Below are 115,343 nucleotides of genomic sequence, written 5' to 3'. Positions count from 1 at the left end.
AGGCAACCAGACGGCTTAAGGATTCTTGCTGCCTGCTGAATCCACTGCATCGACCAGTCGATATAGTCGTCTTGCGAGGCAAAGGTATCCCAGTCTGCTTTCTTAAGGTTGTAAGGCGGATCGGCAAAGATCAAATCAACAGATGCCTCGTCCAACGTCGCTAACCATTGCAGCGAATCGCCACAAAATAGAGTGCCGTTAGAAGTTTGATGGGCGATCTTCATGCGTTGGTTAATGTCATGAGCAGCCTCAATTGCTCCACAAATTCTTTGGCACTCAGTCTAAACCAAATGTATGTTTCAAGGCTGTGTTAACTTCTGTAGTCAATAGTGAACCGATAGTACGAGAAATGGCTGAAAGTGTAATAGTTGCTAGATTATCAGTCATGACAACTGAATTGGTTAACAAACCTGATTGCTGCCCCTCTACCGAATCTAACAAAATCGTCACTCTGCTAGGGTGACCGGCTCGAAACATTTGGCTAGTGACCATAGCAACGATGACTTGAGATAAACCTGTTCTTAAGTTGTCAGCTTGCACAACGACAGCCGGCCTTGTTTTAGCAGTGGTCAAATTAGCATTTGGAAAAAGTACTAAAACAACATCACCTTGCTTTAAGGTTCTCTCTAGCTGCATCGTAGTGATCATAAACACTCATTTCTGGGCTGTTCCAATCGTCAGCAAAAGTCGTTAGATTTGCTCTTAAAATCTCAGCGTTTACTATGTCAATTCCATGCGCCCCTAAATTAATCTGCTGCTCACTGGTGGGTGCTGATAAATGCTGCGATGGTTGAAGTTGAGGAACCTCAATCGGAACGCCTAATTTCTCTGCTAACTCTAAAAGATTATTGCCAAAGTCAGCCGCTCCAGCAATTATCCCAGCAATTGCTACTGCAATTACCAACAGCCTATCTAGCCGAATTTTAATCCTTTCAGGTTTTTGCTTGTCAGGACGACTAAGATCTTCTTGAAGATCATCAAGCGTCACTAAAGCTTCCTCACGCTGTCCTTCTGGAAATGACTGTGCGGTAGTACGAAGAGAGTCGATCAGTTTAGTAACTTCATCAAGATTTCGACCAATATTTTGAGAGAAGTTGGAAACAGTACCACTACCACTTTGAACAAAACCAATACTATTGTTTCCTTGGAAGATAGTTTGGTGGGTCGTTTCTCTACCCGAGGCAAGGAGAAGCGCTGGATTTTCAAGCACAGCTTTACCCTTGTTATCTAAAGAGCAAACATAATCTGTATTACCATCATTACTGCCCATTTCAGAACACTTAATACAACCTTCGTCCCACAGGGATTGTAGGTAATACCGAACAGTTTCAACAGATAGACCAACTATGCGGGCAATCTCAGCGCTACGTATTTTCCCGCTGTTAAGAACCTCAAGGATCTTAAGCGAATTGTCGTCATGAGACATTGCGAATTCCTCTCTCAACGCGGAAAGCCTGTTCAGTGACTCTATGCTATCGCTTATAAACGCATGGGTTGAAGACCAGCCACGATCGCACCGCTACAAAGTGATAGACGAATCACCTACTACTTGCGCTTTAAGCTGACCAGTCGTTCTTGCAGAATACCTTCTTGCTGCGTATCGTCAAGGTTGCGGGCAAGCTCGATCGCCTGTTGATAACGCTGTTGTGCTTTAGGTACATCACCCAGTTTTTCGTAGAACTGACCTAACGCTTGCAGTGAGATGAGTTCTTGACGATCGTTCTCTAACATCTGAGCAACCTGAAGACGCTGATTGAGTAACTCAAGCGACTGCTGGTAGCCTCCCGTTGTAGTGAGGGCTGCTACCATGCCATCGATCGCCCGAAACTGATTGGGGCGATCGCGGTTGATATCTGCTAGCTTGACTGCCAGCCCGTAATATCGCATCGAGTCTCGATAGTTGCCCGCTGACTGATACAAAGCACCGATGTTATTTAACGTGGTGGCTTCTCGTTTGGGGCTACTGGCGCGACGAGCCTCTGCTAAAGCAATTGTGTATTCCTCCATAGCGCGGCTAGTGTTACCTAGACTAGCCGCCAACAACCCCAAGCTATCGTGCGATAAGGCAGCGCCATCAGCGCTCTTAATGTTGGTAGCAATAGTGAGCGCTTCGTTAAAGAGAGATGCTGCTGATTGAATGCCGCCACGCTTTGCTAGCACTCTGCCCAGACTGTTCAAGGCATAAACTTGCCCTTGAAAATCTTGTTCATCACGTGCGATCGCCAGTTGTCGGCGTAGAGCATCTTCTGCTTCGTTCGATCGTCCTAAACGGGAATACGCCAGTCCTAAATAGCCGTAGGCAAGAGCTTCACCAGGGCGATCAACGAGTGCTTGGTAGAGCTTGAGCGCCTGCTGCCAGGATTGCACCGCATCTGCTAACGAACCATCCAGCTCTTGATCCTTACCCAGTTGTAGGAGTCGATCGGCTTCATTCCTCGATGCGCCCTGAGTGCCGTTATTAACCCGCACATTCAACTGCTGATTTAGCTCGGTGGCGCTCGCTGCAAGCGGTGATAGCAGCGCGATCGACATTCCAGCACCCACAATGGCACTAAGGATGACTGGTTGACTCAGAATGCCCATGACCCAACGATTCATTTGTCTGCCTCGATAAAATTTTGCGCTGGCTCGACGTTAGCCCTGGCGCTAGTAAGAAGGGGTAATTAAGACACCTCGACCTAGCCGAACAGCTAGCCCTAGAGTGTCTTTATTCAACGCTCGTTTCTACTGAGGTCGCACCAAACCCCAGTCCACTTCTAGCATTCCCTTCTAGATAGATGGTTCGCACATCGTCTGGCAGCATTGTTTCGAGCAACCGATAGCCTTCTTGGATCTGCGATCGCACCTCTGTTGGAGACATTGCCTCGCCCTCTGCCCGCAGATACGCTGAAATCCGCGTTTCGCTCCAGTTAAACGTCTGTGCCATCAGCACAATCAGCCGTAGGGTTGGCGGCATCTGATCCAACACTCGCTCGATATAGCACCACAAGGGCGGCGGCGCAGCTTCTAAGTTGTATTGAATTGCTTCCACGGGCGGCAGTTCTGCCCGATTAATACAAATTGCTGTTACGTTAATCAGCCAGCTTTGTAGCGTCATGCCAGCGTCATTTTCACCACCACTACGCAAATCAACGCCACCCAGCTCATGGAAAATATGTCGCCAGGTATTGGCAAAAAGATAGTCTGCCTGGACGGGCGATCGTGCCGAGTGCCGAATAAGCGTGTACACCATCGGACTGTAGCGACAAAAGATCGCCGTAAAATATTGCCCAGAATCCGGGTGGCGCTGAAATAAGGTCAGCAAATCTTGATCGCTATAGTGCGTCAAACCCTTCACTACCGGATGGTTACATTCTGGGAAGGACGGAATTGCAGGAAATGTAGGAATGGACACAGCCCAAGTAACCAGCTAGTTGTGCAAATGAATGACCTCCAATATATAAGCGGTTTTGGGCAAATTGACACGGTTTTTTCACAAATCAGTAATGTAATGTTGGCAAGAGGGAGTAGGAAACAGGGCATGGAACGTTGCATCGCCTCCTCCGCTTCCCCTACCTCTCTTGTCAGCTAACATCAGCTGTTAGCTGCTGACGTGCGGCTCCCCTTTCCACCGCATTTCTTCTTGATACAATGGAGGGACGCTTAACCTCTGAATGTTTTTAGAGCAGGCTGCTGCTTCTACGTCTGCCCTCATCAACGCTTGCCTTGTTCTACTCATGACTATATCGATCAGTAGTATTCTGGCTTTTACTCAACCGCTGTCGCTAGCCGCTCTTCCGGGCTTAGATCCATTGTTTTCCACCCAAGGCATTATGGTGATGCTGTTAGGTGCATACGCAGTGGCAATGTGGATGTTTCTCACCAGTGCCCCGAAGGTTCACACCATTATGGTGACGGACGTGCAGCTAGCAAAAAATCTCTATGAAGGGATGCTAGAGCTGCCAGCGGCTGATATTCCCTTGCACTATTACTATAATTACGAGCAATCTTTGGGTGCGGCAGCGATCGACCCCCTCTATCTTTCTCCGGGCATTGGGCGATCGGGGCTATCTTCTACCAGTGCCCCTGAAGGTTTGTGGTATCAGTTGAAAAAAAATACCCAGCTGCACATTATTGCAGGAGCTAGTCTGGGCGAGAAGAATCGTCAGCGGCACGTCTGCTTTGATCGAGACTGTTTAGAACAGGTGCTCTTGCGGGTGCAGATGCGAAACGTAAAGCACAAAATTCGGCAGGAGAAACCCCTAAATTTCTTGGTGAAGGACTATGACGGCAATGTGATTGAAATGGCGGAAGTATCTGCTTAAGAACTCATGCAATACCGTCGGTTTGGACGCACAGAGTTAGCCATGCCTGTTTTTTCGTGTGGTGGCATGAGATACCAACACAAGTGGCAGGACGTCTCACCGAAGCAGATTCCGGCTGACAGTCAGGCAAACCTGGAGGCAACCATCCGGCGATCGCTCGACGTGGGCATCAACCACATTGAAACTGCGCGCGGCTACGGCACCTCGGAAATGCAGTTGGGGCAAATCTTACCGACGCTGCCACGCGAGAAACTCATTGTCCAAACGAAAATTTCGCCTGTTGCCGATGCCAAAGCCTTTCGGCGTACGTTTGACCAGTCGCTGTCGTACCTGAAGCTTGATCACGTTGACTTGCTGGGGCTGCATGGCATCAACACGCCCGAGCTACTGGACTTTTGTATCCGTCCTGGTGGCTGCCTGGATGTTGTTCGTGCTTTGCAAAATCAGGGCAAAGTTCGGTTTGTCGGCTTCTCAACGCATGGACCCACTGATGTGATTGAGCAGACGATCGCCACTAATCAGTTCGACTACATAAATTTGCATTGGTACTACATCAACCAGACGAACTGGTCTGCGATTGAAGCTGCGGCTCGGCATGACATGGGCGTTTTTATCATCAGCCCTTCTGAAAAGGGTGGAATGCTCTTTAAGCCGCCGCAACGTTTGGTAAATCTGTGTGCACCGCTGAGTCCGATCGTCTTCAATGACCTGTTTTGCTTAAGCCATCCCCAAGTGCATACATTAAGCATTGGTGCTGCCAACCCTCAAGATTTTGATGAACATTTGAAGACATTAGCCTACCTGGACCATGCTTCGGACGTGCTGCCGCCTATCCTAGAGCAGTTGGAGCAGGCAGCGATCGACCGTCTTGGTGCAGATTGGATGAAAACCTGGCACATTGGTCTACCAACGCTAGCAGAAACGCCTGGAGGGCTGAACATCCCGGTGATGCTGTGGTTAAGAAATCTAGCGCTTGCCTACGACATGGTGGACTATGCCAAGATGCGGTACAACTTGCTGGGGCAAGGCGGGCACTGGTTTCCGGGTGCGAATGGCGATCGGGTGGCAGACCTCAATTTGCAGCCATGCCTCGCGCAGAGTCCCCACGCCGACAAAATTCCCCAGCTTCTAGCCGAAACCCATGCACTTCTAGGCGGTCAAAAAATACAGCGCTTATCCCGGCAATCGTCTACTAGAGAGCACATCCTGTAACTGCCGAGTGAAACATGGACTAGGCAGCCAGACAATTGTTGAGGTCGATCGCTCCAACATCTCTAAACTTTGGCTACACTCGCAAAGCGGATTTTAAGGTAATCATCTTCCATCTTTGCCCCCGCAGGTTCCAGGGCAGCTAACGACTGTGGCAGCACCAGATTACGACGGTGATTACCAATGCGAATGTTTAGCTCATCGCCGGATTTGCTTAGTTCAATTTGGTGCTTCTCAATGCCTGGTAGATACACTTCCAGACTGTACTGCTGTTTATCTTGCACCACTCGCAGCGTGGTTTCTTTGTAGTAAACCTGCGCCGGATCTTCATTGTTGGGGTAGAGGGTATCTTTGAGCCGATCGAGCGCTGCTAGCCCACACATCTCTTCCGAATACAGCGGCACTTCTTTAATCGGTAGCGGTGAGAAGTTTTCGTGGATTTCCTGACGATACTGCTGCTGTTGTTCCTTCCAGCGCTGGAAGAAGGGGTCAGAGACAGAATCGGGTAGGATACGGTTTGCCACCACCATATCCGTTGCCACGTTATACAGGCTCAGGTAAGCGTGGGCACGGAGTGATTCTTTGATCACCATTTTTTCAGGGTTCATGACCAGACGCACCGAGGTTTTAGTCGCATCAGTCAGCACTTTCTCCAGCGCTTCGATTTGCTCGTAGAACTCGAAGGGTGCATCCATCACCTCTTTGTCAGGGAGCGAAAAGCCCGCGATCGGTCGAAACAGTGGCTCTACCAACGGACGCAAGGCGACAGAAATTCCCTGAAAGGGCTTGTAGAACTTCCGCATATACCAACCGCCAACTTCTGGCAAGCTCAACAGACGTAGTGCGGTTCCCGTGGGTGCAGAGTCAATGATGAGCACATCGTACTCGCCCTCGTCGTAGTGGCGCTTCATCCGCACCAAGCCAAAAATTTCATCCATGCCAGGAAGGATTGCCAGTTCTTCTGCCTGTACCCCGTCCATGCCCCGCGCCTGCAAAACCTGAGTAATGTAGCGCTTTACGGCTCCCCAATTACCTTCCAGTTCCTTGAGCGCATCAAGTTCGGCTCCCCACAGATTAGGACGCACGAGTTTGGGGTCATGACCCAGTTCCACATCAAAGCTGTCTGCCAGAGAATGCGCTGGGTCGGTACTGAGAACAAGGGTGCGATAGCCAAGCTCAGCGCAACGCAAACCAGTGGCAGCAGCAACAGAGGTTTTGCCTACGCCCCCTTTGCCCGTCATCAAAATTACGCGCATGGCGATCGAACCCTACTAAGAATTGTTTACATTCTTTTACTTTATCGAGTTTTCGGCAGAAAGTGCTGCTTCAAGACATCCAAACGTGAACAATGCCAGTAGTCGAGGTGGGAGACAATCAAGCCATCCGCATTGAGAGTGAGTTCGCTCCAGCCAGGAATAGTGATGCGAGGACGCCAGGGCAGCGGTGTATTCCAGCTCAACGTCCAGTCTGTGCGGATACGGTTGCCTGTTTGTTGAATCTTATGCAAATCCATTTTGCAGTGGCGAAACCAGGCTTGGATAAACGCGATCGTGCGTTGGTAGCGATCGACTCCCCGAAACTCACTTGTCGGGTCTTTGAAATACACATCCTTAGCGTAAATGCTGTAAGTCTGGTCAACCGGAAACCGCTGGTAGTCGTCTTTAAGGATTTGAAGAATGTCCATGAGGGGGGAAGAGGGTTTTGCGTTCTGACTTTTGAGTTGAACCAGTTGTTAGTTGTTAGTTCACGAGCCGTTCCTGACTCCTTACTAATAACTAACAACTAAAAAGCCCCTTGAGTCCTGACTCCTAGCTCCTCGCCTCTCACTCCTTACTCGGTTCCCTCTAGTCGTCATAGCGCATTAACTTGCGGTAAAACGATTGCGAGAAATCTGCAAGGTGAACGCGCTTGAAATTTAGGATCACGTCGATGAGGAAATCAATGAACTCAAAGTTCGCCATCATGAGTTCATAGCTGAGTTCTGAGTTGCCGTCAAACTGAATGCGACAGCGGGTCAGGTCAGCCGGTAAGGTCGACACATTCCAGGTGGCAATGAAGGGGATGCTCTCACCGCCCTCAATTTTGCGCTGACCTTCTAGCGAGCCTTTTTGGTAGAGGCTGATTGCCAGGGGCAGGTGTGATCGCTTTGCTGCCTGCGGATAGTAGGGTGCATAAACGCCTACGTGCTGGTTGGGGGCGGGTTGAAGTTTGTCGATAGACATAGTCAATCTTCCTAGAGTGCTGTCAGGTGGAAAATGCAGTTGGGTAGGAGACTCAGCGCGTTTCGAGGAGGCGTTGTGATGCTGTGCGAAAGAGCTTTGGCAGTAGGAATGCTCAGACTGCCAGTGATTTTAACTCAAACCGCGATCGCTGCCGATGCGTGTTGCCCCAATTTCTCTAGACTGTCGTTGGAACGACGGTACTGTTTGCAGCACGCATCCGCATCAGCAAGCACAGGTAGCAAGCATAAGCTGTTGACCGACATCAGGCTAGATGAAGCCAGTTTCTTTCGCCGTGATCAGGCACACTGATTTTCTGCCTGCCGTAGTGTGCCCAAAATCAAGAATCGATCTGCATAAAATGAGATCCCGTTCCTTCTGCAACAGTACCGTCTGCTACATTGACTTCGTTCCTCGTCGGCTTGAAGGCGAAGGAGGTTGGGTTCGCGCCTGATGTCGGATATCACATTTGTCACACTAAGGTCTACAGGTAGGAGGCAGGGTACTAATGTTGTATGCAAGGCGCTTGTTTTCTGTAACTGTTCGACCTATTGTGGTTCTCAGCAGACTACTGTAGTTCTCAGCGGAGACTAAACGTTAAACAAGTTATGGCACCTCTGGTTGCAAATTATTATCTAACCTACCGTTGCAATGCACGGTGTCACTTTTGTGACATTTGGGCGTTAGAGCCGAAAAAAGAGGCAGATTTTGATACCATTCGCCGCAATTTAGCCGATCTGCGGCGGCTGAATGTGAAGTATGTAGACTTTACAGGTGGAGAACCACTACTGCGAACCGATGTTGGACAAATTTTTGCTGAAGCTAAGCAGCAAGGATTTGTGACGAGCATGACGACTAACACCATCCTCTACCCCAAGCGGGCACATGAAATGAAGGGGTTGGTCGATTTTCTGAACTTCTCGCTAGATGGTGCTGATGCTGAAACGCATGACCAATCGAGGGGCGTGAAAATTTTTGACACGTTGGTTGAGTCAGTGCAGCTTGCTCATTCACTAGGCGAAAACCCGGTTTTAAACCATACGGTGACTGCTCAGAACTATGAACGTATTGGGGAAGTGGCGGAACTGGGGCAACAGCTAGAAGCACGAGTCTGGCTCAACCCGGCATTTACGGCACACAGCAATTACAACTCAAAGAAAAATCCAACTCCGGAGCTGGTAACGGCGATCGAAGTGGCTGCTAAGCGCTACAGCAATGTGGGCTATAACAAAGCAGCCTTAGCGTTTATTGAAGCAGGCGGCAACGATACTAGCAATCCCCGCTGTAAAGCCGTTGATGCGGTCATTGCTATTTCGCCTAATGACGAACTGCTTTTGCCCTGTTATCACTTTGCTCAAACAGGTTTGCCGATCGAAGGACGACTGTATGACCTGTACAAGCAGTCCGAAGTTGTGGAAGACTATCGCCAATCTCAAGGTAAGCTATCCGTGTGTGAAGGCTGCACGGTTTGGTGTTATCTCATTCCAAGCTTCTTCAAAGGTTTAGATAAATATTGGTGGTTGAATCAAGTAACTTATGCCGGAGAGTTCCTGGCCCGAAAACGATTCTTACAGCGAGCTTGAACCGCTTGACTCGTTGTTTGTCGATCTATCTGATCTCCCTGAAGTGGAGAGTGCATCAAGTCAACCTGAGCGGGGTGATAACCGACGGCGGAGAGCAGCAATTTCGCTGGTTGTTATTTGGAGCGGCACGATCGCGCTGCACCTTGTTACCTGGGGCTATTGGGTTGTCGTTGGCTTAACGACCCTGATGGCTATCCAGGCAACACGGATCTTTCTGGCTCGTCCGCTGGCGACGCCAACCCCCCTATTAAGTGAGGCAGATGATGTTTTGCCGCTGGTATCTATTCTCGTAGCGGCAAAAAATGAAGCGGCAGTGATTGCCAGACTGGTCAAGACGCTCTGTGCACTGGACTATCCGACCCATTGTTACGAACTTTGGGTGATTGACGACAATAGCACTGATCAAACGCCTGCCTTGCTAAAACAGCTAGAGCAGCAGTATCAGCAGCTACGGGTGTTTTATCGTCCAGCGAATGCTGGCGGTGGTAAGTCGGGTGCGCTGAATCAGGTCTTGCCGTTGACAAAAGGTGAGATTATTGCCGTGTTTGATGCCGATGCCCAGGTGTCACACGATATGCTGCGGCGAGTTTTACCACTCTTTAAGCGCAGAGAACTGGGTGCTGTTCAGGTTCGCAAGTCAGTGTCTAACGGGTTTGAGAATGGCTGGACGTATGGTCAGGTTGCAGAAATGGCGCTGGATTCGTTCTATCAGCGGCAACGGATTGCGATCGGTGGCATTGGTGAACTGCGCGGTAATGGTCAGTTTGTCCGTCGTGAGGCGCTAGAACATTGTGGCGGCTGGAATGAAGCAACGATCACGGATGATCTGGATCTCACGTTTCGTTTGCATCTTGACCAGTGGGATGTGGATTTTATGGCGCTACCAGCCGTCGAAGAAGAGGGCGTAACGCAGGCAGTCTCGCTCTGGCATCAACGCAGCCGTTGGGCTGAAGGCGGCTACCAACGCTATCTTGATTACTGGCAACCGATCGTGCAGAACAAGATGGGCACGGGCAAAACGATCGACCTACTCATGTTCTGGGTGATTCAGTATTTGCTGCCAACCGCGATTGTGCCGGATCTTTTGATGTCGTTACTTCGCAACCGTCCGCTGTTGGTAACTCCGCTGACAACCTTGACACTGGTGTTGTCTATTTTAGGTACGGTGGCAGGTTTGCGTCAGATTCGATCGCAGTCAAGGCACTTACAGCAAGAGCCACTCGCTCAAAATGGAAGGTTGCGTGCCAAACGTGCTGAACTAGGCACAGTGCTTCTTTCTTCGATGCGGCTGTTGTTCCATACTGTTTTTGGCACAATCTATATGTTTCACTGGCTGCCCGTAGTCTCTGTAACAACCATCCGTCTTTCAATTCGCCCTAAACGTTTGAAATGGGTGAAGACGATTCACCAAGGGGAGGGATGAAGGAGAAGGGATGAAGGATGAAAGTTTTAGGTTAATTTAGCCTTTATCTTTAGCCTTGCCGTTCCTTCTCTCTACCCCTTACTCACGTTTCGCCGTCCTACTGTCTAGTTTTGTCGCACTCGATCGGGTACTCCGACGGGAGATACGCCAGCAAGCGAGCGGAGATTTTGCAATCGCAGGAGTTCGATGAAGTTGAGCGATCGTCCTTCGATTTCAGCGACCGCTTCGATAGCGCTTAACAGGTGACGAGCAGCTTCTGGTTCTTCGTAACCACGTCGTTGGGCAACTCGAAGGGCAGCTTCATCGGCATCAAGTTCCATTTGGGTACTCCGGTTAGTACGCCAGATTTGGGCACCTGCGATCGCAGTTAAGCCGCTTGCTGCAACAATGCCAACGGGATCGCCCTGCACCAGCTCCACAATGCCCCCGACAACACCCGCCAGCACTACACCCTGGTAAAGACTGGGACGAAACCACTTCACACCCGTCAGCCAACTCACCGTACGGAGAATTAGTAAATCGCGCTGCGGTCGAGAGAGACGCTCCCAAAGGTCAAAGTTAATCCAAATTGGGCGATCGCTCACCCAGGGCATCGGAAAGGTGCTGTCTACCACGACCCGTTGTTCAGGCTTGCTGACAAGCTTTGTCGCCATACGACCGGAGGCTGGCATGACATCCAGAAGGCGGCGCATCTCAAAATCTGGGTTCATAGCGGTTGCTGTATATCTTCACCTGTGTGAATTGTCGCACGAACGCCCATTAAGGCTGGCGCTCACACAGGCTTTTTAACAACAGGTTGGACAAACAAATAAACGTCATCGCGCTGATAGGTTAGCTGATAAGCTGCACTCTGCTGAAGCTGACCCAGCAAGGTAGTCAGACACTCCTTTGAACAACTCATCCCAGGGTGGCGAGTGTCTAATAAAACGTAGTTGAAATTATTATGCAATGCCGCAGTTTTAAAGTGGTTAAGCTCGAATTGCACTGTAGGACGATGTGTTAAGTGCGGCACAATTTGAGCACTGGTCAAAACGCTGGCTGCCGGTTGTATTTGTGCGATCGCTTCTCGTGTTGCCTGCCAGGTATCTAATTTTTTCAGATAACGCCCAAAGAAAAAGTCATACTTTGCTAATGCTAAAAAGGCAATTAGTGACCACAAAATCATGCCACGTCGATTCCGAATCCAGCTTTTATCGTTTGCTACAGCAGCAATAATTGCTAACAAAAGAAACGGTAAAATCGGTACAGAATATTGATGAACTAAATCTTTTTGCGGCTGATAGACTGTGAGTAAATTCATCGACAGTTGCGGTACTGCTGCTAGCAATGGTGCAAGATGCTTCAGCGATAGCCCCCACAGAACAGGTATGAATAACAAGCAAAGATATTCTAAATTAGGCAGTGAAAAGAGACGATTTAAGACTAAGTTTGGCTGAAGAAAGATATTTTTGGCAATGTCTAAAACGGAGTTGCCTAATCCTGCATACCGAGCGACGGCTTCAACTCCAAACGGTCTAAAGTGCGGAATCACAACCTGTGTCGCTAGCAAAAACCATGCCGTTCCAGTGCCAAGAGCGATCGCGCCACACAGCCGTTTCCTTTCTACCAGTAGGAGCCATATGCCCATTGCCGCGACGGTCAGTGAGAGCGCATCCCGACAGCCCAAAATGAAAAGAGTACCCAGCGTAAACCAGAGTGGTCGGTTTTGGCGCGCAGCTAAAACGACCGCTAAAAGCACGGGCAACGCCAGCACTTCAGGGTGGAAGTCAAACAGGTTAATGTTAAAAACTAACGGATAGAGAAGATATACCACTGCGATCGCGATCGCCTGCCCTGGTTTTACTCCGGCTTGTTTGGCTAACAGCCATGTTGGGATGACTCCTAAGGAAAGCGCGATCGCCTGTAGAGCTAAGAGCCAATAAACGCTTGGGTAGATTTTGTAGAGCGGTGCTAGCAGATACAGTATCCAATCTGCATGACCACCTAAGAAATGGAAGCCCCAAAAAGAGACAACCGGCGGTTGTCCCTGGCTAATTAAATAAAGAGCCTGATCGAAATAACCCAGGTCAAACGCAGCCGAATGAAACAGAATGTGGCGCGTGCTACTAGCAAGAAAAAGCACGACTGCGCTAACACCAACTAACCAAAAAATGGGTTTAGCTTCAGAGTCAGACCGATCATTAAGAGCATCTAGTGAAGTAAGCTTCTGATCCATTTACTTAGACACTACGTTAGAGCAATTTGCAGTTTGAGAATGTGCCACGTTCTATTCTATGGCTGACTTAACACCACTTAGAGACTGGGTTTCGACTGCGCTCAACCCGCCTACAAGGGCTGAGCGCATTGAGACTTCGGTGTGCGCTTTCGACCTGAGCGCTCAAGCCGAAGGGCGCTCAGACTTCAGCGTTGCGTTCAGCCGAAACGTCGAGCGCGAAGTTGAAAGGCAGCTTATAAATAATTACGCCCAGCTACTTATTCTATAAGGGTGTGTAGCATTCTCATTCAAATAAGGTACGTGTGCTGTCTCTTGACTTTGTGTCATACGACCTGCCAAGCAGCCGTTAAGAGTCTCACGCTTACTGCCCAGGTTGTCTTACGCCTGTAGGCTTGGGGCTAACAGACGGTTGTGCAGGCGTTACTCTAACCTGTGGAGTCGTGGTTGGCTTAAGCGAAGGCTGTGGAGCTGCCTGTGTCGCGAGTGGAGATGGCTTGGCGGGTACTGCGATCGGCGTTGGTGACACAGTTGTTGTGGGTGAGGCAGTAGGGGCGGTTAATGGAGTAGGAGTCGGCGTTGGGCTTACCACAGGGGGCTGTTGTTCACCGAGAATGCTGGCATTGCCTGTATCAAAAACACCAGCGACACAAGCAATCATCAACGTTGCCAAAGTGCCAATAAACAGTGCTTTCCAACCGAGTTCAGAAATATCTTTGCGGCGTGAGGGGATGAGGGCGATCGTGCCGCCCACAAAAATGCCTACCGATGCGAGATGAGCAAAGCCCGATAGCGCGTAGCTCACGATTAAAACGGCACGATCGCTGATGACCCGCGTACCTTCAGGTAATGCTGCTGCTGCCGCCAGTGCTTGATAAGGCGGAATCGCGGTTTCAAACAATCTGCGTCCAATGATGACTGAGGATTGCCATAGTTCTTCCCAATTCAGGGAAACGCCGGTGAGAGCGGTCAGCGGCAAGAACAGCACACCCAGAATGTTTGCTAGCGTCACCACCTGGAAAACGTCGCCAATAGGGCTGGGCAACGCTGCCAGTCCGCCAAAGATTTGATTGATTAAGGAAACAAGACCGAGGATCAGAATCAGCACAGCAGCGATCGCCACTGCCATTTTGACCCCGTCCAGCGCACCGACGATCGCGGCATCCAGCGGACTGACACGTTCGATCGGTTCACCGCCAACGGTTTCCTGCGGTACGACTGGCGCATCATCGTCATCATCCATTTGGATACGAGTACGGGGAAACTTGTCCGCGTCGGCAGCAACATCAGCAGGTTGTACAGCCGTATCGCGTACCTTGGTTTGCTTCTCCTCTACCGGAATGCCGCCTGCGGTCACAGGTACTTCTGTCTCTGGCACCAAAATTTTGGACAGCACAAAGCATGCTGGGATCGCCATAATTGATGCCGACACTAGATGTCCTAGAATGTTGGGAAAGACGGGCTTCAAAAAGCTGACGTAAATTGCCAGCGTAGACGATGCTGCCGTGCCAAAGCAGCAGGCAAGAATGGCACACAGCTCGCTACGGGTCATTCTCGGCAAAAACGGTTTCACTACGATCGCCGCCTCAATACCTACAAAAATATTGGCAGCCCCGCTCAGTGCTTCTGCACCACTCAACCGCATCACGGTATAGAACACTTTGGCAAAGACGTTGGTGATGACCTGAATCACGCCAATGTTATAGAGCAGCGCCATCAGACCGGAGAAGAAAATCACCGTTGGCAGTGCCCGAAAGGCAAAGATATAGCCCAAATTTACATCAGGCGGCGTTCCTGGTACGGGCACAATATTTCGACCAAAGACGAACCGTGCTCCGGTGTCAGCGGCATCAAACACACTGTTCAGCAAATTGCTAAAGATTTGAAGCGCATCCCGTGTTCCTGGCAGAATAAACACACACGCGCCCAACACAAGCTGAAGCAGAATACCCGCAATCACCACACGCCAGGGAAACACTCGCAAACTGCGATTTTCTGAAAAGAGCCACGCAATAAAGCACAATCCAAAGATGCCGAGAAACGAAATGATATTAAGCAGCGGCATAGATTGAGTGTTCCTTCTGATCGCGGTTTCAGTAATTCTGTTGGTGTCTACGGCAGTGTAGTGTGGTGTGGTGAGGCACAGGGTTTGATTCAACCCTCTAGCGTCTCAGTCGCACTACAGCCTGAAGCGTGATGCACTAAAAGTCTATAGCTTTATAATTAAGGCTTCAGTAAGACCATACCCAAGGTAGACGACTTCAGCGCATCTTCAATCATTAAATCTCACTTATTTTTCAAAACTTATCGGAGTAGCGCGCTTGCTTCGGAAGAAGCTAGACACAGACATGACCGATCGCTCTTCACCATTGAGATTCACGAAGCCCACTCTTTAGTCATTGGGCAGGTTGGGGGTTAAAAGGTTGATAATAGAAGCAATATTTCTCCTTATTTGTCTGCATGGAAGCGTTTGAACTGACTCCTCCTGATTGGACTAAAGCGACCGTTCACGCCTCAGAATTTTGTTGTCCTGCCTGTCAAGCGTCTAGTAAAGCGGCAACGCGGGTCTGGATTAATCGGCGCTCGCCTGTTTACACCGAAGATCATCGTCGCAAATGGCAAGAGTTTTACGAATGCCAATGCACGCAAGTGTGGTGGGCATGGAGCAGCGATCGACCGCCCTCTGAGCTTGCCAACAAAGAGCGAGACATTCCGCCGCCCCGTTTTTTCAACCCTTTTAATGACCTGTAAATATAGCCACCGTTGCTAGGCTTGCGCCTCGGTCGCGGGTTGAGCAACATATTGCTGCTCATGGCAACGCCCTTGCTGGTGAAGTGTGTTGCGTTCCCAAAAAACGCCATCAGCATAGCCCTGAATGGAGGCATCCGTGTCGGCGATCGCAAGGCGCTTTTCAGCCAAGCAACAGTATAGTTCGTCCAGTTCCACACCGATGTAACGCCTGCCTAGCTTCTTCGCGACAACAGAGGTGGTGCCTGAACCAAGAAAAGGATCAAACACAACATCACCTGTATTAGAACTGGCAAGCATGATTTTTGCCACCAACTTTTCAGGCTTTTGAGTGGGATGATCAGTGTTTTCTGGCATTGACCAGAAGGGAATCGTAAGGTCAGTCCACAGGTTAGAGGGATGAGTCAGGCGGAAGTTACCTGCGTCTGTACGATCCCAGTCTTTAGGTTTGCCAGCCATTCTGTAAGGAGCAATCACTTTTCGCTTTAGCTTGACGGCTTCGACATTGAAGGTATAAGTATCAGAGACCGTACAAAACCAGATATCTTCTGAGGCATTCTTCCAATTTCGAGCGGCTCCACGCCCTTTCTCACGTTCCCACGTGATGCGGTTACGCACCTGAAACCGATGTTTGATGACATCAAAAACGGCGGGTGACGATCGCCAATCGGAACAAAGATAGATAGAGGCAGTTGGTTTCAGTATTGGTTCAAGACCCTGCAAATAGGTGTCTAGCCACTCTGTATAATCCGCTAAATCTCTTCGTTTAAAGCTGCTATCGTTAAACGTTTTGTCTAAGTTGTAGGGCGGATCAATAAATAGCAAATCAACGCACTGCTCTGGCAACCAGCGTAGAGCTGTCAGCAAATCTTGATGAATCGTACAATTAACAATGGCTTCTAACTCAGTGAGTTGGCTGAGTTGAACAAGCTTTTGTTTGTAGACCCTTCGCTCTTCCTCACTTAAATCGATCGTTCGATTACGGGGCGCACGCTCTTTGTCTTGCAACATCTTTATGCTGGCTAAACTCTCGGCTGACGGCTGAACTAACAGAGGATAAGCCTGACTGTCATTGCATCTCAGCTACGTTAACCCAACCTCAAGCCTTTGACCGAGAAACTTTGAGCGATCGTCCGTTATATGTAGTGAAGTTATCCCAAGACATTACCAAACACAGCAATCTTGAGTAATGCATTCACAGAGGCTGTTCTGGCTTGCGAAGCGGCTCCTCCGGGAGAGGAATAAATTCTGCTTCGTCAGGTACAGTCGCAAAGCGTCCTTCCTGCCAATCGCGTTTCGCCTGCTCAATGCGCTCAGGACGGCTGGAGACAAAATTCCACCATTTGTGGCGCTTCCCAATCGGCTCACCACCAACGATAATACAGCGAGCCGCACTGTCAGACGCAATCTCTACTGATGTTCCAGGCACCAGCACCGCTAGTCGATGCTGCTCTAGAGCAACCCCGTTCAGCCGTAACCCTGATGTAACGCTGTAAACTGCCTGCTCACTGTAATCACCTGGTAAGGTGAACTGCGTCCCTGGTGCAAGTTGAACATCCAAATAAAGTATTGGCGAGAAGGTTTGCACTGGAGATGTACGACCATACGCTTCGCCTGCAATAAGCGTAAACGCAACGCCTGCTTCCTCCCAGATTGGCAGATCGGCTGCCGGATGATGACGGAACCAGGGATCTGTTTCTTCGTGTTCATCCGGTAGCGCCACCCAGGTTTGAATGCCATGCAGAGTTGCTTCTTTGTTGCGCTCTTCATCGGGCGATCGCTCAGAGTGGACAATTCCTCGCCCTGCGGTCATCCAGTTCACTGCACCCGGACGGATTTCCTGCACGTTGCCTTCACTGTCACGATGCAGAAAAGCGCCCTCAAACAAGTAGGTGACGGTTGCTAGATTGATGTGGGGATGCGGTCTGACATCAACACCTTTTCCAGGTGGAAACACTGCCGGACCCAGATGATCAAAAAAGATGAAGGGACCAACCAGCGTGACAGCCTCTGACGGCAGCAACCGACGAGCTTGAAACCCACCGAGATCTTGAACGTGTGGTGCAATGAGGTGCTGAATGCAAGAAGTCATGATGTGGTTTGGGGAAACATCAACAATTAATTTACTCGTTCGACCCTTTGCTAAAGCAATTTTAGTCTGGACTATAGGATAAATCGAGAGGTTGTGTGGAGGCAGTGATCGCGCACAATCCTCTAAGACCATTCTATGGAAAGACGCTGTATGTGCTCATTCTGCGTAACATCGTTCTAGACAACGTGCAACGAGGTACAACAGATGGCAGCGGCGACCGATCAAGCGCAAGCAGTGCAAAAGTTACGTGAGTTGATGAAAGACATTTACTTTTGTATGTTGACGACGATCGACGATGATGACAACCTCCGCAGTCGTCCCATGTCAACGAATGGAAATATTGAGGAAGATGGTAGTCTCTGGTTTTTTACCTATGGCAGTGATCATAAAGTGGTGGAAATCGAGCGCCAAAATCGCGTCAATGTCAGTTTTGCTGCACCAGATAAACAGCAATACGTCTCGTTATCCGGTACAGCTGCATTGGTAACTGATCGCGACAAAATTAAGGAGTTGTGGCAGCCCGATCTAAAAGCCTGGTTTCCTCAAGGTTTAGATGAGCCTGATATTGCCTTACTAAAGATTAGTGTAGAAAAGGCAGAATACTGGGATGCTCCAGCAGGCTGGGTTGCTAAAGCGATTGGGTTCGCAACAGCAGTGACAACTGGCGAAAAAGCAAATCCGGCTGAACATGAGAAAATTGATTTGCGGTAGCGCTGTAAGTGTAGAAAAATCGGGTTACGACTGAGCGCGGCTCTCTTGAACGTTCGATCGGTCGTATTATCGCGTCCTTACAACTAAGTCTGTCTTCGCAGATATTGGGGCTACGGGTTTCAACCAACTGCGTAGGGTTAGCCCTTCTCCACAAAACAAGCTTGTTTAATTGGTTCGGTAAGCTGTGGGTGTCACGCCTGTAAGCTGTCGAAACTGTTTGCTTAAATGGCTGTGGCTGTTGAAACCGCATAGCAACGCAATCTCCATCACTGATTGATCGGTTTGTTTCAATAATTGTTTTGCCCGTTCGACTCGTTGTTGTAGCAAGTATTGATAGGGAGCCGTGCCGATCGCCTGCTTGAAGACATGGCTGAAATGAAACTGACTCATACCCAATAATTGAGCTAGACTTGACAGCTTGATATCTTCATCTAGATGTTCATTGATATACTCCAAAACTTGCAGCAGTTGGCGCTCAGGTAAGCCACTCTTATACGTTGGCAGGCGTGCTTCAGTCGTTGCATATTGCCTAAGTATGCGCACTGCTAAGACGTTTGTTAGCGATTCAATATAAAGCTTACCGCCTAGATTTTCCTGTTGTAGTTCAGCCAGCAGCATCATGCCGATCGCCTCAATTTGAGGATTACGAGTCCGGAATTCGGGGAGTAATTCCAGGTACTCTAGATTTTGGTCAAGGATTTCTTGGGCAATGCGCTGGATAAAGTGAGCGGCAAGCCGAATCTGCAAGTAATGATCCTCACTATCCCACCGAGCGAAAAATGGTGTCTTCGCTGGTGTGATGGAAATGTCACCTTTTCCATATAGCCCTGAATAGGTTTTCCCTTCTCTAACTTGCAAAAAGCGGACTGGACGGGAGGCAAGCGATAAACAAATCGTATGCTCATCGCTGTAATGGCAGTTTGCCTCACCCGGCGGATGTTGGAATTGCTCAACCAGAATGTTTTCCCAACCGTGCTTCTGGCTAGACAGGATCGGCTGCCCAGCGGTTTCAAGCTGGTGATTGGCGATCGACTTCTTCGTGTAGATCCAATTCATCGCTAGCAAGCCTCAATTCCCTATTAGAGCGAGATGCTGCATGGGTGTTTCTACAAAAAACTTGCTCATAAGCCCAAATAGAACCGCTATCAATCTGATTGTATGAGCGTTCATAACACTTCTGCCAAGCCACCTAAAGATTGATCGCAAGATTTTGACAGTGGCACAACAATCAGATAGCAAAACAGATGTGACTTCCCTACGCTGAGAGAATGATTAGGCAGGAGGAACTATGGCACATTTATTACACATTGATTCGAGTCCTAGAGGCGAGCGATCGCAGTCTCGACGACTGACCAGAGAGTTTGTTGAACAATGGCAGCAAGTCCATCCTGGCGATACCGTTAGCTATCGCGATGTCGGTCGCAATCCGGTTCCGCATATCGATGAACCGTGGATTGCTGCTGCTTTTACACCGCCAGAAAAACACACTCCTCAATTGCAGGAAGCCATTCATCTGAGCGATCAACTGGTGGATGAATTTTTGGCAGCTGATATCTATATCATCGGTGTTCCCATGTATAACTTCAGCGTTCCCAGTAGCTTCAAGGCGTATATTGACCAAATTGTGCGAGTTGGACGTACCGTTGCTTTTGAACCAGATGATGCTGCTAACGTTTTCAAACCGCTAGTACTTGGTAAGAAGATGTTTGTGATTGAAGCTCGGGGTGATTCTGGTTTTCAACCGGGCGGACGCTACGAAAAGATGAATCATCACGACCCTTATCTTGTTACCGTTTTCGGCTTTATGGGCATTACTGACATCACCTTTATCCACGTTGAAAACGATGAATATGGCGGGCAAAAGTTAGCAGAGTCGATTGCTTCTGCTCGTACCCAGGTAGCGCAACTAGTGGGAAGCAATACATGACAAATCTTGAAATTATCCAAGAGTTATACAAAGCTTTCTGCGAGAAAGATTATGATGCCTTCTTGCACATTTGTACCACTGACCTCGAATGAATTCAGAATGAAGGCTTTCCACACGGTGCAGCTTATCAAGGTGCAGCCTCAGTAGTTGAAGGAGTCCTCAAGTCCAATGATGAGCGATGGGAAACGTTCTCATTCCGCGTCGATCAGGACCTTGATGCAGGAGATTCTGTCGTTGTCATCGGAGCCTATGTCGGCTGCGATCGACACACGCAGAAGTCACTTTGTGCTGCCGCCGCACACGTTTATGATCTCGTTGATCGCAAGGTGCGCCGTTTCCAAATGTTCGCTGATACAAAAACAATTTGGAATTCTATGGGCTGATGAATTAAAGTTTGAGGCGATAGCCAATGCCGCGCACTGTTTCGATGCGGTCTTCGCCTAGTTTGCGCCGCAGATGCCCGATGTAGACATTGACAATGTTGGTGCCGGGGTCGTAGTCGTAGCCCCAGATGCGATCGAGGAGTTGTTCGCGTGTAAACACCTGCATCGGATGCCGCAAAAAAACTTCGGCAAGCAAAAACTCACGGGCAGAGAGGTCGATCGCACGCTCTCGTACCCAAACCTGACGGCTCAACAAATTTAGCGTCATATCGCCCACTTGCAGTGTGGTTTCCTGCCGTGCACCGGGTACTTGCCGATTGCGGAGTTGCACTCGAATGCGTGCCAGCAGTTCCTCAAAGCGAAAGGGCTTAGTAACATAATCATCGCCCCCTGCCTCTAGAGCAGACACCGTATCATCTACGCCATCGCGCGCCGTCAGCACAATAATGGGAATGGTTTCACCCTGACCGCGTACAGTCGCAATGACAGCCAAGCCATCGCCATCGGGCAAGCCGAGGTCAAGAATCAACAAGTCAAAATTGTCGCTGTAGGCAAGACGGGCTGCCTCTCGAGCGGTTGCTACCACTGTTGTTGTGAAACTGTGGGCTTGCAAGCCCGTTTCTAAAAAGGAGGTGATACGGGGGTTGTCTTCAGCAATGAGAATGCGATTCATGCGACAGTTTACCCAACAGCCATATCCTTCTGGATCTTATAGCCATTTCCACTTATAAAAGTCCCACCCTTCCACTCCTACCCGTTCTGGGAATAAGCTACACCCTTCTACCAGAACTGTGGCTTACCCCTTTAAGGCTTGTTGTGGATTTGTTGTTGATGGCGTTGTAGATTTTAGGGCTGAAACAAGTGCTAAATGAAGTAGCTTCTGTTTAATGCTGCTGCGTTAGCTAACCACTAATGACTGACAATTCCATACAGGGTATCTCGCTGTCGATAGGGGCGATCGAGCGAGGCAATCGCTTCTACCAACGTCTCGACTTCCATGCACGTACCGCCCTGTGCGCCTGCCATTGAAGTAATGTGTTCTTCCATCAGGGTGCCGCCGATGTCATTACAGCCCCAGGTGAGTGCTTCGGTTGCACCAGCGAGTCCCAATTTGACCCAACTGGGCTGATGGTTGGTAATCCAGTGTCCTAGAAAAATACGAGCAACCGCCATTAACAACAGTGCATCGGCAAGGACAGGCTGATCGCGTCCAACTCGACGACGTAAAGGTTTGGGCGCTTCTTGCCCCACAAACGGTAGCAGAATAAACTCTGTAATGCCGGGATAGCCTTTTTCTAAAGACGCTTGCTGGAGCGATCGCAGTAACTCTAGGTGACGTATCTGCTGCTCTGGCGTTTCGATATGTCCCGACAGCATCGTGCTAGTCGTATGCAGCCCCTGCTGATGCGCGATGCCCACGATCTCGAGCCAGGTTGCCGTGTCAATTTTTTCAGGGCACAACACACGCCTTACGGAGTCGTCTAAAACCTCTGCAGCGGTTCCAGGTAATGAATCAACTCCCGCATCCCGCAGTGCTGCGATGACTGCTGCATAGCTCAGACCATCTTCTCTAGCAATAAACTGCACTTCTTGTGGCGAAAAGGCGTGCAGATGCAGCCGGGGAAACTTATCCTTCAACGTTTCAACAATCCGCAGATAGTAGGACAACGATGACCCCTTGAGCGTTGCCTTCGGATTCAAGCCACCCTGCATACAAAGCTCAGTCGCCCCCCGTTGCACAGCATCGGTTGCTTTTGCCAACAGTTGCTCTAGATCAAGCCAGTACGCACCCTCATCGCCCTCATCCCGTCGAAAGGCACAAAAGCTACAGTGCTGCTCACAGATATTAGTGAAATTAATGTTGCGGTTGATGATGTAGGTAACTGTCTCACCAGACTGTTGCTGCCGCAGTTGGTCAGCCGTCTGACGAATTTGAGCGATCGCATCGGACGAGCGTTGCTTCAGCAACATTACCCCTTCTTCCCAAGACAAGTCGTGCCCTTCTAGAGCGCGATCGAGAATCTTTTCAACTGTTATGGTAACCACAGCACATCAGAATCAGCGACTACGTTTCCATTGTGACAAGCTTCACCTGTCTGGTCCAAAGATGCGTAACAACTGATCCACATTATCTAAATCCCCTACGATCCGGCGCACCGGTTGAGGATAGACCTTCACTAGCGTAGGTGTTGCTGAAACCTGATCGAGTTCTGCTTGCTCAGGATGCTGCGAGACATCAATGACTTTGAGCGTGTAAGGATGACTGAGCGATTGTTCTAACACTCGATGCAGCGCTTGCAAGGTTCGTTCTGTAGCAATGCTATGACCAGAAACAAACAGGCGCAAGACGTAACCTCTTGCGCTTAGCAGCGGCGAGTGTTCTAGCGGTGCGACGGGTAATTCCTGATGTAAATGAGCATACGGTTCAGCCGCTTCATAACGCACGACAAGATCATGCGGCTCCCAAAGTTGAGGAAACTGCTTACGATAGGCAGACAGCACAACAGAATCGCAAAGACCCTCTGGCAAGCGTGAAGGCTGCCAAACCAAATCTCCTGTGTCAAAGACAGCATTGAGTAAGGTTTGATACCGGAGCACTAGCGGCGATGCTTCTGCCACCATTTGTAACTGCTGCGTCTGAGGAATCAGCCAGCGATCGACGGTGGCAGCATAGCAAGGCACTAAAAAATGCGGCGGTTCTGGTAGGTTCAAAATATCGCGTAAGGCAGCACAAAGGTGAACGTGCCAGCGTTCCTGCTTTTTGCGATCAATGCAATAAATCAAACCGCCTCCAGGTGTAAAGAGCGCGATGCCCTTAAAAACGCTGGCAGCATTGGAATCTGCGTTCAATAGAGTTTCCTGTGCTGATTACACGCGCCCTCTCAGAGACTGTGCCATCTCATTCGGCTTCGGCGACATTTCCAGAGCTACCTCTTCTGTAATCCGTCCCGCTTCGTACAGCTTGTAGAGAGACTGATTCATTGTACACATGCCGTCAAAAGTGCATCGGGGAATGATTTGCTCAATCTCCTCAATCTCCCCACGCCGAATAAAATCTTTGATGGCATCCGTATTGATCAAAATATCGTGAAACGCAGCACGTTTACCATCAGTCGTACGGCATAGACCTTGAGAGATGACTGCAACCATCGACTCAGCCAATGAAATCCGAATGGGTTCCTGCTGTTCTGGTTCAAACAACTGCAAAATCCGCTCGATTGTCTTGACAGCACTGTTTGTATGCAATGTGCCCATCACAAGGTGCCCCGTTTGAGCCGCCTTGAGCGCCGTGTTAACTGTTTCTTTGTCCCGCATTTCCCCAACTAGGATGAGATCTGGATCTTCCCGTAGGGCTGCCTTCAGCGCATTATCAAACTTGCGGGTATGAATACCAACTTCCCGGTGTTTGATCAGCGCCTTCTGACTCTTATGGACAAATTCAATCGGGTCCTCAATAGTAATGATGTGCTTAGGCATCTCCTTGTTGATGTAATCAACCATGGCTGCCATAGTGGTGGACTTACCCGAACCCGTAGGACCCGTTACTAGAACTAAGCCTTTGTGGTAGTGGCATACGTCTTTAAACACTGGTGGGAGGTTAAGTTGCTCCATTGTCAAGATTTTGAGCGGGATTAGCCGCAGCACCATGGCAGGACCGTGCAATGAGTCAAAGATATTGATCCGTACACGGGCAAAGTCGTACTGAGTAGCAGCGTCAAAATCCAGGGTTTCCTCAAACTCACGGATATCTTCTTCACTGAGGATTTCGCGTAGCCAGCTATAAAAGGTGGCGCGATCGGTCACGGGCCAGTCAGTGGCATCAATTTCACCCCGGTTCCGATAACGGGGGACTTCGCCTACACCAGCATGAACATCTGAGTAGCCCTTATCAAATGCGTGGCGCACAATTTCGGCGAGCGTGGGCGAACCATTGCTGGGTCTATGTGGTTGTGCTGGTAGTGGTGGCGGAGCAGTGGGGCGGTGTCCAGCAGGTGGTGCAGGTGGTGCAGAAACAACTGTCTGAGATGCAGCCGATGGTGATGCGATCGTTGGGGTAGCTAGACCTGTCGCTTGGGACGACATGATGGTTGGAGTTGCCGCACTCGTCGCTGGTGTCGAAATCATGGTTGGGGTTGCTGCACCAGAGGGCATCGCTGAGGTCATTTGTTGCGTTGCAGCGACGGTAGCACCATTATTGGCGCTAGTTCGCATCGGCGGCGGCGGGGCGGGTGGGACGCGCGGTGGCGGCGGTGGCGAACTAGACGGACGCTGTGATTCAGTCATATGCTATTTCTCTGTAAACCCTAGAGCGGTAAAAGCGAGCGACGGACTCTAGTAAAGACCCGTGCAGCTATGTGTGAACGAGAGTCGCTGAGGGTAAAAAAGCACGTGTAGGTTGGTCAGGCAGTCCGCGTGGTGTATTCACGTTTAGGTTTAACCAACTGCGATCGTTTTTCTACACGACGCATCTTTACCAAAATAACAGACACTCATCTCTAGAAAAGTCTTCCCATATCTCTAGTTGTCCTATCATTTTCGTGGTGTAACCGGATGAAAATGAGCTAATGAACGATGCTACCTGGTACGTTGTGAAGCAAGCAGATGGACAATGCGCTATTGTGCCTGCCAGTCAAATGGAAAACCAGCAAGGCTCAGACCCGACCTCAACGCTCCAGCGATGGGGACCCTACGACTCTCAGCAAAGTGCGATCGCCCATCGTATCGGTCTAATCCGGGCTGGCAAATGTCAACCAGCCTAGAAAAGTGATGAGTTTTAAGCTGCGGTTTCAACACAGAACTCATCACTTAAAGCCATAACTCTCTACGACTTGGGTACTGTAGGCTGCTGTGCTTTGATGCGTTGTGTCAGCACTTCCAGCGCTTTGGCGTACTGTGGGTCAGCAGCAGTGCCAATTTTGTTGCGATCGCCGCTTAATGCCTGACGTTGCTCATCTGACAGCTTGACTTCGATATCTGGATTAATGCCGTTCTTGTTAATATCTCGACCAAGGGGTGTCAGGTATTTGGCGATCGTCACTGCTAGACCAGAGCCATCACCAAGCCCACGCACCGATTGCACCAGCCCCTTCCCAAACGTTTTGGTGCCAACCAACGTTGCCCGTTTGTTATCTTGTAGCGCACCCGATAAAATCTCGCTGGCACTAGCAGAACCGCCATCAACCAGGATTACTAGTGGCTTATCAGTCAGAGCACGGTTGTTTGCTTGCTCACGCTCTCTCTCGCCCTTGCGATCAACGGTAGAAACGATCGCGCCTTGCTTGAGCCACATCCGCGCAATCTCAACGCTGGTGAAGAGCAGCCCACCAGGATTAGAGCGCAAGTCAAGGATATAACCGCTGACGTTCTGCTTCTCTAACTTCTCAATCGCATTTTTCATTTCGATTGGAGCAGGAGCACTGAACTGCACCAGCCGGATATAGCCAATGCCGCCACCATTTGCATCTTTCTGATAGCTGGCTCGTACAGGATGGATCTCAATCTTTGCCCGCTTCAACTGATATTCCAGTTGTTTACCGCCCCGCAAGACAGTCAGCTTAACGCTGGTACCAGCCACACCCCGAATCAAGGTCACAGCCTGGTTAACATCCATCCCTTCAGTGCTTTTCGCATCAATTTTCGTGATGATGTCTTTAGCTAAAATACCAGCTGCAAAAGCAGGCGAATCTTCGATCGGCGCTATGACGGTCAATTTCTTGGTTTTTTCATCCGCTGCAAGTTGAATACCTACCCCAGAAAGCTCGCCGGAGGTATCAATCTGCATATTCTTGAACTCTTGCGGGTCCATAAAGCGCGTGTAGGGGTCGCCCAGCTTCTTGAGCATCTCTCGAACTGCCTTGTACGCCTGCTCTTTATTGGTGTAGGGCTTGTTCAAATACTCAGTGCGTGTTGCCTTCCAATCCACCTTGTTAAAGGAGCCATCGACATAGGTGCGATCAATAATTTGCCAGACTTCGTCCACTAGTCCTTTCGGACTCTCTTGAAAGAAGGCTTGCCCTTCAGAGAGGTGTATCCCAGCTCCTGTAATGGTGACTGCACTAACTGCGACTGCTGTTGAAGCGAGAAGAAGCCCACGTTTCGTGACTGCCATAGTACTGAGCCAGTGAAGAACGACAAAAAACTATGCTCAATCTAACACAGCCGATCATGATTGAGATATCCTGCCAGTTAGAGACAAAATTCTTTACCACAACCTTGATTAAGGTGCTGAACCTGATCAGTTTTGGGTCGATGGCTGTCCGATAGTGTCCATTATGGGGGTGGCAGAAGATAGGCAAGGTACAGTTGCGAACTCGAACTAAAATTACGCTTTCAGCTTGAGACTTCAAAAGAGCTTTGAGAGGGTTCTTACTTTAGAACAAGCTGTTTAACGTTGGCTTCGTTGCCCTGTTCACATCTAAGCGATCGCACTTAACTCATGCAAGGAGTGATCGCCTTGGGTCCGCGCTGGTGACAGCATCATCCCGCTATGTAAACGAAATTATGCAAAGACATGAGTGGTGTGTTTCTAAGTACAGGGTGCGATCGTCCTTTTCTTATTCTCTAGGACTTGCTACCCAGACAGTTCCTAAAGATCTTCTAGTAGATCTGATTCTGACTGTTTTGTGCAACATCAGCATTGTAGACAAAACTAAAACAGCAAAAACCCTCAAAGCAAGCACTTCAGGGGTTTTTACTTGAAGCCGATGGGGGGATTTGAACCCCCGACCGCTCGATTACGAATCGAGTGCTCTACCACTGAGCCACATCGGCATAACAGTTGATTAGTATAGCAGGCTTAGGGTTTGTAATGCGTGTAGGGTAGAGAGTATAAGAGCGTAAAAAGGGCAATGAGGTATGGCAAACAATTCCCGCAAAGCAGGCAAACCGTCAACGCTACAGCAGACCGACCCTGAAAAGTATGCCTTTTTGAAAGCAGAGGCAGAGGCTCCCTATCGGGGCTTGCGGAAGTTTGTCTATGTGGCTTTTGCGGCGTCAGGAGCGATCGGTGCTTTCATTTTTGTCACGCAACTGCTGGCAGGGCAAGAGGTAAGCAATACATTGCCAAACCTGGCGATTCAGATTGGCGTTGTGGCGCTGATGCTTTGGCTACTTCGCCTTGAAGGTAAGGCGGAACGCAAGTCAGACTCCTGACTCCTCACGGCGCTAACACGATATAGGGCGAGGCGATCGCGTTGGCTTTGCCGGCATTAACCATTGCCTGGTAGACAAAGGCAGCAACCTCGGCACGCGTTGCTTGACGAGTCGGGTTGAGTCGCACCAGCGATGGATAATTCACAACAATTTTGCGCTGGGTGGCAGCAGCAACGGCGGTAGTTGCCCAGGATGGAATTTGGGCATCATCTTGATATCTAGACAGAACGCTGGTGTTGCTAGTAGTGAAATTTAACCCATTGGAGAGTGCTACTAACACTTCAACTCTAGGAATCACTTGATTGGGTCTAAAAGTGCCGTTAGGGTAGCCGCGCATAAAGCCACCTCGAGCAGCAGATTGAACTGCCGAGTAGCCCCAAAAGTTACTGCTGATATCTTTAAACTGAGCCACGTTTTGCTTAGCGGATGGTGCAAAGGCTTTGTTGATAATGGCAGCAAATTGCACGCGAGTTACGGAGTCATCTGGACGAAACGTACCACCAGGAAAGCCGCTGATAATGTTTCGCTGTGCTAAAGCGGCGATATATGCTTGCGCCCAATGCCCTTGCACATCAGCAAATTGATCAGCGTTGCCAGAGGCGATCGGGGATGCGCCAAATTCTACAGAACCAGCAACCTTCCTTGAGTCGAGCGTATTGCCTACAGCGTAGAGCGTCTTATTAGTGGTGTTATTGAGGTCGTACTGACGGTTATTGCGAACGATGTTGTTACCATCACTGCCAGTCGTGCCGATGTCAGGTTGAGCATTACTGGTGGCAACGATGCCATCCCGTTTGTTGTTTTCGATCGTATTGTTCCGCAAGATAGGACGGGCAGCGTCGTTAATATACAGTCCGTCTGTGTTCTCAATAATGCGGTTGCCACTTATCCTGGGTGCCGCGTTACCGCCGATCGCCAGCCCAAAGCCTGTGTTTTGAAACACATTGCTGCGAATTTCGCCTGTAGCACGGTTAGCAACTGAAATGCCATTGCCGCCATTCTGAGTAAACACGCTGTCTGCAATCACCGGATTAGCTGTGCCAGTGACAAAAACGCCTTCCCGATTATTGCGGTTAAACGTGCAGTTTTGGATTTTGGCATTGACCGATTCGATCCAGATACCTGTGCCGCGTGTATTGGGGTTTGTAACCGAAATGCCCCGGATTTCAGTATCTTTACCTGCCTGAAGCGTCACATTCTGCCGCGCAAACGTTGGACTAACCAGGTTACCACCGCCGATAATAGCAACGGTCTGCCCCTTCTCAGATTCTTCGCCCCGAAGCGTGACTCCCGGTGGCACATTAAGCGGAAAGACCTCGCCAGAAGCTTGCGTATAGCTGCCTCGCGCTAACTGGACATAGGTTCCTGGTGTTGCTTGCTGGAGGGCGTAGGCGATCGTGCGGTAAGGGGTAGCCTCATTGCCCGCACCAGGCGCATCGGTACCAGAAGCCGGATTGACATAAAGGAGTGTTGCCGAAAGCGGCGTTTGAGCCAGCAGCACTGGCGCTTTTACCTGAGCGGTGGTTGGCAAAACTAGCCCCAACCCTTGTCCGCCCAGCAGAAGCAGCATGACTAGCCCCAGACGCGGTTTGAAGCTAGTAGCTGAAAAACGGCATCTTTGTAGCCAGCGATCGATCTGAAAGCCCTGGTACGACATAACGTGTGCGCTAATGACGGAGTTGTAGAAGAAACGCAAGGTAAGAAATGAACGCGGTTTAGTATGCCCTAGTAGCGATCGCGCTCATTGCGATCATACTGAAACTGTAATGTCTTGATCTGTCTATTATTTGAATGCCAGAGTGTACCCGCTAATGTGCAATGCGGCGTTCTAAAAGGATGACGCATCGCCAGCATTCTGACATTCTGACAACAGTTAAGGGATGGAAGTTCCAGCACTGATTCAGATCGACCATAGGGTTAAGCGCGTCTTGCAATCCTTGTATGTCTTGTGCCAGATGTTGTACATCAAGGGAAACGAATACCGTTCAGAGACCGTCAAGGTAATCACTGTTTCCTGCAATCGACCTATGCGCTTCCCACATTCATTGCTCCACTGCTGCCTACTGCTCGCTGCTGGTGCGGGTGCCACGCTTTACAGTACTGCTGGACTAGCAGCAGAGAAAGTTGTCTTACGGTATGGCGTCTTTCAAGAGTCTATTTCTGTTGCCGAGCTATCAAGTTTTGCCGAAACTGGTGAACCCTCGCCGACGCTAGCAGCCTATATGAAGCTGGCAAACAAAGAGCCAGAAGAGATTCGGAATGCGTTGACTAAAGAAGCCAAAGTCAGTGTGGTCGTGCTTGATCGTGCTTTGAATAACTTTGTCGGGGAACGGATACTCGACGAAGTGGGCAAAACCATCCATACCTCTGCTAACACTGCTAACCGTCAGGCATTGCGATCGTCGTTGGTACTTTCTGCCAGTGATGATGGCAAACTCTCGCTCATCGAAGCGATCGAAAAATATCCTACTCAAGAAGTGGAAGTAGAAGTTGATCAGCTCGTAGACACTGCTCTCAAACTAAGTGAACTCGAAAGCGGTATCCGCAAAATTCTGGGCGTGTTTGAGAAACTTTAACGCTGTTACCAGTTCCCCATGCAACATATTAAAACCCCTCCTGACCGTTCCTTCTCATAAGGAGCATCAGGAGGGGTTGATTTTATGCGTCGTTAAGACTGCGGTAATGGCACTAACAGAACCGCTTAATAAGCCAGCGTTTCCAGCGTCTCACGCAAGTAGTAGCGCACTAAATGATCTAGGTTTAACCCACTCAAGCGACCATCTGTGTTGCGTTCTAACTGCCAGCGCTCAAACCCAGAGCTAGCGGCAATCGCCTGCTTGAGGTTGTGCCAAATTTCAGAATCGCCGGGGAGCTGGTCTAAAAGTTCTGGCGTTAGCTTGTCTGGCAGGGAAGCATTTCCAAAAGATGGGCGGAACTGTGGATTAGCCATAAACACCTCAAGGAGAATAAACTTCTAAAACGCACCAGTGGTTGGCAGAGTTATGATGCGTTAGGCAGAGCGATTGCAAAAAACTCTCACTCTATTCCAGAATAGCGCACCCCCAAAAATGGAGTGTGATTGCCACGACATTTCAGCATGATGTTTGATTAATTGCAGCGAAAGTTAAAAAATAAAGATAACGCTTTAGACTGAGTTGGCAATGCTATAGCGCTCCTATTTAGATAATGAGAATTACGCTGGTATGAGCGATCAGCAGTCAGCAGTCAGCAGTCAGCAGCTAGCAAAAAAGCTGATCGCTGACCACTGAATGATTGAGCCTTGCTCATAAATGATTTAGGACTGCTATATCTCAAGCTTTAATCTCTTAAGCCTCTTATGATTCCAGTTGAGCAAGCAGAGACAATCATCCTGAGCCTTGTGCAGCCGCTTGATGTCGATCGTGATAGTGAGATGCTGCCGTTACTAGAGGCACGCGGTCGCATTCTGGCAGGTTCTGTAACCAGTGATCTCGACTTTCCCCACTGGGATAATTCAGCGATGGATGGCTATGCCGTACGTTATGCCGATGTGCAGGCGTGTTCGGCGGAGTCTCCGGTTACGTTAGCGGTCATTGAAACGATCCCGGCGGGCTATCAACCGCAGTGTGTTGTTGCGGCTGGTCAAGCCGCTCGCATTTTAACGGGTTCAGTGATGCCTGCTGGGGCTGATACGATCGTCATACAGGAAGAAACACAACGGGACGGCGATCGTGTGACCATTCTGGCAGCGCCACAGCCACAGGCGTTTGTCCGTAAGCGAGCAGCCTTTTATCAGGCTGGACAACCGCTTTTGCCATCAGGCTTGCGGCTTCAGGCTCCAGAAATGGCAGTGCTGGCGGCGGCTCAGTGCGCTCAGGTCAAAGTCTACCGGCAGCCACGGGTCACTATCTTTTCTACGGGTGACGAACTGGTCAGCATTGATCAGCCGCTTCAGCCCGGTGAGATTGTAGACTCCAACCAGTATGCGTTGGCAAGTTTGGTCATTCAGGCTGGTGCAATCCCCGTACGGTTAGGAGTGGTACGGGATGAACCAGAGGCGTTGAAACAGGCGATCGCGATCGCTCTTGATCAGTCTGATATAGTGCTTTCCTCCGGTGGTGTTTCGGTGGGTGACTATGACTATGTAGAAGACATTCTTGCCGAGTTGGGTGGCAACATTCACATTCGTGCCGTTGCAGTGAAGCCAGGGAAGCCGTTGACTGTGGCGACGTTTGAGCGGAAGGCAGAAGGCAGAGGGCAGGAGGCAGAGAAGGCTAGGGCGCTTGAGGCAGCAGATCCACAATTCCCACTCTCCAATGCTGCTACGCTCTACTTCGGTCTGCCTGGCAATCCGGTCTCAGCGCTGGTCACATTTTGTCGCTTTGTAGAGCCAGCGCTACGTAAACTATCAGGCTTGCCTGAACGTGCGTGGAAACCAACGTTTGTGAGGGCAAAAACGCAGGTCGATTTGCGATCGGACGGTAAGCGAGAGTCTTATCTTTGGGGACACTTAGATTTGGTGGATGGGCTGTACGAGTTTGCTTTAGCTGGCGGTAGCCCCAGTTCGGGAAACTTGATCAATCTAGCTGGTACAAACGGGCTAGCTGTAATGCCAATGGGAAAAACCCACATTAGCAGTGGCGAGTCAATTTATGTGATGCAAATTGGTTGACCGCTGTAAAGGTAAGGTGGAATAAAGCTTTCGGCACATTGGAATTACTGAGGTGCAACAGCATGATTCGCTCACTTTCTGTTATTGTCCCGGTGCTAAACAAAGAGCGTGAAATTATTCGCACGCTAGAAAGTATTGATGCCAGCATTGCCTACTTTTATCAGCAGGATGATGTTGATCACAACGTTTATGCTGAGTTAATTGTGGTTGATGAGGGATCGAGCGATCGTACACTCACACTGCTGGCAGAATTTGGTCGAGATAAGCCTTACTTTCAAGTTATCAAGCACTTTAGAAGCCTGGGCAGTGGTGCCGCTAGAAATACGGGAGTGAAGATTGCCAGGGGCGATATTCTCTTTTTCTGCGATGGGGATGATCTTATGTTCAAAGAACATATTTATCTCTGTTTCATGTTGCTCAATCATCAGCCCCCGTCGTCTGAGGCAGCACTCAAACCCCTACAAGTAACGGTTGGTGAGACCTCCTATCCCCTAACGCTACCGCCGCATCCTATTGGCATTGTACGGACAGGTGTGCGGCTAGCAGATCCCGTTTACCCAGAATGGAAAGCCGCGATTGAAAATACGATTCCTCTCAACTTATGCCTACGCCGAGACTGCCATGAATTTGTTGAGGGCTTTCCTGAAGCACCCGTTTATAAACAAATTGGTTGTGAAGATGTGTCCTACACGTTATGGCTGTCAAAGTTTTTTAAGGTATTGAAAGTTGAAATTGAAACGGTTGAATATATTCGCTATCCCGGCAATAATCTGGATCGACAGTTAAAAAAATTTCAAACCCCACCTGATCAGTATCAGGATGAAACGCCTTCTCATGAGAGAGAGCTGCACCTTCTACGACGGCGTTTGGAACAAGAGCGCTTTAGCTATCTAGGCGAAAAATTCCGAAAAATTGCTTTAACCACTGAACTAACTGCACAGTTGAACTGGCAACAGTTAGCTAACGACTATTTATCACAAGGGTGCTATACCGAAGCAATTTCGCTTTATGAACATGGTATGCAAGCGGAACCGGCAACACGTGCAACGGTTAAAAACATTTTAGCTGCCGCTTATAACAATTTTGGTTCAGCGTTGCATCAACAGGGCAAGCTAGAAGAAGCGGGCGTTTACTTCAAGCAAGCAATTGACCTCAATTCAGCCCTTTCGACTGTTGATCTGTCTAGAATTTATTTCAATCTCGGCACCGTCCTATATAAGCAAAACCGACTTGAACAGGCAATATTGGTTTTGCAGCAAGCCGTGACATTGCAGCCAGCGTTTGCAGAAGCGATCGCAGAGCTTGCCAGGGCTAAAAAGCAGTTTCAGCACTTGACTAAAGGCTATCAATTTTCTAGCGAGTTTGCTGACGTTGATCTAAATTTTTTAACCAGCTATCGTCATCTATTCCAGCACATTGTAGACTTCAAAGCGCTCGAAATTGGAAGTCGGGATGGGCGCATTACGTGCTGGCTGCTAGACAATCTTTTGCTGTCTCAAACAGCACACGTCACCTGTCTCGATCGCTTTGAAGGCTCATCCGGCGGACAATCGATTTTGACACGCTTTGAGACGAATATCGCTCGTACAGGCGCGGCTGACAAGGTGCAAAAAATTGTTGGTAATCCCTGTGATGGACTGAGATCGCTACCTCATCACAGCTATCAGCTTCTTTACATCGGTGGCATGAAAACGGCTAGCGAAACACTAGAAATTGCCGTTTTAAGCTGGAGCTTATTAACAGTTGGTAGCCTGATCGTCTTTGAGGATTACGGCGTTAATACAGCACAAGACACGACTCAACTGCTGCCAAAAGGCGCGATTGATGCCTTTGTGACTCTCTTTGAAAATAAGACTAAACGGCTGCATCAAGGTAGCGTATTACTGCTGGAGAAACTAGCAGATTAGTTGTCACCAGCGTTAGTAGTAGAAATGATCGTGGTTAAACGTGTTTCCGGCGTTCCACCCATTGCTCTAATGCCGCTGTCACTTGCTCAAACACCCCTTGCCAACTTCCCCGTTGGCGTTGCCGAAAGAGCCGCATCATTGGGTACCAGGGACTGTCGTCACGCTCTAGCAACCAGCGCCAATCAGGGGCAAAGGAGAGCAATAACCACACGGGTTTACCCAACGCCCCTGCTAGGTGAGCAACCGCCGTATCAATGGTAATAACTAAATCGAGTTGAGCGATCGCCGCTGCTGTATCAGCAAAATCAGCCAACGTCTGGCTCAAGTCCTGGATTGGCAGGTCAGCCGCCTGCAAATCATTTACGGCAGCACCTTTCTGCAAACTGTAAAAACATACGCCGGGTATCTGGCACAGGTCACGAAAAGGCTCGATCGTGCAGGAACGATAGGGATTGTTTTTGTGGGCAGGGTTACCAGTCCATACAATGCCGACTTTGAGGGGAAGAGAGGCAAGGGGTGAGGGGTGTAGAGTGCTTCCGCTCTGCGGTGGGGACGGGTGAGGCAGGGGAAGCTGAGGCGCGGAGGCAGCGCGGGATGCTTGGAGGTAGGGGATGTCAGCGGGAATCGTTGCCAAAGTTGTGCCCAGAATGTGGGGCAGGCTTAGGAGGGGCGCGTGAACATCAAATGCTGGTAGAGGGCTATCCTGAGCAATCAACTGGTCAATACCTGCCACTGTTTCAAGCAACGGCAGCAGTGAAGGCTGACACTCGACGATCACTCGTCCCCCATGATTCCGTCCACCAGAAGCGCCAAAGGCAGCCTTACGCACCAGGGAAACATAACGAATGAACTGGATTGTATCGCCTAAGCCTTGCTCGGCATGGAGCAGAATCGTTTTGCCTTGCAATGGCGAGCCATCCCACAGCGGTTGAGCAAACGATCGCTGTGTCCAACCGGGTTGCTGCCAGCGCCACTCGTATTCCTGAAAACCCTGCTGTAAGTCGCCTGTCAACAGCAGCGCATGACCCAGATTTTTGTGTGCGCCTGCTGATTGGGGGGCAAGCTGAATTGCCGTACGGTAATGGGAGATCGCCGCCTCCAGCCGACCCAACCGCCGAAGGATAAACCCCTGATTGTAGTAAGCATCAGCAAACTCAGGCTTCAGCGCGATCGCCTGCTCACTATGGAACAGAGCATCCTCCAAACGGTCTTGCTCTTGCAGTACGAGCGCCAGGTTGTAGTGAGCATCCGCATGATCCGGCTTAAGGGCGATCGCACGGTTGAAGGCGGCGATCGCTGCCTTAATGCTTCCCTGCTCTTGCAACGCGCTACCCAGGTTGCTCCAGGCTTCCGGTGTTTCCGGCTGTAGCTGCACAACCTTCTGAAGGTACGGCAATGAGGCGATCGACTGCCCTGCACGACATAATGCGACGCTGAGAATTTGAAGCGCTGCTACCTGATCAGGCTCTTGCTGCAAAATTTCACGACACACCCGTTCCGCTTCTGTAAACTTGCCGTCATGGTAGTGCTGGAGGGCGGTGGGGAGTAGGGAATGGAGCGTAGGGAGTGGGGAGTGGGGAGTGGGGAGTAGCGTGCTGTCTGTTTGTCCATGAGATTGTACAGGGGACGTTTGGGTTGGTGCTAACTGCTGACCACTGACTGCTCTAGCTTGCTTTTCTGTAGAAGTTAGTTGACGGCTTGCAAACGGCTGCCCTCTGCCTTCTGCCCTCCGCCTTCTGCCTTTAAGCTGCTGATGGCTGACCGCTTCTTGCCTCTGCGGCTCTGCCTCTCTGCGGTTCTCCCGTTGTAGTTTAACTAGTGCGTCTTGTATCTGTTCGATCGCGCCTGCCCAGTCTCCATAGGAAGGCTGACGGAAAATCCGCATAGTGGGATACCAGATGCTATCTTCACGCGCCAGCAACCAGCGCCAATCGGGGGCAAAGGGCAGCAGCAGCCAGATCGGTCTACCGAGCGCGCCTGCCAGATGTGCGGCAGAAGTGTCAACAGCAATGACCAAATCAAGCTGCTGCATTAAGACAGCGGTATCGACGAAATCATGCAGATGCTCTCGCAGGTCATGGATGTGAGGATGTGCCTGCAACCGTGCTAAATCGGCAGAGGACGGTTCTTTTTGCAGGCTATACAGGTCTACATTGGGACGATCGGCTAAGGGCAGCAGGTAATCGAGTGGACAGGCGCGCGTCCGGTTATAGGGGTTTTGGGAGTTACCTTCCCAGACAATGCCGATTTTGAGGGAGGAGAGTGGAAAGCGGGGCAAGGAGCGAGGATCAAGGGAAGCGGCGGCAGGTATTTGGAGATAGGGTGTGGTAGCCGGAATCGTTTCTACAGTGGTGCCCAGGATATGAGGCAAGCTCATCAGGGGGGCATGGACATCAAACGGAGGGGGTGGGCTGCCGTAGGAGACGATCGCTGCCACATCAGGTAAGCCCTGAAACAGGTGCATTAATGGTGCATGGCACTCCAGGATGATGCGTCCGCCGCGCTGCGCGACAAGTGGCACATAGCGAACAAACTGAATCATGTCGCCCATGCCTTGTTCGGCGTGCAGAAAGATAGTTTTGCCGTTAAGGGGAGACCCATCCCAGCGAGGTTGCGGTATCGGTCGCATGGGTTGAAAGGTCGGTAGCTTGACCTGCCAGCGCCATTCGTAAGCGGCAAACCCCGGTAGCAGGTCGCCATTGAGCAAAAGGGTCAGTGCTTTGTTCCAGTGTGCTTCAGCAAAATTTGGCTCGATCGCCGTTGCCTGGTTGTAGTACTGCACTGCTTCTTGCAACTTGCCCCGATCGCGAAAGATGTTGCCCCAGTTATTAAATGCTTTGGCATAGTCCGGCTTCAGCGTGATCGCCTGCTTATAGTGGGCGATCGCAGCATCAAAGTCACCCAATTCTTTCAGCGCATTCCCCAAATGGTTGTGTGCTTGTGGAAAGTCGGGCCTCATCGCGATCGCCTGCCGATAGCAAGCCGCTGCCTGTTCAAAGTTTCCTTGGGAGAAGTAGATCAAGCCCAAATTATTGTGGGCATCGGCATAGTTGGGTCGAATGGTGATCGCCTGCTCATAGTGCGCGATCGCTTCAGCCATTAAACCTTTGTGGCGCAGTGCATTGGCAAAATTATTGTGAGCATCCGCAAAATCTGGCTTCAGGGCGATCGCCTTTTCGTAATGCGCGATCGCCTCATCAATGCGATCGGACTCCTGAAGCGCTACTGCCAGATTATTGTGAGTATCGTGGTTGTCAGAGTGTGTTGTTAGTGCGCGGCGGTAAGACGCGATCGCCGCCTCAAAGCGTTGTTCCTGATGGGCGATCATCCCCAACAAATGCCACGCATCCGCGTAGTCTTCCTGTGCTTGCAACACCTGATGACAAAGCTGCTCTGCCTCACGGTAGCGTCCTTCCTGGTGGTGCCGTACAGCGTTTTTAAGAGCTTGTGGGAGTGGGGAGTGGGGAGTGGCGAATCGGGAGTGGGGAGTGGGGAGTGGGGAGTGGGGAGTGGGGAGTGGGGAGTGGGGAGTGGGGAGCAGCGTGTTGTCTGTTTGGACACGAGACGGTTGAATCGGTTGCGACCGTTGGCTACTGGGCGCTGTCGCTTGCTTCTCTACAGGAATTGGCTGACGAATTGCTACAGGCTGACCGGTGACCGGTGACCGCTGACTACCTTTTGCCTTTTGCCTTTTGCCTTTTGCCTTTTGCCTTCTGCCCTCTACCTTCTGCCCTTTCTCCCCCAACGCTTCCCACACCTGCGTGATGACACTTTCCCAATCGCCATGTACAGGCTGTCGAAAGAGGCGCATAGTTGGATACCAGGGGCTATCATGCCGCTGCTGCATCCAACGCCAGTCAGGGGCAAAGGGGAGCAGCAGCCACACAGGTTTGCCTAATGCACCTGCCAAATGCGCGATCGATGTATCCACCGCAATAATGAGATCAAGTTGCTGGATCAGGGCGGCAGTGTCTACAAAGTCATGCAAGTGTGCTCGTAAATCGTGAACATTGGACTGTGTTTGTAACGAGGCTTGCAATTGCTGCTGGTCGGCTAGTGACGGCTCTTTTTGCAGGCTGTAGAGCCGCACATCAGGTAATGCTGCCAGGGTCAGAAGTTGCTCTAGGGGACAGGAACGGCTGCGGTTGTAGGGATTGAGTGGATTGCCTTGCCAAACGATGCCGATTTTGAGTGGAAGTGAAGAAGTGGAGGGGTGAAGGGGTGAAGCGGGAGTAGGGAGCGAGGGGCGATCGCTGGATGGTGATAGCTGAAGGTAAGGGATGTCGGCGGGAATCGTTTCTAGCGTGGTGCCCAGAATGTAGGGCAGGCTCAGGAGCGGCGCGTGGACATCAAACGAAGGGAGCGGACTGCCCTCAGGAATCAGTTGCTGAATACCTGTAACGCCCTGAAGTAGGTTGATGAGGAGCGGTTGGCATTCAACAATGACGTGCCCACCGAGTGCCGCAACGATCGGGGCATAGCGAATAAATTGCAGCGTGTCGCCCATGCCTTGTTCGGTGTAGAGCAGGATGGTTTTGCCGTCGAGCGGTGTACCGTCCCAGCGAGGTTGCTGGAACGATCGAACTGGGTTTTGCTCTCTAAATTTGCTCCATTGGAGCCGCCACTCGTAGCCAGCAAAGCCTTGTGCCAAGTCGCCTGTAAACAATTGAGTTAGGGCTTTGTTCCACTGTGCTTCGACAAACGCTGGATCGATCGCAAGGGCTTGTTCATAAGCGGTAAAGGCAGCAGCAGTGTCACCATAGTTGCGACGGGCAATGCCCAGGTTGTTGTATGCCCCTAAGTAATGAGGCTGGATGGCAATTGCGGCTTCCAAGTGCTCAAATGCTTCTTCAAACTCGCCATCCTGCTGAAGCAAATTGCCTAAGTTACTGTGAATTTCGGCAGAGTTAGGATTAATGGCTAAGGCTCGGCGGTAACAGTCGATCGCTGCGTCTGTCTTACCTTGATCCTGATAGGTATTCCCCAGATTGTTGTGAACTTCGGCATAGTCGGGACGCAGGGCAAGCGCCTGTTGAAACTGAGCGATCGCCGCCTCATATTGCTTCTGTGTTCTCAGCACTGCTCCCAGGTTGCTATGCGCTTCTGCGAATTGGGGTCGTAGGGTGAGTGCGCGTTGATAGTGAGCGATCGCCGCTTCCAGTTGCCCCTGTTCCTGTAGTGCATTACCCAGGTTGTTGTGCGCCTCGGGATACACTTCACGCAGAGATAGCGCTTGACGGTAAGCGCTAACGGCTTCCTCTAACTTGCCCTGCTGCTGAAGTGCGGTCGCCAGCCCATGATGAGCTTCAGCATAAGTTGGCTTGAGTGCGATCGCCTGCTGGTAGTGAACGATCGCCGCTTCTGGCTCCCCCTGCTGTTGGAGTGTATTGCCCCAGCCATGATGTGCCTCTGGATAGTCAGGCTTGAGTGCGATCGCCTGCTGGTAGTAGACGATCGCTTCACCCAGCGTTCCCTGACGTTGTAAGGCAACTGCCAGGTTGTGGTGCGCCTCTGGGTAGTTGGGCTTGAGCAGAAGCGCTTCTCGGTAATGGACGATCGCATCCTCTAATTGCCCCTGATCTTTGAGGGCAATGCCCAGGTTATTGTGCGCTTCAGGATAGGCGGGGCGCAGTCTTAAGGCTTGCTGGTAAGCCGCGATCGCATCCTCTAGCTTGCCCAACTCTTTCAACGCATTGCCCAGGTTATTTAACGCTTCCACATGGTCAGGCTGTCGTGCTAACGCCTGCTGATAGTGGGTAACTGCGTCCTCAAGTTTCCCCTGCCCTTTCAGCACAATGCCCATACTGTTATACGCATCAGGGCTATCGGGTTGCAGCAGTAGGACACGCTCAAAGCAGGCGATCGCCTCCTCAAAGCGTTGCTGCTGATAGACCAGCGCTCCCAAGAGATTAAGCACATCAATAGCATTAGGCTGCTGCTCAAGCAGGTGACGGTACGCAGCTTCAGCTTCAGCAATACGCCCGCTACGGTGCCATTGCAAGGCGACAGCTAATGATTCAGGGGGATGCGTCATAGCAGGCTTCCTATCCTGTACTGCCTCGTAATTGTTGTGGTTGTCTATGAGGCAATCTATTCTACCCGCCTCGCAAAGCCAGTAACGCCCAGCGTAATGCCCTGTAACACGAGCGACCGCCCGACCTCCTTAGTGGCTTTAGACCGAGGACAGAAATGATTCTGCTGATTGACTTTGACTGAATGCAAAACACGAGCAGAGAACCGCGGAAACAAATAGACCGAGGACAGAAATGATCCTGCTGATTGACTTTGACTGAATGCAAAACACGAACAGAGAACCGCGGAAACAAATGTTTAGACGCGCTCTAGATGAAGCCAACCCTCCTTCACCCTTCTACTCCTTCACCCTTTCACTCCTTTATCTTTCCACTTGCTAGGGATCAAATGTTAGCAGCTCTTGAGCAAGTGATCCTCATAAGCGCGTAATGTCAGGAGTTCATGACATTACGATCCCCGTTTTGCCTGAGAATACGTATAAATGCCTAAAATTCAGTAGCTTCCACTCTTGACCCAAATTTTACTTTGTCGCAATATAAGCCTAACGAAGTGATCCCAGCATCTTTGGATCCCTGATCCCAATTGGGATCAGAAGCAACTGATTGAAATCGAGCTAACTAGCAACAAATGCTTAATCTGGAGAGCAAACCGCCATGACTAAAGAACGTCCTCCTCTTGAAGACATGACTTTACGGCAACTCCGCCGAGTTGCCAGTGAATATGGTGTCTCTCGTTATAGCCGGATGCGTAAAGAGCAACTTCTAGCGTCCATTCAAGAAATTCAGCAGCGTACTCAGGGCACATCTATCTCAGCCAGACCATTGGAGGCACAAGCAGAAGTGGAAGCAGCAAAATTTGATTTGGGTCAAGACGATCGTGTGGGTGGTTCATTGTCTGCCGTCGATGAAGGGCTGAATGATCTTCCAGCTGGCTATGGCGAGAGCCGCATTGTGCTGATGCCGCGTGATCCACAGTGGGCGTACACCTATTGGGACATCCCCAATGAACAAAAAGAAGCCTTACGTCACCAAGGTGGACAGCAGATTGCCCTGCGTCTTTACGATGTGACCAATGTCAATTTGGCTTACCAGTCGCCACACAGTATTCAGGAATATCCTAGCGATGAGCTAGCACGGGAGTGGTACTTGCCAATTCCTGTTAGCGATCGCGACTACGTAGTGGATATTGGCTATCGCTGTGCGGATGGTCGCTGGCTTGTGCTGGCTCGCTCTGCACCAGTGCGAGTGCCGCCTGTTTATCCTTCTGACTGGATTGATGATCAGTTCATCACAGTGGCATGGGAGGAGCCGCTGGTTGACAAAACATTCCTGGAACTGGTGCCACCGAGCGCTCGTCCAGTGACGATGGGTGCGGGTGCAGGTGCTGCTACAGGTACGGGCAACGCCATCTATGATCAAATTTTTGGTTTGGCAGAAGCGACCGAAGTGCAGCGTGTAGCAGGTTCCCTTTACGGCTCGATGCAACAGTCACCCGTGCATGAGCAAGCCATTAGTTCCTATGTCTTTCCCTCAGGTGCTGGTGCGTGGGCACTCCCCACTACATCTGGTCTGACGATGTCGGGCGTTGGTATGTCTGGCGTTGGGTTCTCTGCCTCTGCACCTCCTATCCGTCCCCGTCAGTTCTGGCTGGTTGCGGATGCTGAGTTAATTGTCTATGGCGCAACGGAACCAGATGCAACGGTCACGATCGGCGGTCGTCCAATTAAGCTGAACTCGGATGGCACCTTCCGCTTTCAAATGTCGTTCCAGGATGGTTTGATCGATTACCCGATTCTCGCAGTCGCGGCTGATGGTGAGCAGAACCGTGCGATCCACATGAAGTTCAATCGCGAGACTCCTGAACGGCGCACCAATACTAAAGCTGAAGCGGTTCAAGAGTGGCTTGCCTAGTCTAAGTAAGACAGCATTCCGTACCCCCTTTGCCCCCGATCTCATGATCGGGGGCTTTTTGCTGAGTCGGCTGCAAGGCACTCATCTTTGCCAAAAATGCTGATAATGAGTTATTGCCGCTCGATATACACCTCTCAACGCACAAACGCCATGCAGACCAGCGATGCTCTTACAGAGTCACGACATGAACGCCTCACGAACCTTACTCAGAATTTGACAGGACTCAACCGTGTGGCAACAGTAAGCCGCACGACGGGCGAAACAGACGTGCAGGTAACGCTGAATCTCGATGGCACTGGGCAATGCACTGCCAAGACTGGGGTTCCCTTTTTGGATCATATGCTGCACCAGATTGCCTCGCACGGGCTGCTTGACTTGGATGTGCGGGCGACAGGCGACATCGAGATTGATGATCACCATACCAACGAAGATGTGGGCATCACGCTAGGGATGGCTTTGGCAAAGGCACTGGGCGATCGCAAAGGCATTGTCCGCTTTGGTCACTTTGTTGCGCCGTTGGACGAAGCCTTGATTCAGGTGGCGCTTGATTTTTCGGGTCGTCCTTATCTCAGCTATGGGCTAGAAATCCCCACGCAGCGTGTTGGCACCTACGATACGCAGTTAGTGCGCGAGTTCTTTGTAGCGATCGTCAACCATGCCCAAATGACGCTACATATTCGCCAACTGGACGGCATTAACTCCCATCACATCATCGAAGCAACGTTTAAGGCACTGGCGCGATCGCTCCGTATGGCGGTCGAAATTGATCCCAGGCGGGCGCATACGATCCCCAGTTCTAAAGGTGTGTTGTAAAAGAAGGCAGAGGGCAGAAGGCAGAAGGCTGACCGCTGATCGCTAAAAACGACTGGTTCTTGACACATCCCAAACGCCTGTCACTGCCTCCTAAAGTGTTGGAATCTGGCTCATTTGTTCTAGATTCAGCACCTCTGCCAGCGTTGCAGCATTCATCAAGCCTCGCTCTAGCACGATTTCGCGGAGTGATTTGCCTGTTTCAAGGGATTCTTTCGCCACGGCAGCGGCATTGAGATAGCCAATATGTGTGTTAAGTGCAGTTACTAACGCCAAACTACCCTCTGCGTAAGCAAGACAGCGATCGCGATTGGCAGTAATGCCTTTAATACCTTTCTCAGCAAGTGCGGCGATCGTATTGCCGAGAATCTCGATACTATGAATCAGATTGTAGGCAATGAGGGGCATCATCACGTTTAGTTCAAGTTGTCCCGCTTGGGCAGCAAGGGCGATCGCGCTGTCGTAGCCCATGACTTGAAAGCACACCATTGAGGTCATTTCTGCCATCACGGGATTGTATTTTCCTGGCATGATGGACGAACCAGGCTGGACGGGCGGCAGTTGAATTTCTTTGAAGCCAGTCTTTGGTCCCGAATCAAGCAGGCGCAGATCGTGAGAAATTTTGACGCAATCTTGCGCCAGGTTTCGTAAGGAGCTAGAGACGTTAACGAAAGGAGCCATGCTTTGCATTGCTGCCATCAGATTGGGTGCGGGTCGTAACGGTTGATCGATCAGATCTGACAAGATTTCTGCCACGCGAAAGCGATACTGCGGATGGGTATTGAGTCCGGTGCCTGCTGCACTCCCGCCTAAGCCAAGCACCATCAAATCTTTAGAAGCCGTTTCAATGCGAAGCAGATGTTCGCTCAAGATCTGTGCCCAGGCACGGAAGTTGTCGCCTAATCGCACTGGCACCGCGTCTTGTAAGTGCGTTCTACCCGATCGGATCACGTCTTGAAATTCCTGCCCTTTGGCTTCTAGTGCTGCGATCGCCCCTGCCAACGCCGGGTACAGCGATCGCTCCAGCGCCAACAGCCCACCAATCCGAATTGCTGTCGGAATCACATCATTAGTAGATTGCCCATAGTTCACATGATCATTGGGGTTCAGCCGTTTGTAGTTACCTTTGACATCACCTAGAAGCTCCAGTGCCCGATTTGCCAGCACTTCATTCACGTTCATGTGATGCGATGTGCCTGCACCTGCCTGATACACATCTACTACGAACTGATCGCGCAGCTTGCCGTTTAGCACTTCGTCGGCTGCCTGCACGATCGCCTGACTGATTTCAGGTGTGATGCAATCGAGTTCACCGTTGGCGATCGCGGTTGCCTTCTTAATTAGCACACAAGCATCAACATAGGTTGGCAAGGGCTTTAAGCCGCTAATCGGAAAGTTCTCGATCGCCCGTAGCGTCTGAATGCCGTAGTACGCTGTATCGGGAAGCTGCCGATCGCCCATCGAGTCTTTCTCAACGCGATACGCTTCTGGGTTCGTCATAAGATTTTCTAGTGATGTCTCTGGTCTACTTGCTTTCACCAATATTCCACAAGTGAGTACTCAAGCGGTTATTTGCGATACTCCTATCTCAAAACAAGACTATTGCGTTTGTCAGACCTGGAAGCCTAATCGGTGGAGCAAAGTCAGATGGCTTCGCCGAAAAGCTGAGTCTTTACTGTCACCTCGCTGCCCAACTCATTGTGTCCATGAATGCAGCGATCAAGCAGCGTGTCAGGTACTTGAATAAGCCCCCTGTCAGTGAGAAAGCGGGTAATTCGATCACAGGCTTTAAGCAAGTATTTTGACTGCTCTTGCACAGGATTGAGGAAACTACTGTCGTTGACGGGTAAAACTGTGTACGCACTCAAAAAGAAGAACCCGCCTTTGCGGCTAATATTGACTCGTACTTCGAACTGGCTAGCTTTCAACAGAGCGAAATGATTATCATTTGGCTTTGATAGCGGTGTGTTGCCTTTCTCATCCAGCAAAATGATCAAACCGTAACCCTTGCGGTAATTGAGATCGGGGTCATAGAACACAATGACATCAAGTTTTTTTGCTAGAGCTGCACCTAATTCAGTAACTCTTTCTTCATCGAAACGCTCAATATCGTTGGATTGCAAGTCGCAGAGCCACTGAAGCAGGCGATCGAGAAAGACGTTTGACTCATCTCGACTTGGACCTGCATTAAAAGACTCATGACGTTTCTTACCCATTTCGCCTAGAACTCTTATTTTGACAGAGAATTCTATACTATGTATCAGAATAGAAAGGTTATCAGAATTTTAAATTCAAGCATAGGCATTCAAACTAACGATAAAAAAGGTTAAATAATTGACTATTTTTCTGGGAGAAGAGTTTGTAGGAGATTGAGAACATTTAATCCCATTATCTTCTCAACTTCTTGTTTAGAAAAGCCTTCTACTAATAACGCATTGGTAACTTGAACCATATCAGCAACATCAAACGGAAGCCGGACAGCGCCATCAAAATCTGAACCAAGCGCAACGTGATCAACACCAACTAAATCTGTCACATAATGGATAGCACGAGCAATCGCGGTTGCGTCATTTCCGCAGGTTGCTGTTTTCCAAAAACCAATGCCAATCACTCCTTTATGTTGAGCGATTTGTTGTATTTGGCGATCGCTCAGATTTCTAGCATTGCTACAGGTTCCCTGCACACCTGTGTGAGAAACCAATACAGGGGTGTTGGTGAAATCTAGCACCTCATCAATTGTTTGAGATGAGGCATGAGCCAAGTCGATAATCATATGACGGCTTTCCATCAGTCGTACTACCTCACGACCAAACGAAGTCAGTCCTCCCTTTTTGATTCCATGCGCAGAGCCACTTACGTCATTATCAAAGAAATGAGCTAACCCAATGAGCCGAAAGCCCGCTTTGTAAAAACGATCGACATTTTCAATCTTGCCTTCTAAAGCATGTGCGCCCTCTAATCCTAATAAACCTGCTGTGATTTGTACATTACGCTGTCTTGCAGCAAGATAATTGCTTAAATCTTGCTTCGATGTGATGATTTTGAACTTGCCTTCAGCTTTTAACTCAAGAGCTTTCAATCGGTCAGCTTGATATAAAGCACGTTGTTCAAGGTTAAACAAAGCAGGAATACGCCAGCGTTGTAGGATGGCAAGTTTCGTGATGTCATCACTACGACCATCATTATTTTCTAAAAGTAATGGAGCCGGAACTTTTGTTACAGCTGTAAAAATTTGTAAGGCAACATTACCTTGAATAAGTCGTGGAACATCAACGTGACCATAGTTTAATAACTTGGATAAGTTGCTCCCCCATAGCAGAGAATCTGCATGCAAATCAGCAACAACTAAAGATTTATGTAAGGTCTGGGCAGCGTCTGAAATTGGTTGACTCTCACTACCATCAATAGGGTTGAATCGCTTTGCGACAAAAGATGGACCGAAGGAGAAAATAACAGCCAAAACAATGGCTGTAACCAATGTGCTGATTAGTCCAAAGAAGATAACTCTTCTTACTCGCCTTTTCCGGTTCACGCTGGTCTTACAAATAACTTAGATATTGTTGATTATTCTACTAAGAGCTTACAGGTACATCTCTGAAGGTCGCTCAGTCCCCTGACAAGCCCTCTATTATGAAGATAGGTAACTCTTCTCATCAGACTGCGTAGCTTCAACATGGCGTTTTCTTCTATCACTCGTGCGCTGGGGCGCTCGCCCCTCACCACCGAACTCTTAGCGAAACTTCAGCAGCATCAATATCTGAAGTTAAACGGCTTGGCACGGTTGCCTAAGGGCTTGGTCAGTTCTGCCTTAGCGCAGGCGCAGTCTCGTAATCTACTGGTCGTCACCGCCACGCTGGAAGAAGCCGGACGTTGGACTGCCCAACTCGACGCAATGGGCTGGCAAACCGTTCACTTTTACCCCACATCCGAATCATCACCCTACGAGCCATTTGATCCTGAATCGGAGATGGTTTGGGGGCAGTTGCAGGTGTTGGCAGATCTGGTGAGGGGAGAGGGGAGAGGAGAGAGGAGTCAGGAAGAAGCCGGAACAGGGGAGCAGCAGGAAGCAAGAGGGAGTAACTCAAAACTTAAGTCTCTTACCCCCCATCCCACACCTCATCCCCCATCCCCTTCTCTCGCGATCATCACCACCGAACGCGCCCTTCAGCCTCACTTGCCTCCTGTTTCTGCCTTTAAGCCATACTGCTTAACGCTGAAGCGAGGCACAGAGTTAAACCTGGAAACATTGGGGCATGAATTGGCGCGGCTAGGCTACGATCGCGTGCCGCTGGTCGAGACAGAAGGGCAGTGGAGTCGGCGGGGAGACATTATTGATGTGTTTCCGGTTGCGTCTGAATTGCCAATGCGGTTAGAGCTTTTTGGCGATGAGTTGGATCAAATTCGGGAGTTTGACCCGGCAACACAGCGATCGCTCGATCGCATTGAGCAACTCGTGCTCACGCCCACAAACTTTGCGCCCATCATTCAAACCGCGCTCACAGGCAGTAAAGCCGATGCCATAAAAGCGTTTTTGTCGGAAGAAGAGCAGGAGAAGTTTGATCAGGGGCTGATGCCGGAAGGCTCCCGTCGCTTTTTGGGTCTTGCGTTTGATAAGCCTGCATCGTTGCTGGATTATCTACCCGAAAACACGCTGATCGCGATCGACGAACCTGATCAATCAGAAGCCCACGGCGATCGCTGGTTCGAGCACGCCGAAGAGCAGTACGAAGAAGGCAGAAGGCAGAAGGCAGAGGGCAACGTTATTGACTCTACAGGCGAAGCAAGAGTAGATAACGTTGGAAGAAGGCTGGATTTTCCCCGTATTCATCGGACGTTTGCGGAGTCGTTGGCTGAGGTCGAACTCTTCGATCGCCTTTACCTGTCCGAACTGGCAGAGGAACCAAAGGTACGAACCGCGCAGGATAAGGGTCCTGCTCCAATTAATTTGGCGAGTCGATCGGTGCCTGCCATTCCTCATCAGTTTGGCAGACTGGCGGAAACTTTGCGGGATGAACGCGATCGCGGCTTTTCGATTTGGCTAGTGTCGGCACAACCGTCGCGCTCGGTGTCCTTGCTGCAAGAACACGATTGTCCAGCGCAGTTCATCCCAAATCCGCGCGATTTCTTAGCGATCGACAAGCTTCAGGTGCAGCACGTCCCCGTTGCAGTGAAATACTCTGGCTTGGCGGAACTGGAAGGCTTCATTTTGCCGACTTTCCGTCTGGTTGTCGTGACCGATCGGGAGTTTTTCGGTCAACATTCCCTGGCAACGCCTAGTTACGTCCGCAAACGTCGGCGGGCTGCCTCTAAACAGGTTGATCCCAACAAGTTGCGTCCCGGCGATTACGTCGTGCATAAAAATCACGGCGTGGGTCGCTTCCTCAAACTCGAAAGCCTGACGCTCAACCATGAAACCCGCGAGTATCTGGTCTTGCAATACGCCGATGGCTTGCTGCGGGTAGCAGCAGATCAACTCAGTTCGCTCTCGCGCTTTCGGGGGGCAGGCGACACCACGCCCGAACTCAACAAGATGTCTAGCAAAGCTTGGGAGCGCACTAAGAGCAAAGTCCGCAAAGCGATCAAGAAAGTGGCAGTGGACTTGCTCCAGCTTTATGCCCAGCGAGCGCAACAAACTGGCTTTACCTATCCCGCTGATATGCCCTGGCAGGAAGAAATGGAAGAGTCGTTTCCCTATCAGCCCACGCCAGATCAACTGAAAGCAACGCAGGATGTAAAGCAGGATATGCAGAGCGATCGTCCGATGGATCGGCTCGTTTGTGGCGATGTTGGCTTCGGTAAAACAGAGGTTGCCATTCGCGCTATTTTCAAAGCGGTAACGGCTGGCAAACAAGTGGCAATGTTGGCTCCTACAACTATCCTGACGCAGCAGCACTACCACACGCTAAAAGAACGGTTTGCACCTTACCCCATTCAAATCGGTTTACTGAACCGCTTTCGTAGTCCGCAAGAGCGCAAGGACATCATCCAACGGCTCAAAACGGGCGAACTGGATATTGTAGTTGGCACCCATCAACTGCTAAGTAAGGACGTGCAGCCAAAGGATTTAGGCTTGCTCGTAGTGGATGAAGAACAACGGTTTGGCGTGAACCAGAAGGAGAAAATTAAATCGCTCCGTACGCAGGTTGACGTGCTAACTCTCAGCGCTACGCCGATTCCCCGCACTCTCTACATGGCGCTTTCAGGCGTGCGCGAGATGAGCCTGATCACGACTCCGCCGCCCTCTCGCCGTCCGATTAAAACGCACTTGTCGCCTTACGACCCCGAAGTGATGCGTACTGCTATGCGGCAAGAACTCGATCGCGGTGGGCAAATCTTCTACGTCGTGCCTCGTGTAGAAGGTATCGAAGAAATTGGCACACGCATCCGTGAAATGATACCGGGAATTCGTATTGCGATCGCCCATGGACAGATGCCCGAAGCTGAACTTGAAACGACCATGCTGACCTTCAGCGAAGGCGAAGCAGACATTCTTCTCTGCACCACCATTATCGAATCGGGGTTGGATATTCCCCGCGTTAACACCATCCTGATTGAAGACGCGCAGCGGTTTGGGCTGTCGCAGCTTTACCAGTTGCGGGGACGAGTCGGGCGGGCAGGCATTCAGGCGCACGCATGGCTGTTTTACCCCAAGCAAAGCCAGCTAACGGATACCGCTCGTCAGCGTTTACGAGCCATTCAAGAATTCGCGCAGCTTGGCTCTGGTTATCAACTCGCTGTACGGGATATGGAAATTCGCGGTGTGGGCAACCTGCTGGGTGCGGAGCAGTCTGGGCAACTGGATGCGATCGGCTTTGACCTTTACATTGAAATGCTGGAAGAAGCGATCGGCGAAATCCGTGGGCAGGAAATCCCCACTGTCGATGACACCCAGATTGACCTCAACCTGACCGCGTTCATTCCGGCTGATTACATCCCTGATCTTGATCAAAAAATGAGTGCCTATCGTGCTGTTGCCTCTGCCGAAGGCAAGCAAGAATTGACGCAGATCGCCGCCGACTGGAGCGATCGCTATGGTGCCATCCCTGCTGCTGCCCTTCAGCTCATCCGCATTGTGGAACTAAAGCAAGTAGCTAAAAAGTGCGGTTTCTCTCGCATCAAGCCTGATGGCACTCAGCATATTGTGCTGGAAACACCAATGGCAGAACCTGCCTGGAATCTACTTAAGGCTAATCTGCCGGATCATTTGCATTCGCGCTTTGTCTACACACCAGGGAAGGTGACAGTGCGAGGACTGGGAGCGTTGAAGGCAGAACAACAGCTTGATAGCTTGCTCAACTGGCTCAGTCGAATGCAAGGTGCCTTACCAGAACCCGCGATCGTCTGAAGCCAAATACATCTGCGTTTCCACCTCAATGCTAGAGCACGTTTGACAAAAAGGGCGCTTCTTAAACTGAAGGCCTCCCAACTACGAGTTACTATTGGCACAGATATTTGGGAACAATTACTGAGTGATCTTGATCGCAGACGAAGCTTTTAATTTGATGTACTTCTAATACTCTCAGGGGTAGTAGGAACTAGTCGATGTGCTCACTCATTGAGTCATCAAAGGCTTAACGTGTCAATTTTTGTTGCTAGAGTGATTTGCGTAAGTGCCATATGGCACACAAAACATTTGCATCTAAGCGCAATTCAAGTACAGCAGCAGTGGCTAGATAGCTGATTACAACGTGACTCAAACTCATGCACACAATGATCGCTGCTCCGATGTCTCAGTTAAACTCCAGTATCCGCCTCTTACTGATCGAAGATAATGATATCAGTCGTCAACTGATGCATGACTTTTTAGGGCACTGTGGCTATTGTGTCCGTAGTCTTGCAAGTGGCTCGACGTTTGCTCAAGAAATGGCGCAGTTTCGACCGCACCTGGTTTTGCTCGACCTAAAACTGCCAGATGTTGATGGGTTTACGTTGCTGGAGCAGGCGCAACAAGCATCAGAGTGGTCAGAAATCCCAATTATTGTTGTTTCAGCGTTTGCCTTTCAGTCCGATCGACAGCGTGCCTTAAATTTAGGTGCGCGGCAATATTTGGTCAAGCCTGTGGTGCTACCGCAAATTCAGCAGGCTATTAGTGATGAACTAAAGCACCGCATGATTTAAGCAACCGTTCTACTTAATAAACTGTTCTACTTAACCAACCGTTCTACTGATCAATGCAGTTCGTTCTCGATCGCCACGCTAAAGAACGTTTCAAGTAGAACGATCACAAGTCATTATTGACCTTTTTGTTGAGAAACAAAGGTTTCGACTCGTCGGCTCAGTGCCTGCACGGTGTTACCAGCTTGAGAAACCTGAGCGGAAAGTTCTGCAATCAATAGGGTTGCAGCTTGAAGCTGGTTAAGGGCTTGTTCTAGTTCTTCACGGGTTTGTGATTCAAACTCTTCGAGCGTCATATGACAATAATCAGTGTACGTGTGTTTAATTGGATACACTGCAATCTTAGCAATTACGGAGACGATCGACCTTAGTTGCGTTTGAAGTCTCGATAGATTCGTTTAAAATTGAGATGAAGTCCTACAGCAAAGTCCTACCTGTGACACCTGCAAAAGTTCTGACACTGGTTAAAGATCCAGAGCGCTTGGAAAGCCGCCTCAAAGAGATTCCAGCGGAGTCGGGCGTTTACTATATGCGGGATGTAAATGATCAGATTCTCTACATCGGAAAATCAAAAAAGCTGCGATCGCGCGTCCGCTCTTATTTTCGTGATAGCCAGGGGCTGAGTCCTCGGATTGCGTTGATGGTCAAGCAAGTTGCGGAAATTGAGTTTATTGTTACGGATACTGAAGCTGAAGCATTGGCGCTAGAAGCTAATCTAGTCAAGCAGCACCAGCCTCATTTCAATGTGCTGCTGAAAGACGATAAAAAGTATCCTTATCTCTGCATCACATGGTCAGAACCGTATCCCCGCATTTTCATCACGCGCAGGCGGCGGCTCGGTAAGGAAAAAGACCGCTACTACGGTCCCTACGTCGATACTGGGCTGCTGCGCCAAACGCTGCATCTGGTCAAGCGGATCTTTCCCTTGCGGCAACGCCCCCAGCCGTTGTTTAAGGATCGTCCTTGCCTGAACTACGATATTGGTCGCTGCCCCGGTGTGTGTCAGGCATTGGTGACGCCCGAGGAATACCACAAGATTGTGCAAAAGGTCGCGATGATCTTCCAGGGACGATCACGCGAACTGTCTGACGTTCTGACAGCTCAAATGGAAAAGGCAGCGGAGTCGCTCAACTTTGAGCAAGCGGCAAAAATTCGTGATCAGATTGCTGGGCTGAAGCTGTTAGGCGCTGACCAGAAGGTCTCGATGGCAGACGATACTATTTCGCGGGATGCGATCGCCCTTGCGGCTGATGACCAATACGCCTGTGTGCAGCTTTTTCAAATTCGTGCAGGGCGACTGGTCGGACGTTTGGGCTTTGTTGCCGATGCCCAATCTGGTTCCTCAGGAGCCATCCTTCAGCGCGTCCTTGAAGAACATTACCAAACAGTGGATGCGGTTGAAATCCCTGCTGAGATTATCGTGCAGCATGAATTGCCTGAAGCGGACATGCTGGGAGAGTTTCTCAGTCAGACGAAAGGACGCAAGGTGGCGATCGTCACTCCGCAACGTCAGGTCAAAGCTGAGATGATCGAGATGGTGGAGCGCAATGCTGGCTATGAGCTGGCACGGACGCAACGGTTTGCCGATCGCAATGCTCAGGCAATGCTTGACCTTGCTACTATTCTGGATCTACCCGAACTACCGCGTCGCATCGAAGGTTATGACATTTCTCATATTCAGGGTTCTGATGCCGTTGCGTCGCAGGTTGTCTTTATCGATGGGCTACCTGCCAAACAGCACTATCGCCATTACAAAATTAAAACGCCTACCGTCGTCTCTGGACACTCCGACGATTTTGCCAGCATGGCAGAGGTGATCGGTCGCCGCTTTCGTAAGTATGCTGCGCTCAAAGAAAAGGGCGAGTTGGTGAAAGCCGAACAAGATTCTGTTCTTAGTCGCCATGTGTCGGCGACGGCTGATTTTCCCGATCTGGTGATGATTGATGGCGGTAAGGGGCAGCTTTCGGCTGTCGTGGCGATTTTGCGAGAGCTAAACTTGCTGGACGATGTTAAAGTCGTTAGCCTTGCGAAACAGCGAGAAGAAATTTTTCTACCAGGAGAATCACTCCCGCTGAAAACGGAGGCAGAGCAACCAGGAGTGCAAGTATTGCGTCGGTTACGCGATGAGGCTCACCGTTTTGCAGTGAGCTTCCACCGTCAGCAGCGTAGTGAGCGCATGAGACGATCGCGTCTTGACGACATCCCTGGGCTGGGGCACCATCGTCAAAAGCAACTGCTGGCTACGTTTCGGTCGATCGACTATGTACGAGAGGCAACACCGACCCAAATTGCTACCGTTCCGGGCATTGGTCCTCGTCTAGCGCAGCAGATCTACGACTATTTCCACCCGACACAAGACGCGGCAGAACCAGAGGCAGTTACGAATTAGTGGTTAGTGGTCAGTGGTCAGCAGTCAGCGATCAGCAGTTGGCGATCGCAATTTATCTTTCGGGAAGCAGACTATAGCTCTACATACCATGCTTTTCTCTCACGCTACTAAGCTGACGGCTGACGGCTGACGGCTAATAGCTGAAATCAGTCCTTAACCATTGCTTCACAATTCAGTATGTACTGATAATTTTGTGTTCTAAAGCCGCTTCTGGCTTTAACCCCGCCGGGTTCTGTGTTGTACTGGAAGGCAGCAAGCAGCTTCAGGCTAGCTTGTAAACCTGGGGTGAACAGAGCGATCATTTTGGGCACTCTACCCTTAATCTTCCTCTGTGAAGTTGAGGGGCATAGTCTGAAATACTGACTGGGCAGAATTAGACAACGATGGAGCCTCGTAATGGCAAATGGTGTTGGCAGGAGGGTGTGTGACTAGCTCACAAACGGTTGGAGTCGTGGTCATTGGGCGGAACGAAGGCGAGCGCCTGGTTCGTAGCTTGGATTCGGTCGTGGATGGCTTGCGTCCCGTTGTGTATGTGGACTCTGGCTCGACGGATGGAAGCTGTGAGGCAGCCCGCGATCGCGGCGTAACGGTCGTCAATCTCGATTTGTCCCTTCCTTTTACAGCCGCCCGTGCCCGTAATGCTGGCTTTGAGCGGCTACGTGAGCAATCTCCTCAAGTTGAGTACGTCCAATTTATTGATGGTGACTGCGAAGTTGCAGCTGGTTGGCTTGAAGCAGCGGCGATCGCTTTAGATCAGCATCCTACTGTTGTTGCCGTTTGTGGCTGGCGACGCGAACGCTATCCTGATCGCAGCCCGTATAACCGGATTTGTGATGTTGAGTGGCGGATGGGTCATGTTGGCGAAACCACTCATTTTGGTGGCGACGTGATGCTTCGTGCCAGCGCCTTCGCAGCCGTCGGTGGCTATAACAGTGGTGTGATTGCGGCTGAGGACGATGAACTGAGTGTCCGCTTGCGGCAAGCAAATGGCTCTATTCTTCGGATCGATCACGATAGTACTCTGCACGATGCCAATATCCATCGGCTGTCCCAGTGGTGGCAACGGGCAAAGCGCTGTGGGTATGCCTATGCTCAGGTTTCTAGCCTGCATGGTGCGCCGCCAGAACGCAAGTTTGTGAAGGAGATCCGGCGAACCTGGCTGTGGGGTGTACTGGTGCCATTGGGCGCGATCGCCCTCACGCCCTTTACTGCTGGACTTTCCCTCCTGGTTTTGGGACGCTATCCGCTGACGGCATTGCGAACGATTCTAGGCACACGTAAACGTGGGTTTTCCTGGGGCGAGAGCATTCCTTGGGGGGTGTCCTGTGGCGCGTCCGTGTTTCCAGAAGCCTTTGGGGTGGTCAAGTTTACGGGCGATCGCCTGCTCCATAGACAGCACGAAATTATTGAATATAAGGGTGCTCAAACACCCATTGCCGATACCATTCAAATCACAGGGAGATAGCCTATGTCAGCCAGTAACGGACAAAGCAAACCGATCGCCGTCGCGCTTCTTGGGGCAGGCTACATTTCTGACTACCACTTCGCGGCACTGCGCCAGTTACCAAACGTTGAAGTGCGTGCCATCTGTGACCTGAACAAGCGACTAGCAGAGCAATTTGCCCAGTCAAAAGGTATTCCAACTGTCTACTCTGATCTCGGCAAGATGCTGTCTGAGGAGCGTCTGGATGCGGTTCACATTCTTACGCCGCCTCATGTCCACTTTGCTACAGGCTGCCAGGTAGTTGAAGCAGGGGTCGATGCCTTCATTGAAAAGCCGTTGTGCCATCGAGTCAGCGACTGTCAGGAACTCCGCCGCCGGGCTGAAACGACCGGGCGATCGATCGGCGTCAGTCATAATTTTCTCTACTTCCCAGCTTACGAAAGGCTGGTGGCGGATCTGCGCAGTGGGCGGCTCGGTCGCGTCGATCAGATTGATATTGTCTGGAACAAAGAGCTAGGCCAGTTATCGGGTGGACCTTACGGTGCATGGATGCTCCAGACACCGAAGAATATTTTGTTTGAAGTCGCACCGCACTCCTTTACGCATCTGGTTCACCTCATTGGGCAACCAGATTCGCTGTCGGTGGATGTGAACGATCGCATTGATCTGCCCCGTGGGCTAGAGTTCTACCGCCGTTGGGAAGTGCGCGGCTGGAAGGGCAACACTAGCATTCGACTGCGGTTTTCGTTCATCGACGGCTATCCAGAGCATTACATCCATATACGTGGCACTAATGCAGTCGCTCATGTGGATTTTGAAAACAACACTTACACCTGCCAGGAACACACGCCGTATCTGCTCGATGTCGATCGCTTCGCCACGGTTGCTACGGTTGCTCGTGATTCTATGGCGCAGGCGACTGGCACCTTAGCGAACTTTGTTCTCTCCAAAGCGGGACTATCGAAGGTTTCTGCTCCCTTCTCTTACAGCATTGCGCGAACGGTTGAAAGTTTCTATGCTACCCGCAGTGCCAAGCTTGATGAGCGTATCGACCCGTCTCTAGGAGAAGGCGCGATCGCTCTAGCAGAGTGGATTGCCCGCGAAACCCATTTGCCAGAGCCTCAAACAGAACCTTTTGCGCTGAATCAGCCTGCTCCAACAGAGCTGCCAAAGTCTAATGTGCTAGTTATTGGTGGCACTGGTTTTATCGGTCAGGCATTGGTGCAACGCTTACGGCAAGATGGGCACGGGGTTCGCATTCTCGCCCGTGATCCCAACAACTGCTCACCCGCGCTGCGTAGTCTAGGTGTCGAACTAGCGAAAGGCGATTTTGCCGACGCAAACGCGGTTAGTGCAGCGCTTGAGGGCATTGAGTATGTCTACCATCTGGCGCGCGGTAACGGCAAAACCTGGGACGACTACCTCAAAACCGATGTGGAACCAACCCGTAAAGTTGCGGAGCTGTGTCTGGAGCATGGCGTAAAGCGGTTGTTTTATGCATCGTCGATCGCTATCTACTACGCAGGCAACGGTGCTGGGACGATTACCGAAGAAACAAAACCTCACGAAGGGATGCTGCGGGTTGCGCCTTATCCGCGCTCGAAGGTCGAAAACGAACGAATCTTGCTTCAGCTTCAGCGCGAAAAGGGTTTGCCGGTCGTCATTTTCCGCCCCGGTGTGGTTCTTGGCCGCGGCGGAAATCCCTATCACTGGGGCATTGCCGCCTGGCCTTACAACTCTGTGTGCCGCTTATGGGGTGATGGCAACAGCAAACTGCCGATCGTCCTGGTTGATGATGTCGCTGATGCGATGGCACGTGCGATCGCGGTTCCTGGTATTGAAGGCGAGTCCTATAACCTCACTAGCGAACCCCAGATTTCTGCTAACGACTACCTGGATGAATTTGAGCAACGTGCTGGGTTAAAGCTACGACGCATTCCCACCGCTAGCTGGCGCAACTATTCGGAAGCGTTAGTGAAATGGGCAGTGAAGAGCCTGGGACGTGATCCCAATGCCGCATTCCCCAGCTATGCCGACTGGGAAGGTCGCAGTTTTGCTGCGGTCTTCGACTCTTCCAAAGCGGAGCGCCAGCTTGGCTGGTCGCCTGTCAAAGACCGCACAACCCTCATTAAAGAAGGCGTTCATGCTCCGGCTGATGAGTTCTTTGCCTAGTAACTCGTCTGTGTCCTAAAGGGGGCGGTAGACGCGGTAGTTAATGTTGGGGAAGATATTGTCGATCGCCTCTACCTTCTCCAACCAACCCGCATCCACTTTGCCCTGCTTAATTTCCTCGTAGAGCTTGTGAAAGCGCATCAGGTGCGATCGTGTCCGGCGCACGGCATAGGGCACCATCGTGCCAGTACGCATGATAAATGCCCAGTCAGACGATTGCGCCAATAACAATTCGCGTGCAGCCTGATTGAGCGATCGCCAGCCCAGTTCATCTTCTGGCTCATTTTTTGCCAGTTCAATCATCCGTTCTGTTGCTTTATGGAGGTGGGGATAAATCCAGGCGTTGGTTTCATTCAGCCAGTACTCGTGAAACCCCTTGTAGCCCCAGCTTGATTGGGAAGGATTTGACACCTGTTGGGTTTGATTCCCTTGCAAGTAATCTGCCAGATGCGTCATCTCAAAGGTGCCCTGGTCAAACCACGCCTTGCGGAACAGATAGTCGATAAACCAGGGACCTTCGTACCACCAATGCCCAAATAATTCCGCATCGTACGGCGAGACGATGATGGGCTTGCGCTGCATCATGCCGTAAAGATGTTCGACTTGGCGCTCCCGATTATAAGCAAAGTTGCCAGCGTTCTCTGCTGCTTTTTCGCGTGCCCAGTAGGGATCGTAGAGTTGCTTGTCGCCCAGTCCTAAACCTTTGCCAGTGATCTTGTGATACTTAATGCCCACATTCTTGCGCTGCCCGTTGGGCATTACGTAAGGCTTAATGTATTCGTACTCGGCATCCCAGCCCAAATCGCGATAGAACTCGCGATATTCGCTAGCACCGGGATAGCCCACTTCTGATGACCAAACCTGCTGCGACGATTCGTGGTCACGCCCAAAAGCAGCTACACCGGTAGGGGTAAAGATGGGCGCATAGGTGCCAAAACGGGGACGAGGACGGGCATAGAGAATGCCGTGCCCATCAGTGAGAAAGTAGCGCAAGCCAGCATCCGCTAGCATCCGCTCAACCCCTTCATAGTAAGCACATTCGGGTAGCCAGATGCCCTTCGGAGCGCGTCCAAACGTGTCCTCGTAGTGCTCGCAGGCAACTTTAATCTGCGCCCACACGGCTTGCGGGTACATCTTCATTAAGGGGAAGTAGCCGTGAGTTGCGCCGCAGGTAATGATTTCAAGATTATTGGACTCGGCAAACTGGTTGAAGGCTTTAATGAGGTTGCGATCGTACTTCTCCCAGACCTGCCGCACTTGGTTAAACTCTTTGGCATAATACTCTGCCAAATACTTGAGGTGCCCATTGTGCGCGTTGCGATCGATTTCCATCTCTGCCAGTTCTTCAAGCTGGGCTAGATGCTCGTCATAGCGTTGTTGCAGCAGCGGATCGAGCAACATCGACACCAACGGCGGAGTCATGCTCATGGTGATCTTAAAGTCAACGCCGTCTCGCTTTAACCCCTCAAAAACCTGTAGGAGCGGGATATAGGTTTCTGTAATGGCTTCATAGAGCCACTCTTCTTCCAGCACGTAGTCGCTTTCGGGATGGCGAACAAAAGGTAGGTGGGCGTGGAGAACGAGGGCGAGATATCCAATACTCATAAGAACGTCGAGTTAGAGGGTGAGCGGGTGTTGCGAGTCGGCTTGCCAAGCATTGTAGAGCGAAATGGCAACTGAAAGATGGGTTCGTTATCTCTTTGAGGCGTGAGGCGTAAGGGGTAAGGAACATTTTATAGGGACGTTACGTGTAACCTCCCTACTGTAGTCTCTAGACGTTAACAAGGTTTGCCCAAAGAACTGTCCTGAAACACTGTGACAGTCTTGCTGGGGGCTTGGTTGACTTTGTGCCCGATCGACAGTTTGCGAGTATCCTGATGCTAAATGATTTGTCGAGTCAAGTTTTTTCCCTCAGTGCTCTGCCATGACTCAGCCGCATCTTCTTGAACTTGCGAAACAGGGTGATCCACAGGCGATCGCGACACTCATTAATGCCACGCTAGAGCCGCAGGGAGTTACAGCAGAGACTTTTGTTGAAGTGGATTGTCTCCATGTGTTTCTCAATGCTGCTCGTCCGTTAAATGCACAAACATTAGTAGCGTTTGTGCGACGAGGCATTCTCCGCTTGGAGGTGGCGTCTATTCAACAGGTGCAGGTGTATGGGAAGCGCCTTGGCGAGGAGCAGCCTCACTGGGTTGAAACGTTTACAGTGCCTCGATCGCCAGTAGCTGAAACCTCAGAGGCACCTTCTAACGCTCCAGAGTCTCGATCGCCAGTAGCTGAAACCTCAGAGACACCTTCTAACGCTCCAGAGTCTAGTCCTAGTGCCCCAGATTCTAACGTCCCAGATTTTAGCACCCCAGATTTTAACGTCTCAGATTTTGATAGCTCGGATTCTAGCGCCTCAGACTCTAGTGTTACGACGGATTCTTCTAGCGATCACTCAACTCAATTTGATACGTGGAAGCAGCGCTGGATAAAGGCTAAAGCAAACATTCAAGCTCTACGTTCTCAAAATTCACAGTCTCAAGACTCATCTTCACAAGATTCACCACAGCCTCAAGCGCCTTCGCCTCGTGTTTTGGTGACGTGGAATGACGCACTCCAGCAGATCAGTGCGCGGTTGCCCTGGCGCGATCGCTCTTTCCCAGAGGCACCCAACGACTCGCCAACTGGCGATCGTTCGGTTAACTATCTTAAGGTGTCAGCAATCGTGACAGTGGTGTCTTTTGTTGCGGGTGGAGCGGTTGCGCTCATTGCCCATTCCTATGCCTGGGGCGGTGCGGAACGAAAGGCGGGTGAAAAAATCTCCACAATTTCCTCTGGCAACCAGATGTCCCCTCAGGTAAAGGCAGAGCGTACGCGCGACCAGCAGCAGACAGCGGCTAGAAACTACCTGGACACAATGAATAAAGCGCAGCAAGCATTCTATCGTCAGAATACTCGCTTTGCCGTCACATTAGAGGAACTGGAGCGGTTTGCAGCTGTTCCGATCGCCGTTTACAGCGACTACACCTACAAGCTCACAGTACCCAACAACAATCAAGCTCAACTTACTGCAATTCCGAAAGCTGAAGGCTTAAAGAGCTACACGGCAGCCGTTGCGATCGCGAAGCCAACCAACAAGTTCGTCACAGCAATTTGTGCGTCTCAACAGGCTGCAAAGGTGCCGCCGTTAGTCTTTCAGTCAACGAATGGGGCAGTTCAATGTCCGGCTGATCCTGCTAAAGCATTGTGATCTTGCCAAAACATCATGATTTGAGATTGCTCTAGAGTGCCCTTCAAAGTTTTGCGCCTGCATCTTCTCACCAGTTTTTAAGCATAGCTTTAGCACGAGCGCGACTCTCGCAAGAGACTAAAGACAGAGGTTCGCGCTTATGGCTCGTCTCTCGATCGGTATATTCTTCGTTAATGTTTGCTGATCCTTTCACCTAAAGGCAGACGCGAATGCTCTAGAGAAAGCTTTAATCTCCATAAGAAGACATATCCTGGTAGCCTGAGCTTGAGCTTCTTGCTGTCTTAAGGTTTCCCCCTTACCTGAGACAACAGAGTTTTTGTCAGTCTTTAAGGCTAGTACCTCCATAGCTAACGGGCTTAAGACTGTATGGGCTTAAACTCTTGGAAGTGAAGGGAGACTGGGATTTTTCGCTTTGCACTTCGTCCTGATCTGTATGACTGCTCGATTAAGGCGTTAAGCATCACCTTTTGCAGCGTCTTGAAAGATGTAAGTGATCGCTCGTCTGGAGACAGCCTCAGTCGTCAGCGATTGCCTCAGTAACTTGGGGAACGAGAAATACACCGTCGCCATTACGCAAGGAGATCCGTTTAGTGACCACTGTGCAATCAGAATTGTCTCGCCTGCGCTGGATTACGCTTAATTCATCAGAAGCGCTGATCCGCGAGGGAGAAGATGTTATTCAAGGGCTAGAGCAAACGCCAAAGACGCTCCCTTGCCGCTATTTTTATGACGATCGCGGCTCTCAATTCTTTGAACAAATTTGCGATTTGCCAGAGTACTATCCCACTCGTACTGAGCAGTCAATTTTAGAAACTTATGCCTCTGAAATTGCTCAACTAACAGGGGCTTGCGAATTGGTAGAGCTAGGCAGCGGCAGCTCTCGCAAAACTCGGTTGCTGCTAGAGGCATACAGTCAGTTCAGCGATCCATTGCAGTATTGCCCGATCGACGTTAGCGCTGGCATTCTTAAAACCACCGCGCTGGAGCTACTACATCAATACCCCAAACTCAAACTGTGCGGGTTAGCTGGAACCTATGAGCAGGCACTAGATCAACTGCCCCCAGCTGAATTGGAGAACCGGATGCTGATCTTTTTAGGCAGCACGATCGGTAATCTCAGTGAAGCAGAGTATCAACAATTTCTCGATCGTGTCCGTAAGGCGCTTCAGCCTGGAGAATTTTTTCTGTTGGGCGTTGATTTGCAAAAAGATCCAGCGATTCTTGAAGCCGCTTATAACGATGCTCAGGGCATTACGGCAGCGTTTAATCTCAATAGCTTGAGTCACTTAAACTGGCGGTTTCAAGGCAATTTCAACCTTGAGCAGTTTGACCATTGGGCGTTTTACAACACGACTGAGCATCAAATTGAGATGCATCTCCGCAGTTTGGTCACGCAAACGATCGCACTAGAAGCCTTAGCATTTCAGACGACGCTCCAGGCTGGTGAAACCATTCGCACCGAAATCTCACGCAAGTTCCACCTGCCAACCCTGGTCAAAACACTGGAGACATACGCGTTTCAACCATTACAAGTCTGGACTGATCCAAACAACTGGTTTGGTCTACTACTCTGTCAGCGCCAGTGCATCAGCGATGAGTGTCCCTAACGCTAACGCTAGCAAGAACGCTAACAGTAGCAAGAGGATGGTTGCAATATTGTTAAAGGCCTCGTTCCTGTGTCAAAGCGATCGCCCCGTTCGCCTTAGAGAAGCGGTAGTCGTGGGCGATCGCTACTCTTAGCCCTTGAGTCCCTCTGCTCTGCTCCTTGTTGAAATATGCCTCTTACAGCACTAAAAAGACATTCCACCCAGGGTGCAAAGAGTGTCTTTAAGAGGCATTACCAGAGGACTAACTGCGCTGCCTGATTGAAAAACTGCCGACAAATACCCCAACTTACAAGCAGCGTCGTAGTGAGAGTAGCAAACGCTAGCATGAACATGACTAGCATTTGGTAAGTAGCTGCCAAGAGAGGATCGGCTCCGGCTAAAATCTGCCCCGTCATAATGCCTGGTAGAGTAACAATACCGACGACCATCATGGTGTTGACGGTTGGAATAAGTCCCGCTTTGATGGCATCTTTGCGGTATTGCGCGATCGCCTGCTGAGGTGTAGCGCCCAAACTTAGGTGAGTTTCAATCTCTAGCTGGCTGTTGTTTAGGGTGCTGACCAGACGTTCTCCCACGATCGCGGCACCATTCATCGCATTGCCCAGCACAATGCCTGCTAAGGGAATGACGTACTGTGGTTCATACCAAACTTGCGGTCGGATCACCAGTAGGCTCGTATACGCTAGGGTCAAAACCGTGCTAATTAGAATGGAGCCACCGACCAGGGGCAGCATGTGCGGCACTTTTTTGCTAATTCGATTACGAGCGACGATCGTGGCGATCGCTAGCATCACTCCCAGCACCATTAGCACTGCCCAGGGATTGCGAAGGGCGAATACTGCTGCCAGCACGTAGCCTACGACCAACAATTGCATAACTGTACGTCCGGTGGCGACGGCTAAATTCCACTCCAATCCCAGCCGTTGCCAGGCTGAGAGGGCAATGGCGATCGCCATCATGCCCAATGCCCAAACAATTTGTAACGGTGAATCCATAATAGAGTTGTTGGTTGTAACGCCCTGGGGACAGATTAGAACGTTATGGATGCTAAAAGAAAGCAAGCAGCAGCCGACCAGCAGTCAACAACTTCAACTCATCACTTAAAAAGCTTCTCCTACTCCTACTGCTCTTTCCTCTCTGGCTGAAACAATCGGTGCTTCAATCCAGTCCAGTGAACTAAAGGCAGCAATTTGATTCCATTTGTGGACAAAATTTGATTCTATTAACAGAGTGTGATGTGTGGTGTAAGTGAGTGAGTAAAATTCCCCCGTTCGATCTATCTGAGCAGTATAAAATTATTGGCGATGAGGTAAATGCAGCAGTGCTAGCTGTGCTTGCGTCAGGTCATTACATTGGCGGCGCTGCGGTTGAAACGTTTGAGCAACAGTTTGCTCACTATATTGGCACTTCAGAAAGCATTGCTTGCAACTCTGGCACCGATGCACTGTATCTGGCATTGCGAGCGTTAGATATTAAACCGGGCGACGAGGTAATTACAACCCCGTTTACGTTTATCGCAACAGCAGAAGTTGTAAGCGCGATCGGTGCCACACCTGTTTTTGTTGATATCGAAGCGCATACCTTTAACCTGGATCTTGATCGGGTCCAAGCGGCGATTACAGAACGGACGCGGGCAATTCTGCCAGTTCACTTGTTTGGGCAACCAGTGGATATGACCCGGCTGATGGCGATCGCTCAAGCTCACAATCTTGCTGTTATTGAAGATTGCGCTCAGGCTGTGGGTGCGGAATGGGCAGGGCAAAAGGTTGGCGGCATTGGGCACATTGGCTGCTTTAGCTTCTATCCCACCAAAAATCTGGGCGCGTGTGGCGATGGCGGTGCGGTGACAACGAATGATCCGACGATCGCTGCTACTATCCGTATGCTGCGTGACCACGGTAGACGAGCGGGTGGCTATTATCACGAGGCGATCGGCGTTAACTCGCGGCTAGATGCTCTGCAAGCCGCTATTCTGCAAGTCAAACTTCGCTACCTAGACATCTGGAATGACCAGCGTCGCGCTGTTGCTGATCGCTACCAACAGATGCTCCAGCACGTTCCAGGTCTCGTTCTACCGCAAGAACCAGCGGGTGGCAAAGGCGTTTGGAACCAGTACACGCTTCGCTTGCTCAATACTGCGCCACACCAGACACCATCAAACGACGGTAACCACAGAGATCAGGTACGCCAGCAGCTACAGGCAGAAGGGGTGAGTTCTATGGTGTACTACCCTCTACCGCTGCATCTCCAGCCCATTTATAAGGATCAAATGCAAGCGCCCAAATCGCACCCGATCGCCGAGCAGATCGCTAACGAAGTGCTGTCATTGCCGATGTTTCCTGAAATGCTACCCGAACAGCAAGAGCGAGTAGCGTATGCCTTGAAAGATTGCCTGAGCGATCGTGCCGCTTGACGGATGGGAACCCTATACAGGTAAGACCAAAGCGACGAAATCTGCCGTGTATCAACCCTGATCCGTCTGGTGATGGTGCTTGCTAAACCTGACCTGGGAGTGGCTGGGGATCAACTCCTGCCTTAGCTTACGGTGCGGTTATACACCTGCTGCTAGTGGGTCAAGCAGTATACGAAAATGTTTGTAGTTTCGTATACTATAGTGAAGTAAGGCAAAGAGTAAGCAAAGATTAAGAGCTGAACTCTGAAAATGTTTAGCGCTATTTTTGTACGCGATTGATTTTACTGGGGGCGATGCTAGCAAGCTGCGGCGCTGCCCTCACCCTTTGAGAGCACGTTAGAGAGGTAAGAGCAAGCGTGGGTCAGCATCCCCTTAGTCAATTGAGACGTTACGATGCAGGCGCGATCGCGCAATATTATCGCTATCGCCCCTGGAAAGCACTTTCTCGTACGCTTCACGTTATTTTTTCGTTTCTTGGCTTTTTTCTGGGTCTAAAGTGGGACGAGTGGCAAGGTAACCAAGAGCGTCACAAGCTCAAGCGAGCCGAGCAGTTACGTAAGACACTGATCAAGCTGGGACCAACATTTATCAAGGTGGGTCAAGCGCTTTCTACGCGACCTGACTTGATCCGTAAGGACTTTTTGGATGAACTGATCAAGCTACAGGATCAGTTACCACCCTTCCCAACACCGATTGCCCTGGCACGGATTGAAGCCGAACTCGATCGCCCTGTTAACGAAATCTTTAGCCAAATCTCGCCCCTGCCAGTAGCGGCGGCTAGTTTGGGACAGGTCTATCATGCCCGTCTCTACACTGGTGAGGAAGTTGCTGTCAAAGTGCAGCGTCCAAATCTTCTGCCAGTGATTACGTTAGACCTTTACTTAATGCGGCGTGCAGCTAGTTTCTTAGCTCCCTGGTTACCGCTTAACCTGGGGCATGACCTGGCGCTAGTGGTAGATGAGTTTGGCATCAAGCTCTTTGAAGAAATTGATTACTTAAATGAGGGACGCAACGCCGAAGCCTTTGCCACGAACTTCCGCGATGATCCAACGGTTAAGGTGCCTGCCATTTACTGGCGCTACAGCAGCCAACACATACTGGTCTTAGAGTGGATTCACGGCTTTAAGCTAACCGATACTGAAAGCATCCGCGAAGCAGGTTTGGCAACTGATGCACTGATTGAGATTGGGGTTACCTCTGGTCTGCGTCAGCTTTTAGAGTTTGGTTTCTTTCATGCTGATCCGCATCCCGGTAATCTCTTCGCGATGGCACCGCACTGCAACGTGGACGGCAGCAAAACGACGGAGCAGCCGATTGCTCAGATGGCATACATCGACTTCGGTATGATGGATCAGCTTGACGAGACAGCTAAGGAAACGATCGTAGATGCTGTCGTGCATCTCATCAACAAAGATTATGTTGATCTGGCAAGGGATTTTGTGAAGCTAGGCTTCCTGACTCCTGATACCGACATTCAGCCGATTGTTCCAGCACTTGAAGCAGTGTTAGGCAACGTGCTGGGCGAAAGCGTAAAGGACTTTAACTTCAAAACCATTACCGATCGCTTCTCAGAGTTGATGTATGAATATCCATTCCGCTTACCAGCTAAGTTTGCACTGATTATTCGTTCGCTGGTGACGCAGGAAGGTCTTGCGCTAACCCTCAACCCTAACTTCAAAATTGTCGATGTTGCTTACCCATACGTGGCGCAGCGCTTGTTGAAGGGAGAGTCGCCAGCACTACGACGCCGACTGCTTGAAGTGCTGTTTAAAGATGGGAAGTTCCAGTGGGAGCGGCTGGAAAACTTGATTGCGATCGCCCGTAGTGATCAGTCGTTTGACCTATTGCCAACAGCGCAACTTGGCATCCAGTTCTTATTGTCCGATGAAGGTAAGTTCCTGCGGCGGCAATTGGTTATTGCACTTACTGAAGACGATCGCCTCCATACAGAAGAAGTCCAACGCCTCTGGAACTTGATTAAGGACGACCTCCAACCTGGGCGTTTATTTAATGCTGCGATTGGCGCATTGGCAGAGCTATCGACTGCCAGCACCGCTACTTTGCTGCCATCTGTCTTATCTTCAGTTCGCAAGCCCTAGAGCAACGATTGATGTAGAGACGAAGTGACACCTGTGATCGCTCTGTATAACCTTTGACTGCTGTCCTTTCCCTACCGTTTGTCTTGCTCTCAATTGTGGATGCAAAACAAAGGTTCAGGTACTGGACAGCAGTCATTTTTGCGTTGTCGTCTAGGGTGACATCAAGAAACTTTACAGTTCTCAATGATTAACCAATGAACCGTTAATCTTCGTTGCAGAGTTAGGAGTGTAAAAAGCCTGCGTGATACATTCATGACGTGGTTTAGGCTCTAGAGTTAACAAGGAGAACGCTTTGAATTCGTCTTTACGTCAATCCTCAAACGCTGCATACCGAGAAGACTTTAGCGAGTACGTCGCGCACCTCCAACTTCATATGGCACTCCAAGCTCGTAATCTGGTACCAACGCTAACCAATACGGATGACAGCCGCGAACAGATGCTGCATCAGACCCAGGCAACCTTTGAAAAATTAGTTTCTCGTCAGGCGCACTAGTACAAGTAGTAGCCTCCACTCTTTATAGGGAGGGGGGTAGAAACTTTGCCCATAGGCAAGAGGTTTTTCCCTTCTCCCTCCCACTCTCTTTGCTTTGATTTTGCCCAGCTTCTTACAAAGCCCAGCTTTAATCACAAATCGCAGGTGGCACTGTTAGCATAAGGCTTTAGCCTTGGGATTTGTTGAGTCAGCAGTCTAGCTGTGAGTCCAGTGATTCAACAGTCCTGCTTGTCAAAACCGTCAGTTTTGTTTGGTGTCAGCCCACATCTGCGCGATCGCAAAACGCATTGCCTGACCAACGGCTGACGATCGGGCAACGTCAGGAGCCGTTTTTTCCCAGCGCTGGATGTGGTCGCAAAAGCTTTTGTCTTGCTTAGCGCGCTGTGTAATGACCTGACTAATAACCTTCTTCTGAATCGCTTCTGTAGCAATGCCTTGGTGGTTCAGATAATCAAGTAGTTGCTGCACACTCTGCACAAATTGGTCAGGAGCCTGGTTCATCATAATGTGCTGGATTTGCCGCACAACTTCCTGGTAAAGCCGGATGCGGCGATCGTGTGATGGTACCTCCGGTGCGGCTCGGTTAACCTGAGATGCTGGCTCCAAGGCTACGTCTGATTGCTTGGTCTGAGGTGCGATCGCCAACAGGCTAAGTATCTCGGTTCGATGCGTGAGCAACTGCTGCAAAATTTTTGGATAAACCTGGAAGATGCGCCGCGTCAGCGCTTTAGCATTCACTGGGCGAGTTGCCTTTAACTGAATCAGGTAGTTATCGTCTGACGGCTTGTAGGCTTTTATCGTCAGTCCCAACGCATTTTCTTCAAGATCAAGCTGCGCTAACGTAAACGCAAGCGCTTCCCAATTAGGTGGTTCAGTAAGGTAGACTTCAACTACTGCATTATCTTGCTGATAGTGCCGCTCTAGTTCGCCTGCTTCCAGATCTCGTCCAACTGGGTAGCGATCAGCAGGGCTTTTAGTTGTGTAATCAAACCCAGTAAACACATAACGGCAGTTGATTCTAGAGCAATCTGTGTTTTCCAGGTGCCAATTAGCGATGCAGCAGCCGGTCATCTGTGCCCCGTCTAAATTGGTGCGAATGAGATGGCTTTCCAGCAAGTAAGCATCGCTGAGGTCGGCTTCGCTCAAGGACGTATCGCTCAGATAGGCTCCGCTGAGATCTGCTCGTCGCAGATCGGCCCCACGCAGGTTCGCTCCATTAAGGTCTGCCCTTAATAGATAGACATCCTGTAGGTTTGCTCGTAAGAGTTGTGCTTTACTCATACTGGCTTTGAGCAAGTAGGCTCCTGCCAGATTAGATCGGCTGAGATCAGCATTGGTAAGGATTGCTTCACTCATGTCTGCCCCAGTCAACACAACACGATGCAGATCCGCTTCGGTGAGATTAGCTTGTCGTAGATACACGCCGTTTAAGTTGGCTTCGATTAAGTTTGCGCCAATCAGCGATGCCTCTCGCAGGTTTGCTTCTTCCAGATGTGCTTCTCGCAGATTTGCCCGATCGAGCGTGGCGCTAGTGAGGTTGGCACGACGCAGGTTGGCTTCCATCAATTCTGCTGCAGCCAGGCAACTGTTACTTAACTTTGCCCGTTCAAGGTTGACCTGATCAAGCTTAGCTGCTTGGAGGTTGGCACCACTAAGGTCGGCTTCCTGAAGTACTGCCCAACTTAGATCAGCCGCTTCTAGCTGTGCCATCCGCAAATCAGCTTTGCCAAGGTTAGCGCCGCTTAGAATTGTCTGGTTCAGCACGGCGTTATTAAGTGACGCACTGCGAAGGTCTGCCCGCCTCAGGCAGGCTCCTGTCAAATTAGCGCGGCTTAAAAAAGCCCAACTCAAATTAGCGCCTGTCAAATTAGCGCCTGTGAGGTCAGCATCTCGCAGATTGACCCCACTCAGGTTAGCGCTGCTAAGGTCAATCTGAGCAAAGTTCCGTTCGCCGTTCTGGTAACGCTCTAGCAAATCCTGTACTTGCATATTGACCTTTGAAGCAGGATGACAATCGCGATACTGCACGCCTTATTTTGGCTCGCCTGTCGTGGTTGCTTCGGTATGGAGGCAGAAGAAGCAACTTGATGTTAACAGTCGATCGCAATCATTATGTGTGATGCAAATTATACAGAGCGAATACAAGAATGAGAGTGTAGGGTCTCATAGGGGAGGAGTGAAGAAGTGAAGGGTGAGAAGGGGAAGGAGTGAAGAAGTGAGGATATGAAGGGGAAGGAAAACGAGCGAATGGCTTTAGGGTAGCCAAAGGGGTCGCAGCCCCGGCAGTGGCAACGCTTCTGGCTGCGGTTTGGCGTTAAGGTCAGCAGCATCAAGGGGCAGAAGCCAGAGACGGCTGTCAGCGATCGCTTTTCCCATGCTGGTGCTTAGTTCACCTGCTTCCGTTTTGCCCTGTGCGGCTTCTGTTGTTTGATCAAATAAAAGCGCTAACCCATCCGGTGCCAAACTTACCTGCACATCGCGTTGATTGGGCAGAAGGACAAGCGGACGGACTTTAGCAGTTTTAAGGTCGATCGCCGCTAGATAAGGCTGTTCGCGGTAAACCTCGCCTTCAGTGAGGAGTTCAGTTAACAAGCAGTAAAGGGTTTGCTTCGTGGGGTCAAAATGAGTGCTAATAATAGAACCAGTTGTGCGAAACAGTTCCTTTTGAGTGTTCTGGTTGCTTACCAAGAAGAGCGATCGTGTGTTGTCGCTATTGAACTTCACCATCGTCGCCAGCGATCCATCTTTGGCAAAACTGAGCACCATGCCAAATTTAGGCAGAAAGTCCAGCGGTTTGCTATTCGGCTGCAAAGGTAAGATCGCCAGCCCTTGCCCCTGAGCGATCGCCAACGAATTACTATCCGGCGTAATCACAAAATCGCCCCCCGGATCGCCCTTGAGCGGTTGCGGTGGTGCGCCTGTCTTGAGCAACCAGGGACCAAAATCACTTGGATTTTGACGATTGACCCGTTGCACGACAATCACATTGCCGTCTGCCGACAGGTCAAACTTGAGGTTTTGATAATCTTTATTGTCTAGGACTAGCTCGACTTTTCCTGCTGGGGCATCAGAGGGCGGCGCAATATCTGCCGTTACCTGAGCATAGGGTTGCACAGGAGGCTTTATCCGAATACCCGTCGTCACGGTAAAAAGCTGCTGTTCCGTTAACATTGAGGGCTGGGTGGTTCGCTGCGTCGCTGCAAACAGCAGTCGATCACCCAGAGGGTAAGCCTGAAACTCCATGACCACCAATTCTGACGGCGTAAGAATTTGCTTTTGTTGCTGATTGAGATTAAACAGCACCAATCGCCCCGCTTCTTCACCGTCTACGCCGATATACGCAAAGGAGCGATCGCGCGTCTGAAACTGCCCTTTGAACGGCTGAATGGCTGCACTACGACCCTCCGAAAAGCGATCGTATGCCTCTTGAAGCTGTACCTGAAACTTCGTACCGTAGGGAGCAGGCGTATTCAGTGTGTATGCCATTCGTCGCCCTGACCAGCTCACCTTGCCAGGGAGCGGTGGTTCAACGCGTAGATTTGACTCTACGCTGTCGCGATCCATCGGGCGGCTGAACGTTAGCGTAAAAGCCGTATCGTCAGCACCAACTTGTTTGCCTTGCCAGCTAAAGTCGCGTACACGAGCCGCTGCTTGCTCTCCATTTAATAGCAGGATGCCAATCAGCAAGCACAACGCTACTATAAGGACGACAGCAAAGCGATCGAGGGGTTGTGGCAAGAAGCGTCGTAATCTGGCAGTAGATTTTGAGTGAGTCAATGGGGCACTCTAGGTAAAGACATCAAAGCCAAGCGTCAACACACTCCGATCATCAACACATTATTGTTTCGTGACCTGACGTTCTGGTCAATTGGATAAGGATAGACGTGGGACTCTCATTTAAGCACTTAGGTTCAGATATTCTGCTGATCGAGCAATTGCTGGAACCATCGCTCTGTAGCCATGTGATACAGGTAGCAGAATGTTGCCAGTTTAAACCATCCAGCATCCTAGTGAATGTAGTTGATACTGATGTTCGTAGCAGCGATATGCTTCCCCTGGGCAACACAGGGCAGCAGCTTCAGGAATCAACTAATCAGATCCTGCTGACTAAAGTCAAGCTCGTTCAGGACTTGCTTTTTAAGCACTACGGCATCAAATTTTCTCAAGCAGAAATGTGCTCTATATTGCGTTACAAGCCAGGACAGCGCTACAAACGCCACGTTGATAACTTACTCCTGGCAAGCCGCTTTCAGGAAGTTGCCAATGGCATCCCAACCCGCGATATCAGCATCGTTGGCTACTTAAACGACGATTTTGAGGGCGGCGAAACACTATTCGATCGTCAAAATATTAAAGTTAAACCCCAGGCAGGCAGCGTGATCGTCTTTCCCTCCTACTACACTCATCCCCATCAATCGCTGCCAGTTGTCCGAGGACGAAAATACTCCTTCACCAGTTGGCTCTTTTATTAAACAACGCAGATTGGCTACTGCAAATGGATGGCTAACGTCTAGACGTTCAACGCAGTCAATGAGCAAAACCAGCGACCTGACCGTTTAAGGGTTAAGCTCTGGCGGGAAATTGACTATAGTTCTTTAAGTAAAAGCTTGCCTTTCCTAGTCTTTCGGTAATATGATGGGAGACTGTGTTGAATAAAAGCGACCCATGCCCAAGCTAAAAACCCGCAAAGCTGCTGCTAAACGCCTGAGAGCTAGTGGTAGTGGAAAGATACTTCGCCGCAAAGCCTTTAGAAGCCACTTGCTCGAGCATAAAAGCGCCTCACGCAAGCGCCGTCTTGCAGGCATGGCTGTTGTAAATGAACGGGATGAGGCAAATGTACGCCTTATGCTCCCTTATCTATAGACTTTGAGTGCAAAGCGTTGAGTGCACCACTCAACTTGAAGCTAAAAGCTCAAAATTACTGAATCAGTGGACAGAACTTAGAGGAATTTGTAGAAATGACACGGGTAAAGCGCGGCAATGTCGCTCGCAAGCGCCGCAAAAAGATTTTAAAGCTGGCAAAAGGTTTCAGAGGTTCACATTCTCGCCTTTTCCGCACAGCTAACCAGCAGGTGATGAAGGCGTTACGAAATGCCTACCGTGATCGCCGTAAGCGGAAGCGCGATTTTCGTCGTCTCTGGATTACCCGGATCAATGCAGCTACCCGTCAGCACGGTTTGAGCTATAGCCAGTTTATGGGTAGCTTGAAAAAGGCAAATATTCAGATCAACCGCAAGATGCTGTCGCAGATGGCGATCCTTGATCCGGCTGGATTTAGTGAAGTTGTTGCAGCCGTTGGTACTGCTGTAAAGAAAGCAGCTTAGTCCAGGTTTGACTGCTTGGCATGGCAATGAAACTGTCTGCGCTGCTCGGTAATGTATTTAGTTTAAGCGTATTGGGGGCGCTGTCTTTAGTGTCTCCAATTTTTGCTGCTGATTTGCAAGCGATCGAGCAACGGGGGCGCTTGATTGTGGCAGTGAAGGATAACCTTCGCCCGCTAGGCTTTCGGGGCACCGATGGACAGCTACAAGGATTAGAAATTGAGATTGCCCAACGATTAGCGCAGGAATTGCTAGGAAGCAAGGATGCTGTTGAGCTACAGCCTGTAGTTAACCAGGATCGGCTGGCAGCAGTATTAGAGGACAAGGCAGATATTGCGATCGCCCGTGTGACTAGCACGCCCTCTCGTTCGCGTTTAGTCAGCTTCAGTGTGCCTTACTATCTGGATGGTACAGCCCTTGTTACACGCGATTCATCGCTGCAACGGCTAGCAGATGTTGGCAAGCGTGCGATCGCCGTACTGGATGGTTCAAGTACGATCGCGATTCTACGTTACCGTCTGCCCGAGGCAACCCTAATCAGCGTGACATCCTATGCTGACGCATATACCTTGCTCGAAGCGGGTGAAGCGGTTGCTTTTGCCGCTGATGCAAGCGTGCTAACTGGATGGGTACAAGAATTTCCGCGCTATCGGCTGCTGATGCCTACCCTTTCAGCAGAGCCACTCTGCATCGTGATGCCAAAAGGCTTGCAGTATAACGATTTGCAACTTCGTATCAACCAAATTATTGCCCGCTGGACAGCAGAAGGATGGCTGCAAGAACGTGCGCTTTACTGGGGACTGCCGTAAGGAATCAGCGGCGGATGCTTGAGCACGCGATCGGTCTTTGAAGACGAGTGTAAGGTCGCGAGTGTAGTCAATGCAAATGGAAATGGCGTAAGTGCTATAAAAATGCTGACGACTTCACATTCATCCTTGAGCCTTTCCTCGACCTCTCCCATTTTGCGATAAGGTTGATGCATAGCCAGCTTTGACCGTTATTTGCGTAAACTAATTCTTGGTATGGATACACCGTCTCCCCTCATCTATATCTCCTTTCTACTGTTGCTGCTGGCCTTTGCAGGCTGGTCTGTCGTGCGCCAAATTCTCAAAACGCGCAAAGTAGAGTTAGCGCTCGCTAAGTTGCAGTCAAAACTTACTAAAGAAGCCGGCTCTGCACAGGAATACTACGAACTGGGCAGCATCTATCTCGATAAGAAGATTTTCTCTCAAGCGATCATGCTGTTTCAGAAAGCCTTGAAAGCAGAGGACTTACAAGAGTCAGAAAGCGCACCCATTTACAATGCGCTTGGTTTTGCTTACTTTGCTCAGGAGCAGTACGATCTGGCAATTCGTCAGTATAAAGAGGCGCTCAAAATTGATCCAAACTACGTCACAGCGCTGAACAACATTGGTCACGCTTACGAGCGTAAACAGTTAGCGAGCCAAGCATTGGAAGTTTACGAGCAAGCGCTAGCGATCGAACCCCAAAATGCCACGTCTAAACGTCGTGCAGAGTCATTGCGAAAGCGCTTTGTACCGTCCGCTTAGCAGTGGAAGCGTACTGTGAATTACCATTGTCTACCGTTCCGGTACATCGGATGTTCTAGACTGAGAGATGATTCTTGAGTCTGAAAAGGAACTGGGCAATGCGACTGTCTCAAATGCTGTTTGTGACGCTTCGAGAAGATCCGGTAGAGGCGGAGATTCCTAGCCATAAGCTGCTGCTGCGGGCAGGCTATATTCGTCGTATTGCGGGTGGTGTGTATGCATACTTGCCTTTGATGTGGCGAGTCTTGCAGAAGGTATCGCAGATTGTTCGCGAGGAAATGAATGCCGCTGGGGCACAAGAATGTCTGCTACCACAGTTGCAGCCTGCGGAGCTATGGCGCGAATCGGGACGGTGGGATACCTATACAAAAGCGGAAGGTATTATGTTTTCGCTGGTTGATCGCCAGCAGCGCGAAATGGGGTTGGGTCCTACGCACGAAGAAGTGATTACGACGATCGCTCGTGACATGATTCGCTCCTACCGCCAATTGCCGCAAAACCTTTACCAGATTCAAACGAAGTTTCGCGATGAGATTCGTCCTCGCTTTGGTCTAATGCGCGGGCGTGAATTCATCATGAAAGATGCCTATTCGTTTGATGCTGACGAAGCTGGTCTCAAGCGGCAATATGAAAAAATGCACACAGCCTACTGCAATATTCTGAACCGCTGTGGTTTGGCTTTTCGGGCAGTGGATGCTGATTCAGGCGCGATCGGTGGTGCAGGTTCGCAAGAATTCATGGTGCTAGCAGAGGCAGGAGAGGACGAAGTGCTGTACACCGAAGATGGTCAGTACTCTGCCAATGTCGAGAAAGCTGTTTCCCTACCGTCTGATGCAGAGCCATCTCCCTTTACTGCTTACGAAAAACTAGAGACTCCTGGCACAGAAACGATCGCCAAATTGTCTCAATTGCTGAAGTGTTCTCCAACAGCGATTGTTAAAAATGTTTTGTATCAGGCAGTATTTGATAGCGGCAGAGTGGTGCTTGTTTTAATTAGCATCCGAGGCGATCAGGATGTGAACGAGGTGAAGCTACAAAACGAGTTAGTCAAACTAGCAGACCAGTACTCTAGCAAAACGCTTCTGTCGTTGACTGTGCCGGATGCAGAGACACAGTCAAAATGGGCAGCAAAACCACTGCCGCTCGGCTATATTGCTCCTAACTTAGAAGACAGCTACATCAAGCCCCCCAAGCCAGCGCCAGCAGGACAGGTTGCTGCTAATCCAGTTGCCTCAAAGTTCTTGCGACTAGTGGACAAAACTGCCGTTGACTTGGCGCATTTCGTCACAGGCTCTAACGAAGCTAGTTACCATGTGGTCGGTGCCAACTGGGGTAAGGAGTTTGAGCTGCCGAAGCTGGTTGTGGATGTGCGAAAGGCAACGGCAGGCGATCGTGCCTTACATGACCCTACCCAAACGCTCAAAACTGCTAGAGGCATCGAGATTGGGCATATCTTCCAGTTGGGCACAAAGTATTCTGAAGCGCTGGGAGCAACCTATACGAACGAGCAAGGTGAAGAGAAGCCTCTGATCATGGGTTGTTATGGTGTGGGTGTTTCCCGCTTGGCACAAGCCGCCGTCGAGCAATCCTACGACAAAGATGGGATCGTGTGGACCACTGCGATTGCGCCCTATCAAGCGATCGTCGTGATTCCCGACATTGCCAAAGCCGAGCAAGTACAGGCAGCCGAAAAGCTGTATGACGAACTCAATCAGGCAGGCATTGAAACCTTGTTGGACGATCGCAACGAACGCGCAGGCGTAAAGTTTAAGGATGCAGATTTAATTGGGATACCCTACCGCCTTGTAACTGGGCGATCGCTCCAGCAAGGCAAAGTCGAAGTTGTCAAACGTGCTAGTAAAGAATCTCAGGAAGTGGCGCTTGAAGATGTGGTCACAACCTTACAACAGTGGCTTTTGGAGCAACATTAAACTTTGGAATTTCTCACCATTTTTCTTTCTAGCCTGATTACTCTGATTTCTCCAGCAGGCGTTGTGGTCGATCGCGTTGCGCAAACGACGGTTCGCAAGCAGTTTGAATCAGTAGAACAACTGGAAGTCCGTGTTGATAATGCGCCGAGCTATCAACTTGTACAGGGCAAAGCCGATCGCATCCGCATTGCAGGACGTGGGCTGTTTCCTGCCCAAGACATTCGCCTGGAAGCCTTTGAGCTAGAAACTGATCCCATTCAGCTTAATGCCGCTCGCCTTCGGCGTGGTCAGCCACGGCTAGAAAAACCGCTCCGAGCCGGGGTACGACTGGTGCTCAAGCAAGAAGATATGAACCGTGCACTGCGATCGCCGATCGTCCTCGATCAGCTTAAAGCCTTGGGCGTTAACACCTTAGGTCAACAGACTAGACAACGTGCCCAACGGTATACGCTGCTCAACCCTCGTATTGAATTCCTCGCGAATCAACGCTTGCGGCTTCAGGCTGAACTACAGGAAGCAGCCGATCCTGATACGCTAACTATTGTGGTGGAGTCAGGGATCGCAATCATTGCAGGACGGCAGCTACAGCTTCTCAGTCCCGTTGTGACGTTGGATGATGAAGCCGTACCAGAATCGATCATTCGGTCGATCGCTAAAGGTCTTAGCGACCAGTCTGACCTGCGCCAGTTTGAAAAAACTGGTCTAACAGCAAGAATCTTACAATTGAATTTGACAGAGAATCAAATCAACCTGGCTGCCTTTGTCCAGGTCGCGCCACACAAGTAACTCTAAGAAAGCGTTTTACGTTTCCGAAATAGCCCTAAATAGATTGGTAGTTATCCAGGAAGCCTTCACCCGCTCTGCACGTCACTTGCAAGGAGAATTTGCGCTATGGAAGACCAACGATCGCGTCGCCACCTCCCACTTGGAATCATTGCAGGGTTATCTGCTCTAGTACTGGCTACAGGCAGTGCCGTCGCCTGGTGGGAGTTTCAATCTGCGTCACGCAAAGCACCTGCACCAGACGTAATCGAAAATTCTCAGGTGCCTTCAGAACAGCAAAAAGCGCTGCCAGCGGTTGTTGCTCCTAACACTGCATCAAAGCCGCCAGTTAGCAAGGTTGCCCCTGCTTCGGAAACCAAGACGCTTCAGGTTTATTGGTTGAAAGCATCGGGAAGCACGATCGCCTTTAGCCCCAGCCCCGTGACGCTGAGTGCCCAGGAAACTCCTAACGACATCCTGGCAGCCGCTGTCAATAAATTACTGGCGGGTCCCAGCAGTGCAAGTGTGACAACAACTATTCCGCGTGATACTAAACTTCGCAGCCTTTATATCAAAGATGATGAAATTCATGTTGACCTCTCCCAAGCCTTCACACAAGGCGGCGGCAGTACCTCAATGACTGCCAGAGTTGGGCAAATTCTTTACACTGCCACTAGCTTGAATCCAGATGCCAGGGTTCGGCTAGCGGTAGAAGGTAAACCACTAGAAACACTGGGCGGTGAAGGCTTGATACTAGAGCAACCGCTTACTCGTGAGAGCTTTGAGCGCGATTTTCCGCTTGGAGAATAGCTATAAGCTTCCAGCTTTCAGGAATTTGGTTATGGCAAAACACTGGCTATAAGCACGCCACGCTTTATTGATCGTTAACCGCCTCCACATTACTGCCACTCTTCGGGTTCGCTCCAGCGGCGCAACTTAGGAAAGCGATAAAACTCGTCACCATCGTCGTCTACTTCAGGCACTGCGCCGAAAAATTTCACTTGGGTATCCAAATAGCGTTTGGCTAATTCGGCATTGACTCGTGCGGCAGCGGCTAGTTGGATAAGGGATACATTGCCATTCTCAACTTCCAGCAGTTGGTAAAAAGCTTGCTCTAAGCGCGACTGCTGCTGCCGACTTTGAATGATGTTTGTAAGAGAGACACCAGCTAGCACGCCAAAGCCAGTCAAAAAGATCCACTCAAAAATTGCCATGATCTAATTGTGAGAGGATTTGAGCATAAAGCTTTAAGTTTCAATCCTTAAAGATAAGAATGGAGGCTTCAAGGCGATCAATACTTATCTCTACTTTAGTGACGAACACCGATCGCGCTTAAGCCTCTTCCTTAAAATCAGCAAACTCTAAGCTAAAAGCTACGATCACTCCGTTTAGGCAACTGGCTCGACCAATTTATCCAGACCCTGAGTCACCTTAGCAGATTCAATCTTGTCTCCGGCTCTCAGTTGCTCCAGCACCTCTTTGCCTTCAATAACGTAGCCAAACACAGAGTAGCGACCATCCAGCAAGTTGCGTCCGGCTGGCGTTAACTCTGGCTCAAACAAAAAGAAGAAAAACTGGGACGAACCACCGTTTGGATCTTCACCGGGACGCGCCATCGCCAGCGCACCGTAGGACGAAAAAGGCAACACAGGCTGGTCTTTGTAGCGTCCCGCATCCTCTAACGTGATCTCATAAGTGGGTTCAACATCGCCCTGTACCAACACTTCTAACGGGATGGCACGATATTTTTTCGTTTGAGGATCGATAAAGCCAACATCTTCTCCAGGTGGATCACCAATTTGCAAGACGTAGGATTCTTCAGAACGGGTGAAAGGTAAGCCATCGTAAAAACCGCGTTGGACTAAATCAACGAAGTTTCCGGCGGTGACTGGAGCGCTATAACCATCGACAACGGCTGTGATCTTGCCTTTGTTAGTTGTAAAGGCGATCGTGGCGCGACCCTTAAGCTGCGGTAGGTTGTTATAAGCGGCGGGTACCTCAAAGGGAAAGCTCTGCACCATGCTTTCTTCAAGCTGCCCGACTAAATCTAGTAGCTCCGTTCGCTGTTGAAAGGTTTGTTCTTTATCTTTTGCTTCAATAGACGCTTGCAGGGGCGCAATACCGTCTTTGATTTTAGACAGTATGGCTTGTGCCTCGACTTGCTTCGCTTCTGGCACGCTAGCAAGGATCGCTGGTTCCTTATCGCGCAAAATCCAGCTTGCTCGTTTAACATCGCCCGCGATCGCGCCCCAGCGTCGATTCGCCCTTAGCTGTGTGGCAATATCTTCTAAGCTACCTTGCAGTTCGCGGACAGGTGCATTGTCGATTGGCAAGGCGTAGCGCAATAACGCTTTGCCATCGGTAATCGGGTTGCCAGCAGGCATGATATTGGCGGGTTTGGTAGCCGCACTTAACCCTAAAGACAGGATCATCATGAGCAAAAGGGTTGCTCCCGTTTTTAGCCAGTGCCTTAAGTGGTCAAACTTAAAGCGGTCAAGTTTGAAGCGGTCAAAGCCTTGTCGTTCCATGTCTGGGTACTGCTTGCTCAAGTTAGCGGCTCAAAAGCGGACATCTATTTTGGTGCTGTCTGCCCACTCAACGGTAAGCGAGAGAAGGCGATTGGCAGCACAAAGCTACAAACGGTCAGTTACTCTCATTAATCTTGCCATAGAGCGGGGTCACACAGGCAGAAGTAAGAGGGTGCATGGGGAAGAGACGCGTAGGAAAGAGGGGACGGCAGCCTAATGCTTTGCTTAGGATCGTGAATTTAGTCAAGCCGCAAATTGTACGGGCGGTTTTAGCAGACCAAACGGCATCCTGCAATCGCTTTGACAGCAAAACCCGCCCCTACCAAAGATCGAACTAATTTAAGTCCTATTCCTTACTCGAAACTTCCTTACTCGAAACTGGCACGAGTTTGGCAAAAACCCTTTTTCCCTTCCTTTATCTTTGTCCTTCGCCTGCTTAACGTGGTTTACCCCTGAGCGGTACAATGAGATGCCGAACATTTTCTCCCGATACACATACTCATGATCTCTAGTAATGACTTTCGATCAGGCGTAAGCATTGAGCTAGACGGATCGGTCTGGCGAGTCGTCGAATTTTTGCACGTTAAACCCGGTAAAGGGTCTGCGTTTGTACGAACCAAGCTCAAAAACGTTCAAACCGGGAACGTGATGGAGCGAACGTTTCGAGCGGGCGAAAGCTTGCCTCAGGCAAACTTGGAAAAAAACACAATGCAGCATACCTATAAAGACGGGGATGACTTCGTTTTTATGGAAATGGAGACGTATGAAGAGGCACGTCTCAATGCCAAACAGATTGGCGATCGCGTGAAATACCTCAAAGAAGGGATGGAAGTGAACGTCGTCCGTTGGGGTGAGCAGGTGCTAGAAGTAGAGCTACCTAACTCTGTTGTGCTAGAAGTAACCCAAACTGATCCAGGCGTGAAGGGTGATACGGCAACAGGTGGTACCAAACCTGCGATCGTTGAAACAGGCGCTCAAATTATGGTGCCTCTTTTTATCACCATTGGAGAACGCATCAAAGTTGATACTCGTAATGATTCTTATTTGGGTAGAGAGCAGTAAGCGAAGGGATAAAGGATGAAACTTGTTTTAGCCTTTAGCGTTTATCCTTTAGCCTTTCTCCTAGCCCCTAGCCCCTGTTTCTGAGGTTTACAGTCATTGTGTCACTGGATTTAAATGAACTCCGCGAGCTTTTAGCCGCGATCGATCAGACCGATATTACAGAACTAACTTTAAAAAGCGCTGATTTTGAACTTACGGTGCATCGTGGTGTTCGGGTTGAGGAGCGCCTTTATGCCAGCGATAGCGATCGTCGTCAGGCAGTTGAGACCAGCGCATCGCGGCAAATAGTAGGTGATAGCCGCACCGACTCTGAGGCTAAACAGGTAGCACAAAACGCTGCCACGCCATCTGTGCCAAATGCACCGTCCAACGATTCGCCCCTACGGGACAGCAAAAGCGATCGTCGCCTGATTGAGGTGAATTCGCCGATGGTGGGCACCTTCTACCGTGCAGCATCTCCTGATGAACCACCTTTTGTGGAAGTAGGCGATCGCATTCGTAAAGGGCAAACCGTTTGCATTATCGAAGCAATGAAGCTGATGAACGAGCTGGAAGCAGAAATTGGCGGCGAGGTCGTTGAGATTCTGGTGCAAAATGGTGAACCGATCGAGTACGGTCAGTTGCTGCTGCGCCTTAATCCAGACTGAGCAGCTTACCTTCGGTTAGCAACTTCTCTTGCTCAATAACAGCAAACGACTGAAAAGCCTCACTGGAACAAAGAGCCAAATCACTCAGAAAATGATGAAATTCTAAAGAATCTTTGAATTGTCATCAAATACTCTATTGCTATGTAGCGGTTGAGTGGCTAAAATCTGGGGATCACTGCACTTCATATTAAATTTGCATGAAATCTGCAAAGCCTTCGCAAGAAGTTGTTTTACAAGTTGCTGAGTACTTCAGTGTGCTAAGTGAGCCGATGCGCCTGCGGATTCTCAACCTTCTCCGTGATGGTGAGAAATGCGTACAAGATTTGGTTGAAGCAACCGACACTAGTCAGGCAAATGTCTCTAAGCATTTGAAGGTCATGATGCAGGCAGGCATTCTCAGCCGCCGTAGCAAGGGTACGTTAGCCTATTACAGCGTTGAAGATGACCTGATCTTTGAGTTATGCAATTTGGTGTGCGATCGTCTTGCCAACCGCATTGAACAGCAAGCCCTTCACTTCCGTGCCTTCAGCTTTGCTGGTAAACGGTAACGCGGCGGTTTAGCACGATCGACCCAATCGTGCGATCGTAAATTACTGCCTTACCCTTACTACTGCTAGAAGCCTTAGGTGAAGACTTGCTCGATTTTGCTGGGCCAACTGATATAACAGTCTGGTTGCAAACGCATCAAGCGTGAGCGATCATTGCACCAAACACTAAAGTAAAACGTGATAAGCCAGCCTTGAACGTCCAAGAAATCGGTGAACAAGGTCTACTGAAGTTGGTGCAGTCGTTTTGCCCACCCGACTTTGTGGGAGATGATGCAGCGGTACTAACCACTCATCCGGGGCGATCGTTGGTCATTACCACAGATGTTTTAATTGATGGCGTACATTTTAGCGATCAGACGACATCGGCGGCAGATGCAGGATGGAGGGCAGCAGCGGCTAATCTTTCTGATCTGGCAGCAATGGGAGCAACGCCCTTAGGCATTACAGTCGGTCTAGGACTGCCTGGAAACACTCCGGTGGCTTGGGTTGAAGAACTGTATCGCGGGCTGACAGAATGTTTGAACCAGTATGAGACGTCGATCGTGGGTGGTGATCTCTGTCGATCACCCGTCCTTTTCATCGCTATTACTGCCTTTGGAGAAGCCGCACCCAACCAGCTTATTCGCCGTTCTACTGCTCGATCGGGAGACGCGATCGTCGCAACAGGCATACATGGAGCTTCAAAAGCGGGGCTTGAACTGCTGTTACATCCTGCCTTAGGAGAAGCGTTAAGTGAGAGCGATCGTGCCCTGCTGATTCACGCCCATCAGCGCCCCAAGCCTCGGTTAGATGTAGTGGAGTGGCTCTGGGCAGAAGGTAGAGGGCAGGGTGAGGGCTCAGAGGGCGCAATTCAAACTGACGCTCAACATTTAATACCCCTTGCTTCCCCCTCTTCCCTCGCTTCCCCCTCTTCTTATTCCTCACTTCCCTCCCAAATCGCAGGCATGGATAGCAGCGACGGGTTAGCTGACGCGATCGTGCAGATCTGTCGTGCTAGCGGAGTGGGCGCGATCATTGATCGGAGCCAGATTCCACTGCCCTCTGCGTTGCAGCAATGGGTGGGCACAGAACAAGCGCTGGATTGGGCACTGTATGGCGGTGAAGATTTTGAGCTGATTCTCTGTTTACCGTTGACGTGGGCGCAGGCATTGGTGCAGCGGTTAGGTAAGGGCGCAGCGATCATTGGCACGATCACTGAAGACCCGGCGGTTTGGCTAGTGGATGCAACCGGGAACCAACCGGATCAACCTTTAACCCTTGAGCGAGGTTTTCAGCACTTTAGCGGTTAGTGTATGGAATCGATCGCCTAACGAGTAGCTCTAAAGATGTAAGGATGGCTGAGATAACGTGATATTGACTGTCGCTTGCCTTACCACCGCAAGCTGCTTGTCAAGTAGATCACATTGCTAAAAGCTACTTGGACAGCCGATCCATGTTATGACAGCGAATGTTGTGGCTGGAAAGGAAGCTGCGATCGTTTGCCAAAAAGTTAGAATATCGGCCTGGAGCAATTTAGTACTTTCACGACTACAGTGCATCCTTGACTTGTTGAGAACTATTAGATGTGGAAATGGTTAGACCTTTGGCGAGGCGCGATCAACAGACTCCAGCTTGGGGGCAAACAACCTGTGATTAAAGAGCTGCCGCCACCGCCAACCACCTTGCTTTACCCTGCCTCTAGAGCCGCAGTTACCCAGGCTCTACCGCATCCACTTGCCGTTGACTTGCTTGAATCCAGCTTGTTTTACTGCTCCATTGAGGGCAAGCTCGTGTGCCGCTCGATCACGTCGGGTGCGATTGAGTGGGAATCGAAAGACAATGCCTATCCCTTGCGCGTCAGTGACCATATTTTGTGGGCAGTGCAAGGTGATGCCATTGCCGCCTATGCAACGACAGATGGTCAACTGCTGATGCGATCGCAACCGCTATGGCTACCAGGTGGGGCGACCCATACTCTATGTGACTTGTCTCAGCAAACCTTGCGAATCTATTCAAAATATTCTCCACCACCACCGAACACTGGCATATGGGTTCCTCATCACCCCAATGAGGATGTAGCAGCGTATGCGGTCAGTCTTATCAGTGGAGAAGTTACTACCTTGTACCAGTGCACTATACGTCCCCCATACCATTTCCCTGGGCATCCCCCCGGTCAAGCAATGGTAGCTGAAATCATTCCTAGGCTTCCTGACGCACTACGCAACGCCCTGCAAAGCCATTCTATTGATAAGCACGATCAGCCACGCCAACTTACGGAGGACGATCGCGGCGGCAAGATTTCTCATGATGAACTGCCCCAACGCCTTGAGGACGATCGCAGTGAGCGCAGAAAGGCTCATAACGAGCTACTTCAACGCATTGAGGACTATCGTAGCGAGAGTAGAAAGGCTTATCATTGGCCGGATTGGCAAGAGGTTGAGTCGCAATTTTATGGTGGGAGAAACTCTGGAACGGCTGAGTTGCAGACAGCTTCCATTGCTGTTCACGAGTACAATACGGGTCGATTCGCCACGTACAGGACTTTGTTGAGTGTCTCCAGTAAACAACCGCCTTATCCAGAATACTGGCAAGTTACTCTGAAAGAATTTTATGAAGAACCACCGCATTGCTAACTAGCACGTTGTTTACCACCACAACGCGTCCTTACTTGGTTAGGCTTACTGGTTAACGCAGGTAAGCTAGCGTTACACCTGCGCCACCATCCGCACGGCTTGCCAGTTCATACCGTTCGACTTGGGGATGTTGCTGTAAGAAAGCATGTACGCCCTGCCGCAGTTTGCCCGTCCCATGTCCGTGAATAATCCATAGCACGCCACTTTCATACGCTTGGGCGATCGCCTGTTCCATCATTGGCTCGGCATCGGCAACGCGACTACCCCGGATGTCGATCGTGTTACGGGCGGTGCGGATAATGGGGGTGTCGTGGTTAGGGGTTGGGGTGTCGTGGGTGGGTGGGCTTTGAGTTGCTCCCGGCTTCTGGCTCCTGGCTTCTGGCTCTTGGCTTCTAGTTTCAGCCTTCGGCTTCTTAACCGCTTTCTCCCCATCTAACGATTCCACATCGTCGATCGGCACGGTCATTTTCATTAGCCCAAAGCGAACGGTAATTTCCTCGTCATCGTTGGGAGCCGTCAGGACTTCAGCCGTTTGACCAAGACGCGGAATGCGAACGCGATCGCCCACCTGAGGACGAAACCCTGGCTTGGGCGGTTTGGGTTGTCGTGAGGGTAAGCGGCGTTCGGCAAGCTGATGTAGTGAATCGGTTGCCTGCTGTGCCGCTTGTGCTGATACAGGTCCCTGCTGTAGCTGACGGATGACCTGGGCAATTTCACTCTTTGCTTGAGCGATCGCTGCTTGTACTGCCTGTTCTTGCGCCTGCTGTAAGGACTGCTCTCGCTCCTTGAGTGACGCAGCTTTCCGAGACAGCTCGCGGTGGAGATGTTCGGCACTTTCTAAGAGTTGCGCTGCCTCCTGGGACTTTGTTTCTTGACGACGACGCTGGGCTTCTAGACCGGCAATCACCTGGTTGACATCTTCTGAAGCACCACCGACTAGGGCTTGCGCCTGCTCTACAACGCTTGCGTCTAACCCCAATCGACGAGCGATCGTCAGTGCATTCGACCGTCCCGGAATGCCCCATAGTAGGCGATAGGTCGGCGACAGCAGCACATCATCAAACTCAACGGAGGCATTCTCAAAGCGATCGTCCTGATATTTCAGCGCTTTGAGTTCCCCAAAGTGAGTCGTAGCAATGGTCAAGCCTGCATGATCCGCTAGGTGGTTTAGCAGCGCGATCGCCAATGCACTACCTTCAGAAGGGTCGGTGCCAGCGCCTACTTCGTCAAGAAGGACGAGGGAGTAGGGGGTCGGGAGTGGGGAATGGGGAGCGGGGAATGGGGAAGCAGAGGGAGATACGGCAGCAAGATTTGAGATTTGAATTTCTCTCCCTGCCTCCTGCCTGCTGCTCTCTGCCTCCTCTGCTTCCCCTTCTGCCTCCTGCCTTCTGCCTCCTGCCTCCTCATCCCTCTCGCCCAACGCTGCCAAAATGCGACTAATCCGCCGGATGTGTCCTGAAAAGGTAGAAAGGCTTTGCTCTAGGGACTGCTCATCGCCAATGTCTGCTAGCACTTGTTCGAACCAGGGTAACTCGACGGGTTCGCGGGCAGGCACGTACAGCCCGACCTTTGCCATCAGTACAGCGAGACCAAGGGTTTTGAGTGTGACGGTTTTGCCGCCAGTGTTGGGTCCAGTAATAGCAACGACGCGAATGTGTGGCTGGATGACAAGGTCGATCGGTACTACAGGTCGCCCCTGCTCATGCTGCTGCTGCCAGATGAGGAGTGGATGCCGAAGATTACGAAGAACGATCGATTCAGGTGGGGCGGCAGACGCATTCTCCCGTTCCCTTGTCACAAACCGAGGCGGATTCGCTTCTAGCCACAAACTGTAGCGGGCGCGCGCTGTGGCAAGGTCAAGCGTGGTCGCGATCGCCAGTAAGCGTTCTAAATCAGGCTTCACGACGGCGACTTGATCAGTTAGCGCTTGACGCACGGCTTCTTCTTCAACCTGTTCCTGGCGCTGAAGCTGGCGTAATTGATTGTTTAGGTTGACGGTGGCTTGTGGCTCGACGTAGAGCGTTGCGCCACTCATAGAAGTGTCGTGGACAATGCCCGGAATCGCATCTTTTTGCGGTGCCTTAACGGGGATGACAAAGCGCCCTTCACGCTGAGTAATCAAGCTTTCCTGAACCGCGTTTGCTTTGCGCTGCAAAATGCTTTGCAATGTACTATAAACGCGATCGCGCAGTTGTTTTTGCTGCTCTCGAATGCCTGCCAACTTAGGCGTAGCACGATCGGCAACTTGTCCACGATCGTCAATGCAGCGATGAATTTCTTGCTCTAACTCGGGATAGGTTCGCAGGTCTTGAATCAACGCGTTGAGCACTAAGAGATCGGGTTGGTTGTCGATGACTCGCCGCAAGGTTCGCATCCCAGCAAGGGTGGTGGCGATCGCTAGCAGTTCTTCGCCCAACAGCAACGCCCGCCGCTCTGCACGTTCTAATGACTCGCCAATGTCAGTAATGCCGTCAAACTTTAGCCCAGTGCTGAGGCGGCTTTCCAATGTATACACATCCTGCGTTTGTGCCAGCAGGGTTAGCGTTTCTGCTTGTGTATCGGGGATACGGAGACGACGGGCTGCGATCGCGCCTAGCTTGGTTGCCGCAAAGGTCGATAGGTGCTGGCAAAGCCGCGACCATTCCAAAAGTTCAAGGGTTTCAGCTTGGATCAAATTGCGTCAATGGGTTACTCTCTTCCCATTCTAGGTAGTTCTTCGGCGCTACGACACGTCCACTAACAAAAGAGCGCAGGGCGATCGTTCGCTGTGTGTGAGTGACATCACCTTAGTCTGCCAACATGATCACTCTGCGATCGCTCTGCAATCACGCGTAGCGTTTCAGCGCATCACACGCTACATGGTCTAACAGTCACACTGGAAACTGAGTCAGCCCTTCATACTAAGTTCATAAAGATTAGCGCAGGGAAGCATTATGAATCCGGTCAATCAGGTTGTGCAAAAGGCGATCGGGCGTGGCTATCTAACAGCTGAAGCGGAGCAGGCGTTGTGTCAGCATTTTGATGGCAACTGCAATCTACACGACATTACAGCGCTGACGATGCTGCAACGAGCATTATCATCAGGTCAAGTGAAACGCTTGTCAAAAGATAGCCAGACCTGAAACGTTGAATCAGCACCGCGATCGCTTTAAGACATTTATGCGTTGTCTGTCTTAAACGCAAGGAGGCTACAGCCGTCTGAACCGTCGAGCTTGCGTCATTTAATTAAGGTGTGCTGGCAGGTACCAATGAGATTTGGGTTGACCGATCGCCTATCATCACTACTAAACCTAGAGAATGAACCCAATGTGGCTTGTGACGATTTACTGCTCGGCTGAGAGTTGGCGCAAAGAGGCAACGGCGTTTAATGCGATCGTGGCAAAGTACGGGGTCAAACCGCTTGCTACTAAAAAGATGAAAGACGATGAGCGGCGGATTATGACCTTTGAAGTCGAGGATGTCAGCGATGCGGAGTCGTTTCAGGACGAGTGCTTGACTCTGGACGGTTTTACGGGACAATTTGAATCGTTGTAAGCCATTCATTCTGCAAAGAGATCTGCTAGCACTGCAAATACTGCCGCTTGGGTAGCAGTGCTGATACGCCCCAGACGTTTGATGAGTCGAGCTTGATCAATCGTACGAATTTGATCCAGAACAACCTGACCATCTTTTCCTTGAAAGCGACAGGCAACCCGTGTTGGGTAGTCCTTGCCTCGTGACGTCATCGGTGCGACGATCGCAGTTGCTAGATAGCGGTTCATATCATTAGGTGAAATGACCAGACAGGGGCGTGTTTTCTGCATTTCTGCCCCCATCGTTGGATCAAGTGCTACCAGATAGACATCAAAGCGCTTAACTACCACTCCCACTCATCGTCGTCCCAAGTTGTGAGGGGTGCTGTTGTCGTATCAAGGGGATGGTCATCCCCTTGTTCTGCCATGAGGCGAAATTGCTCTTCCCAGCCACAACGCGTAGCTTTGACCGAGCGTATAACTAGTCGATCGTCTTCTACTTCTAGCTCTACTTCCCCAGTCAGGTTGAGTTGCTCCAGCAGCAATTTGGGTATGCGAATGCCTTGAGAATTCCCAATTTTGACAATGCGCGTTTTGACGACAGCGACCATAAGCTATCTGTGCCAATGTGATTACACTGTAGCTACACTAACATAGGGCAGTGTAGACCGTCTGTAGGGACATTATCTGTAATGTCCCTACTTAACTTTTAGGCACCGACAGCTTCTTTGGCAGCGTAGAGGACTTCGGCGGTGATCACTTCGATGTTGCGATCGCGCGCAAATTTCTCTGTATTGCGTTTCACCTTGCCGCGCACAAAACCAGGGATTTTGTTGAGTTCGGCTTGTCCATCTTTGCTCCACGCCAGGTCGGAGTCGGCGGAGATGCCTTTAGTGATGCCTTCTTTGGTATCGTGACCGCCGAAGATTTCGAGCAGATGATCTTCCATGCCGAGCGTAAAGGAGTTGTAGATCAGATCTACTAGCTGGTTGGTGCCTTCGTAGCCAAGAAACGGCTTGTAGCCGATCGGGAAGTTCTGGACGTGAATGGGTGCCGAGATGACACCGCAGGGAATATCCAACCGCTTACCAACGTGGCGTTCCATCTGGGTGCCAAAAATAGCAGAGGGTTCGATACGGGCGATCGCATCCCCAACTGCCCCATGATCATCGGTAATGAGAATTTCGTCGCAGTACTCGCTGACCTGCTCACGGAACCAGGCTTCGTCATACTTGCAAAAGGTGCCTGCTAGAACAACGTGAATGCCCATTTCGCGAGCCAGAACTTTGGTGATTGCAGCAGCATGAGTGCTGTCGCCATACACAACGGCTTTCTTGCCAGTCAGGTTTTGGCAGTCGATCGAGCGTGAGAACCACGCAGCTTGAGAAACGTGCATGGTTTGCTCATTGATGTAGTCGTCGTAATCGACGTTGGCACCTTGAGCATTCAAGATTGCCTGAATTTTGCGGATGCAGCGTGCTGTTTCAACGACTCCCATTGGCGTGATGTCTACAGACGGAGTGCCAAATTCTTGCTCGAGGTAGGCTGCTGATAGCGGACCGAGTTCGCGGTAGGGCACAAGGTTAAACCAGGCGCGAGACAGGTTTTTAATGTTGTGGACAGAGGCACCTTCAGGAATAACCTCGTTGACTTCGATATCTAACGCTGCCATCAGGCGCTTCAGTTCGGTGCAGTCGTGGTTGTTGTGGAAGCCAAGGGTGGAGATGCCAAAAATGTTGACACTGGGCTTCTCAGTTTTGTCGGTGGGCAGGTCACCTTTCTTACGAGCTTTTTCAATGTAGAACTGCACAATTTGAAGGAGGGTACGATCGGCTGCCTGTAGTTCATTCACACGGTAGTGGTTGACATCTGCCAGCATGACATCGCCCTTCGACTCGATCTGAGCACGTTCGACGAAGTTTTGCAGGTCTTCTTGCAGAATGCTGGAGGTGCAGGTAGGCGTAAGCACGATCAGGTCGGGATGCTCTTCGGCATCTTTGCGAGTGATGTTGTCTACTACCTTCTCTTGCGAACCACGTGCCAAAACGTTGCGATCGACCACGCTGGTTGTCACTGGAGTAAAGTTGCGTTCCCGTTCCAGCATGGAGCGCATGACGTTGAAGTAGTCATCGCCGATCGGCGCATGCATGATGGCGTGGACGTTCTTGAAGGAACTGGCGACGCGGAGTGTGCCAATGTGGGCGGGACCTGCATACATCCAGTAAGCCAATTTCATAGAGTGCCTCGGTGGGGGAGTGGGGAGTGGGGAGTGGGGAGTAGGAAGGAGGTGCCTAACTCCGTTTCCTGCTGTAAAGCCGCAGCACGATCGCTGATTTAGAATCGCCTATCGATTTTCTCAGACATCTTGTGTTCTGATAAGCGTCTTATCCAGTGGCTTGAGTTTGTTTCAATGCTAGAAAACACTCAAAATCACTGCTGTATATACGTTCCAGCGATGCCAAACCGCTCATCCGTTTGATTAGCTTGTCATCATTCTTAATGCTGATGCAATGCTGTAAAACCTTGTGAGGAGAGATTTGTTCTGCAATCGCGCTACTTCACTAACCGCTGCTTTACATCTTCCAGCAATTCTCGCGGTTCATCCTCACGCGATCTTGCCAGCCACGCATCATAAATATCTTCTCAAAGCTCACCATGCTCTTCTAAATCAAGCACGACAGCAGTTTTTCGACCCTCGCTATCGACCAAAAATTGAATTCCTTGCGTGGCTCGCTATGTCAAGTTAAGTGCTTAAAGTATAGGCGATCGCTCAAACCATTGCCTCTGTTAACATAGAGCCACTTCCCTACAAATCAGCCTCCACTACCCCTACAGCGATTCTTTATACTTTGTGATGTTCCACAAAGTCTGTGGGGGCATGCAATGTAGGCATTCTATGAGTGTGAAGTTTACACTTCAAGTAAAGCAATTTCAAAGGGCATATTTAAGGTAAGTCAAGCGTAGTTGGGAACTTGTGTTCCTCTTTGTAGTTGAGACAGTACCAACCAACTAGTGCTGAAAGGAACAGGTTAAGGATGAACAACATTTATCAGAGATCATTAGGCATAACTGTTAGCTTTGCTATAGGCTTCAGCGTTATCTACTTTGGAGCTTATCTTTGGCTAAGTCGAGGCGGAATGATGAAGTCCATACAATCTGGCAGTCAAATGTTTTGGACTTTTCAAGGGTGTCGAATGCGAGTGGATCAATACTCTATTAAGAGTTCTACGTATGATCCAGAACTTGTCGATCGAGAAATAAAGTACTTAGCCCTGTTTTTTCCTTTGATAAAGTTAGATCGGCTGTTATTTAGTAATTACCATATCTTAGATGACAATATTCCTAACATGGGCGGTTGAAAAACGAATCTTTGCTACAAAAATACTAGGCTTATCTGCTTAAAGCGCTTATGTATCAAGTCACCAGTGATTACGCTCAAAAGAACTTTAACGAGATTCTCGATCGCCCCAGTCAAAATCTTTAAGGTGTAGCGATCGTCTTTCGCTTGAATGGTTCCCTAGTTTGCCTGAGTGTATCTACATGATTTTGGGAAGGTAAAGTAACAAGTCAATGTAAACTACCGCACCTTTGTTTGTTGCAGCTTTTTCTCATACCTGCGTTACTAGCTAGTTAAAGTTGAGAATGATAGCGTAAAACTATCAAGACATTTGGCTTCCTTTACTCTCAGGATGAGGGTCGCGAAGTCAGGGTAAGGTCGTTGCAAAGCGGTTAGCAATTTTCTAGCTGCCTCCTTTTCTATGCCTTTAAGTCTCTCAAGCATCTTGACTATCTAGGCATTTTGGGAAAGAGGTAACGCGCAGAGAGTCTTTGCCGCAAGTCTGTAACGGTCATCAGTTTTATGGTAAAAATTGTTGTCTGCGTGATGAACTATCTATGACTACTTCACTTCCGACGCGTGGGCAGCTTGAACGAACGCTTTCGCAGCGTATTCAAGCTCTCTATCGTAGCCAGCTTGGGCATCGTCTTAGCAGCGTTGATTGCGAGCTTTTAGGAACTAAGATTGCGATCGTTCTAGAGCAGTCAGTGACTCAACCAGAGCAGCTTTTAGTCGAGCAGGGTAAGGCTGAACTGGTCAAAACACTGCACTCTGAACTTGAACAGGCGATACGACCGCAACTGCAAGCATTAATCGAAGAAGTGGTTGGTGTGGCTGTCCTTGATTTGTTAAGTGATGTCACCCTTGAGACAGAGCGGACGGGTATTATTGCAATCCTTGCAGAAGCACCGCAGCTACGTGATGCTGCCAGTAAAGCCTCTACATCGGCTGGAACGCCCACAAAGCAATCCTCAGAAGCGTGAATAGAGCCACCCACAACCCAAACAATCTATAGGGGCATAGCCTCTGACGTGGCTGCGCTAAGGCAATAGCGTGCCTTTATAGGAAAAAGCCACCTTATCGCCTTACGTTTAAATATTTAATTCGTGCCCTTAAGCTGTGACAAGGGTAACGTGCTGCGTGTTAGTGAAACCGTCTTTATTAATTTATGACCGAAGGCTCAGAACCACTGGTGTCGTCCCTGGAGCCTCTCTCCCCTGTTGCCGCCAAACAAGCCCGCTATCGTAGTGAAATCAACCAGCTCTTTGTGGCAGACCGTGCTGCTCATAACTGGTATCGCTTTGTGCTATCTTTTCCGCCTCATCTGGTACGCGACTATCTGCAACGGTTTGGTATGAATGCAGACCATCGGGTTTTAGACCCCTTTTGCGGTACAGGCACAACAGTGGTGGAATGCAAAAAACTGGGGATACCGAGCGTAGGGGTCGAGGCAAACCCAATGGCTCAGTTTGCAGGTCGCATCAAAGTTGATTGGAGCCTTGATCCCGATCGCTTGATGGCTTATGCAGAACAAGTTGCCGACGCGACGATCGCGGCTTTGGCTGGGCTAGACAAGAGTGCGATCGTAACTGAAGGTTTGCGCGCCTTGAACGAAGAGCAGGAAAAGCTCATCCTGAAAAACTCGATTAGCCCACTGCCGCTGCACAAAACCCTGGTGCTACTGGAGCAGTTGCAGCATCAAGCGGATGAACAGTGTTCTGGTCACGCACGGTTAGCTTTGGCAAAGTCGCTGGTAAGTACCATCAGCAATCTGCACTTTGGTCCAGAAGTGGGCGTGGGACGTGCCAAGCTGGATGCGCCCGTGGTAGAGACTTGGCTAGAGGCGATCGCCGTAATGGTGGCTGATTTGCGAGAGTTGGGGCAGCGTGCTCCAGTTGAGGCGATCGTGCATCATGCTGATTCCCGGCAGTTGCTCCATGTGTTGCCGCCCCAGTCGATCGATGCTGTGATCACGTCCCCGCCGTACCCTAACGAAAAGGACTATACCCGCACGACGCGCTTAGAATCTGTGCTGCTAGGCTTCATCAACGATAAAGCGGCGTTGCGCGCCTTAAAGCAAGGTTTGGTGCGCTCCAACACCAGGAATGTTTATAAGGTTGATGACGATGATGTCTGGGTCGCTGACCAGGCTGAAGTGCAACGACTTGCCTACGAAATCGAAGCGCGACGCATCGCCCTTGGTAAAACCAGTGGGTTTGAGCGGCTCTACGCACGCGCCACAAAGCTCTACTTTGGGGGCATGGCACGGCACCTGGCTGAATTACGGCAGATTTTACGTCCCGGTGCCCAGCTTGCTTATGTCGTGGGTGATCAAGCTTCCTATTTGCGGGTCATGATTCGTACAGGTCAGATTTTGGCTGATATTGCACGATCCCTCGGCTACGAAGTGGTGGCAATCGATCTGTTTCGCACACGGCTTGCTACTGCTACGAATGAACAAATGCGTGAAGAAGTTGTGGTTCTACGCTGGAACGGCTAAAGGTCAAACCAAGATCTCTGACTTCTTGAAGAAGCCGGGAATCTGAAGGACTAAAGTATGCTTAAGTGCAGCCAGAAGTCTACACTGCCCCCATTTAACTGTCTTATGACCGATACTCCTAATCCGCCCACCCCTCGCGCTGCCACCAAAACAGAACATACGCTGCCGCTGCCGGATGGACCGTTGCGTTACACAGCCACAGCCGAATGGCAACTTTTGTATGAGCAAGAAAAGCCTGTAGCCGAAATGTTTCATGTGGCGTATATTGCTGCGGTCGAAACGACTACGCCACGATCGCTCACGTTTGTCTTTAACGGTGGACCTGGAGCGGCTTCTGCTTATTTGCACATGGGCGCGTTAGGACCAAAGCGGATTGCGTTTGGTGCAAACGGTAGCCTACCAAAACCGCCTGTTCAGTTAGTAGACAATGTAGAAAGCTGGTTGAGCTTTACAGATCTGGTGTTTGTTGATCCGATCGGCACTGGGTTTAGCCGCAGTCTGCCAGCCCCTAAAGAGGGTGAGAAGGAGCAAGCGAAAGAGGCAGACACCACCAAAGAAAACGCTTTCTGGGAAGTTGAGCGCGACTTAAGCGCCCTCGGAGAATTCATCCAACGGTTTCTGTCCCGCCAAAAGCGCTGGCTCTCACCAATCTTCATCGCAGGCGAAAGCTACGGTGGGTTTCGGGTAGCTCGGTTAGCCCGCAAGCTACAGCAGGAATTTGGCATTGGTCTTTCGGGTGCCATTTTGATCTCTCCGGCGCTGGAGTTTAGCTTGCTAGGAGGCAGCGATTATGACCTGACTGCCTGGGCAACATTGCTACCATCGCTGGCAGCCTCAGCCGCACACTACGATCGCGCTCAGTGGGCAGGCGAGCCAGGCGATTTTTCAGCGCATACAGCAGCAGCAGAACGCTTTGCCCTCAAGACGCTTATTCCGCTCTTAGCGGCAGGCGATACCAGCACACCTGACGAGCAGCAGTCCGCCTACCAACAGCTTGCGGCTTTGGTGGGTTTGCCACTGTCAGTCGTGGAACGGCAAGCCGGACGCATTGGCATTGAAGTCTTTGCGCGAGAACTCCTGCGCGACCAGCAGCGGATTGTGGGACTCTATGATGCTTCGATTACGGCGATCGATCCCTTTCCCGATCGCATCTTTTACGAAGGCATTGATCCAACACTCGACGGGCTCGATCGACTCTTTACAGGGGCTATCAACAGCCACTTGCGTGACACCCTGGCTGTAGAAACTGATCTCTCTTACAACCTGCTGAACTACGAGACCTTTAAAGCCTGGAAATTTGACCTCAAAGGTGAGTTAAAGCAAGGCTTTATCGGCGCAGTGGACGATTTACGCGTTGGGATGACGCTTAACCCTTATATGCAGGTGTACATCACGCATGGCTTTTTTGACCTGGTGACACCCTATTTCGCCTCCAATCATCTAGCCGCACTCATGAAGCTGAATCCTGAGCTTCGCCCGAATCTCACTTTGCAGCATTACGAAGGTGGGCATATGTTCTATACCTGGGAGCGATCGCGCCAGCAATGGTTCACCGCTATGCAAACCTTTTACCAAACCGCGATCGCTTGAGGGTGAAGGGCAGTCTCTCTTCCCCATTCCCCACTCTCTACTCCCTATGCCCTCACTAAGCAGCGTGTTGGCGATACCAGTCGATCGTACGCTTTAGCCCTTCCTTAAACTCCATCGTTGCCGTGAAGCCAAAGGCTTTTTGAGCGCGTTCTGTATCAAGGCAGCGGCGAGGCTGACCGTTGGGTTTGTCGGTTTCCCAAACAAGCTCACCCTCAAAGCCCATCAACTCGCAGATTAGCTCAATCAAAACCCGAATCGAGATTTCGTAGCCCGTCCCCAGGTTGACGGGTTCATGGCTGCTGTAGTGCTGCGTTGCCATAACAATGCCCCGTGCTGCATCCTCCGAGTAGAGAAACTCGCGGGTCGGGCTACCATCTCCCCAGACGGGCAGGTGCTTATCGCCCCGTTGCTGCGCCTCATGCACCTTGCGAATAAGGGCAGGAATCACGTGCGAACTGCTTGGGTCAAAATTGTCTTCAGGACCATACAAATTCACTGGCAGTAAATAAATGCCGTCAAAGTTATATTGCTGACGGTACGCTTCTAGCTGCACTAGTAGCGCTTTCTTCGCTATGCCGTAGGGCGCATTGGTTTCTTCGGGATAGCCATTCCACAGATCGTCTTCTTTAAAGGGAACGGGCGTGAATTTTGGATAAGCGCAAATAGTGCCTACACAGGTAAACTTTTCGACACCCGCTTCGTATGCCGCATGAATAAGCTGGGTGCCCATCATGAGGTTGTCGTAGAACAGTTCGGCAGGTTTTTCGCGGTTTAAGCCAATACCACCCACGTGTGCTGCTAGGTGAACCACAATGTCTTGCTGGCTGACGACGCGCTGGCAGCTTTCCATCTGACGAAGATCACAGTCGTGCGATCGTGGTACGGTAATCTTCTGCAAATCAGCTCCAGCTTTGCATAGTTGAGCAATCACCTGCCGCCCCAGAAAACCTGCACCACCCGTCACCACAATCCGTTTATTCTTCAGATCCAATGCTGTCATACTGATTCACCTTATATCTGCCTGCACTGTTACACAGTCTTATGAATGCTCAAAGCCAGCTTTGCACGATAGACCAAAAGACATCAGCTCTCTCCAGCTAGACGCCTGTTACCAGCAGGCGATCGCCTGTGATCTGGACAATATTAAACAAATGCCCTTAAGAATAAGGCATTGCTTTGTCTATAAATGCTCGCTGACGGATGGCTACGACCCAGCAGTGAGCTACCGCACTGTAGCGAATTCTTGATTGATCTGAGGCACGCTGCCATTAAGGGGCACCAGTCCTTGTGCCTTCAAGTCTGCTTCCACCATGAGGTTGACCAACTGCTCAAACGTCACTGAAGGTTCCCAACCTAGCGCTTGTTTCGCCTTCGCTGGGTCACCAATTAGCAACTCCACCTCAGTCGGACGCAGATACCGCTCATCAAACTCTACATAGTCTTGCCAGTCGAGATTGACATACCGAAACGCGACATCAAGAAACTCGCGAATTGAATGCGTTTCGCCTGTTGCAATCACGTAGTCATCCGGCTTCTCTTGCTGCAACATCAGCCACATTGCTTGCACATAGTCCTTTGCGTAGCCCCAATCCCGCTTGGCATCGAGATTGCCCAGATACAGCTTCTTTTGTTGCCCTGCCACAATCCGCGCCAGCGCTCGGGTAATTTTGCGCGTTACGAACGTTTCACCCCGACGTGGCGATTCATGGTTAAACAAGATGCCGTTACAGGCAAACAGATCGTAGGATTCACGATAGTTAACCGTAATCCAGTGGGCAAACACCTTGGCACACGCATAGGGACTGCGGGGATAGAACGGAGTCGTCTCGGTCTGCGGCACTGCTTGCACTAGCCCAAACATTTCGGAAGACCCTGCCTGATAAAAGCGGACTTGGATGCCTGTCCGCTGCTGGTAGTCACGCACCGCTTCAAGTAAGCGTAGGGTACCCGTCCCTACGGTATCGACTGTGTACTCAGGTGCATCGAAGCTGACTCGGACGTGGGATTGAGCACCCAGGTTATAAATTTCGGTTGGCTGTACGGCTTCGAGGATGCGGCGCAGTGTAGTGCCATCGTTTAAGTCGCCATAGTGGAGAAACAGCCGTGCGCCTTCGACGTGTGGGTCTTCGTAGATGTGGTCGATGCGATCGGTGTTGAAGGTTGAGGTGCGGCGGATAATGCCGTGGACTTCATAGCCACGCTCCAGCAAAAACTCACTCAGGTAGGACCCATCCTGTCCTGTAATGCCTGTCAGTAGTGCTCGTTTTACTTGCGTCATCGTTAAAATATCCTTTCCTTGGGGTAAATGGAGCAAACTAAATGGCAACGCCGCTATTCGTGGCTAGTCGCCTCTAAGGTATGCCGCTCAAACAAACTGGTCAACCATTGAGTCAAGAAGAAGAGTAAGAAACGTGGATTGTGCATGGCATAGCGTTTCCACAAGCGTCGCGGTTCTGCTTTTAGTCGAAAGACCCACTCTAGACCTGCCTGCTGCATCCAAACTGGTGCTTGCTTCACCCTACCAGAATGAAAATCAAACGCAGCTCCTACACCTAACATCACCGCTGGAATTTTGCTATGGTGTGCTGCCATCCAGCGTTCTTGTTTTGGGCAACCAATGCCAACAAATAAAATGCGTGCCTTTGACTCAACGATTTGCTCAGTATAAGCAGCATCTTCTGCCGATGTCAGCGGTCGGAACGGTGGCGAAATCTGGCAAACGATCTGAATGCCGGGATAGCGCTTTTGCAGAAAGGTCGTAAATAAAGCGAGACTTTCAGGCGTACCACCATAGAGACCGATCGCTACTCCTTCCTTAGCTGCTGCTTCGCACACACATAACGTTAAATTTGGTCCACGCACTTGGGAGGCTTCTTTAATGCCTAAGGCGCGGAGTGCTTGTACTAGAGGTTTCCCATCTGGTGTTACTAAATCAGCATTGTTTACAGTGCCAGCAAACTCACCTTGGTCGTAAGCTTCCATTACCATGTGCACATTTGCCGCACAGACATAACGGCTCTCGCCCGCTTTTGCCCAGTTGATCACACGTTGAGTGGCATCTTGATAATCAGTTACATCCACTCGCATCCCTAGAATTTTGCGATGTTCTAACGCTGAAACAGTTTGAAGCTCAAGCTCTGTAGTCGTGTTTGCTGCTGATAACTCTGCTGTCTGGTTCATATATTGCTACCTACCTGGTTCACAATGAGTTGGCTAAACCAAGTTCAGCCATGTTCACGAAACGATCGGATCAGGTAGTCACCCACTAGCCATCGCCATACGTTGAATGTTTCTCCTACTACGGCAGCAGAAGCACTCGCACTGGTCTTGGCACATCATTCTGTCTTGGTATTGCCTCACCTCTTTACAAAGGTTAAGAACAGGTATCCGGCAGATTTACCAGGAAAATTGTCAGTTAACCTTAAACTCTACGTCTTTGTACGCAGCTTGCCTCAAAACCCCTTGCTAAGGCAGCTGTGCTTGACTGAAGCTCATTAAGTTACAGTCTCTGTTTCTATTAATTAAAGATTGCATCAATCTTTAATTAATTTTACGGACGTAAAATTACGGATTTTAGGCAGGTCGTTCATTAAAGGGCGCTTGGCGATCGTGCCCCAAAGCTCAGCTTGACTAGCAGGTATAGAGTAACGCCAGCATTGCCTTCGCAGATTTGGCTCATAAACTACGATCAGCAGAAAGGGCTGCCCTATCACTGATCGCGATCGCCCCAAGAGCGATTAAACCCAAGATCCCCGACTTCTTCAAGAAGTCGGGGATCTAATCAGCTACTGGGTCGCTAACTCCAAAACGGGTTGTGGGGACAACGCTACCGTTTGATACCTCAAACGAGACTTGAGTAAGTGTATGAGCGCTGGAATATCTGTTTCACTAGATGTATAAATCCAAATTTCATACATCACACCTCTTACACCATTTATCTCAGATGGCTTCCCAAAAACCTTGTATCTTTCAGCTACTCTTTCTAGGGCATCGCGAGTAGCACCTGCCGCCCACGCCTTAACAGCAGTTACTGTTATCTTCACATCATCGCTTCCCATATTAGCAAAAAGCGAGTCATCATTTCTGATTTGATGTCGTCTAACAAACCAAGTATCCTGATCAGTCTCAACTGAGATAAACATTGATTTCCTAGTATCTGCATCACGTAAAGAGTAACCTATACTATTCTCTACCACATCAATCCCTGCTTCACGCAAACTATCTTGAAACCTTTTGAGAGTTGCTTGAGCTGGAGAAGGTAGCATAGAAAAACGTTTCCTCATCGCTTCTATTCCACGCTCAACAGCTCTTAAGCTGTTAGCTATCAGTGGAATTTGGGGCAGGGGACAATAACGTCTCCAAATCATTTGAGCTTGGTAAGCTCCTGCTTCTCCACGTAAATCCATGAGAATCAGATCATATTTTGAATTGCCTGATTCTGAAAAGGTCATTAGCTGCATCAGATTTCTCACTGCTGCGTAAGAAAATAAATTAGTCTTGGAAGGGGCACACAGAATAACAATTCTAAAGACTCCATTCTTAATGTTAAATTCAAGTCGTTGCAAAAACTGCTGCTTCCAATCTTTTTTGTTTTTGCCCTCCAAAATACAGTCTTGAGATAACTGAGCAACCATAGAATCAAACTGTGGGTAAGTGACAAAATTACCTTCGGTAATGATTGAATAAAACTGCTCTATAAATTCAGTCCCAGAATAGTGGATTAGCATATTCTGTAAATCAGAGGCATAGTTTATTGCTTGAGAATAAACGCTCCGCTTGATTCCCGAATTACTGTAGGTTTTGCACTCCACTAACGTAATGATCCCGTTAGTATCAACGTATAGGTTATCAATAGGTCCACTCCGTAAAGGGATCTCTCGCCCTAAAGAAAGGATCTTAGGTGTATCGGAACAGTAAACGGGATTGATTTCTGGTATGCCGCTCAGAATTAGCTCAGGTTGCTCATGTACCAACTGTTGAAGTTCGGCTTCGTTTACAAACATCTTTCAGTTTCCACTACTCAAATACAAGAAAAATGACAGGGTACAAAAGTTTGCTGCTTAACTGTTGCAGTCCTTTGCGTAAGATGCCCAGATGCATTGGCAGCCTAACATTCGAACAAACTAGTGTCGGAACTACAGCAACTCCTGCTGACTTGCTCTGCACTCGATACAATAAGGCTTATCCCTCACGGTCATCACTTCCTTGTCTTCCTCTGCTTCCTCTCCCACCAAACCGCTTATTCTCCTAATCGACGGGCATTCGCTAGCGTTCCGTTCCTACTTTGCCTTTGCGAAGGGTCGGGATGGTGGGCTCCGCACGAAAAGTGGGATTCCCACGAGCGTCTCTTACGGCTTTCTGAAAGCGCTGCTGGAAACAATGGAGGCAGAGAAACCGCAGTATGTGGCAATCGCCTTTGACCTGTCTGAAAAAACGTTTCGTCATGAGGCAGATGACACCTATAAAGCGGGTAGAGCCGAAACGCCAGAGGATTTCATCCCCGATCTAGCAAATCTGCAAGAACTTCTGTTAGCGCTGAATCTGCCCATTTTGACAGCAGCAAATTACGAAGCGGATGATGTGATTGGGACGCTGGCACGACGAGCAAGTGCCGATGGCTTTTTAGTCAAGATTTTGAGTGGCGATCGTGACCTGTTCCAACTGGTCGATCCAGAAGCCACCACAAAAGTCCTCTACCTCAGCACGGTCTACGGCAAAGGTACGCCTCCACCCCGCGAGTTTGGCGTGGAGCAGGTGAAGGAAAAGATGGGGATCTTGCCGTCGCAGATCGTGGACTACAAAGCGCTGTGTGGCGACAGTTCCGATAACATTCCTGGTGTGAAGGGCATTGGCGACAAGACCGCAGTGCAGCTACTTACGACCTACGGCTCCTTAGAAAAAGTTTACGAGTCGCTGGATCAAATCAAAGGTGCTGTGCGACAGAAGCTGGAGGCAGGTAAGGACGATGCTCGTCATTCGCAATGGATGGCGCAGATTCACCTGAATGTGCCGCTAGAGGTCGATTGGGAGTCGTGCCGCATCCGCGATTTCGATGAGACAGCCGTGAATGAACTGCTGGAAAAGCTGGAATTTCGCACGTTTATTAATCGCATCCAGAAAGTACATCGTCAGTTCAGCGGCGATCAGATCGAGGACGCGTCCGATGCTACGGCTCCCGCAGAGAAAGCAACTCCTACACCTCAGTACCGGGAAGACGGCGATCTGTGGTTCTTCAGCGCCGAAGATACCGCTGCCGCGCAAAAAGTGCTCCCCGTCGCCATTGCGCCTCACATCATCGATACGCCTGAGAAACTGACCGAGCTGATCGATCGCCTCAAAACCTTCACCAGCCCTGAAACTCCCGTTGCCTGGGACACCGAAACCACTGCACTCGAACCCCGTGATGCTGATCTCGTCGGGATTGGCTGTTGCTGGGGACCAGAACTATCTGACATGGCATACATTCCGCTGGGACATACCAATGGTGGCAATCTCGACAAAGCAACTACCCTGGAGGCACTGCGCCCCATTCTCGAAAGTGCTGACTATCCCAAAGCACTGCAAAATGCCAAGTTCGATCGCCTGGTCTTGCGCTGTCAGGGCATTAAACTGGCAGGCGTAGTGTTTGACCCTATGTTGGCAAGCTATGTCCTCAATCCCGACGAAAGCCACAATCTAACCGAGTTAAGCGGCAAGCATCTAAATATCACGGCTCAGAGCTATACCGATCTAGTACCCAAAGGCAAGACGATCGCGGATGTCGATATTCCTGCCGTTGCAGACTACTGCGGGTTGGATGCCTACACGACCTTTCTCCTCGTGCCCAAACTACGCGCCCTACTAGAGGAAGTTCCCGCCCTGCATCGGCTGTTACTGGACGTGGAGCAACCGTTAGAGCCTGTTCTCGCAGAGATGGAATACTGCGGCGTGCACATTGATGTTGCCTATCTCAAGGACCTGTCTCAGAAATTGGAAACCGATCTGGCGGCGATCGAGCTTCATGCCTACGAAGTTGCTGGACAAAAATTCAACCTCGGTTCACCCAAACAACTCAGCGATCTGCTGTTTAATACCCTGGGACTAGACACCAAGAAGTCGCGCCGTATGAAGACGGGCTTTTCTACCGATGCCATCACATTAGAAAAACTGCAAGGCGACCATCCCGTTATTGATGCCATTTTAGAGCAGCGCACTCTCAGCAAGCTGAAATCAACCTATGTGGATGCGTTGCCATTGCTGGTGCGCCCAGACACCCATCGAGTCCACACCAACTTTAACCAGACGGGCACAACAACGGGACGGCTCTCATCCTCTAATCCCAACCTGCAAAATATTCCCATCCGAACCGCGTTTAGTCGCCAGATTCGCAAAGCGTTTGTCTCTGAGCCCGGCTGGGTGATGGTCGCGGCAGATTATTCCCAAATCGAACTCCGCATTCTGACGCATCTGAGCCAGGAGCCAGTTCTGCTCGATACCTATCGGCAAAATGGTGATATTCATACGCTTACAGCACGACTGTTGCTAGAGAAAGAGGACATCAACTCCGAAGAACGACGCCTGGCAAAAATCATCAACTTTGGCGTGATCTATGGCATGGGTGCCCAACGGTTTGCACGAGAAGCAGGCGTAAAATCTAGCGAAGCTCGACTGTTTATCGATCGCTTCAACGAACGTTACTCCAAAGTTTTTGAGTACCTCCAGCAAATGCAGCGAGAAGCGATCGCTCATGGCTACGTCGAAACCATCCTCGGTCGTCGCCGCTACTTCAACTTTGCCAGCGAGTCACTCAAGCGACTAAGAGGAATGGAGCCAGGGTCGATCGACCTCACCAAGCTCAAACTCCGCGACCAGTACGATGCCGGATCGCTCCGTGCTGCCGCCAACGCCCCCATTCAAGGCTCTAGCGCCGACATTATCAAAATTGCAATGGCAAAACTGCACGATTTATTGCAGGAGTATCAGGCACGGCTCTTGCTGCAAGTCCACGATGAACTCATCTTCGAGATGCCACCCGACGAATGGGCGGAACTAGGACCAAAAATCAAAGCCACGATGGAATCAGCAGTCGAGCTCTCTATTCCCTTAGTGGTCGAAATTCACTCTGGTGAAAACTGGATGGCGACGAAGTGATTATGCTGCTAGTCCCTAATGGAAACGTAATCGAAGTTATAGCGGTCAGATGTCAGGGAAGGTCTTTAGATAAGATTTTCGGTAAGGCGGTGTTTTGAGAGTACTTCAGGGAGACTTGTTCTCTGGGTTTGGGTCTGCTACCAGTGCCGACCATGATTTGGTAGGGGAAGTCCTATCTATGCCAGACGCAAAGGCTACTTTCTACCGCAACTTTTTTGACCTGCGGAAAAGTGATACGCTCTTTCAAGTTTTGCTGAACGAAATTAACTGGCGGCAAGACAGAATGAAGCTTTATGGCAAGGAAATAGATTTGCCGCGAAAGACTGCTTGGTATGGTGATCGAGGCAAATCATATACATTCTCAGGTATTCATCTCGATCCTGAACCTTGGACTCCGAGTTTGCTGGAAGTGAAGCAGCGTATTGAAGCGGTTGCAGAAGTCCAATTCAATAGCGTTTTACTGAATCTCTATCGTCATGGAGGCGATGGAATTTCTTGGCATACTGATGCCGAGCCAGAATTAGGGGATAATCCTGTAATTGGCTCTGTCAGTTTTGGTGGAACAAGAAGGTTTATGTTTCGACACAGACAAAATCGGGATTTGAAAGCGGAAGTTGAGTTGACACATGGCAGCTTTCTGCTTATGGCTGGGGAAACTCAACATTTCTGGCAGCATCAAGTTCCAAAAACCGCTAGAAAGGTAGAACCAAGAATCAATCTAACGTTTAGAGTAATTGTTGATTAAATTAACTCAAAAACTATCCTCTATCTTTACAAATGCCTTCCCCCCTTATCGGTATTATCATGGGCAGCGATTCAGATTTGCCCACCATGCAGGACGCGATCGCGGCTTGCGAAGATTTTGACATCCTCTGCGAAATCGGTATTGTCTCGGCGCACCGTACGCCAGAGCGCATGGTCAATTATGCTCAACAAGCGCATCTGCGAGGTCTGAAGGTGATCATTGCGGGTGCAGGCGGTGCAGCGCACTTGCCCGGTATGGTCGCCGCCCTGACTCCTCTGCCTGTGATTGGAGTACCAGTCATCAGTCGTCAACTGCAAGGACTGGACTCGCTTTACTCGATCGTACAGATGCCCGCAGGGGTTCCCGTCGCAACGGTGGCGATCGGCAATGCTCGTAATGCTGGACTCCTCGCTGTGCAAATTTTGGCAACCCACGATCCAGCGCTGCTCGAAAAAGTGCAGCAGTATCGCCAGAACCTCGCCCAGATCGTGATCGAGAAGCAGGCAAAGTTAGAGGAAAAGGGCTATAAGCGCTATCTGGAGGAAGAAATGCGGGCGTAATGGCATCAGGTCAGTCAAATACCTCCACCTAGTGCCAGTAACGCGGTGCCGTAAGCGGCTTCTGGTTGTCGCGATCGCTCGACTGTCACGCCAAGGTGTCGCTGCCGTAGTGCTGTCCAGGCAGCATTTTGCGCTCCGCCCCCTGCAGTATACACACGACTTAACGGCGTTGCCCCCAACGTCTGTAAGAGCTGATAGCCCTCTGCTTCAATCCGTGCCATGCTTTCCAACAGCCCGTGCAAAAAGGCAACCGGATCGTCAGGTTGTGGTTCTAGGCATGGTAGCAGGTTTGGGTCATTTACTGGAAAGCGCTCTCCTGGTTGCGTGAGTGGGTAATACGTTAGGGGACTTACCTGCTCAGTGGGAATACGATCGCTCAAGCACGCTAAGTCTGCTGGCGTAAAAAATTGCTGTAAAACGGCTCCACCCGTGTTCGATGCCCCGCCAACCAGCCAGCGATCTCCCAGACGATGGCTATAGATGCCATAAACTTGGTTTTCAACAGGCACCTGGCTGAGTAACTTTAGCACCAGCGTTGAGCCTAACGATGTCACGGCCTCTCCTGGCTCTGTTGCTCCACTTGCCAGAAAGGCGGCAATGCTGTCAGTGGTGCCAGCGCATACCCGGCAGTCAGGCGATAGGTCAAGCTGTGTAGCAACATCCGGTTGGACTCGTCCGATCAGCGTTCCCGGCGCAACGACATGGGGTAGAAGAGGCGCGATCGCCAGCGCTGACAGCCATGCAGGATAGCGGCATTCCACCACGTCGTAACCCAGCTTCAAGCTATTGTGATAGTCGCTGATGCCGGGTTGCCCATGCAGCAAGAACGCCAACCAATCTGCCTGATGCAGCAAGTATTTTGCGTGCGAAATGGTGGCTTGCCGACTCCACCACAGCAGCTTGACCAGGCTGGATGTGGCACTTAGTACCGTGTGCTGACAGGGCGCATTCATGTATTGCTCCTGAGCAAAGAGTCGCTGTAAGGTTTCGACTTCTGCTGCACCACGGGGATCGTTATAAAGCAATGGTGGCGTGAGCGGCTGACCGGCAGCATCACACAGCAACACCGTAGCGGAGGTGCCATTAACGGCGATCGCAGCCAGTTTTTTTCGCTCAGCGCGATCGACCTTCTGCAACAGCGCGAACAGCGTTTCTTGCCAGCAAGCGGCTAAGTCTGATTCTGCCACTGTCCCAAACGGCATACTTGCCTCATAGCAAAGCTCTGCCGTTGCATTCACGATTGCAAGCCGTGCACCTGATGTGCCAAAGTCAATGCCTGCGTAAAAACTCATAGTTGATAAGGGCGGCTGGATGCAGGCACTTCAACAAACCTATTCTCCTTTACTGAGTGCGATCGCGCTGCAATCGGGGCGGTTGATTGTTTGGTTCTGGCTGCAATTGCAAATCCTGATTAACGTTCAGCAACGGCTTGTTAGGCGATCGCGGACCTATAAGCAAGCGAATTTCTTGTTCTAAGTTTGCCTGCCCTGTCCTAAAAAAGTCCTGAGCGCTCGAAGGCACCAAATCTCGTGAAAACTGCTGACGTTGTAGCGGTGTGAGGCGATCGAGCGAGGGTAGTGACTGCGCCATCGTCGTACCTGTACCCAGCAGCACCATCACGGTAGCAATCGCATAAACTGCACATTTCATTTAGGGCAGCCTCCTGAAAAGTGGCTTCTGACTTTAAGCTAACCTGCGTCGGCTGCTTACAGCTTCCTCCAGTTGGCGTATAGCAACCCTTGCCTGTGTGTCTTTAAATCCGCTTTGCCAAGGGTCTAGAAGTCCGTAACGTATCAAAGGCTAGTCTTGCTGCCCGGTCGCCTGTGACAGCGATGTAAACCCTCGCTCCTCTAGTTTTTGCAACAAGCCTTCTAGAATGCGACGAACCATCCCCGGACCTTCGTAAACCCAACCTGTGTAGACTTGCACTAGGCTGGCTCCTGCCGTGATTTTTTCCCACGCATCGTCTGGAGTAAAAACACCACCTACGCCAATGATAGGCAACTGACCCTGCGTTTCCTGCCAGATGAACCGGATCACCTCTGTCGATCGCTGCCGCACTGGCGCACCGCTAATGCCACCTGCTTCTTCCTGCACCGATTTACCCGTTGCTTGCACTACTTGTGTGGTCAACCCATCTCGTCGAATGGTCGTGTTTGTCGCAATAATGCCTGCCAAGTGATGCTTTTGAGCCAAGTCAAGGATGGTGGCGATCTCATCCCACTCTAGATCCGGCGCAATTTTAATCAGCAATGGTTTCTGCCTAGTATTTTCCTGCTGGAGTGCTGCCAGAATGGGATCAAGCTGGTCGGCTGCTTGGAGCGATCTCAGCCCTGGCGTATTTGGCGAACTCACGTTTACCACAAAGTAATCGCCCCAGTTCTTGAGCAATTTGAAACTAGTTAAATAGTCAGTTGCTGCCTCCTCTAGCGGCGTGACTTTCGATTTGCCCAGATTAATGCCGATCGGAAAAAGGCAGGGGGGAAGGGGCGCAGAGGAAGCAGGGGTGAGGGAAGAATCTGAATCTTGCGTTGTGCTTCTGCTCCTTTCCCCGTCCGCTTGCTTCCCCGTCCGCTTGCTTCCCCCTCTTTCCTCTCCCCTCTCCCCCCAGCGCTGCTGCAAGGTTGCTGCCATCACTGTGGCACCGCGATTGTTAAAACCCATACGATTCAGGGCGGCATGGTCTAGGGGTAAGCGGAATAAACGCGGTAGTGGATTACCCGTTTGGGCGATCGCCGTTACGGTACCGAGTTCGGCAAAGCCAAAGCCAAAGCTGCTCCAAATACCAGAGGCAACGCCATCTTTGTCAAAGCCCGCTGCCAGCCCGATCGGGTTTTGAAAGTGCAAGCCCCAGAGCCGCTGCGTGAGGCGATCGTCCGCTAAGCGATAGGACTTGCCAACCTGATGCTGAAGCCAGCGTGCAGACGGCTCTTTGTGATGCTGGTCGAGCCATCCCAACGTATTCAAGGTTTGTTGGTGCAGCCACTCCGGATCTGCCTTGAGACCAGAGAAAAGTACAGGACGAACGACAGACCGATAGATATTCACGGGTTACATTAAGCGATCGTTGATTAGCATACCTGGCAACCCCTAAAATTTGAACTGCGTACAGGATAAAAAGGGCACTGCTAACTAAAGGTAAGCATTTTGTCGGCTCAGGGCACTACAATGCCTTGCAACCTTCTAGTGCTTTATAAATACTCCTAAGTAATGACGGTTTTTTCTCAAACGAAGAATGACTGACCTTTCTGCCCCTGTTTGTATAGGCAGCGCTTCTTCAGATAAGAACGGCTGAACCGAGACAAGCTAGCCATATGATCGAAGTTCCTTAGAGCTTATGCAATCCCTGCCTTCTACGCTGGAGTAGGGTTAATGGCTAAGTTTTAACCAGAAGCCGGGGATCTGAGCACTTTGTACGTAAGTCGTATTCCTAAAAGCGGCGTCCTAACTCTTTGCCTTACGCAATCGTACGCACTAACATACTTCCAACGTTGCTTGACACTTAAGCATTTGCCGTTGCGCTGAAGCCTTGAAAACGAACTAGGATGGAGACAACGTTCCCACAGGTTTCAGCAGTCCATCTAGGTTGCATTATCCAACGGGTTTCGGTGTAATTTTTGCCCGAAACTAGTTTGCTTCGAGCAGGCTGCTTCTTTTCATCGTATTGGCGTATCCATCGCTACACCACATGGTTCAACCAAAAGAGCCAAACGCCAACGACAAACAGTTGGTTGCCTTGGGACGAATCCTGCAAATTCTTCGAGAAGAAGAAAATGCTGATGTTCTCATTGATACAACGCTCAGTTATCTGCAAGCTGAATTTGATTACAGCCTGATCTGGATTGGCTTATACGATCGTCTAGCGCATCGGTTGCATGGCAAGGGTGGGGTATCACCATCTGGTAACATTCCCTTGCTAAAACAACGGATTGTGCTGAATCCTGGCGATTTGCTGGAGCAGGTTGTAATTCAGCAGCGTCCGCTGGCAGTGCCCGACTTGCGGCAAGAACTGAGAGCTGGTGATTGGCGTAAAACAGCACAGATTGACAGTATTCAGGGAACAGTCATTTTCCCGCTTCGGTATAGAGATCAATGTTTTGGGGTGACGCTGCTGGGGTCAAGCCTCTGGGGTGCAGCGCCGCGATCGGACGAAAAAGCGCGACTGTCGATGGTTTTGGGTGCTTTAGCGGCAGCACTGCACCAGATTGAAGCAGAGTGGCTCCGGCAGCAAGTCAAACGTCCCGATCAACCCCTCCTGTCGCTGTTGACCAAGCTACAATCGCTGGCTGGCTTGGGTCCACGGCTAGAAGCCATTGTCGAAGAGACACATCAGTTCATACAGCCCGCACGCACTAATGTGTACTGGTTTGAGCGCAACCAACGCTTTTTTTGGCGGCGGATGAGCAATCGCCAAAAAACGACTGGCTTTAGTGAAACAAGTCAACCGGCATCCGGCATTACCGTGCAGGAAGTGAGCGGCTTTTACCAGGCATTATGTGCTGACCAACTGGTGTCGATCGGCGAGGCGCACAGTTCTCTTAAGGCTGATACGACTAGCCGCCTGATGCAGCAAATTCGCGCACGTTCGTTGCTAGCTGCGCCGATCTTATTTCAAGACGAACTGCTGGGCTTTCTGGCAGTAGAAGGGCAGGAACCCCGGATTTGGGAAGACGAAGAGAAAAGCTACATCCGTGGGGCTGCGCAAATTATTGCCCTCATTGCGCCCTTGGATGACATGGAAAACACGATTGAACAGATCCAGCGCGATCGCCTCCTCACTGCCGAAATTGCCCGTTCCCTCTACAGCGAAGATGACTGGAAAGCAACACTTAATCTGGCAGCCGAACAACTCTGCAAACGCCTGCGTGCTGATCGCTTTCTGGTGCTGCTCTACGACGCAGAGCAAAGCGCCTTTGAGCTTGCCCATCAAAGTCAACCAACCAACCGTCGCCCCTTTACAACGCCACTAGAGACTCTGGGCGCCGCTGACTGGCAGTTGCTTGAAAAAAGTACGGGTAGCATTGGTATCGAAAACCTGGAGGGCGACTTACGGCTGCTAGCATGGCGCGATCGCCTTCTAGAATTAGGTGTGCGATCACTCATCCTTTGTAATGTCTCCCTCGGTCATGCCGTCGATGGACTCGTCGTAGTCTGCCATGAAAGTCCGCGTACCTGGAGCCAGATTGAGTACGATCTGGTACGCATTGTCAGCCAGCAGCTTGGCTTGATCTTGCATCAGTGGCAACTGCAACGGCAAAACGAGCAGCAGCAAATAGTGAGCCAAAACCTTCAGCAGGGTCTGACTCTCATGCAGCAGATCCATCAATTGGAACCCTTGGAACAAGCGGCACTGAAACATATCGCTCAGGTACTTCAGGCACCTTTGGCAACCCTGATTGTGTGGACGCCTGGAACGGCGATCGGTCGCGTTGTCGTATCGCTCACCAGCAACGATCGCTTTACCGTTAATGCCAATGCTACGATCCCAGTTCTAACCGATGCACTGGTTCAATGGGTGCTAGCCCATGAAGGTGTACTGCCGCTAGCGATCGCCGACCTGCCGACTGAAACGCGCCAATGGTTCAACGGGGTTGGTATTGGTCAAGTGTTAGCGATCGCGTTACGCACTGCTCCAGAACATGAGCCATCCGGTATTTTGCTGGTCGCTGATGGTAGCGATCGCCAATGGGCAGAGCGTCATCTGAAAGCGCTCAGTGCTCTTGCCAGCCAACTTGCGTGGTCTCGTCGCTACCTGCTGCTGACCCAAAAGCTCTCTACGCAGCGTGAAGAGCTGAAGCGGCTGAACTGGTACAAACATCGTTCCTTAGAAGAACTGTATCGCTCGCTCATTCCCAACCTGAAACGGCTGCAAGACCTCGGCAATCCCAAAGACCCCCTCTTTAGCACCCGTCATCAGCAAATTTTGCGACAGCTTAACGAGGCGGTCACACCACTTGCGAAGGTGGTTGAGGCTGAACAATGGCAATTGCAAATAACCTCACGTACGTTGTCGCTGGTAAGTTTGCTAAAGCGATCGCTGGCGCGAGTCGATCATGTGCTGAAGCAACAGCAGCTCTGGACGCAGGTACACAATGAAACCAATCTCACTCTTGATGGCGATACAGCAAAGATTGAGCTGGTGCTGTATGAATTACTGCTCGCTGCTAGCCAACGCTCCGCTATTGGAGGACGTATCGACATCTGGTGCCGTCAAATTGATAGCCACTGGCTCGAACTCTCGATTACTGATAACGGTGTCATCGAGCCACGGCTGCTGTCCGAACTGGAAAACGGGCGAGCTATAGACTGGTTAGCCCACTCAACCCTCGACCAACTACCGGGTCAGCATCTACATATTTGCCAGGCGATCATGAAGCAAATCGGCGGTGAACTGAACCTGTACACCCTAGAGGACAACCGCAGCTTAAGCCGACTGGTACTTCCTCTAGCGACCAACGATCGGGCAGCTGCCAAAAAGGAGTAAGGGATTTAGAGCGGTTTAGCAAAAGAATGAAGGATGGGGGATGAATCGAAGCCCTTGCTCAAAGGAAGTTTCAAGGTTTATGTCTCTCCTAACTTCTCTTCGACTGCTACAAAAGGCAAAAGTAAGGACTGCAACGATGCTTTGAACATCCAGATGCTTATAGCTTGGGCAACCGAAGTATCAGCTACAGGACAAAACCTACTGCCACAGATTGCAAAACCCTCGCTTTCTCTGCATCTGTCTAGACAAATTTCATGCGTATTGTCGCAGTTTTAACCGCCAAACACTCTTCTGCCTTCTGCCTTCTGCCTTCTACCTTCAATCCTCTCTCGCCACCGTTCTACAGCGTCTTTCAATGCTTGTGCTAACCATGCGTCATAGTGAGGATAGATCGGTAAGCGCGGCATTAACGTCCAGCCAGCTTCGCTGAGATCGCTCGCTAGCTCTACATCGATCGGGTGCGGATAGGCAGGGTTCACTTCATCGTGCGGTCCAATGCCGCCTAAATCGCGTGCGCCAGCGTCCAGGCAGGCAGACAAGTGCGATCGTGGCACCAAATTGGGAGGGATTTGCAGCACGATGTCAGACGGCAGAATACGTCGAGCAAGGGTGATTGTTTCAAGGAGTTGCTGTGGCGAAAAGGCGGCTCCTGCCCATGCTTCTGTGTCTCCAGGGCTGTAGGGCTGTAAAATTACTTCCTGAATGTGTCTCCAGCGCTGATGCGATTGCGCGATCGCTTCTAATGTCTGCCACCGTTCTGCCTCTGTCTCACCAATGCCGAGCAGCAGCCCAGTGGTAAAGGGAATTTGCAGCTCGCCCGCTTGTGCAAGCTGCTGTAGGCGCAGTGCTGGTAGCTTACTGGGCGCATGACGATGCACCGTCTGTAGCAGGGTTGGGGTGACTTGCTCCACCATCAAACCCATCGAAACATTGACGGTCTTGAGACGCTCCATCTCAACCAGGCTCAGCGGTCCCACATTGGTGTGGGGTAGAAAACCTATCGACAGAGCCAGTTCGCAAAGGTCATAAATGTGCTGAACCCATAGCGATCGCTGATCGCTGTGTGGATGCACTTCACCACTTAAGATCAAAATCTCGATGACACCCTGATGTTGGAGCGATCGTAATTGTGTTTCTGCATCGGTCAGTGTTAGCCAGGTACTTTTACCCGGGTCAGCACGAAAATTACAGTAGCTGCAACGGTTAAAGCACTCATAGGTCGGCACTAGCGTATAAGCAGGGCTATACGTCACAGTCTTCGCAAAATCCATCACAGCAGGCTTGAGCGCAACGTCAGAGGTCAGGACTACCGACCAGATGCACGATAGCGTAGCAAAAACTCTGGAGTCGTTGTAGTCCGTCGCTTCCAGGCTAACCGTTTCTCAAGTCGCATTGCATTTGTCTCCATACTCATTTGATAGCAGAGATAGACCCATCCCCTCAGCCTCAAAACTAGAGCTGAAGCTTTTTCTATTTCCGCTTTCCGTATCCTGAATTCCGACAAAGGCGGCGCTTACTCACCGCACCAGAACTTTTCGCGCCCCTGACAACTGCGTTTCTTAGCGTAGACATTTTTTACGTGTGTCTTGACTGTGTTCAGGCTGATTTGAAGCAACTTGGCAACGTCTTGATAGCTATACTCTTGTCGCAGTAGCATCCAGACTTCTGCTTCACGCTCTGTCAGGTCATATTTCTTACGCTCAATCCGCACTTCTTCTTGCAGCAAGTCGTTGCAGTTTTCCAGCAGTATGAGGATGTAGGGCTGCTGCGTGCCGCGATCGTCAGCAAGATGGAGCCAACGAGCATTCATACGGATGGTTTGCCCAGTGGCTGTCTGGCATTCCAGGATGAGGGGAAGCTCACTCAAACGGTCATGTCGCATTAACCGGCGGCATACTTCAGCCACTGCCGTTGGTAGTTCGAGTGGTTGAACGTCACCGCCTGCTAGATGCTGGCACAACTGCCGTGCTCTTGCATTCCAATAAAGCGGCTTCAAGCTACAAGAAGTGACAATTACGCCCTGGTGCAGCGATTCCAGCAAACTACTCTGAATCAGGTTTAGAGCCGATGCATCGCTGGATTGTGCATTGTTCTGTGGCAATTGGCTAGAGGCCTTTCTAACGCGACGGGACGCTGCTGAGTGGCTCGCTTTTTCGGCAGCATAAGGACGAAACAAGGGACCGACGGGTGCCGCTTCTAGAGGGGCAAACACTACGGGGGCTGTCATAGATCAGACTCCACAAACGATGCTGATAGTGTGCTTGCTTCGTTTATGAAGATGCAATGAGAAGACCGTAAGCCGCACCAGGGGCACGAACTTTACTTAGGTTTGGTGAAGAAGCATGAACAACGCTGAAACAGGGTGAAGTTTTTCCAATTCCGGATTGTAGTCACGGTCTAATTGGTCAATAATGAGTTCAATTTGAGGGAACTAGGCATCTCCAACTAATAACGAACATGGTTTTGCTGCTACTTTGTCTTCTTGGGAGCGGCTGTGAATGTCTTCAAGATTAGCTTCACTACACTCAACGTCTCAGCATCTTGTCGGTGGAAGTATCTGGATGCAGCAAGTTTGTTGCTTCAAACAGTCGAACCTGATTTTTTGATTTGTCCTTGGCTGCCAACCCTTTAGCTTCAACAAAGACGTTTAGATTCCGTACCGCTGTTGTCATTATTCTCGGTTCAGCAAGCCTAAAAGTACTCACCCGTTTGGGTACTTTGCATTGCTGCCGCTTAGATTGCTACGAACCTTAGTTGCTGCTTCAGCTAGCGATCGCCTCAACGCTCCATCTCTTAAGCCGCTTCTTCCCTGTAAATAAATGAGTTCCCTGAAAGCCATGCCCCGCGACAGTCAACGTTTAGAGCCTGAGTCGCTTGATCAGTTTTTTCCTCTGGCGCAGCAGCGTGTTTATGTCGCAATGCTAATGGGGCGTGGTGGTCTAACACGTCGTCGAGCAGAATACTTTGTGCGCCTCTGGGCATATTTGCTACTTAAACAACAACAACAGTTGGGTCTACAGCTATCGCAGCCGTTAAGCCAATTGCGCTCTACGGAAGGTTTGATTGCCTGCACCCATCGAGAAGCCGCAGACTTGTTCTACAGCAACCAGGAGCGGGGCAGTGATCGCGCCGCAGGCATGATGATCGATCGCTTTGTGGCGCTGGGTCTACTCGAAAAACAGTTTGACGGGCAAACGCTCTGTCTTCAGATTCGCTCCCTTCCCGAACTGGAAACGCCCATCCAGGCAGAAATAGCCGTTACACTCATTGCCGATGCTTTCAATCCCCGCACAGACACAATTCCGATCGCGAATTTGATCGCTCGCACGTATGCAGAGCTAATGAAAGACGTAGCCAAAGCCTCTCACAAAATTGCTCAGGCTCTACGCAGTTGGGCACGGCAATATCCTAAAGGCTTGAGGGTCTTACGTCGTTCTGACAATTTGAATCCGATCGGTATCTCTGTGCTCTATCCTGTCACCAGCGAGTCTGAAGTCTATTTCTTCCAGCCGCCAAGTAAAAGCTTCTATCTCTCATCAGATGTTGAAGTCGATCCCTTTAAGATGGCTGCCGCAGGCGATGAACACTGCACGTCTGTTTACATTCGCTCCTGGGTTATTGATACACCCTATCTGCAAAGCAAGAATATTTCTCTGCTGCTTGAAGACAGCCGCAACACTTTAGTAGAGATGCAGCAAGATTTTCCTAACCTCTGCGACATTTACTCACTGATCCTGCACCCCTTGTACGAAGATCTGCGGTTAGCATTGGGCTTTCAGAAGACCTTTCAGGATACCCAGCGGTCTTATCACTGGGTCTACCTAGCGCTCGATCGCTTTCTAGAGCTAGATATTGAGCAAGCCCTCAACAAAATGAAGCAAGGCTTAACCAAGTAGTAACCGCCCTACTAAGGCTCGTTATAGCCGTCAAAGGGGCTAAGAGCAGCGGAAAGCAGTAGGGCGATCGCTCCAACATGTTCAGCCTTTCTCATAAAAGTGGACAAAGGCTTAACAAACCCTAATGAGGCTGTAGCCTCTACTGAGCAAAGCCTAAGAAGCATTGCCGCATCTAAACTTGTAAACTGCCGCGTCATCTTCTTTACAAAAAGCAATATTCGGTTTACACTGCGTACAGGTAGTGAAACCTACCCAAAAACGTAAATCAAGCACTTATTACCACTATGACTACGACCTTACAGAGACGCGAGAGCGTCAACGTGTGGGAGCAGTTTTGCAACTGGGTAACCAGCACCGACAACCGACTGTATGTCGGCTGGTTCG

Annotated in this window: 95 protein-coding genes and 1 tRNA gene (1 of these 96 running past the window's edge); 50 read left to right on the top strand and 46 right to left on the bottom strand. The window is 50.4% G+C overall.

The window, feature by feature from the left end; translation table 11 throughout:
- From H6F86_RS22040 to H6F86_RS22020, 5 genes are all read right to left on the bottom strand, one after another.
- Positions 1 to 224, bottom strand: the 5' end (the start) of a protein-coding gene (locus tag H6F86_RS22040) for a site-specific DNA-methyltransferase (RefSeq protein ID WP_190451268.1). The gene continues 631 nt to the left of window position 1, outside the view; 224 of the gene's 855 nt are visible here — the first part of the coding sequence; the start codon lies at positions 222 to 224; the stop codon falls past the left edge of the window.
- Positions 225 to 276: 52 nt separating this feature from the next.
- A complete protein-coding gene (locus H6F86_RS22035; protein ID WP_190451266.1) occupies positions 277 to 648 on the bottom strand; it encodes a type II toxin-antitoxin system PemK/MazF family toxin in 372 nt (123 codons plus the stop codon).
- Entirely contained in the window at positions 605 to 1,426 is an 822-nt protein-coding gene (locus tag H6F86_RS22030) for a winged helix-turn-helix transcriptional regulator (protein ID WP_190451264.1), read from the bottom strand. The genes H6F86_RS22035 and H6F86_RS22030 overlap by 44 nt, the downstream gene beginning before the upstream one ends.
- Positions 1,427 to 1,545: 119 nt before the next feature.
- A complete protein-coding gene (locus tag H6F86_RS22025) occupies positions 1,546 to 2,598 on the bottom strand; it encodes a tetratricopeptide repeat protein (RefSeq protein WP_190451262.1) in 1,053 nt (350 codons plus the stop codon).
- Between the two features lie 109 nt (positions 2,599 to 2,707).
- Complete coding sequence (locus tag H6F86_RS22020; RefSeq protein WP_347240886.1) at positions 2,708 to 3,394, bottom strand: sigma-70 family RNA polymerase sigma factor; 687 nt, start codon at positions 3,392 to 3,394, stop codon at positions 2,708 to 2,710.
- A 322-nt stretch (positions 3,395 to 3,716) separates the two neighbouring features.
- On the opposite strand from H6F86_RS22020, the gene H6F86_RS22015 reads away from it, so the two are divergent.
- Positions 3,717 to 4,304: a glyoxalase-like domain protein gene (locus H6F86_RS22015; protein ID WP_190451260.1), complete on the top strand. Its 588-nt coding sequence runs from the start codon at positions 3,717 to 3,719 to the stop codon at positions 4,302 to 4,304.
- A 6-nt stretch (positions 4,305 to 4,310) separates the two neighbouring features.
- Complete coding sequence (locus tag H6F86_RS22010) at positions 4,311 to 5,516, top strand: aldo/keto reductase (protein ID WP_190451258.1); 1,206 nt, start codon at positions 4,311 to 4,313, stop codon at positions 5,514 to 5,516.
- 62 nt (positions 5,517 to 5,578) lie between these two features.
- On the opposite strand, the gene H6F86_RS22005 is transcribed toward H6F86_RS22010, so the two are convergent.
- From H6F86_RS22005 to ebsA, 3 genes are all read right to left on the bottom strand, one after another.
- Positions 5,579 to 6,769 carry a TRC40/GET3/ArsA family transport-energizing ATPase gene (locus tag H6F86_RS22005; protein ID WP_190451256.1) on the bottom strand — a complete coding sequence of 397 codons (1,191 nt, stop codon included), beginning with the start codon at positions 6,767 to 6,769 and terminating at the stop codon, positions 5,579 to 5,581.
- Between the two features lie 41 nt (positions 6,770 to 6,810).
- Complete coding sequence (locus H6F86_RS22000; RefSeq protein ID WP_190451254.1) at positions 6,811 to 7,197, bottom strand: DUF2358 domain-containing protein; 387 nt, start codon at positions 7,195 to 7,197, stop codon at positions 6,811 to 6,813.
- Positions 7,198 to 7,357: 160 nt separating this feature from the next.
- Positions 7,358 to 7,735, bottom strand: a complete 378-nt coding sequence (gene ebsA / locus H6F86_RS21995) for a type IV pilus biogenesis protein EbsA (RefSeq protein WP_190451251.1) — start codon at positions 7,733 to 7,735, stop codon at positions 7,358 to 7,360.
- Between the two features lie 78 nt (positions 7,736 to 7,813).
- On the opposite strand from ebsA, the gene H6F86_RS21990 reads away from it, so the two are divergent.
- From H6F86_RS21990 to H6F86_RS21980, 3 genes are all read left to right on the top strand, one after another.
- Positions 7,814 to 8,044 carry a hypothetical protein gene (locus tag H6F86_RS21990; protein WP_190451248.1) on the top strand — a complete coding sequence of 77 codons (231 nt, stop codon included), beginning with the start codon at positions 7,814 to 7,816 and terminating at the stop codon, positions 8,042 to 8,044.
- 296 nt (positions 8,045 to 8,340) lie between these two features.
- On the top strand, positions 8,341 to 9,315 hold the full coding sequence (locus H6F86_RS21985; RefSeq protein ID WP_190451246.1) for a radical SAM protein: 975 nt from the start codon (positions 8,341 to 8,343) through the stop codon (positions 9,313 to 9,315).
- The gene (locus tag H6F86_RS21980) at positions 9,269 to 10,738 is read left to right on the top strand and encodes a glycosyltransferase family 2 protein (protein ID WP_190451244.1); all 1,470 of its coding nucleotides are present in this window, start codon (positions 9,269 to 9,271) and stop codon (positions 10,736 to 10,738) included. The genes H6F86_RS21985 and H6F86_RS21980 overlap by 47 nt, the downstream gene beginning before the upstream one ends.
- A 104-nt stretch (positions 10,739 to 10,842) precedes the next feature.
- On the opposite strand, the gene H6F86_RS21975 is transcribed toward H6F86_RS21980, so the two are convergent.
- The 3 genes from H6F86_RS21975 to H6F86_RS21965 all read right to left on the bottom strand — a co-directional run bounded on the left by H6F86_RS21975 (position 10,843) and on the right by H6F86_RS21965 (position 15,015).
- On the bottom strand, positions 10,843 to 11,448 hold the full coding sequence (locus H6F86_RS21975; RefSeq protein ID WP_190451242.1) for a DUF3318 domain-containing protein: 606 nt from the start codon (positions 11,446 to 11,448) through the stop codon (positions 10,843 to 10,845).
- Between the two features lie 62 nt (positions 11,449 to 11,510).
- Positions 11,511 to 12,953, bottom strand: a complete 1,443-nt coding sequence (locus H6F86_RS21970; RefSeq protein ID WP_190451240.1) for a DUF2079 domain-containing protein — start codon at positions 12,951 to 12,953, stop codon at positions 11,511 to 11,513.
- Positions 12,954 to 13,314: 361 nt separating this feature from the next.
- A complete protein-coding gene (locus tag H6F86_RS21965; protein ID WP_190451239.1) occupies positions 13,315 to 15,015 on the bottom strand; it encodes a nucleoside transporter C-terminal domain-containing protein in 1,701 nt (566 codons plus the stop codon).
- 3 nt (positions 15,016 to 15,018) lie between these two features.
- On the opposite strand from H6F86_RS21965, the gene H6F86_RS32925 reads away from it, so the two are divergent.
- On the top strand, positions 15,019 to 15,147 hold the full coding sequence (locus H6F86_RS32925) for a hypothetical protein (RefSeq protein WP_277881698.1): 129 nt from the start codon (positions 15,019 to 15,021) through the stop codon (positions 15,145 to 15,147).
- A gap of 263 nt (positions 15,148 to 15,410) precedes the next feature.
- A complete protein-coding gene (locus H6F86_RS21960; RefSeq protein ID WP_190451238.1) occupies positions 15,411 to 15,701 on the top strand; it encodes a hypothetical protein in 291 nt (96 codons plus the stop codon).
- A 15-nt stretch (positions 15,702 to 15,716) separates the two neighbouring features.
- Here H6F86_RS21960 and H6F86_RS21955 read toward each other — a convergent pair whose 3' ends face one another.
- Both H6F86_RS21955 and H6F86_RS21950 read right to left on the bottom strand, forming a co-directional pair.
- Complete coding sequence (locus H6F86_RS21955; protein ID WP_190451236.1) at positions 15,717 to 16,709, bottom strand: DNA methyltransferase; 993 nt, start codon at positions 16,707 to 16,709, stop codon at positions 15,717 to 15,719.
- A 184-nt stretch (positions 16,710 to 16,893) separates the two neighbouring features.
- On the bottom strand, positions 16,894 to 17,790 hold the full coding sequence (locus H6F86_RS21950) for a pirin family protein (RefSeq protein WP_190451234.1): 897 nt from the start codon (positions 17,788 to 17,790) through the stop codon (positions 16,894 to 16,896).
- Positions 17,791 to 17,994: 204 nt separating this feature from the next.
- Between H6F86_RS21950 and H6F86_RS21945 the strand changes: the two genes are divergently transcribed.
- Complete coding sequence (locus H6F86_RS21945) at positions 17,995 to 18,501, top strand: pyridoxamine 5'-phosphate oxidase family protein (RefSeq protein WP_190451232.1); 507 nt, start codon at positions 17,995 to 17,997, stop codon at positions 18,499 to 18,501.
- A 165-nt stretch (positions 18,502 to 18,666) separates the two neighbouring features.
- Here the strand turns inward: H6F86_RS21945 and H6F86_RS21940 are convergent, their stop codons facing one another.
- Complete coding sequence (locus H6F86_RS21940) at positions 18,667 to 19,557, bottom strand: helix-turn-helix domain-containing protein (protein WP_190451230.1); 891 nt, start codon at positions 19,555 to 19,557, stop codon at positions 18,667 to 18,669.
- A 232-nt stretch (positions 19,558 to 19,789) separates the two neighbouring features.
- Between H6F86_RS21940 and H6F86_RS21935 the strand changes: the two genes are divergently transcribed.
- Complete coding sequence (locus tag H6F86_RS21935) at positions 19,790 to 20,428, top strand: FMN-dependent NADH-azoreductase (RefSeq protein WP_190451228.1); 639 nt, start codon at positions 19,790 to 19,792, stop codon at positions 20,426 to 20,428.
- A gap of 387 nt (positions 20,429 to 20,815) precedes the next feature.
- Here H6F86_RS21935 and H6F86_RS21930 read toward each other — a convergent pair whose 3' ends face one another.
- The 4 genes from H6F86_RS21930 to H6F86_RS21915 form a co-directional block, all read right to left on the bottom strand.
- On the bottom strand, positions 20,816 to 21,484 hold the full coding sequence (locus H6F86_RS21930; RefSeq protein WP_190451226.1) for a response regulator transcription factor: 669 nt from the start codon (positions 21,482 to 21,484) through the stop codon (positions 20,816 to 20,818).
- Positions 21,485 to 21,720: 236 nt separating this feature from the next.
- On the bottom strand, positions 21,721 to 22,857 hold the full coding sequence (gene cofH / locus H6F86_RS21925) for a 7,8-didemethyl-8-hydroxy-5-deazariboflavin synthase subunit CofH (protein ID WP_190451224.1): 1,137 nt from the start codon (positions 22,855 to 22,857) through the stop codon (positions 21,721 to 21,723).
- Between the two features lie 42 nt (positions 22,858 to 22,899).
- A complete protein-coding gene (locus H6F86_RS21920) occupies positions 22,900 to 23,661 on the bottom strand; it encodes a circadian clock KaiB family protein (protein WP_190451222.1) in 762 nt (253 codons plus the stop codon).
- Between the two features lie 18 nt (positions 23,662 to 23,679).
- On the bottom strand, positions 23,680 to 25,095 hold the full coding sequence (locus H6F86_RS21915) for a PilT/PilU family type 4a pilus ATPase (RefSeq protein WP_190451220.1): 1,416 nt from the start codon (positions 25,093 to 25,095) through the stop codon (positions 23,680 to 23,682).
- Between the two features lie 281 nt (positions 25,096 to 25,376).
- On the opposite strand from H6F86_RS21915, the gene H6F86_RS21910 reads away from it, so the two are divergent.
- Positions 25,377 to 25,571 carry a hypothetical protein gene (locus H6F86_RS21910; RefSeq protein ID WP_190451218.1) on the top strand — a complete coding sequence of 65 codons (195 nt, stop codon included), beginning with the start codon at positions 25,377 to 25,379 and terminating at the stop codon, positions 25,569 to 25,571.
- A gap of 62 nt (positions 25,572 to 25,633) precedes the next feature.
- Here the strand turns inward: H6F86_RS21910 and ctpC are convergent, their stop codons facing one another.
- Both ctpC and H6F86_RS21900 read right to left on the bottom strand, forming a co-directional pair.
- Positions 25,634 to 26,920 (bottom strand): carboxyl-terminal processing protease CtpC, encoded by a 1,287-nt coding sequence (gene ctpC, locus H6F86_RS21905; RefSeq protein ID WP_190451216.1) that lies wholly within the window; start codon positions 26,918 to 26,920, stop codon positions 25,634 to 25,636.
- 590 nt (positions 26,921 to 27,510) lie between these two features.
- Positions 27,511 to 27,582: transfer RNA gene (locus H6F86_RS21900), tRNA-Thr, on the bottom strand.
- 84 nt (positions 27,583 to 27,666) lie between these two features.
- On the opposite strand from H6F86_RS21900, the gene H6F86_RS21895 reads away from it, so the two are divergent.
- A complete protein-coding gene (locus H6F86_RS21895) occupies positions 27,667 to 27,963 on the top strand; it encodes a DUF3493 domain-containing protein (protein WP_190451214.1) in 297 nt (98 codons plus the stop codon).
- Between the two features lie 4 nt (positions 27,964 to 27,967).
- On the opposite strand, the gene H6F86_RS21890 is transcribed toward H6F86_RS21895, so the two are convergent.
- Positions 27,968 to 29,620: a DUF1565 domain-containing protein gene (locus H6F86_RS21890; RefSeq protein ID WP_190451212.1), complete on the bottom strand. Its 1,653-nt coding sequence runs from the start codon at positions 29,618 to 29,620 to the stop codon at positions 27,968 to 27,970.
- Positions 29,621 to 29,843: 223 nt separating this feature from the next.
- Between H6F86_RS21890 and H6F86_RS21885 the strand changes: the two genes are divergently transcribed.
- Entirely contained in the window at positions 29,844 to 30,539 is a 696-nt protein-coding gene (locus H6F86_RS21885) for an alpha/beta hydrolase (RefSeq protein ID WP_199305415.1), read from the top strand.
- Positions 30,540 to 30,664: 125 nt separating this feature from the next.
- Here the strand turns inward: H6F86_RS21885 and H6F86_RS21880 are convergent, their stop codons facing one another.
- A complete protein-coding gene (locus H6F86_RS21880) occupies positions 30,665 to 30,913 on the bottom strand; it encodes a hypothetical protein (RefSeq protein WP_242033627.1) in 249 nt (82 codons plus the stop codon).
- A gap of 387 nt (positions 30,914 to 31,300) precedes the next feature.
- On the opposite strand from H6F86_RS21880, the gene glp reads away from it, so the two are divergent.
- Together glp and H6F86_RS21870 are read left to right on the top strand one after the other, a co-directional pair.
- Positions 31,301 to 32,614: a gephyrin-like molybdotransferase Glp gene (glp, locus tag H6F86_RS21875; protein WP_190451210.1), complete on the top strand. Its 1,314-nt coding sequence runs from the start codon at positions 31,301 to 31,303 to the stop codon at positions 32,612 to 32,614.
- Between the two features lie 62 nt (positions 32,615 to 32,676).
- Positions 32,677 to 34,521, top strand: a complete 1,845-nt coding sequence (locus H6F86_RS21870; protein WP_190451208.1) for a glycosyltransferase — start codon at positions 32,677 to 32,679, stop codon at positions 34,519 to 34,521.
- A 34-nt stretch (positions 34,522 to 34,555) separates the two neighbouring features.
- Here H6F86_RS21870 and H6F86_RS21865 read toward each other — a convergent pair whose 3' ends face one another.
- A complete protein-coding gene (locus H6F86_RS21865) occupies positions 34,556 to 40,555 on the bottom strand; it encodes a tetratricopeptide repeat protein (RefSeq protein ID WP_190451207.1) in 6,000 nt (1,999 codons plus the stop codon).
- A 652-nt stretch (positions 40,556 to 41,207) separates the two neighbouring features.
- Here H6F86_RS21865 and H6F86_RS21860 point away from each other — a divergent pair.
- Positions 41,208 to 42,464, top strand: coding sequence for a DUF4912 domain-containing protein (locus H6F86_RS21860; RefSeq protein ID WP_190451205.1), 1,257 nt, complete (start codon positions 41,208 to 41,210; stop codon positions 42,462 to 42,464).
- Between the two features lie 150 nt (positions 42,465 to 42,614).
- Entirely contained in the window at positions 42,615 to 43,277 is a 663-nt protein-coding gene (hisB, locus tag H6F86_RS21855; protein WP_190451203.1) for an imidazoleglycerol-phosphate dehydratase HisB, read from the top strand.
- 90 nt (positions 43,278 to 43,367) lie between these two features.
- Here the strand turns inward: hisB and H6F86_RS21850 are convergent, their stop codons facing one another.
- The 3 genes from H6F86_RS21850 to H6F86_RS21840 form a co-directional block, all read right to left on the bottom strand.
- Positions 43,368 to 44,774, bottom strand: coding sequence for an aspartate ammonia-lyase (locus H6F86_RS21850; protein WP_190451201.1), 1,407 nt, complete (start codon positions 44,772 to 44,774; stop codon positions 43,368 to 43,370).
- A gap of 143 nt (positions 44,775 to 44,917) precedes the next feature.
- Positions 44,918 to 45,490: a hypothetical protein gene (locus H6F86_RS21845; RefSeq protein WP_190451199.1), complete on the bottom strand. Its 573-nt coding sequence runs from the start codon at positions 45,488 to 45,490 to the stop codon at positions 44,918 to 44,920.
- A 122-nt stretch (positions 45,491 to 45,612) separates the two neighbouring features.
- A complete protein-coding gene (locus tag H6F86_RS21840; protein ID WP_199305414.1) occupies positions 45,613 to 46,752 on the bottom strand; it encodes a dipeptidase in 1,140 nt (379 codons plus the stop codon).
- Between the two features lie 195 nt (positions 46,753 to 46,947).
- On the opposite strand from H6F86_RS21840, the gene mfd reads away from it, so the two are divergent.
- Both mfd and H6F86_RS21830 read left to right on the top strand, forming a co-directional pair.
- Positions 46,948 to 50,619 (top strand): transcription-repair coupling factor, encoded by a 3,672-nt coding sequence (gene mfd, locus H6F86_RS21835; RefSeq protein WP_190451194.1) that lies wholly within the window; start codon positions 46,948 to 46,950, stop codon positions 50,617 to 50,619.
- Between the two features lie 365 nt (positions 50,620 to 50,984).
- On the top strand, positions 50,985 to 51,392 hold the full coding sequence (locus tag H6F86_RS21830; RefSeq protein WP_190451671.1) for a response regulator: 408 nt from the start codon (positions 50,985 to 50,987) through the stop codon (positions 51,390 to 51,392).
- Positions 51,393 to 51,505: 113 nt separating this feature from the next.
- Here H6F86_RS21830 and H6F86_RS21825 read toward each other — a convergent pair whose 3' ends face one another.
- Positions 51,506 to 51,685: a hypothetical protein gene (locus tag H6F86_RS21825; protein ID WP_190451192.1), complete on the bottom strand. Its 180-nt coding sequence runs from the start codon at positions 51,683 to 51,685 to the stop codon at positions 51,506 to 51,508.
- A 113-nt stretch (positions 51,686 to 51,798) separates the two neighbouring features.
- On the opposite strand from H6F86_RS21825, the gene uvrC reads away from it, so the two are divergent.
- From uvrC to H6F86_RS21815, 3 genes are all read left to right on the top strand, one after another.
- Entirely contained in the window at positions 51,799 to 53,778 is a 1,980-nt protein-coding gene (gene uvrC, locus H6F86_RS21820; protein WP_190451191.1) for an excinuclease ABC subunit UvrC, read from the top strand.
- A 424-nt stretch (positions 53,779 to 54,202) separates the two neighbouring features.
- Positions 54,203 to 55,243 (top strand): glycosyltransferase family A protein, encoded by a 1,041-nt coding sequence (locus H6F86_RS31675; protein ID WP_347240874.1) that lies wholly within the window; start codon positions 54,203 to 54,205, stop codon positions 55,241 to 55,243.
- Between the two features lie 3 nt (positions 55,244 to 55,246).
- Entirely contained in the window at positions 55,247 to 57,394 is a 2,148-nt protein-coding gene (locus H6F86_RS21815; protein ID WP_199305412.1) for an NAD-dependent epimerase/dehydratase family protein, read from the top strand.
- Positions 57,395 to 57,409: 15 nt separating this feature from the next.
- On the opposite strand, the gene H6F86_RS21810 is transcribed toward H6F86_RS21815, so the two are convergent.
- Positions 57,410 to 58,999 (bottom strand): glycoside hydrolase family 57 protein, encoded by a 1,590-nt coding sequence (locus tag H6F86_RS21810; protein WP_190451189.1) that lies wholly within the window; start codon positions 58,997 to 58,999, stop codon positions 57,410 to 57,412.
- Between the two features lie 319 nt (positions 59,000 to 59,318).
- Here H6F86_RS21810 and H6F86_RS21805 point away from each other — a divergent pair, with 319 nt between their 5' ends.
- Together H6F86_RS21805 and egtD are read left to right on the top strand one after the other, a co-directional pair.
- Positions 59,319 to 60,632, top strand: a complete 1,314-nt coding sequence (locus H6F86_RS21805) for a type IV pilin-like G/H family protein (protein ID WP_190451188.1) — start codon at positions 59,319 to 59,321, stop codon at positions 60,630 to 60,632.
- A gap of 590 nt (positions 60,633 to 61,222) precedes the next feature.
- Complete coding sequence (gene egtD / locus H6F86_RS21800) at positions 61,223 to 62,239, top strand: L-histidine N(alpha)-methyltransferase (protein WP_190451187.1); 1,017 nt, start codon at positions 61,223 to 61,225, stop codon at positions 62,237 to 62,239.
- A gap of 230 nt (positions 62,240 to 62,469) precedes the next feature.
- Here egtD and fetB read toward each other — a convergent pair whose 3' ends face one another.
- Entirely contained in the window at positions 62,470 to 63,234 is a 765-nt protein-coding gene (gene fetB, locus H6F86_RS21795) for an iron export ABC transporter permease subunit FetB (RefSeq protein ID WP_190451186.1), read from the bottom strand.
- A gap of 257 nt (positions 63,235 to 63,491) precedes the next feature.
- Between fetB and H6F86_RS21790 the strand changes: the two genes are divergently transcribed.
- From H6F86_RS21790 to H6F86_RS21780, 3 genes are all read left to right on the top strand, one after another.
- Entirely contained in the window at positions 63,492 to 64,652 is a 1,161-nt protein-coding gene (locus H6F86_RS21790) for an aminotransferase class I/II-fold pyridoxal phosphate-dependent enzyme (protein WP_190451185.1), read from the top strand.
- A gap of 356 nt (positions 64,653 to 65,008) precedes the next feature.
- Positions 65,009 to 66,751, top strand: a complete 1,743-nt coding sequence (locus H6F86_RS21785) for an AarF/UbiB family protein (protein ID WP_190451184.1) — start codon at positions 65,009 to 65,011, stop codon at positions 66,749 to 66,751.
- Between the two features lie 292 nt (positions 66,752 to 67,043).
- Positions 67,044 to 67,244, top strand: a complete 201-nt coding sequence (locus tag H6F86_RS21780; protein ID WP_190451183.1) for a hypothetical protein — start codon at positions 67,044 to 67,046, stop codon at positions 67,242 to 67,244.
- A 240-nt stretch (positions 67,245 to 67,484) separates the two neighbouring features.
- Here the strand turns inward: H6F86_RS21780 and H6F86_RS21775 are convergent, their stop codons facing one another.
- Positions 67,485 to 69,272, bottom strand: a complete 1,788-nt coding sequence (locus H6F86_RS21775; protein WP_347240869.1) for a pentapeptide repeat-containing protein — start codon at positions 69,270 to 69,272, stop codon at positions 67,485 to 67,487.
- 225 nt (positions 69,273 to 69,497) lie between these two features.
- Positions 69,498 to 71,021 carry an Ig-like domain-containing protein gene (locus H6F86_RS21770; protein ID WP_190451181.1) on the bottom strand — a complete coding sequence of 508 codons (1,524 nt, stop codon included), beginning with the start codon at positions 71,019 to 71,021 and terminating at the stop codon, positions 69,498 to 69,500.
- A 107-nt stretch (positions 71,022 to 71,128) separates the two neighbouring features.
- Here H6F86_RS21770 and H6F86_RS21765 point away from each other — a divergent pair, with 107 nt between their 5' ends.
- From H6F86_RS21765 to H6F86_RS21730, 8 genes are all read left to right on the top strand, one after another.
- Complete coding sequence (locus tag H6F86_RS21765) at positions 71,129 to 71,716, top strand: 2OG-Fe(II) oxygenase (RefSeq protein ID WP_190451179.1); 588 nt, start codon at positions 71,129 to 71,131, stop codon at positions 71,714 to 71,716.
- A gap of 193 nt (positions 71,717 to 71,909) precedes the next feature.
- Complete coding sequence (rpmI, locus tag H6F86_RS21760) at positions 71,910 to 72,107, top strand: 50S ribosomal protein L35 (protein WP_190451177.1); 198 nt, start codon at positions 71,910 to 71,912, stop codon at positions 72,105 to 72,107.
- Between the two features lie 95 nt (positions 72,108 to 72,202).
- Positions 72,203 to 72,568 carry a 50S ribosomal protein L20 gene (rplT, locus tag H6F86_RS21755; RefSeq protein WP_190451175.1) on the top strand — a complete coding sequence of 122 codons (366 nt, stop codon included), beginning with the start codon at positions 72,203 to 72,205 and terminating at the stop codon, positions 72,566 to 72,568.
- Between the two features lie 20 nt (positions 72,569 to 72,588).
- Complete coding sequence (locus H6F86_RS21750) at positions 72,589 to 73,374, top strand: transporter substrate-binding domain-containing protein (protein ID WP_190451173.1); 786 nt, start codon at positions 72,589 to 72,591, stop codon at positions 73,372 to 73,374.
- A gap of 213 nt (positions 73,375 to 73,587) precedes the next feature.
- Positions 73,588 to 74,115 (top strand): tetratricopeptide repeat protein, encoded by a 528-nt coding sequence (locus H6F86_RS21745; protein ID WP_190451669.1) that lies wholly within the window; start codon positions 73,588 to 73,590, stop codon positions 74,113 to 74,115.
- Between the two features lie 98 nt (positions 74,116 to 74,213).
- Positions 74,214 to 76,046, top strand: a complete 1,833-nt coding sequence (locus H6F86_RS21740) for a proline--tRNA ligase (RefSeq protein ID WP_190451170.1) — start codon at positions 74,214 to 74,216, stop codon at positions 76,044 to 76,046.
- Between the two features lie 3 nt (positions 76,047 to 76,049).
- Positions 76,050 to 76,832 carry a DUF2993 domain-containing protein gene (locus H6F86_RS21735; protein ID WP_190451168.1) on the top strand — a complete coding sequence of 261 codons (783 nt, stop codon included), beginning with the start codon at positions 76,050 to 76,052 and terminating at the stop codon, positions 76,830 to 76,832.
- 105 nt (positions 76,833 to 76,937) lie between these two features.
- On the top strand, positions 76,938 to 77,618 hold the full coding sequence (locus H6F86_RS21730) for a GerMN domain-containing protein (RefSeq protein WP_190451166.1): 681 nt from the start codon (positions 76,938 to 76,940) through the stop codon (positions 77,616 to 77,618).
- 89 nt (positions 77,619 to 77,707) lie between these two features.
- Here the strand turns inward: H6F86_RS21730 and H6F86_RS21725 are convergent, their stop codons facing one another.
- A complete protein-coding gene (locus H6F86_RS21725; RefSeq protein WP_190451163.1) occupies positions 77,708 to 78,022 on the bottom strand; it encodes a hypothetical protein in 315 nt (104 codons plus the stop codon).
- 174 nt (positions 78,023 to 78,196) lie between these two features.
- Positions 78,197 to 79,243 (bottom strand): peptidylprolyl isomerase, encoded by a 1,047-nt coding sequence (locus H6F86_RS21720; protein WP_242033626.1) that lies wholly within the window; start codon positions 79,241 to 79,243, stop codon positions 78,197 to 78,199.
- Positions 79,244 to 79,282: 39 nt separating this feature from the next.
- On the opposite strand from H6F86_RS21720, the gene H6F86_RS21715 reads away from it, so the two are divergent.
- The 6 genes from H6F86_RS21715 to H6F86_RS21690 all read left to right on the top strand — a co-directional run bounded on the left by H6F86_RS21715 (position 79,283) and on the right by H6F86_RS21690 (position 84,205).
- Positions 79,283 to 79,468 (top strand): hypothetical protein, encoded by a 186-nt coding sequence (locus tag H6F86_RS21715; protein WP_190451700.1) that lies wholly within the window; start codon positions 79,283 to 79,285, stop codon positions 79,466 to 79,468.
- Positions 79,469 to 79,837: 369 nt separating this feature from the next.
- Positions 79,838 to 80,398: an elongation factor P gene (gene efp / locus H6F86_RS21710; protein ID WP_190451159.1), complete on the top strand. Its 561-nt coding sequence runs from the start codon at positions 79,838 to 79,840 to the stop codon at positions 80,396 to 80,398.
- A gap of 98 nt (positions 80,399 to 80,496) precedes the next feature.
- Positions 80,497 to 81,045, top strand: coding sequence for an acetyl-CoA carboxylase biotin carboxyl carrier protein (accB, locus tag H6F86_RS21705; RefSeq protein ID WP_190451157.1), 549 nt, complete (start codon positions 80,497 to 80,499; stop codon positions 81,043 to 81,045).
- Between the two features lie 197 nt (positions 81,046 to 81,242).
- Positions 81,243 to 81,593 carry a metalloregulator ArsR/SmtB family transcription factor gene (locus tag H6F86_RS21700; RefSeq protein ID WP_190451155.1) on the top strand — a complete coding sequence of 117 codons (351 nt, stop codon included), beginning with the start codon at positions 81,243 to 81,245 and terminating at the stop codon, positions 81,591 to 81,593.
- Between the two features lie 191 nt (positions 81,594 to 81,784).
- Positions 81,785 to 82,882, top strand: a complete 1,098-nt coding sequence (gene thiL / locus H6F86_RS21695; RefSeq protein ID WP_199305411.1) for a thiamine-phosphate kinase — start codon at positions 81,785 to 81,787, stop codon at positions 82,880 to 82,882.
- 273 nt (positions 82,883 to 83,155) lie between these two features.
- Entirely contained in the window at positions 83,156 to 84,205 is a 1,050-nt protein-coding gene (locus tag H6F86_RS21690; protein ID WP_190451153.1) for a hypothetical protein, read from the top strand.
- Between the two features lie 52 nt (positions 84,206 to 84,257).
- On the opposite strand, the gene H6F86_RS21685 is transcribed toward H6F86_RS21690, so the two are convergent.
- Positions 84,258 to 86,879, bottom strand: a complete 2,622-nt coding sequence (locus H6F86_RS21685; protein ID WP_190451151.1) for an endonuclease MutS2 — start codon at positions 86,877 to 86,879, stop codon at positions 84,258 to 84,260.
- 259 nt (positions 86,880 to 87,138) lie between these two features.
- Between H6F86_RS21685 and H6F86_RS21680 the strand changes: the two genes are divergently transcribed.
- Together H6F86_RS21680 and H6F86_RS21675 are read left to right on the top strand one after the other, a co-directional pair.
- A complete protein-coding gene (locus tag H6F86_RS21680; RefSeq protein ID WP_190451149.1) occupies positions 87,139 to 87,327 on the top strand; it encodes a hypothetical protein in 189 nt (62 codons plus the stop codon).
- Between the two features lie 184 nt (positions 87,328 to 87,511).
- Positions 87,512 to 87,739, top strand: a complete 228-nt coding sequence (locus H6F86_RS21675; RefSeq protein ID WP_190451665.1) for a hypothetical protein — start codon at positions 87,512 to 87,514, stop codon at positions 87,737 to 87,739.
- A 5-nt stretch (positions 87,740 to 87,744) separates the two neighbouring features.
- Here H6F86_RS21675 and H6F86_RS21670 read toward each other — a convergent pair whose 3' ends face one another.
- From H6F86_RS21670 to bchB, 3 genes are all read right to left on the bottom strand, one after another.
- Entirely contained in the window at positions 87,745 to 88,068 is a 324-nt protein-coding gene (locus tag H6F86_RS21670) for a type II toxin-antitoxin system PemK/MazF family toxin (protein ID WP_347240861.1), read from the bottom strand.
- Positions 88,062 to 88,328 carry an AbrB/MazE/SpoVT family DNA-binding domain-containing protein gene (locus tag H6F86_RS21665; RefSeq protein WP_190451146.1) on the bottom strand — a complete coding sequence of 89 codons (267 nt, stop codon included), beginning with the start codon at positions 88,326 to 88,328 and terminating at the stop codon, positions 88,062 to 88,064. The genes H6F86_RS21670 and H6F86_RS21665 overlap by 7 nt, the downstream gene beginning before the upstream one ends.
- Before the next feature lie 98 nt (positions 88,329 to 88,426).
- Positions 88,427 to 89,953: a ferredoxin:protochlorophyllide reductase (ATP-dependent) subunit B gene (bchB, locus tag H6F86_RS21660; protein ID WP_190451144.1), complete on the bottom strand. Its 1,527-nt coding sequence runs from the start codon at positions 89,951 to 89,953 to the stop codon at positions 88,427 to 88,429.
- Positions 89,954 to 91,611: 1,658 nt separating this feature from the next.
- On the opposite strand from bchB, the gene H6F86_RS21655 reads away from it, so the two are divergent.
- The 3 genes from H6F86_RS21655 to H6F86_RS21645 all read left to right on the top strand — a co-directional run bounded on the left by H6F86_RS21655 (position 91,612) and on the right by H6F86_RS21645 (position 95,144).
- Positions 91,612 to 92,037: a DUF2294 domain-containing protein gene (locus H6F86_RS21655; protein ID WP_190451142.1), complete on the top strand. Its 426-nt coding sequence runs from the start codon at positions 91,612 to 91,614 to the stop codon at positions 92,035 to 92,037.
- 185 nt (positions 92,038 to 92,222) lie between these two features.
- Positions 92,223 to 93,554 carry a DNA methyltransferase gene (locus tag H6F86_RS21650; RefSeq protein ID WP_190451140.1) on the top strand — a complete coding sequence of 444 codons (1,332 nt, stop codon included), beginning with the start codon at positions 92,223 to 92,225 and terminating at the stop codon, positions 93,552 to 93,554.
- 105 nt (positions 93,555 to 93,659) lie between these two features.
- Entirely contained in the window at positions 93,660 to 95,144 is a 1,485-nt protein-coding gene (locus H6F86_RS21645; protein ID WP_190451139.1) for a peptidase S10, read from the top strand.
- A 55-nt stretch (positions 95,145 to 95,199) separates the two neighbouring features.
- Here the strand turns inward: H6F86_RS21645 and H6F86_RS21640 are convergent, their stop codons facing one another.
- The 4 genes from H6F86_RS21640 to H6F86_RS21625 form a co-directional block, all read right to left on the bottom strand.
- The gene (locus tag H6F86_RS21640; protein ID WP_190451138.1) at positions 95,200 to 96,144 is read right to left on the bottom strand and encodes a GDP-L-fucose synthase; all 945 of its coding nucleotides are present in this window, start codon (positions 96,142 to 96,144) and stop codon (positions 95,200 to 95,202) included.
- 222 nt (positions 96,145 to 96,366) lie between these two features.
- Positions 96,367 to 97,422, bottom strand: a complete 1,056-nt coding sequence (gene gmd / locus H6F86_RS21635) for a GDP-mannose 4,6-dehydratase (RefSeq protein WP_190451137.1) — start codon at positions 97,420 to 97,422, stop codon at positions 96,367 to 96,369.
- A gap of 53 nt (positions 97,423 to 97,475) precedes the next feature.
- The gene (locus tag H6F86_RS21630) at positions 97,476 to 98,324 is read right to left on the bottom strand and encodes a WecB/TagA/CpsF family glycosyltransferase (RefSeq protein ID WP_242033625.1); all 849 of its coding nucleotides are present in this window, start codon (positions 98,322 to 98,324) and stop codon (positions 97,476 to 97,478) included.
- Between the two features lie 605 nt (positions 98,325 to 98,929).
- Positions 98,930 to 100,147 (bottom strand): hypothetical protein, encoded by a 1,218-nt coding sequence (locus H6F86_RS21625; protein WP_190451136.1) that lies wholly within the window; start codon positions 100,145 to 100,147, stop codon positions 98,930 to 98,932.
- Positions 100,148 to 100,349: 202 nt separating this feature from the next.
- Between H6F86_RS21625 and polA the strand changes: the two genes are divergently transcribed.
- The 3 genes from polA to purE all read left to right on the top strand — a co-directional run bounded on the left by polA (position 100,350) and on the right by purE (position 104,579).
- On the top strand, positions 100,350 to 103,274 hold the full coding sequence (gene polA, locus H6F86_RS21620; protein ID WP_199305410.1) for a DNA polymerase I: 2,925 nt from the start codon (positions 100,350 to 100,352) through the stop codon (positions 103,272 to 103,274).
- Positions 103,275 to 103,452: 178 nt separating this feature from the next.
- Complete coding sequence (locus H6F86_RS21615; protein WP_190451135.1) at positions 103,453 to 104,019, top strand: alpha-ketoglutarate-dependent dioxygenase AlkB; 567 nt, start codon at positions 103,453 to 103,455, stop codon at positions 104,017 to 104,019.
- Positions 104,020 to 104,051: 32 nt separating this feature from the next.
- Positions 104,052 to 104,579, top strand: a complete 528-nt coding sequence (gene purE, locus H6F86_RS21610) for a 5-(carboxyamino)imidazole ribonucleotide mutase (protein ID WP_190451134.1) — start codon at positions 104,052 to 104,054, stop codon at positions 104,577 to 104,579.
- Positions 104,580 to 104,593: 14 nt separating this feature from the next.
- On the opposite strand, the gene H6F86_RS21605 is transcribed toward purE, so the two are convergent.
- The 3 genes from H6F86_RS21605 to H6F86_RS21595 form a co-directional block, all read right to left on the bottom strand.
- Positions 104,594 to 105,871: an FGGY-family carbohydrate kinase gene (locus H6F86_RS21605; protein WP_190451132.1), complete on the bottom strand. Its 1,278-nt coding sequence runs from the start codon at positions 105,869 to 105,871 to the stop codon at positions 104,594 to 104,596.
- A gap of 49 nt (positions 105,872 to 105,920) precedes the next feature.
- Positions 105,921 to 106,229, bottom strand: a complete 309-nt coding sequence (locus tag H6F86_RS21600; protein ID WP_190451130.1) for a hypothetical protein — start codon at positions 106,227 to 106,229, stop codon at positions 105,921 to 105,923.
- 150 nt (positions 106,230 to 106,379) lie between these two features.
- The gene (locus tag H6F86_RS21595; protein ID WP_190451128.1) at positions 106,380 to 107,627 is read right to left on the bottom strand and encodes a quinone-dependent dihydroorotate dehydrogenase; all 1,248 of its coding nucleotides are present in this window, start codon (positions 107,625 to 107,627) and stop codon (positions 106,380 to 106,382) included.
- Between the two features lie 640 nt (positions 107,628 to 108,267).
- Here H6F86_RS21595 and H6F86_RS21590 point away from each other — a divergent pair.
- Complete coding sequence (locus H6F86_RS21590; RefSeq protein WP_190451126.1) at positions 108,268 to 111,063, top strand: GAF domain-containing protein; 2,796 nt, start codon at positions 108,268 to 108,270, stop codon at positions 111,061 to 111,063.
- A 272-nt stretch (positions 111,064 to 111,335) separates the two neighbouring features.
- Here H6F86_RS21590 and cofG read toward each other — a convergent pair whose 3' ends face one another.
- On the bottom strand, positions 111,336 to 112,334 hold the full coding sequence (cofG, locus tag H6F86_RS21585) for a 7,8-didemethyl-8-hydroxy-5-deazariboflavin synthase subunit CofG (RefSeq protein WP_190451117.1): 999 nt from the start codon (positions 112,332 to 112,334) through the stop codon (positions 111,336 to 111,338).
- 242 nt (positions 112,335 to 112,576) lie between these two features.
- Entirely contained in the window at positions 112,577 to 113,290 is a 714-nt protein-coding gene (locus H6F86_RS21580; protein ID WP_190451115.1) for a helix-turn-helix transcriptional regulator, read from the bottom strand.
- 592 nt (positions 113,291 to 113,882) lie between these two features.
- Between H6F86_RS21580 and H6F86_RS21575 the strand changes: the two genes are divergently transcribed.
- On the top strand, positions 113,883 to 114,959 hold the full coding sequence (locus H6F86_RS21575; protein ID WP_242033624.1) for a hypothetical protein: 1,077 nt from the start codon (positions 113,883 to 113,885) through the stop codon (positions 114,957 to 114,959).
- Positions 114,960 to 115,343 lie beyond the last annotated feature (384 nt).

Source organism: Phormidium sp. FACHB-592, from assembly GCF_014695795.1.
Classification (GTDB): Bacteria; Cyanobacteriota; Cyanobacteriia; order Leptolyngbyales; family Leptolyngbyaceae; genus Stenomitos.
This window is presented reverse-complemented; position numbering and strand designations above follow the sequence as displayed.

Coding starts and splice junctions, on each gene's coding strand:
- H6F86_RS21935 (WP_190451228.1), top strand. CDS start 19,790: ATGGCACATTTATTACACATTGATTCGAGTCCTAGAGGCGAGCGATCG.
- H6F86_RS21915 (WP_190451220.1), bottom strand. CDS start 25,095: ATGACTGAATCACAGCGTCCGTCTAGTTCGCCACCGCCGCCACCGCGC.
- H6F86_RS21730 (WP_190451166.1), top strand. CDS start 76,938: ATGGAAGACCAACGATCGCGTCGCCACCTCCCACTTGGAATCATTGCA.
- H6F86_RS21865 (WP_190451207.1), bottom strand. CDS start 40,555: ATGACGCATCCCCCTGAATCATTAGCTGTCGCCTTGCAATGGCACCGT.
- H6F86_RS21965 (WP_190451239.1), bottom strand. CDS start 15,015: ATGCCGCTGCTTAATATCATTTCGTTTCTCGGCATCTTTGGATTGTGC.
- bchB (WP_190451144.1), bottom strand. CDS start 89,953: ATGAAATTGGCTTACTGGATGTATGCAGGTCCCGCCCACATTGGCACA.
- H6F86_RS21740 (WP_190451170.1), top strand. CDS start 74,214: ATGCGACTGTCTCAAATGCTGTTTGTGACGCTTCGAGAAGATCCGGTA.
- H6F86_RS21850 (WP_190451201.1), bottom strand. CDS start 44,774: ATGACGAACCCAGAAGCGTATCGCGTTGAGAAAGACTCGATGGGCGAT.
- H6F86_RS21885 (WP_199305415.1), top strand. CDS start 29,844: ATGGAAGTTCCAGCACTGATTCAGATCGACCATAGGGTTAAGCGCGTC.
- H6F86_RS21590 (WP_190451126.1), top strand. CDS start 108,268: ATGGTTCAACCAAAAGAGCCAAACGCCAACGACAAACAGTTGGTTGCC.
- H6F86_RS22000 (WP_190451254.1), bottom strand. CDS start 7,197: ATGGACATTCTTCAAATCCTTAAAGACGACTACCAGCGGTTTCCGGTT.
- H6F86_RS21940 (WP_190451230.1), bottom strand. CDS start 19,557: ATGAATTGGATCTACACGAAGAAGTCGATCGCCAATCACCAGCTTGAA.
- H6F86_RS21650 (WP_190451140.1), top strand. CDS start 92,223: ATGACCGAAGGCTCAGAACCACTGGTGTCGTCCCTGGAGCCTCTCTCC.
- H6F86_RS21955 (WP_190451236.1), bottom strand. CDS start 16,709: ATGTTGCAAGACAAAGAGCGTGCGCCCCGTAATCGAACGATCGATTTA.
- H6F86_RS21805 (WP_190451188.1), top strand. CDS start 59,319: ATGACTCAGCCGCATCTTCTTGAACTTGCGAAACAGGGTGATCCACAG.
- H6F86_RS21930 (WP_190451226.1), bottom strand. CDS start 21,484: ATGAATCGCATTCTCATTGCTGAAGACAACCCCCGTATCACCTCCTTT.
- H6F86_RS21815 (WP_199305412.1), top strand. CDS start 55,247: ATGTCAGCCAGTAACGGACAAAGCAAACCGATCGCCGTCGCGCTTCTT.
- H6F86_RS21950 (WP_190451234.1), bottom strand. CDS start 17,790: ATGACTTCTTGCATTCAGCACCTCATTGCACCACACGTTCAAGATCTC.
- H6F86_RS21880 (WP_242033627.1), bottom strand. CDS start 30,913: ATGGCTAATCCACAGTTCCGCCCATCTTTTGGAAATGCTTCCCTGCCA.
- H6F86_RS22025 (WP_190451262.1), bottom strand. CDS start 2,598: ATGAATCGTTGGGTCATGGGCATTCTGAGTCAACCAGTCATCCTTAGT.
- H6F86_RS21970 (WP_190451240.1), bottom strand. CDS start 12,953: ATGGATCAGAAGCTTACTTCACTAGATGCTCTTAATGATCGGTCTGAC.
- mfd (WP_190451194.1), top strand. CDS start 46,948: ATGGCGTTTTCTTCTATCACTCGTGCGCTGGGGCGCTCGCCCCTCACC.
- purE (WP_190451134.1), top strand. CDS start 104,052: ATGCCTTCCCCCCTTATCGGTATTATCATGGGCAGCGATTCAGATTTG.
- fetB (WP_190451186.1), bottom strand. CDS start 63,234: ATGGATTCACCGTTACAAATTGTTTGGGCATTGGGCATGATGGCGATC.
- H6F86_RS21615 (WP_190451135.1), top strand. CDS start 103,453: ATGCCAGACGCAAAGGCTACTTTCTACCGCAACTTTTTTGACCTGCGG.
- H6F86_RS21645 (WP_190451139.1), top strand. CDS start 93,660: ATGACCGATACTCCTAATCCGCCCACCCCTCGCGCTGCCACCAAAACA.
- H6F86_RS22010 (WP_190451258.1), top strand. CDS start 4,311: ATGCAATACCGTCGGTTTGGACGCACAGAGTTAGCCATGCCTGTTTTT.
- H6F86_RS21985 (WP_190451246.1), top strand. CDS start 8,341: ATGGCACCTCTGGTTGCAAATTATTATCTAACCTACCGTTGCAATGCA.
- ebsA (WP_190451251.1), bottom strand. CDS start 7,735: ATGTCTATCGACAAACTTCAACCCGCCCCCAACCAGCACGTAGGCGTT.
- H6F86_RS21830 (WP_190451671.1), top strand. CDS start 50,985: ATGATCGCTGCTCCGATGTCTCAGTTAAACTCCAGTATCCGCCTCTTA.
- H6F86_RS21700 (WP_190451155.1), top strand. CDS start 81,243: ATGAAATCTGCAAAGCCTTCGCAAGAAGTTGTTTTACAAGTTGCTGAG.
- H6F86_RS21870 (WP_190451208.1), top strand. CDS start 32,677: ATGATTCGCTCACTTTCTGTTATTGTCCCGGTGCTAAACAAAGAGCGT.
- rplT (WP_190451175.1), top strand. CDS start 72,203: ATGACACGGGTAAAGCGCGGCAATGTCGCTCGCAAGCGCCGCAAAAAG.
- H6F86_RS21890 (WP_190451212.1), bottom strand. CDS start 29,620: ATGTCGTACCAGGGCTTTCAGATCGATCGCTGGCTACAAAGATGCCGT.
- H6F86_RS21640 (WP_190451138.1), bottom strand. CDS start 96,144: ATGACAGCATTGGATCTGAAGAATAAACGGATTGTGGTGACGGGTGGT.
- H6F86_RS21655 (WP_190451142.1), top strand. CDS start 91,612: ATGACTACTTCACTTCCGACGCGTGGGCAGCTTGAACGAACGCTTTCG.
- rpmI (WP_190451177.1), top strand. CDS start 71,910: ATGCCCAAGCTAAAAACCCGCAAAGCTGCTGCTAAACGCCTGAGAGCT.
- gmd (WP_190451137.1), bottom strand. CDS start 97,422: ATGACGCAAGTAAAACGAGCACTACTGACAGGCATTACAGGACAGGAT.
- H6F86_RS21825 (WP_190451192.1), bottom strand. CDS start 51,685: ATGACGCTCGAAGAGTTTGAATCACAAACCCGTGAAGAACTAGAACAA.
- cofG (WP_190451117.1), bottom strand. CDS start 112,334: ATGGATTTTGCGAAGACTGTGACGTATAGCCCTGCTTATACGCTAGTG.
- H6F86_RS21625 (WP_190451136.1), bottom strand. CDS start 100,147: ATGTTTGTAAACGAAGCCGAACTTCAACAGTTGGTACATGAGCAACCT.
- H6F86_RS21725 (WP_190451163.1), bottom strand. CDS start 78,022: ATGGCAATTTTTGAGTGGATCTTTTTGACTGGCTTTGGCGTGCTAGCT.
- H6F86_RS21895 (WP_190451214.1), top strand. CDS start 27,667: ATGGCAAACAATTCCCGCAAAGCAGGCAAACCGTCAACGCTACAGCAG.
- H6F86_RS21600 (WP_190451130.1), bottom strand. CDS start 106,229: ATGAAATGTGCAGTTTATGCGATTGCTACCGTGATGGTGCTGCTGGGT.
- H6F86_RS21675 (WP_190451665.1), top strand. CDS start 87,512: ATGTGGCTTGTGACGATTTACTGCTCGGCTGAGAGTTGGCGCAAAGAG.
- H6F86_RS21910 (WP_190451218.1), top strand. CDS start 25,377: ATGAACGATGCTACCTGGTACGTTGTGAAGCAAGCAGATGGACAATGC.
- H6F86_RS21810 (WP_190451189.1), bottom strand. CDS start 58,999: ATGAGTATTGGATATCTCGCCCTCGTTCTCCACGCCCACCTACCTTTT.
- H6F86_RS21990 (WP_190451248.1), top strand. CDS start 7,814: ATGCTGTGCGAAAGAGCTTTGGCAGTAGGAATGCTCAGACTGCCAGTG.
- H6F86_RS21860 (WP_190451205.1), top strand. CDS start 41,208: ATGACTAAAGAACGTCCTCCTCTTGAAGACATGACTTTACGGCAACTC.
- H6F86_RS21975 (WP_190451242.1), bottom strand. CDS start 11,448: ATGAACCCAGATTTTGAGATGCGCCGCCTTCTGGATGTCATGCCAGCC.
- uvrC (WP_190451191.1), top strand. CDS start 51,799: ATGAAGTCCTACAGCAAAGTCCTACCTGTGACACCTGCAAAAGTTCTG.
- H6F86_RS21980 (WP_190451244.1), top strand. CDS start 9,269: ATGCCGGAGAGTTCCTGGCCCGAAAACGATTCTTACAGCGAGCTTGAA.
- efp (WP_190451159.1), top strand. CDS start 79,838: ATGATCTCTAGTAATGACTTTCGATCAGGCGTAAGCATTGAGCTAGAC.
- glp (WP_190451210.1), top strand. CDS start 31,301: ATGATTCCAGTTGAGCAAGCAGAGACAATCATCCTGAGCCTTGTGCAG.
- H6F86_RS21945 (WP_190451232.1), top strand. CDS start 17,995: ATGGCAGCGGCGACCGATCAAGCGCAAGCAGTGCAAAAGTTACGTGAG.
- H6F86_RS21680 (WP_190451149.1), top strand. CDS start 87,139: ATGAATCCGGTCAATCAGGTTGTGCAAAAGGCGATCGGGCGTGGCTAT.
- H6F86_RS21665 (WP_190451146.1), bottom strand. CDS start 88,328: ATGGTCGCTGTCGTCAAAACGCGCATTGTCAAAATTGGGAATTCTCAA.
- ctpC (WP_190451216.1), bottom strand. CDS start 26,920: ATGGCAGTCACGAAACGTGGGCTTCTTCTCGCTTCAACAGCAGTCGCA.
- H6F86_RS22030 (WP_190451264.1), bottom strand. CDS start 1,426: ATGTCTCATGACGACAATTCGCTTAAGATCCTTGAGGTTCTTAACAGC.
- H6F86_RS21630 (WP_242033625.1), bottom strand. CDS start 98,324: ATGAACCAGACAGCAGAGTTATCAGCAGCAAACACGACTACAGAGCTT.
- H6F86_RS21580 (WP_190451115.1), bottom strand. CDS start 113,290: ATGACAGCCCCCGTAGTGTTTGCCCCTCTAGAAGCGGCACCCGTCGGT.
- H6F86_RS22015 (WP_190451260.1), top strand. CDS start 3,717: ATGACTATATCGATCAGTAGTATTCTGGCTTTTACTCAACCGCTGTCG.
- H6F86_RS21745 (WP_190451669.1), top strand. CDS start 73,588: ATGGATACACCGTCTCCCCTCATCTATATCTCCTTTCTACTGTTGCTG.
- H6F86_RS21690 (WP_190451153.1), top strand. CDS start 83,156: ATGTGGAAATGGTTAGACCTTTGGCGAGGCGCGATCAACAGACTCCAG.
- H6F86_RS21575 (WP_242033624.1), top strand. CDS start 113,883: ATGAGTTCCCTGAAAGCCATGCCCCGCGACAGTCAACGTTTAGAGCCT.
- H6F86_RS21605 (WP_190451132.1), bottom strand. CDS start 105,871: ATGAGTTTTTACGCAGGCATTGACTTTGGCACATCAGGTGCACGGCTT.
- H6F86_RS22035 (WP_190451266.1), bottom strand. CDS start 648: ATGATCACTACGATGCAGCTAGAGAGAACCTTAAAGCAAGGTGATGTT.
- H6F86_RS21720 (WP_242033626.1), bottom strand. CDS start 79,243: ATGATGATCCTGTCTTTAGGGTTAAGTGCGGCTACCAAACCCGCCAAT.
- H6F86_RS22005 (WP_190451256.1), bottom strand. CDS start 6,769: ATGCGCGTAATTTTGATGACGGGCAAAGGGGGCGTAGGCAAAACCTCT.
- H6F86_RS21960 (WP_190451238.1), top strand. CDS start 15,411: ATGGAAGCGTTTGAACTGACTCCTCCTGATTGGACTAAAGCGACCGTT.
- H6F86_RS21750 (WP_190451173.1), top strand. CDS start 72,589: ATGGCAATGAAACTGTCTGCGCTGCTCGGTAATGTATTTAGTTTAAGC.
- hisB (WP_190451203.1), top strand. CDS start 42,615: ATGCAGACCAGCGATGCTCTTACAGAGTCACGACATGAACGCCTCACG.
- H6F86_RS21845 (WP_190451199.1), bottom strand. CDS start 45,490: ATGGGTAAGAAACGTCATGAGTCTTTTAATGCAGGTCCAAGTCGAGAT.